This is a genomic window from Hymenobacter metallicola, from assembly GCF_004745645.1.
In the GTDB taxonomy this organism is placed as follows: domain Bacteria; phylum Bacteroidota; class Bacteroidia; order Cytophagales; family Hymenobacteraceae; genus Hymenobacter; species Hymenobacter metallicola.
Genome location: NZ_SRMB01000001.1, coordinates 2,293,911 through 2,402,605, shown reverse-complemented (window position 1 = coordinate 2,402,605; position 108,695 = coordinate 2,293,911). Strand labels below are relative to the sequence as shown.

Here is a 108,695-nt window from a genome sequence, read left to right as displayed (position 1 = left end):
CTTTTTGTTGCAGGAAACTGTATCCGTTGAAGTGTTGAAGTTGCAGGAAACTTTCAACAGTTGCATCAATTTATTGCGCAATTAGTTGCGCATTTGCTGTTGCTACTCGCAACTGCGCGGCAATGAGCGTAATTCGAGCCAGGCGCAGCTGATTGCGCAGGCGGGCAGCCTGGGCTGGGCAGGTAACAGGCATGAGTGCGTAGAAATAGAGGGTAATGCGCGGTTAGTTACTTTCTCGTTTTGGGGCGGCCTAGTTGGATGCCCAGGGCGCGTAGCTGGTCGCGGTAGTGCTGCCAGTTGTGAGCTTTGCGGTCTGGGTGGGTTACTGCCCGGCGCAGCTCGGCGCGGGTAACTAGTCGCGGGGCGTCGTTGTACGCAATGAACTCGGCCATTTGTGTTAGGGACCAGCCGGCTTTGATAAAGTGCCAACGTGTTAACGGCTCGTTTTCGCTCGTTTCGTAGGCTGTGCGGGCCGTTCGCAGGGCGGCTATGGCTTCGGCTGGGGTATGTCCTTCCGCGTAGTGTGGCCCGTATTTGGCGGCGTAGAACCAGCCTTGTACGGGGGCGAGTACAGCGGCTACGGCAGCTTTACCGATCTGGTGCGCTACCTGAACTTTGTAGCCTTCTGCAAGGAGCCGGGAGAATGGATTGCGGGGCATGGTGGCGTACATGGTGGCGGGCGCAAAATACGGTAAAATGTGTAACGCGGGGTTAGTTTAAATCCGCCTGGCTTTATTGAGGCTCAACTGTCACTATCAAGATGGGCCCTCGCAGTGACTCGCTCCAGTGGTGCCCCGTGGCATCCTTAGCGGCCGAGGTGGCGGGCAGATTCTCTTCCCTATCCATGTCGTAAGGATCTGCTGCTGCAAAAACGGCGAACGTGGGGCTATCTGCTATTAGCTTGACTTGTAGCGCATCCTCGGTGCCAAATAGAGAGGCGACGGCGAACCGGTTGCCCCGTAAGTGGCCACCAACAAAACTGAGAGGAGCAATTTGCAAGGATTTTGCTTCGTCTGGGGTTAGCTCGCGTGCTGTTTCGCCTGGGGTATAAAGAGTCGCTTTCATGTTGGGAGCTAAAACGGGGTTAGTTATTGGCTGATCTGTTTTTATATGGCCGAAATAATTACGGTAAGGTCGCTAATAGCATGAGCCACCGCCTTTTGACTGCGGCCCTGCTTTACTTCTTCGTGCCAGTCTAGGCCGTTATAGTCTGCTGAGCGGGCTCGGTGGGCTTTGCGGAAAGATTCTTCTACTGTGCGGCTGCTGGTGGTTACAATAGCCAGGCGGCGTTCCATGTTGGTGCTTACTGAAAAGTACATGTTGGTGGGTGCTGCATCCGGCAGCGCGTTTTTGTGGTAAAACGGGGTTAGTTTTTGGCTAGTACTGGCCGCAATCGTCGGCCAGTTGTTGTGCCTTGTCAAGTGTCGAGGTCGTAAAGCGTCGCCGGAACTGGTTAAGCGGGCCGGTGTGGTGGGCCGTGTACCATATATGGCGGTCTTCGTCGTATTCTTGGCTCGTGTGCGTCAGGGCGTATGCTATGCAGTGGCGGCACTCAATCCCCACTGAAACCAGAATAAGCGGGCCTGGTTGGGGTGCTGGGAAGTCTGGAAATTGGGCGCGGAACTCGTTGTAAAATTTTACAATTGCTCGCATGTGGTCAATTAGGGCAGCGGGCGCTGGGGTTTCAACGCTTATTTCCTGGCCTTCTTCAAGCGTATGTATTTCTGTCGTTGGGTACTTCTTCAGGGCTGCGGGGCACTTGCCGCCGTTTAGCCATTTGCTGTACCTCTGTGCTATATGCTGAGTAATAGCGTACACGCTCTCTGGTCCGTTGTTGCCGCCTGCGCCGCCTTGTACGTAGCCGCCGTAGCCCCCCCAAACGCTTACTTTTTCGCCCGTGTTGAGGTATATATTTACCTGGCGGGTAGTGGGCTCATCTAACGGAATAGCTTTCGGCTCGTGCTGGCGGTTGCTGTTGTCGAATCCTTGTAGTTCGATTCGTAGAATTGCGGCGGTTGCTTTCTTAGTCATTGTGTTAGTGCTCGTGTCGCTGAGCGGCTGAAGGTGAAATGAGAGGTAAAACGGGGTTGGTTAAATAGTCGGCTCGGCTTGGTGTAAGTTGCTGTTGATCCAGTCAATAGCAGCCTGAAAGCTCGTTAGGTTGGTTGCCCGCTCGTCGGATGCGTCGCCCAGGTCGGACACGTATACCGAGTAGTTTTCGTACTGGCTTTTGGGGTCTTTGGCGTGGCCGGTAGCGTACTCGCACAGGTTGTCCTGTATGGCAAATTTCTCGTCGGCTGACTGGAAATAGCCGTTATCTACTTCGGTGAAATCGTCGGCAGTGTACATGGCTTTGGGGGTTAGTTGCTGGCTCTTGGCGAGCTGGTCAGCGTAGCGGTTCGTGGGCTCGCTCGACTCGTCGCTGTAAATGTGGGCAATCACATTGCCGTAGGCGTCGGTTACGCTGGTGTAAATCGAGCCATCTACGAGATCAGCAGCGTACTCGCTGCTGCGGGCATCGCTGCGGCTGAGGTCTTGCAGGTGCTGGCGGAAGTAGATCATGCAGTCAGCCTGCGAGCCAGTAAAGAGCGTAATGGCTTCGTCGGTCACGAGGTCTTTCTGAACCACTTTAACCTGTGCTGGCTTGGTGATAGTATACACCATTGGCCCGTAGTAGCCTGAGCGACCAGCGTGCTTTTGAAGGGCTGATTTGGCGTCTTCAATAGCCTGAGCGCTGGTTAGGCGTCCGTCTTCGTAGGTGCGCACACAATGCTTGAAGACCTTCGTGCTACCATCGTATTTAGCTTCGTTGAAGTAGACAAAAATACCATGCTGGCCTTCCTGGATCTGCTCGATGGTGGCATACTGTGCACCGAACTCGGGAGCGTTGGCGTAGCTGATGGTCGTTAGTACGTGGGTCATGGTGTTGGTGCCCGTGACGCTGGGCGGCTGATAGGGTAGGGGGTAGGTGGCTTACTGCCGTTCTGATGATACAAGTATACGCAAAGTTTCACGTAACGCAATACTATCACTAAACATTCATGTAAAAAGGTTGCGTAGAGGTGAATATTCTTCAATAAATACAAAATGGAAATACGCTCAAATCGTGGTCAATCGGTTGCTTATTCGCCGGATCTGCTCGTAGTAGGAACGCATTGCTTTGCGTCCTTCGTCGGTCAGCTCTAACGCTCCCCGTAGGCCGTGGGGCCGGCGCAGTAACTGCTTGTCTAGTAGTTCGCTCGTGCCTCTACTGGTGGCTGCCTGGGCCGTTAATCCGGCCTTTTCGATGGTGCTGTTGCGTACCAGTCCGCCGGCCTTGGCAAGGATAAAATACCTGGTCAACAGACGCAAGGCAGCGGCGCTAATGCCGAGTCGTTCGGCGGTCTGGACCTCGGCCAAATCACAGACAGCAGCTACTAACAAGGCTTGGACGTTGGCGGGTTGTTCTGTTGGCATGGGTAAGAGGAGAGATTAGGAGGAAGATGTGATGCTTTTATTGGTTCAGTTCGGGTGGCTCGTCGTCCTATACCTGTGGGCTCGACGTGAAATAGGATGTATCAGGCATTGGTGAGGAGGTCTAAGGTTCAAGCAAGGAATGAGGTAATAACACGTAAGTAATTGACTGTCAAAAAGTCTACTTGACATAATGTTATTTATATGACTTATAATTAAGGTAAGTTAAGTGGCGGATTTGGGTTATGTACTGGTGGGGGCTGTGGCCCTATCCGGCCTTATCGAGGTGCATTTGGGAGGGGGTGGGGTGTCGAAAAGGGGGTACCCGGTCTACGGAATGCGGTTTTGGTTGCGGTTCGAGGGGGTGGCCAATCCTGCGCTAGACGCCTCACTGCAGCTTGCTCATGCGTGCTCAGCGGAGGTTCTATCTGGGGTTTCGGGATAAATGTAGGCGGTTCTGTCTCGAAAAGCAAGATGGGTGGTGGGTTTTACAGGCTTTTCTGCAACTCCTTATCTATCAGCGTTGTACTACCTTGGGTGGGTACATATAGAATGAATAAGAAGGTCTCGTGATATCTTTGTGTGTCAATACGTTAGAAAGCGTGTTTGTCCACGGGAGGGACAGTAGCTGTCCACGGGAGGGACATTTGGGAATGAAAAACCAGCAGAAGAAAAGATGGACGAAAAACCACAGTTGAAAGGCGGGCTCCGCCAGATCCATAAGAAGGAGACCGTGTACGTAAATGCGGAGTCCGGCGAGCTGCTGGGCTCGACCACGAGTACCGTAAAAGTACAATCCAAGAGCAAGGATGATTTCGGGTTTCTCTACCGGGCGGGCATGCTGCTGGTGGTGGCCCTGGCCGGCGTGGCGCCGCAGCTGTATATGTGGTGTCTGGTGAATGCCCAGAACGGGAAGGGCTACCTGCTGTTTGGGGCCCGGGAGCGGGAGGAACTGTGCCAGCTGCTTAAGTGCTCGGGCAAGAGCGTGCAGCGTGCCTTAGCTGAGTTGGTGAAGGCGGGGCTGTTGACCAGGGCCAGCACCGGCCGCTACGTGCTGGTGGCGGAGTATGGGTGGCGGGGCAAGGCAGCCGGCCGCAAGGAGCTGGTGACTGAATCCAGCGGGTACCGGAATTCTGTCTCGAATTTCGAGAAATAATTTTCGTTTCTGTCTTGACTTTCAAGATAGGATTCTTACCTTTGAAACATCAGCGGCCGGAATCCACTGACAGACGACCTTAACAGCCTCTGACGTTCCACGTCACACAAAGCTGAAAAAGCCCCGCCAGGAATCCGGTCCTGTGTCGGGGCTTTTTGTTTTTCCCGGCCGATACGCTTGGGTCTTTGCCTGTTCCCCTGAAAGAACTGTTGTGCCGGCTCCGACGGTGCATTAACGAGCAAGTTGGGTCACACCTTCCACTCTCGGTTTTAAATGCCAGCCCGCTCTTTGCCCACTTTCAGCGACTGGCAGCCCCGCCACTTCCTCGAACTCACCAGACGCAGGTATTGGGTAACCACATAAGGACTGTTAACGCCAGTTCACAGCCTTTACGTGGTTACCCCTGCTCATCCTGAATCTTCCATCCGCAAGTCTGAGCCACTATGAGCGACTGCACGAATTGCCATAAGGACTTCTGCGACTGCACCAGGGAGTCCTCACAAGCAGCCAGGGTGAATGCAGCTGACTGGCGTGCTTTTCGAGTAGTCCAGGAGTTGAACAAGGCCAAGGTCTGCTACAAAGAGGCCCCGACGGAAAATGTGGTTATCATCCTCAAGCTCGGCAAGCCCGACGTGTACCTTTCCCTGAAACCGGCCGGCAACCAGTACAAGTACCGGATTAAGGGCCGAAAATGGGCAAAAATGGACGGGAGAGAATTTATGGAGCGAATTGCAAAAGCCTACACCTACCAAAAATAACGCGGAAATGAACACGCCAACAACCCAAAAATTCGCTTACGCCGTCAATTACACGCCCAGCTCGGGCGAAAACTGTCTCCAGCGCGTGCTCGGGAAACTGGCCGTGGAATTCATCATGGCCCTGCAGGAGAAAGTAGACGAGTTTCGCGCGGCCGGCCACGTCTTCGAGCGCGGCCAGGATATCCTAGTGCGCATTCCTGCCTGGCCCCAGGTGGTCCAGTTCGACTTCGTGCGCGAGGATGCCTTTGGGGTGTACTTCCGTGGCGAAATCTTTACCAACTAGCAGTTATGTACGCTTTACACCACCAAGATTGCCTGCAGGTAATGGCCTCGCTACCGGATGGCTCAGTAGATGCTATTATAGCCGACCCGCCGTACTTGACAACCAATCTGCATTTTGACCAGGGCGCTTTTAACTGGTCGGCATGGTGGGTACAGGCTCGACGCGTGTTGAAGGATAACGGAGTAGTAGTGTTGTTCGCTGCTGACCTATTCACCCTGGATCTGATTCAAAGCAATCGGGAGTGGTACCGGTATCGAATGGTGTGGGCTAAAAGCAGGGCCTCTCGTTTCTTGGATGCTGCTTGGCGCCCGCTCGCTGGCCATGAAGATCTGATCGTGTTCGCCCCAAACATCAAGGCCGCCACTTACAACGCTCAAAAACAGCAGACAAGCCGCAATGTTGGCCGCGTGAAGCGCAAGCCGGATGTAGCACAACATTACCAGCAACACCGAGGCGGCGAATACAACGACACCGGAGAACGGCACCCGACCACCGTTCTGGACTTTGCCAGTGTGCCCACGGTGAACTGCGCCCACCCAACCGAGAAGCCCGTCGACCTACTGCGCTGGTTGGTGTCAACTTACACCAACGAAGGGGATACAGTACTCGATTGCTTCGCCGGAAGTGGTAGTACCGGCCACGCTTGCTTGGTTGAAGGGCGGCGCTTTATAGGTTGTGAGCTACACCTCGAGTATTACACCGCCGCCCTTACTCGCTTGCAAGCCATAGCCGCTACACCAACTCTTTTCGCTGCCTAGTTTTTCTCCTTTACAGTAGACCCAAGACCATGAAAGACAACACCGCATTGACCGGCGCCGAGCTGATAGCCGCTGAGCGCCAGGAGCAGATTCACAAGCACGGCTGGGACGTGGCCCACGATGATGATTATGGGCGCGGCGAGCTAATGCAGGCAGCTGCAACCGCCTTGTCCCTGTATGCTAGTGGCGATATGGCAAACATCTGTGTTGCTGGCCAAACTGAGGAAGTGAAAATGTGGCCGTGGCAAACCGAATTCGGCTTGGTTTTCTTCCGCAAGATTGAGCGCAAGTCGCCCCTGGAAAAACTAATTGTAGCTGGCGCCCTGATTGCCGCTGAAATTGACCGTCTGCAACGTGCCACCAACTGCACCGAGGGCTGCCGGAATGCTTCGGGCAACCCGTCCTGCCCTGGGTGCTGCATTCCAACCGATAAGTAGCGATGGAAATCCTGCATGTAATAAAAGGCCCTGCTTTTCTCAATGAAAAGTGCCTCTGGTCAACTGAGGGCCACTACGTTGGCCTGCAGACTGGTACCCATTATTCAGCTGCCGAGCACCGCCACTGCCCGCAGCTGCGAGCCATCATCCGTTCTGTGGACTCGTTCAACCAAACCGGCATGAACCACTTGTACTCAGAGGGTGAATTGCCTGAAAACCGGCAATCCTGGAAGAAAAAGTTTGTTGGGTGCCTCGTTACCGTTGAGGAGGCCCACCTAGCCTACGGCAAGAAAGTATACCGTGTATTGGAGTTGGAAGAATACTTTTCAGCCAACGAACTCGAAATTCTCAGCCCTCAATAACACCATGCGCACCACCCAAGCCCTGCTCGATGCCATCGACGGCGCCCCCAAGTTCGCCGCCATCCTGGCCGCCAACGGCTTCCCTGAAATTGCCGAGGCTATCGGCCACCTCGCTATTGCGGCCTGCTCCCGGCGCGGCCGTCGGCTGGCCAAGCCAGCTGATAGCCCAAAAAAGCTACGCGGCCCGCACAAGAAAGACCGCCAGGCCCTTGCCCAGGTTACCTTGCTGGCCCAAGCCCACCTGCCAGCGCCTGAGCCGACACTAGCCGAGCCCGAGTTGCCGCAGGTCCGCGTGAAGGCGGGTGCCTACGCCCGGCGCGTGGTCGAATTGGAAAAGGAGTTTCTGCTGGAGCCAGACGAGCACAAGCGCGAGGAAATCAAGGCCCGCCTGGACCGGATGCGCGAAAAGGCAACTGGTGAAGTAGCTGGTGAGGAACCTGCTGAGCTGCCAGCCGAAGACGCAGCGCCCGCTGCCGTGAGCATATCCTGGACGCCCATATTTGCTCCGGAACCCGCACCTGTCCGACGGCGCGGCCGGCAACCCGGCTCGAAGAACAAGCCTAAAGCAGTACCGGCGCCGCCACCCGCCGCAGAACCGGCTCAGCAGGAGCCACCGGCGACGCCCCCGCGCCGAGACTTCCGCCCCTTCGGCACCCATGACCGCCTCAACACCCCTTCCTGATATGCTCGAAATCATCACCGTACTCGTCAAATTCCTGGTAATCATTGGCTTTACCGGCGTATTGGTCTTTATTTCGCAGCGCCCGGAAGAAAACGCCACCCTGAAGATTGCCCTGGGCGGCTGCATCGTCCTTCTAGTCTTGAGCATCCTGTAGCAGCTGGCCAAATCTTACCGAAACCTCAACTTTTGCCCGGGCAAATCTTACCGAAACTCGGTGCAAGAATTACCGAAACTCCCTGAAAACTTACCGAAACTCTGGAAAACTTGCGGTATCGGTAACTTTTGCCAGTTGGAACATTAAAAAACAAATATATTTTAAAAGGCTCCGCCCTTTTGTAGAAGCACCCCTGGCTGAGCCGGAGGTGCTTCTTTCTTTATCTTGAAAATCGAGACAAAATTTGTTTTTCTATATCGTAAATCAAGACAGAATTCGTATCTTTCGTCCCAACCTCAGCCACGCTACATGACCAAAGGAATACTCATTTGTTTTGGCGGTGCCTTTCTCAGCGTGCTGTTGCTGCTGACCGCGTATCCTTGGCTGCTGCCTGCACCTACTAATCCAGTCGTGTATGCAGTATGGCAAATGGGGTTTGGCGTTCTGCTGCTGCTGGCTGATTGTTTCTGGGTACTCATCTATCATCTGCGCTATGCCGAAAGACTCGAAGAATAACCGCCGCTCCGTACCGGTAGGCACCTACTCCAACGCCACCCAGACGCGCGGCAAGGCCGGCAACGTCACCCAGCAGTTCCTGGAAGAGGTCGGCCACGACCAGCGCGGCATGCAGGAACTCTACCGGGAGGCTATTCGGGACATTGCCGACCCACTGAACCCGGGCAAAACCCTGACCTATGGGCAACTGCTGGCCGGCATGCGCACGCCGGAAGGAGTGAAGCGGGCCGAAGCCTACGGCCGCGCAATGGGCCTGAACCGCACCATGACGCCCGTTGAGCACGCCCAGGCAGAGTTTGATGCCGGCCGTGGGCGCCTGCTGGCAGCGGCGGAGAAAAACCCCGGGCAGTTGGCTTTCGCCCCCGAAGCCGTGGAAGCCTACATGGCCCCGCGCCGCGCCGCCTACGTGAACGAAACGCAGTACGCCAACGACCCGCTGGCCCGCTACTTCGCCGCCCAGGGTGCCGCCAATACCGCCAATTCCGTTGCCGTGGCCCCCGGCACCGCCACCCGCCGCCTTATCAAGCTCCCCTAAGATGCTGCTCCTCTGTCTTTTTGCAGCCCTGACGCTGCCAATGTTCCTCGGGTTCAGCTCGGCCCGCTTCCGCACCGACTGGCGCTCCTGCCGCGTGCTGGGCCTTGTCGGCTACGAACTGCGTCTACCTGCAGCGCCCAAGCATCAGCGCGACCTGACCGGCCAACCAGATTTCCTGCGCGGCTACGGCCCCCAATACCACAAACAAAACCGGCGTATTCGCACGACGCGCGGCTGGATCATTCTCTAACCCATTTCCAACCTCCAACAACCCCTGCAGTATGTTCAAAAACGTGAAATCCGCCGCTTCTGCCCTGGCCGCCGCCGTCCTGGGTGCCACCACTACTGTTCCCACGCAAGCGGAGCCCGTGAAAAAAGAGCCAGTAGTAGTGCGCACTGCCCGCGAGGGCAAGGCCAGCCGCCAGCTGCTGCGCCTGTATAGCCTGGGCCTGATTACCCTTTCTCCCGCCGACCTAGACCGTCACGAGGACGTGGTGCTGGCCGACGAGGTGCGCAAAGCCAACAACCGCGACCAGAATCGCTTCGCTCGGCACTATGCCAACCCTGCCAACCGGCCCAAGCCGCACCACAAAGTTCCGTATGGCTGCAAGGTGAATACCGGCGCATTCGGGGACGACATGCCGATGAACGACTCCCGCCGAGCTAGAGTAAAATATGTAGGAGGTGAACTGGTGTCCTTAGCCCGCCCCCGGAGCCAGGACGAGCCCCGCACTCCGAACGAAATTGCCCGGGACAACGCCCGCAGCCGGTAAATGAGCTTTTCGCTGAAAGAGGGAATAACCCTCGGCGCTATCTTCCACCTGGCCGATTCGCTCGGCTGGGTGGTTGTACCGTTCGATAAGGCACCCCAAGAGTTGCGAGCCGTAGCCGGTGACGGTGAAATCGAGCCAAACGCAATTCTCGTCTCTCGCAATGACGATGATGTAAGGTGGCTGGTAATGTGCCTTGCCGCTGGCGGTGTTGGCGAAAAGGAAGCTATGTACTTGGAGCACACGATCTATTTCTTCTACTAAATGCAACCCCTGTACGATAAACTGCTGGTTTCTGCGCCCAAGCGCAATGAAGACACGTTCCAGTTGGCCGGCCAGACCCTCTACAAGTCTACCGACTACGACGACGTAGCCACCTGCACGGCCGTTGAAGTCATGTGCGGCCCGCTGGGCTTGTCTCCGTACCGCATTCAGGGCACGGGCCGCAACTACACCTACTCCTCCCTGAAGGACCATCTGCCGTCAGCCGGCGATACAGTGTACGTGAAGTGGAGCGCCCTGGAAGATGCCAACCAGCCCGACCCGGACAACCACCCCAACCTGTATTTGGTGGATCTGGCCCAGTTGGTGGCTACGCCCGACGGCTGCGGTGGCTTCCTGGGTTTCGCTGGCTATGTGCTTTGTGAGCCCATTTTCCCCGAAGTAGAGAAAGCGCCCGAGCTGGCCCACGCCGAGGGCACGCTGCTGCCCAGCGGCTTGTTCCTGCCCGCCCTGGGCGTGAACAAAGGTCCGCAGGAAGGCGACGAAAGCACCACCCGCGAGAACCTGCCCACCCGCAACGGCGTGCTGGCCATCAAGCGCGAGGGCCTGGTGCGCTACACCGGCAAGCCGCTGAAGGGCCAGCCCGACGAAGTGAAAGCCTTCGACCACGTAGTATTCAGCCGCTCGATCACCGGCCGCCACGGCTACCCACTGCGGGTAACGTTGGAGGGCCGCGAGTACTACGCCGTCCGTCGGGACTTCATCGACGCCGTGCGGGCACCCCACCCGCCCATGCTCAACGAAACCCACCTGCGCATTTCCCGGCCCGAGCCTGAATACGCCAAGGTGTTCAGTATCAACCACACCGACGACGACCGGGTGGCCGCCGAAATTGCCGCCTCTTACCGCCAAACCGCATGAGCCGTGGCTATAACTTCGACCTTTCCGTATTGGACCGGCTGGTACTCGGTACGCCTTACCGCGCCACCGACGTACTCAGCGCCTATTGCGACAATCAGCCGCTCGTTCACAACGGACTGGATCTATGCGCTGAGCTGCGACGCCTCGGCGGAGTGCTAGCCTTACCTCAACCCATTTATTAGCCCCACAATGGAAGAAAATCGCATTCTACTTGCCGCTACCGTATTCCCGAGCCAGGAGCAAACCATCGTAGCCCTGCCTACGGACGAGAAGTTTCAAGGCGCCCACAACTACGAGATTCACCCCATGATGCGCTTCGAAAACGGCGCTGCTGTCTATGGGGAGGGCACCCATGCTATTACATTCGTAAAGCGTAACGAGGACGGAACGTGGCAGCCCGGCGTGCAGACCGAGCAACTACTGTTGCTGCTGAAAGACCGGCACAACAAGCTCAACAACGTATTCCCCTCCGAGGACCACGACGAGTTTATTGCTGGTATCGACAAGGCCCTGGCCGCCCTGGAGCGCCGGGTGCGCGAGCGGCAGGGCCGGGGTGTTATGGGCGAACTGAAGAAGTAGCCATGCACGATAACGACGATTACCTGGAGGGCCTAGTGGACGGCTTTCTGTGGTTCTTCAACCCCAAGGGCTGGGCGCAGTGGCTGCTATATGCAGCTATCTTGGTGGGGTGTCTTTTCTACTTTTCCAGCTGCACTTCGTCCCGACGGGCGACTGTGGCCGAGAAGACTGTTAAGCACGGCTACACACGCCCGCACTACTACAAAACACGGTGATGGACGAGAAAAGAATTGTCAACTACACTGTTGCTACAGAGCGCACCCCAGTCCTCCTTGCAAATACTGTTAAGGGATTGATTGCCCACGGATGGATGCCATTAGGCGGTGTATCTATAACGTCCGAGCCCGACAGGTATACGCTGGCGCAGGCACTTGTTAAATATTTAGAATAATGGCCGAGAAATCCACCCTGCGCTTCCCTATTGACAAGCTGAAGGCAGGCCAGCGCGTGCTCGACGCGCACCCGGAGCTACGGGCTTACCCGGCTTTCGTGGAGCACGGCGCGGGCGAAAACGACTGCTGGCTGCGCTTTACCATCTTCTACGCCGACAAGGGGAGCGAGTACCGCGACTTGCCCGTGGACCACAAAAAGCGCGAGTGTATGCGCCGCGCTGGCGTGCCAGCTACTGACAAGCGCCGCGCCGCCGTGGAGAAGTGGGAGGACAAAGATGTGGCGGCCATGATTAACCAATACGTGCGCCTGCAAAGCTCGCTGAGCTACGCCCTCTGGTTTCACGGCCTGGAATCCGCGTGGCAGACCATTGAGGGCCTGAGTGCCCCGATTGAGCGGGGTAGCCTGGACGAAACCAAGATCCAGACCGCCCAGAAAACCCGCAAGGATAACCTGGACGCCATGTTTGAGCAGGTGCCCAAGCTCGAAAGTCTGGGCAATACCCTGTTCCTCAACGACGAGGAATTGAAGGAAGTCCAGCAGCGTGACGTGCTGAACCAGACCGGTAGCGTGGAGAAACGGGCCGTGGGCCAATCATTTGTGCCCAAACGAAAATGAAGCCATTAACTCAACTATACACGGTTGCTGAGCACGGCATTGGTGACTGTTTGAGGACAGCATTTGCCTGTGTTCTAGATAAAGAGAAGCCGAACGATCTGCCACTATTTACTTACAATGAGGATTTGACAGAGGCTGGCCCCGGCTGGTTTTTGGATCTGATTCATTGGTTTCGCGAGCAGGGGTATGAGTTGGATACCGTCAACCTAAAAGCTATTCGGGAGGGCCGAGAAATGGCGCCGGGTACACTGGAGCTGTTGGATGGCTACTATGTTGCTTCAGGCGTTTCCCCAAGGACGTACCCAGATGGCACTATCATGCACCACGCAGTTGTTGCCCACGGCCGCAACATGGAAATTGTTCACGACCCACACCCGTCACGCGAGGGACTGAAAGATCTGCCAGAAATGGCCTACACACTCACGCCTTGTCAATAAAACCCATGCTGCCATTCCCCGGCTTGCTAGACGAACTCTGCAACTACCACCAAATTTCTCCAGCGAAAGATATAGCCCGCAAAGCTTTGCGGCTCGAAGTCAAATGTCGGCGTGCTGGCAAGACCGAATTAGCTGACCGCATCGAGAGGAAATACAGCCACTTATACCCTAAGAGTGACCTTGTAATGGCAATGGGCCTAGCCTTTCAGGCAATACGCCGCAAGTAGTCTCACCAGACCCAACCCCTGTCGTTGCGCCCTGAATTCGCAACGACACCATGAAGAAAGAGAAAGACGGCAGAATGTGGGACGTTATCGGGGAATACACCCTCGGTAGCCCTGTTGTGCCTGACCGTTCCGAGTTCCTGAACGGCCACATTACCAAGAAGAAAGACCAGAAGTTTGCCCATACCGCGCTGCCCACGCCCGAGGAATATCTGGCGTGGCCCCGCTACAAGCAGCAGCAGCTGGAAGACCAGGAGTGGGACCGTCGCGAAAACGGCGTGTGGTTCTACAACGACGGCGTGCCGACCTACATCACCGGCCGGCACTACTTCTACCTGAACTACCACCGCTACGGTAGCAAAAAGCCGGACTACCGGGAGCACAACCGCCGTTTCTACTGGTGGTGGGAGCACGTTATGACCAGCCCGAACTGCCTGGGCGGCTACCTGCAGACCCGGCGCCGCGACGGCAAAACGTCCCGCTTTGCCTCTATCGGGGTGGAGGGCGCGACCCGCATTGCCTTCTTCCGTTTCGGCATTCAGTCGAAAAACGAGGAATCCGCCGAGGAAACCGTGTACCGCAAGGAAGTGATTCCGGCCGTGGACGCGCTGAAGGAGGCCCCGTGGTTCGCCCCGCAGATGGCCGGCAGCTCGCGGCCCAAGTACGAAATCGTCTTTGATACGCCTGTCAACCAGAAGAAGGGCGCGGCCAACATGCCTGACCGGGTAAAGGGCCTGAAAAGCAAGATTTTCTGGAAGGAATCGACGGAAACCGCCCTCGACGGTGACGGCGTGACCTTCTTCCTCAACGACGAGGTAGGCAAGAAGCAGAAATTCAACTCCTATAACCGCTGGTCTGTTGTCAGCAAGCAGTTCGAGCCCGACGGCGAAATTGTGGGCAAGGGTGCCAATACCACCACTTCCGACGAGGACGACGACGACTCGGTGGGCATGTGCGCCCAATTCTGGAACAACTCGAACCAGACGCTCATTGGCCCCAACGGCTACGACCCGAAAAACCCGCTGATTCGCACCGCTTCGGGCCTGTTTCGCCTGTTCATTCCGGCCTACGAAGGGTTCAAGGTGGACGAGTACGGCCGCGACACCGCCGCTGGCAAGGAGCACTTTCTGGCCCGGCGCCGCTCCGTGGCCCATGACCCAATTCTGCTCCTGAAAGAGAAGCGGGCCAACCCGTTCACCATCGAGGAAGCCCTGTCGCCCAGCGTCAAGGTGGATTGCGTGGTCAACGCCGAGCACGTCGGCCACGTTTTGAGCCACCTGGCCCAGCTCGACCAGCCCATCTACCGGCGCTACCGCCTGGACTGGACCGACGAGAGTAAAACGAAGGTCAAGGCCATGCAGGACGAGGTGGCGGGCCGCTTCTACATTTCCTGGCTGCCCCCGGATTCCTGGCTCAACCAGGTGGAGGCCACCGGCCGTATCAAAACCAAGTACGGGGAGGTGGTGAAGTGGAAGCCGCTGAACACCCACCGCTTCGGCTCCGGCGCTGACCCCGTGGACCACCGCGACCCGGAAAAGCTCTCCGGGGCCTCGCTCACGGCCCTGACGCTGTTCTACAAGTTCGATGAGGACATGGAGGCGTTGCCCGACGACGCGCCCCACTACTGGCCCAGCCACAGCCAGATTCTGGAATACGCGGAACGGATGAGCGACCCGAACGTGTACTTCGAGGACGTAATCAAGGCTATTCACTTCTTTGGCTGCTCCATCTTCCCGGAAACCAACCGCCCGGCCCTGAAAGAGGAACTGATGGGGCGGGGCTACGAAGCCTTTATTTCCAAGCGCCCGGCCTCGACGCAGACCGAGCACACCAAGAACCAGAAAAACGCCGGGGCCGCCTCCTCGCCACTGATGATTGGCCGCTATACCGAAGAATGGGTAAAGTACGTGAGTCAGTACGTCGGCACGAGCCTGAGCAAGAACAGCCGGGGGGAAGTTGGAATAAACGACGACGGCATCCCCTACGACCCGCGCCGGATGCCCTTCCCCCGCACGCTGAATCAGATACTTCAGTTTGACCCGAATAAAACCACTAAATTTGACTTATCGGTGAGCGGCGGCTACGCCCTCTGCGACATTACCCGCTACCAGCCCTTTAAGTCTGCCCCTGCTGCTGACACGCTGCCGTCGTTGGCCGCTTTCGACCCACGCAACTACTTCAATAACTAAATGCCGTCCCTCGACCTGACCGCCAACTACGCCGTTGCTTACGCTTCCCGGAGCGAGCGAAATCCCAAGAAGAAAACCCAGGAGTGGATCAAGCAGAACGCCTGCGCTTACATCAGCGACGTGCTGCGCAACAATTCCACCATGTGGTACGGCGGCCGGGACCACTACGCCCGCCTCGATACCTACGCCGAGGGTGTGCAGGACACGTTGCAATACCGCCGCACCAAGCGGGGCAAGACCAACGACCCGGTGCAGCTCGGCCAAATCGTAGACCAGTCCCCGCTGCCCATCCTGCCTATTAAGCTCCACGCCCTGGAAGCCATGCTGGAGGAGCGCGAGTACGACCCCACCATCAGCGTATCGGGCTCCCGGGCTGCGCAGGAAATTGAGCGCCAGATCCGCAACATGGAGAAGTGGCAGGACGCCGGCCAGTTCGCCCGCCAGATGGGCATGCGGCCCAGCCAGGACGGCCTGCCCGAGCAGGTGCCCGCCGACGAGGACGAAATGCGCGAGTGGGTGGAAAGCATCGAGCTGGACGCCGCCATTGCCCTGGAGGAAAAGCTGGCCCTGTGCCTGGACCGCAGCCGCTACAAGCAGCTGGCCGCCGAGTTGCGCCAGCAGTTGCTGCGTCACGGCCTCTGCCTGCTCCACGACAAGCAGATTCCCGGCCAGGCGCCCACGGTGGTGCGCGTTTCGCCCGATATGGCCCTGATGCTGACCTCGCGCTACGCCGACTGTCGCGACTGGTGGGCGGGTGCCTACCTGGAAAACATCACCCTGGAGCAGCTACGCTCCGAGGTGGAAGCCGGCAAGGCCCTCGACCCGAAGCTGAAAGGGCTGGAGCAGCACCAGTGGAAAGCCCTGGAAACCCACGCCGCCAGCCTGCTCACCAGCAACATGGGCACCGTAGACCCGGCCATCGGCCTGAAAGAGGATACGGCTACCATTCAGGTAGTGCGCGTGTTCTTCCTCAGTGACGACGACGAGGTGCAGCAGGTGAAGCCCACGAGCAAGGGCAACCCGAAAACCTACCGCAAGCCCGCTGGCTTCAAAAACGAGTCGGATAAAGGCCGCGTGGTGCGCCGCACCATTACCAACCTCTACGAGGCTACGCTGGTAGTCGGGATGGACATTGCCTATAACTGCCGCAAGTCCTTGGAGCAGGGCCGCGACTTGGCCAACCCGCTCAAGGCCCGCCTGCCGTTTGCCGCCTACGTGGCCGGCCGGGTAGGCAACAAGGCCATCAGCGTGGTGGACCACTGCATTTCCATTGTCAACGACATGGAGCGCAGTATTCGCATGTGGCGGGCCGATATGAAGACCTACGTACCCGAGGGCTTCAACATCGACCCGGACGTGCTGAAAGACATTCCGCTGAAGGGCGCCGACGGCAAGCCCCTCTCAGCGCAGGAAGCCTACGAGTTTTTCCTGGAAACCGGTACCACGTTCGGCAAGCGCGTCAACGACAGCAACGAGCCGCTGGGCCTGGCTGTAGTGAAAAACCCGGGCGGCGTGCCAACCACGGCGGGCCAGCACTGGAACGACTTTTGGAATTCCATGCAGCTGCTCGAAGTCATTACCGGCGCCAACGCCGTGGCCTCGGCCGCCACACCCAAGGATGGCGTGGGCAAGGGCGTGCAGGAGCAGGCGCTGATGGGCACCCAGAACGTGCTGAAGTATCTGTTCCGCGCCCAGGAGTCCGTACATGAGACAATATTCCGCAACCTAGCGGGCCGTATTAAGCTCACAGAGCATCGTTCGCCCGTCACGGGCACGATGAGCTTACCCGGAGGGGCCAGCAAGCAGGTAGGCCCGTATCCGGACCTTTTTCGCTACGACTTCACAACCGGTATTGAGCCCCGCCCCACGCCCGAGGAGTGGGTGGACTTGTACGACACGGCCAAGCTCGCCCTGCAGCAGGGGGTGGCTGGCAGCCCCGACGGTATCGACTTCGAAGACTACCTGTTTGTGCGCCGCATTCCCAACCTGAAAAAGGCCAGCCGGGAGTTGGCCCGCCGTATCAAGCGCCGGCGCAAGCGCCTGCAGCAGGAAAGCCAGCAGCTGCAACAGCAGAACGGCGACGTGCAGAACCAGAGTCTGCAAGCCAAGTCGCAGGCCGATATGCAATTGGCCCAGGCCACCTTCGAGCAGAACATGCAGATCGAGCAGTTTCGCCGCGAGACGCAGTGGGGTGCCATTGAGAAGCAGACCGAGGCCACTATCTACCTGGGCGAGCTGGGCAACCAAACCAAGCTCACCGCCCTGGGCGTGCAGGAGCAGGGCAAGACGGACCGCGAAAACCTGAAAGTCGAGCACAAGCTGACCGAGCAGGTGTTGGGTGGCCAGCAGCGGGCCGATGAGCAGCTGCGCGAGGCGGCCCTGGCCCCGGAACCTACCTCGGCCGCCGCATGAGCCTAGCCGCCCTGGTAGCTGGCTTGCCCCTGGAAAAGGACAAGCTCTACACGCGCCAAACCTTCCAGCGCCACCTCTCCGCCGACCAGCTCGCGGAGGCGGTGGCCCTGGACTTGGTGTGTTACCGCAGTCAGTTTGGCGTAGAGGAGTTCTGGGTGGACGGCCAGCCGCACATGCGAGCCACGCGCTTTAGTGCGCCCCGCAAGGGTGGGGTAGGGGTACCGGCCCCGAAGGAGCAGGGCGGGGCCATTATGCCCGTCCCGAAAGCAAAAAAGCCAGCTGCGACCAAGAAGGTGCAGCTGGCTCCGGCCGGTGCTGGCTTGTTTGGCTAAACCAAACGTGGGTTTTGGGCACGGCCTTCTTGGTTGCTAAGCAGGGTCATGGCTTCAGCCTTCTGGCTACTTTTAGGCAATCATCTTCGCTTAGCAACTCGGCAGGGTCAACTTTTAGCCGAGCGAGTGCGGCTAATGCTTTATCAATCGCCAACTGCCTGATAATTTCAGAATCATCGTTCTCAGTATCCAAGTCTAGATGAGTAACCAGTGACAGGGCATATAACCGAGCTGCTAAGGTGTACTGCGGTTTCGTTGGCTTACTCACCATACACCTCCTTTCCGGCGCACCCTGCACAACCTACGGGGGCTCCCTGGGGCGGATTCAAGGCGTTAGTTTCTCGCAAGACCTTCCCGGCCTTCATGTCGTTGAAAAACCGCCGCATGACTCGCGCAAGATCAGGCCGACGCAGATGCACAATGCTGATAGCCTCGCTTATCTCGGTTAATTCAACTGAACTATACTCCGCAACTTCCTGCCCTGGGAAGATAAAGGACGCAATGATTGGCGCAGAGGCGTTTATATCAGCCTGGGTCATGAGTTTGGCAGGTTCTTTCATTTTAAGTAGGTGGCTAGCGCCTCATCGGAGAGGTTGTTGATAAATAGCCGGAATTGACCGACTCTGATTTGGGTAGCGTAGCGGGCAGCATACTCTTCTGCTAGTTGGCTGACCTGCTCATTCTTGAATTTGCCTTGCAGCACCTTGCTTACAGCTTGACGGCTAAGGCCCGTCACTCGCGCTATATCGGCCTGAGCCCCAGGCGGAAGTTTATTGTTCATGCTCTGAAGGAGTCGATGAAGGGGATATGGTAGCAGGCCGGGTCACATCGTGCGTCCAATTGCCGCCGCAATACGGGCAGGATTCAACATTGGCACTTCGGGCGATGTACTGGCAGCGGTTGCAGGCGGGTAGGGTTTGGCCTGGCAGGATGTGAGCGGCGTAGTTCATAACTCAGGGTTCTTAGGGTTCTGCTGTTAACGATGATGAGGGGGCGTCTGACGGGCATGCCACGCCTCATCAGCACAGGAGACACAGGCTCTAGACTCTCCAGCGGCTGCCATCCGATTCGTGCCGTGACAGCGCGGGCAAGTGCCATAGGCGGGGAGCAAGGCCCGTAGGCGGTCTATCTCGGCTAGCAGGTCGGGGATGTCCTGCCGAGCAGCAGCAATAAACAGGGTATCAGCCTGCAATTGTGCTACTGCCCTGTTCACGCCGCTGTTCATGGTGCAGATATGATTGCTAGGCTGGAATAAGGGGGCCGGGTTGCCATAGTTCGGGTATTGAGGGTATACCCGAAACTTGTTCTTCGGCGCAGTTGGGGCCGGCATCCAGGGGCCAAGGCTTGCCTTCTGACACCGTTCCCGTATCTGGTTCAATCGTTCCTGGTTCATGGTTCTTAGGGTTCTGCTGTTAAGGGGGAAGAAACTAGAAGGGCTTAGCGGTTTTCGGCGGTTAGCCAGCAATTGTCGGCTGGGGTCATGAACTTCTGGCAGCCGGGGCATACCCACCCTAGACGTTCGCTATTCAGCCAGCCCCGACCGGTGAGGTCAGATGGCAGCGTTAGCGTACCTTTGCCTAGATCTTCAGTACAATGGCAGACGCCGCAGGTTGCTACCCAAGGATTTGTGTTGTTGAGCAAAGAGGTAGACGCCAAGCGGGTAATACTCCCTTTTGTAATCGGGGCGCGACAGTCTGGTAACACGGTGAATGGAGCATGCTCTATCGCAACCACACTTTGGTCAAGGGAGGCTGCTGTTGCTTGGATGGTTTGGTCGCCAAGGGCGCGGAGAATTCGGTTGGACTCTGTATGCTGTCCAGCTTTATCCAGGTTCTCAGCAAGTAGTCGAGCATACGCTTCGGCGCTGGCCTTGTCGCCCGACAACGCGGCTTGTATGATTTTGCAGATTTCAGTATACATGGCTTAGGCGGCTTCTGTGGTTGTCTAAAAGGGAATATCTCGGGGTGCGGGGGTGCAATCTATTGCGGTATGCCTTGACGGTCAGCCTCTTGCTTGATAAGCAGCTTGATGCCCGCTTGGTGGCTCATGTCTAGCTTGGCGAACAGGGCAAACGCCCGCCGCTCCGCCGCACTCTCCGGCGTGTACTCCGCCTTAAATATTGTTTTGCGGTGGTACTCCCGCTTCTTGGGACGCTCCTCGGCCATGAAATTGTGCTGTTGTACGGTATGTGTGCGTCTAAGGTACGGTTTTCTATCTCGAAAATCAAGATAGACGAAATTTCGGAACCAAATCCCCCTGTGTTCCGATGGCCGACGAAGCAACCTCCCAAAATCTAGCGACAGACACCAGTACCGCCGACGTTTCGACGCCGGATGCACTGACCGCTTTTACGCAGAATTTCGCCAGCAGCTACGCCTCCACCGGCAGCGACTCGGCGGCTCCCTCGACGGCCGCCGCTGCGGCCCCGGCCGAGAAGACGAGCACGGACGCCGCCACGGAACCCACAGCGGGCGCCGGCACGGATGCCAGCACGAGCACCGATACCACGCAGGCCACCGCCTTTGACGAGACGGCCTACCTGACGAGCAAGTTTGGTGACAAGTACAAGACCGCCGACGAGTTGGCGGCTGAACTCTCCCAAGCGGAGCAGCTGCGCCAGAACCAGTTGACCGACGAGCACAAACGCTCGCTGGCCCTGCTGTCGGACCCCGAAACCCGCCGCGAGTACCTGCGGCTGGCTGATACAGACTACACGAAGATGGACGCGCTGCAGGCTATGCGCGAAAACTTCGCCCGCAAGAACCCGCAGTATGACGCCGAGGAGGCTGATGGCTGGTTCAACAAGTGGGCTACTGAAAAATTCGGCGCGGCCGTGGGTGTTGACCCCGACCACCCCGATTTCGAGGAAACGGCCGAGTACCGCGCTGACAAGCTGTTGATGGACAAGCAGGCAGAGCGGGACCGCCAGGAACTCACTTCATACCGCGACGAGCGCACCAGCGCCTTGCTTGCGGGGGTATCGGTGCCCACGGCCTCGTCGGATCAGACGGCCGCCGCGCCCACCATTACCCCCGAAATCCAGGCGCAGCTCGATTCGCACTACGCCAACGTGGATTCGTTCATTGGCGCTGGCCTTGACCTGACGGTAGAGCTACCCGACGGCAAGCAGGTGACGCTGAGCGCGGGGAGTACCCCGGAAGAAACGGAACTGGCCCGGCAGGTAATGCGCGACCCGCTGACGCACATCCAGAACTTTGTTTACCCCGACGGCAAAACCGTTTCCCTGGAGAATCTGGCCCTGCTCAGTGCCGTCTTCTCCCAAGGCAACAAACTGTTCGCCAACGCGGTGAAAATCGGCCAAGACCTCGTGCCGCCGCATGTCGAGCTGGATACGCTCACCAACGCGGGCACTACGGCCACCGCCTCCGCTGCCAGCACCACCTTCAGCCCCGAAGCCTTCGCCCGCCAGTTTGCGGCGCAGAACGGCATCGGCAACTAATCCACTTTTCGACACCTCTCTTTTTCTAGACCATGCCTAACGGTTTTGTAAACGTTACTACCCTCGACAACAACGTAGTTGCCGTACCCCGGGTAGATACCAAATTCATGGGTCTGAACGACTATTTCAGCGACAATGCGCCGCTGGTTGTGCGTCAGGCCATTTCGGAGGTTTCTCCCTACTACAACTGGCGCGACGTGCTGGCCATGCTGGAAACCAGCAAGCGGGTAAGCACCACCAAAGACCTGGAAGTCCGCTCCTTCGAGCAAGGCCCCATGTTCCGCCCCGTGAAAATCGGCGCTATCGTGGGCTCCGGCACCGCTTCGGAAGTGGTCGTTACCCTCACCGCCGACTCGTTCCTGGATACCGAATCGCTCGGCGGCACCGTGGCTCGCACGTCCCTGATGAAGGACGACCTGATTCGCTTCCGGAACGGCGCGACGGGTATTGTCCGCATCAAGGCCGGCTCGGGCGCTACCACGCAGTTCACCCTGCGCGGCGTCACCGGCTCGTCGGAAAACATCACCCAGGCCGTTCAGGACCACATTACCAGCGGCACCCCGCTGTTCGTGTACTCCAACGCCTTCGGGGAAGGTACCTACGCCCCAACCGAAGGGCTGGAGCAGAGCACCACGCAGTGGCGCAACCAGGCTCAGATCATCAAGACCCACCGTGCCGCCACCGGCGACGCCAACGCCGTGGAGATTATTGACTGGACCGGCAAGAACCGCTACTACTTCAAGCAGGAAGTAGAAATGGGCGCTGAGCACCGCATCAAGGAATTGCTCGCTATCTGGTTCGGTTCGGGTGGCTTCACGATGAACGAAGCCAATGAGCCGGTTCGCATGTGCTTGGGCGTGGATACCGCCATCGACAAGATGGGTAACGAGTACCGCTACACCGTCGGCACCTTCTCGCTGGCCGACCTGGACCTGATTGTGGCCCAGATTGACGCGGTGAACGGCGGCAACGTGTACGACTTCTATGCGGGCTCGGCTCTGTTCCGCGCCGTGCAGAAAGTCTTCAACCAGGCTATCGGTGCTACCGGCCAGACCGGTATCGACTACAGCAACTTCGGTGACGGCGACCCCAAGCAGAAGATGGTAGACCTGGGCGTAATGGCCATTGTCTACGGCGGCATCACCTTCCGTCTGATTCAGACCGACATGCTGAGCCTGCCCGAGTTGACCGGTATCAACGGCTACAACTTCCCCAACGACGGCTACCTGATTCCTTCCAAGCGGCAATCGGTAGACGTAAGCGAGAACGGCCGCAAGAACAAAATCAGCGTCAACACCCTGGAGGTGAAGTACACCACCGAGTTTGACGGCTCGATTCGCCGCTACAAGTTCGACCCGTTCCCCCGCGCCATCACCGGCCGCGACCAGACGGCTCTGGAACTGCTCACGCAGGTTGTTCCCCAGATCACGAACACCCGAAAAATGATTAAAATCAAGGCGCTGGCTGCCTAAGCCCGCCTAAACTTCCCAACGACAGGGGTTGGGTTTTGGTGAGAAAGGCCGGCTCTTATAGGGTCGGCTTTTTTTCTGTCTCGCTTTTCCAGACAAATCCAATTTTTCTATCTGGAAAAACGAGATAGAATGTGTATCTTTCTCGCCCAAACCAACCCCTTCACAACAACCCATGACTCAACTATTCCAAGTACCGCAAGCGGTCTACAACAACTTTAGCCAGGATCTACTCGACTCGCTGCCTAAGGATATTAACCCCAACCAGAAGGTTATTTTCCGCGCCATCCAGAAGGGCTCACCCATGCAGGAAATTGAATCCAGCATGTACGGCACCAGCAAGCGCAACGTGACCAAAAACTGGTCGAACCTGCCCCTGGTGGAAAACATTCTCGACCCCGGCACAAGTCAGTATGTGGGCCTGGCCTACTTCGGGGGGCCGGTAACGCCGACGGCCAAGCCCTTGCTGGTCGAGTTCAAACGGGCGTCAATGGCCCAGGTGGAGGTGGTTCCCAACCGGCAGCCCGACCTCTACCATCGGCTCATGTTCAGCAACTACAATAAGAACTGCTGCAATCCGGCCCATAGCCAGCCCGCCGACGGCTATATGTTTGAGGTGATTCGCCCCGAGAAGACGGCCGCCGACCTGTTCAAGCGTAAGAAGAACGTGGCCATTGCCAACGAGGCCATTATCCTGGCCGACGTGACCCAGCTCGTGCGTCTGGCCCCCAAAGTGGGCGTATCGGTGCCGGCCTACATCACCGAGCGTCTGGAAGCGGGCACCCTCAAGGAGGACGACGACAGCGAATTGCGCAACAACTACATGGCGCTGGCCGAGAGCGACCCAGAAACCCTTATCAAGCGGTTCGAGGCTGACGAGGAGCGCCTGTTCAAGCTCGTGGACAACGCCGTGAAGCACGAGGTGATTGCCTATGACCGCCAGCAGGCGCAGTGGGTATTGCTGCCTGAGCGCAAGTTCCTGTGCATCGTGCTGCCGGGCCAGAAAGTGGAGGATGCAATGGCGGACTTCCTGATTCTGCCCAACCACGAGCCGATTAAGAAGGCTATCGAGAAAGCGGTAGCCCAGCGCGAAAAGAATAAATAAGCAACGAGGGAATGGCTAACAAGCGGATCTATTTCGTGCATCGCTTTCTCAAGCAGATGGTCAACCAGACCCGGGGCTATAGTACTGACCCCGAGATTGACGACGCCCTGCTGGTAGCCTCCCGGGAGTTGTTTGCGCACTACAATGGGCCGGTTTCGGAGTACGCTCCCGGCCGGCCCATTCCCCGCGAGGGTTACCAGCTGAACACGACCATTAACGTGGCCCTGCACCCCTTCAAAAAGAGCCAGGACTACGCGGTTTCTCCCACTGCCCCGGCCGTGAAGCTCGCCAACGGGTTCATTCCCTTTCCCAAGGGCTATGTGCGGCCCACGGCCTTCGACGTGCCCGGGGCCGAGGAAACCGCCCGCATTGTCAACGACAACCAGCTGGCCTTCCGCCTGAAAAGCCCCGTAAACGCGCCCACGGCTGAGTACCCGATTATCGCCGTGGTAGACAAGGGCTACCAGCTCTACCCCAAGGACGTGGCCGCCGTCACCTTCGGCTACCTGGCCTTGCCGCCCGAACCCCGCTACGCGCTGAAACTCGACTCCCAAGGCGAAATCATCCGTGATGCGGAAGGCGAGCCAACGTATGACGACGCCAACAGTGTAGACCACGGCTGGCCCGAGGCCAACGAAAACGAGTTGATTGCCCGGGCGCTGAAAATCCTGGGCGTGGAAGGACGCGACGCTGCCGTGCAGCAGTTTGGGCAGTATCAAGCAGAAAAAGGCGAATAAGCAATGGCAGACGAGGCACTTACAACCGAAGACGAGGCAACGAGAGGACTGGACGCGCCCGGCGCGGGCGACACGGCTCCCGTGGTGCCGGCCCCGGCCTTGCCCTACGCCTTTCTGGGCCGGCCTGACGCGGCCCGTGACCTGATTCTGGCCGACCAGCTCCACCACTGGCTGGTGGGCGGGCCACCCACGGCCGATTCGCCCTACACCACCCGCGAACTGCGGTTGTGGGTGCAGCAGGCCCGGTTGTGGCTCGATGCCGAAATTACCCGCAAGAACAAGGAAATAGAGCAGGCTGACTTCGTAACCCGGCAGAAGCTGGAGCGCGAGAGCTTCTTTGACGACGTGCGGGCCAAGTCCGAGTTTGGCGAAACTCCGGAGCGGTGGATGCAGACCTTTATTCTGCAGGTACTGACCGACCCCGATACGGAGGAGCAGTATTCGGAGCTGCCCGAGGCGTTTGTAAACCTGCGCCGCTACCAGAACCTGCCCGGCGAGGAGGGCGTGTACGCGGTAATGGCCGTCAAGGAAGTAGACCGGCGCCACACCGAGGGCACGCTGGTAAAACTGACCCCAGGCCAGGAGCTGCTCATCGACCAGACGCTGCCCTTTGGACTATTTGGCCGCTACGGGTTCCGCCGTGAAGGCGCCCGCATCAAATACTCGCGGGACCGGGGCATGAAGCCTATTGCCGCTGCAAAGTTGCTGGCCAAGCTCATTCTCCGCGACTCCCGCCTGACCACTTTGCCCGAGGCCCCGCTGATTGCCGCCGCCCACGACTTTGAAATCCTGAAGCTGGCCCAGCAATTCGCCCTCAAGCGCAAGGCCGAGGACAAACTGAACGACAACAATTCCACCACCATTCCATAACCCCTGACCAATGGAAGCCTTTTTTGATAAAGTAAACGACGAGATAAGTAAGTGCCAGGAGAGAATTTACCCAATACCGAACGGGTGGGGGCTACTGTGCTTGCTGCCAGAAGAGGAGTACAGGGCTGTAATGCGTCAATTTAACCGGTTCATGGCGGTATATATCGACTATGCCACCGTGCAAATTCCAGGGGGATTTGACTTTGCCAATATCACATCGTTTGTGATTCGCGGCGTAAATATTCGGCTTGTTGTGGCTGATGTACCTAAAGGCTTTATCACGCACACCATATCAGTAGAGTAGTCAATGCAGCACCTCACACCCTCCCGCGACTACACGCACTACGACGATGTAGCCAAGCCGCTGACCTTCCAGGAAGGCATCGACTACTTGATTTCCGAGATACTGCCCTCAACCAGCGGTGACATATTGGTGGTCCAGCACCCCGACCAGGAAGATGATGTACTGCTCCGGCCCGATAAAGTAGCGAAGTGCTATGAGTAGCCCGCGTAAATACCCCGCAAATCAGTGCTTACCCGGCGCTAATGTTCACGAGATTAACGGCGATACGGACGCCTTTTTTGAGTCAGATCATGTGAATATTTATCAGCACGGCGAGTGCCAAATTAAACTCACAGTAGCCGAACTCGAATACATTTTGGCTGAGGCAAAAGCCACTCAATTCGTTTAGATGCAGACCCGCCAACTTTTCACGCTCGACACGGTACTGCGCAAGTTCCTCCAGAAAATGGGGGATGCGCCGGCCCACTACTACGCGCAGATGCTGCCCCACGTCTTCGACTTCTGGGTGGGCTACGTATCCGATACCGGCCGGGAAAACCGCACCGTGGAGTTGGCTATTCTGCCTGACCGCACGGCTGTTCTGCCGGACGACTACGACAACTACGTGATGGTGGGGGTGCGCAACGGGGACTACGTGCGCAACCTCACCTACAACGGTAGCCTGACCAACCTGCCGCCCAGCTACGAGCCGTTTCTACAAGGCTCGCTGGCGGAGGAAGTCGTAGCCGTACCCGAAGCCGAGGGCGTAGTGCCCCGTGTCGGCCTGCGCCACGCCTACCTGGGCTGGCCAGGCGGCGAGCTGTACGGGGAGGGCTACCCTGGCTACGGGCAGGAGTTTAAGATTGACGGCCCCGGCCGCCGCATTATCTGCTCGACGGAAGTACCGCAAGACCGCACCCTAATTCTGCAGTACCACGCCTTTTCTACCGTGGGCAACGAGGGGTGGGTGATTAACCCGCTCTGGGACAAGCCGCTAAGCCTGTATCTGACGTGGCAGTTTTACCTCTACGTCAAAAAGGACTTGGGAGCCGCCCGTGAGTTTGAGCGCCTGTATCACAAGGCCAAAGACAAGGCCGAGGACCGCAGTTCCACCTTTAGTATTACCGACGCTTACGCCGCCCAGGCCAACCACGCCCGGGGCATCTTCCGCTAACCCTCACCAATCCCTGTCATGGATTTACAAAAACACAATCAAGCAACCGACCTGCGCCAGAGAATAAGCGCATTGGAGCGCAAAATTTCCCAAGCCACCCAGGCACTGGATCAGGAGTTTATTGCTGTTGGCTACGCGAAGCCGATAGCTCGCCGCAAACTCGCCATTTTGTCGGTAGCTGAAAAGACAGGGTATGATGGTTTTCCCGCTAAAGACCTGCTCTCCAAGATGATTCCCGACATAACTGTTGAGGTATCCGAGAGGGTCTTAGCCGAAGCCATCAAAAGCCAAATTCAAGTGTGGCAGAGCGAAGTCGCTCAGCTCGAATCCCAATTTTCTGCCCTATAACCATACCATGACCCAAAAAGCCATTATTTCAGATTCTAAGCCTGGCGAAATGACCACGATAACCTTCTTTAGCGGGGCGCCATCGAAAGAAACAGTCATTACTTCTTACCAACTACACCCCGCCAATCTACACGAAGCCATGAAAGAGTTCTGCGCCAAGGGCATAAGTGGCACCGAAGTGGAGTTTTCAACGAGTACGCCTCAAGAAGCATAGTAAATGCTCATTTCCCGCCAAATCTTCGTCGGAGGGCTCGATACCGACACCGCCAAGGACAACGTGCCGGCCAACAAGTTCACCGCGGCCCGCAACGTGGTCCTGGAACGTGGCGCCATCGAGGCCGCCTGGGGCAACCGCCTGCTGGCTGAGGCCGACTGGCTGCCGACGGAAGGAACCGTGCGCTGTGTCGGCGGGGCGCAGGACGGTGCTACCGGCCGCCACTACTTCCTGCTGCACCACTCGGGCGGCCAGCACCTAATTGCTCGCCTCACGCCGGCCGATAACAACGCCTACGAGCTGGTGCTGCAATGGGAGGGGCTAGCCGTGCCCGCCACCGTGACCAAGAACGTCTGCTTCCTGGACGGGCTGCTGCTCTGGCTCGACGCCAACAAGGAGATTCGCGCCCTGCCCGTGGGCAAGCCAGCGGAGTTTGCTCCCGCCGTACTCCAGGCCGACCCGCTGGCCCTGCATGTGGTGCGCCAGCCCCACCAGGGCACGGTAGGGGTGGAGCGCCTGGCCAACACCAACGTATCCGACGTGCGCAGCACCCTGAACCGGATTGCGGGCAATGCGTGGCAGGTGGCCCTGCAGTACGAGTACACCAACGGCGAGCGTACCCCGCTGGGCTCCTATTCGCCCGTGCTGCCCCGTCGTATCACCACGGCCGCCGCCGTCGAAGCCGACCCGCGCAACTACATCCACGTCACACTGCCTACGGAGGTACCGCCCTTGGTGCAAACCGTGCGCGTGCTGGTGCGCCGCGACGACGAGCCGCAGTGGGAGGTGGCCGCCGCCCTGGAGCGCGTCAGCGGCCTGTTTCCGACCTCCTATGACTTCTACGGCGTGACCACCGGCGAAGCCATTCCCGCCCTGGACGCCGCCAAACTCTACGAGTCCATTCCTATTGAGGCCGGCGCCATGACCGTGGCCCGTAGCCATATCTTCGTTGGAGACTGCAGGGAAAGCCTGACGGTAACGCCCGTCAACTGGTCGCTGGACCTGATTACGGGCACCGGTGCGCCCACCGGTAACACGACGGGCACCGTGTATCAGGTCGATACCGACTACGTGGAGCAGGTAGGCGACCCCGACGGCGGCACCCACCAGGAGTCGCGCGTGCGAACTGCCTTTTACGCCGTGGCTTCCGGCGCTTACCCGGATGCGGGCAGCACCTACCAGCAGGTGGCCCTCAACAATGGCGTGTACTACGCCGTGGTGGCCACTACGCCCAAGACCTACCAGCAGGTATTTGTAGACTTTGCGCCCGACGAGCAGCTGGGCGAGAACCGCATTGTCACCCCGCTGCCCAACCAGCAGATTGCCCCCTTCGGCACGCAGCCCCCGCCTACCCTGGACGGCCAGGAAACCTTTCACGAAAACACGTCCTACCGCCTGGGCGTGGCCTTCTATGACCGATTGGGCCGCACCGCGGGCGCCACGTCCCTGAAGGACTTGAACATTCCCCGTCAGCAGGTGGGCCTACTGGCCGCCCGCAACGTGTCCTGGAAGCTGAACACGGCCGAACTCGACCAGACGGCCGAGATTCCGGCCTGGGCCTATACCTACGCCATCCTGCTTTCCAAGAACCGCACCATCCGTTTCTTTCAGCAGTTTATCACCGACCAGCTCCGCCAGTACCGGGGCGACAAGGCCGACGGCTCGGCCGACCTCGTGCCCGTGGACGAAAACAACACGTCCCTGATGAAGTCGCTGTGGGTTTCCATGACCACGCTGCAGACCAGTGGCCGCGGCTACGAGTTTCAGCCCGGAGACCGGGTGCGCTTTCCCGACCTCGACCCTACGGCCGACTACCCCATTCTCTACCAGCGCGGCGAGTATCTGGCCCTGTCGCCGCTGGCCCTGTACCAGTTCGTCAGCCCTTCCGGCGACGAAATCAGCAGCCCCCAGCCCCGGGTAGAAATCTACCGGCCCGTCACCTTCTCCGAAGAGTCGGTGCTGTACGAGCGTAGCCCGCGCTTCCCGATTGCCCGCTTCACGCCCGAGGGAGGCTTTCAGCAGCGCCGCTACACCACCACCAGCGGCGTGCTTACCGGCGACACCTTCCTGCTCAACGGCTACGAGGCCATGAACCCGACGGCGACCCAGGCCAATATCTGGCTCGATGCGTCCCGCGGCCGGGCTATTCCCGTCATTATCAACGGCGAGCAGATCCGCCGCTTCTCGCTGCTGCGCTATTCGGGCGTGAAGGTCCAGGGCACCCGCCTGATGGGCCTCTCCGTCTGGGACGCGACGGCGCAGGACGACTTGCCGCAGGAGCAGGGCGCCATTGTGGCCCTGGAAGTAGCCGACCAGACCCAGGCCGAGGGCACGCTGCTGCTGGCCGTGCAGGAAAACGGGGCCGAGTCCCGCTACCTCGGCCAGACCGCCCTGCAGCAGGCCGACGGGCAAACCACGCTGGCCCTGACCAAGGGCGTCATTGGCGGCGGCAACGCCCTGCGCGGCGGCTATGGCTGCCTGCCCGAGCACGCGGCTACCGTGAGCGAGTTTGCCGGCCGCGTCTTCTACTACTGCCAGCGCCGACGTGAAGTGATTCGCTACGCCCAAAACGGGGCCTCTCCGCTGGCCAAAGACAAAACCGCCCGGGCGCGGGTGCGGGAGTTGGCAGCCCAGTACGCCGGCGCCACCGTGCACGGGGCCTACGACCCAGGCACGGAAAGCTACCTGTTGTTCTTTGGCGAGGCCAACGGCAATCCGCCCGTGGCCCTGGTCTTCAGCGAACGGGCCGGCCAGTTTGCCGACCTCTGGGACTTGCCGGCCGAAGCGGGCATGGCCTATGACGACCACCTGCTGAGCTTCGAAAACGGGTTGCCCTGGCAGCACCGCCCCGAGCATGACCGCCTGCGCTTCTTTGGCAAGCCGGTAACGATGCAGGTGACGGCAGCCGTCAACGAAGGCTCGGAAGCCTCCAAAACCTGGAAGGCCCTTGCCGTGGTCAGCCCGCAGAAGTGGAGCGTGGTCGTATCCAACGACCTGGGCCAGCAAAGCCGCATCCTGGCCCCGTGGATGGTCACGGAGAAGGGTATCTGGCGGGCAGCCTTCCGTCGGGACGAAAACACCCCGAACCTGACGCCCGCCACCGCCCTGCACCTGGGCCGGGAGCTGCAAAGCCCCACTCTCGATGTGACGCTTTCCTACACCGGCACGGAAAAGGCCCAACTGGTAAGCACCGACCTGATTTTCTTGCCCTTAGCCCCCTGAGTAGTGCTGTTCCGAAAATCGGGACAGATTTCAGAAAAAGTATCTCGATTTTCGGGATAGAATTACTATCTTTCCGCCACTATGCCGCTTCCGCTCTTAGCCCTCGCGGGCATTTCCGCCGCCCCCCAGCTACTCAAGCTCGGCCAGGGCATTCTGCAAGGCCAGAAAGCCAAGAAGGTGAAGGTTGAGGACACTCAGCCGGCCGCCTCCAAGGAAAATCTGGCCCTGCTGCGTGGCTCCGCCAACGCCCAAATGCCCGGCTACGGGCTGATGGAAGGCCAACTGGCCCAGAATCAAGCCGCTGTTGCGGGCCAAGCCCTACGCGCTGGCGGCAGCTCGTCCGACATTATGGCCTCGATTGGCGCCGCCGACGCTCGCCGGCAGCAGGGCCTGGCCAACCTGAACGTGCAGAACCAGCAGTATCAGGCCCAGGGCCGCCGTGCTCTTTCGGCGGGCTTGCTGCAACAGGCTGCCTACCAGAAGGCGGACCAGGACACGGCCAGCCGTACCCGCGCCGCCCTCAAACAGGCTTCGGCTACCAATGTCTTCGGCGCCGTGGACGGTCTGGCCAATACCGGTGCCTATTTTGGCAGCACGGCCGGCCAGAACCAAGTAAACGGCGTAGGCGGCTTCAACCTGCTCGGCGGTTCTGGCGCCTACGATTCCAACCCCAATACCCGTGCGCTGATGCGCGGCTATGCATAACCCCTTCACCAACCCAACCCCCTGTTTTATGAGTGAAAAAGTAATTTTCTGTGATGTGGACGGCGTAGTAGCCGACCTTGGCCCTGAGTGGGTACGGCGCTACAATGCCGACTACAACGACAACCTGTGCTACAAAACCGGCGTGACCGGCTGGGATATGACTCCGTTTGTCAAGCCGGAGTGTGGCCAAAAAATCTACAACTACCTCCACGACAAAACCCTGTACGACGGCGTGCAGCCCATTGAGGGTTCTGTAGAAGGTGTGGCGCGGTTGCGTGAGCTGGGCTTTCGGGTGGTCTTTGCCACCTCAACCAACGTGCACATGGCTGGCCGCAAGCTCCTGTGGTTAGCTGAGCACGGCTTTCTGGACTTGAAGTACGGCACCCTTTCGCCCGACTACATGGAGGTGCACGACAAGTCGCTGCTCCACGGTGGCGCCCTGATTGATGATGGCGAGCACAACCTGAAGAACTTCTGTGGCATTCGAATTCTGTTCAGCGCCCGCCACAACGCGGCTGTCAACAACCCCTCGTTCTTCCGGGTGAATAACTGGAAGGAAGTCGTAGACCAATTCGTGCTGTAAGATGAAGCCCCTAGCCAGCGCAAACCTGCCAAAGATCATCGGACTATCCGGCCGTCGCGGCAGCGGAAAGGACACGGTAGCAAACCTGATAAAATACCTGACCCTGCAACAAGATTATCCGGGTGTTTGGGCCGACCAATCACTGGATTTCTTTTTGAGCAACGCCCATACGTGGGTTTCCCCTTACACCTGCCGCTCATTCGCCGGAAAGCTCAAGAAGTTTGCCCAGGAGCTGACCGGCCACATGGATGTGTATAGCCAGGCTGGCAAAACCACCTTCTTGTCCGAGTGGGGAATGACAGTAGGCGAACTGCTACAAAAGCTGGGTACAGATGCAATCCGCGACGGCCTACACAAGGATGCTTGGATTCTGGCCTGCTTTGCGGGCATGGAGGAAGACCAGAAATACATTATCACCGATTGCCGTTTTCCCAACGAGGCCGAAGCTATCCGCGCCCGTGGTGGCCTGCTCCTTCGCATCGAGGGCGACCCGCTCAAGCAGCAGGGCGACGGCACCCGCGATGACTCCCACCCCAGCGAAACGGCGTTGGACGACTACCCCTATTTCGATGCTATCATTGACAACTCCGGCACCCTAGACCAACTCAAGGGGCATGTCGAGCTGCTGTTGAAACACCAGCGGCAGGCGGTTCAAGTTGGAGCCGTTGGTGCTCCGCTGACGTACAACGAAGCCGTCTACACCAATAACGTACTCACCTACAAGCGCAAGTACCCGCGCGGGGCCGCTGCGCCGAACTACTAAACGGGGGGACGGACGCGCCGAACACAACCAGCAATGCCTAAGAAAAACAAGAACGTGAGCGACAAAGCAAAAGAAAACGCCGCGCCCGTGGTAGACGCCCAGGGCAACTCTGAATCTCCGGCCCATGACGTGCAGGAAGTCGTAGGCCCCGTAGAAAACGTGGCCCTGGCCGAGGCGGAAGCCGCAGCCGGTGGCGCCGAGGTGCAGGCCAACGACGAGCAGCACGCCCAGGCCGCTGAAAATGCTGAAGCTGAGCAAGAGGTGGCTACCGTGCCAGCCGGCACCCTCAACGGTGGCGAGGGCGTGATTGAAGAGGATGTGGAAGGCGTAGACCAGGACGGCGCCGACGTGCAGGTAAAAGCCGGTACCCGTGTGGTCGAGGAAGCTCCGGCCGAGGATAACGGCGACATAGCAGGGGTGGCGTTATTCGCCGCCGAGCCGGACGCTCATTTCGAGCAACAGCCGGACGATAGCGCCGCCGCTGCCCAGGAAGAGGAAGAGGCTGGCCCCGAGCAGCCTGACCCATTCGACAACGACGAAGTACGCAGCCTGATTGCCGAGCTGAATAAGCCCGAAATCATTGGCTACGGTGAATTCGTGACGGTGAAAGTGGGCGAGTCGCTCAGCGGCCAGGGCACGGTAGTAGGCCACAATTCCCAAGCTGGTGCCGTGACCTACCACGTCCAGTTTCAGGTGAAGGCCGCCGACTTTATCGGTGGTGGCAAGGAGCAGGCCGTGAGCCTGCCCATTCCCGCCGAATTCGTTAGCCGGTAGATATGGCACTCGTTCCTGTGCCACGCTGGCTTCCCGTGCGCACCTTTGTCAATTTCACCTACAATCTGGACGCGCTGCCAGCGGATTGGGCTATAAACGGTATACCCGCAAGCAGTCTGATGGTCGAAAACGCCTATTACCAAGCGCGGTTTATGTCACCCCAGGAACGCGCTGCTGGACTCGAAACTGAGTACCGCTTGGGGCCAAGCAATGGAATCGGTATCTGGCGCAATGTGCCAGATACCGATTGGGGGCAACTGAACCCGTCACGCCTATACGAGGTGACGGTACACAAGTCCCGGCTTGAGCAGCAACAAGGCGGCGGCTTTATCTACGACGGTCTGTGGCGCCACCCAGAGTGGTGGGGCATGAGTGCCAGTACCCTGCAAGCCTATTTTAACCAAAAAGCAATTCCCTACACACTGGAGGATTTGCCCGATCTAAGTGATGGCCAGCAAGGAGCACTTGAGGACGCTCAAGCGCGGGCCGGGTGGCGCGAGGGTGGCGCCTCAAAAGGGTGGGCGACTATTGGCTATGGCCACCCGCAGGCTACTGGCGGCCCCTTGTTGACCTTGCTAACTGGCGCTGAAAACAGGGCTGGCTTGCCCGCAGGCCAGGAGTGCCTTTCTGTTAATCGGCTCGATATTGCCCATGTTAGGGAGTTGGTTCGCCTTGGCCCTCCCTGGATGGGCTACCCTGAGATTACGTAACAAAAAATCCCCGCTACGCTGGTAGCGGGGATTTTTTATGGTGCTTATAGAACTTGGATATTGTCATGCCCTGGGGGAGTAGCTTTATTATATCCTTCTCATAAAGCACTGTTAGCTTGTGGCCGGTAACCATACGGAACAAGTCCATCTTGTGTGCCGCTCTGTCGGTTAGGTATCCTTTAATTTCCACATATTCATTGGTTTCTGGCAAGTAAAAATCGGGTGTGTAGCGACAGCCGTTAGCAAGCCTAAACACCTCTGATTCATACTCGAAAGGGGTATTCCTCGAAACAAGATATTTAAAATATATCCACTCGAATCCTGAGCGAAGCCGATACTCTTTGTCTTTGAAATTGACATACCATCGGATTTGATTACCCATTTTTGAGTTTCTCAGCCCAAGCCTAGAGCCAAGAAGGCTTGCGAGGTCCGCACTAAGGCAACCGCAACTACGGGTGTTTCCGTTTGTTAAGGACTGCGCTTTGACTGGCCTTAATACACCGCATTCGCACCTGCAATTCCAATAAGCGCCAAGTTTTTTAGTTGGAAAATAAGATTCCACGGTTAGCCTCCCATATATTTTACCTGTCAGATCCTGTGTGCGTTCTTCGTTCGTAACAATTGCTTTGCATTTGCGACCGCAAAACACTCTGCCATTCACCAGCGATGGTGCGCGAGTCACATTTATTCCACAACAAACGCATGTAAGTTCAATCTTGCTGGGCCTGGCCTTCGAATAGCATTGTTTGCTGCAATACTTTGCTTGATGCAACATTGATTGAGCCCGGTAGAATACTGACCCGCACTCGGCACAATTAATCTCAACCCCCTGTTTTTTATGATTGTGCTTTCCAGCGCAAGTTGAGCTGCAAAAAATCGGCTTGCCCTTTTTCTTCCAGTATCGCTCAAAATCCTTACCACAATACTGACAGGTAAGTTTATAGATTTTCATACCTACCGAATCTGTTTGCGCTCTAAAAACTCCTCAACTAGCCACAGGCCGCGAATACTGGCAATGGGCAGCAGGAAGGGGTCGGCCGTGGTGTGGCTGTCGGAGTAGAGCAAGAACACCCCTTGCTCGCGCAGGTCGTTTTGCTTCACCCGGCCCGCAACGAGGCGCTTGCCCACGGCCACTACAACCACTCGATTCTGAATCTTGTGCCAGTGATTGCGCCGTAGTTTTTCGGCTATAACCAGTGTCCCAGCGGGCATGGTGGAAGCCATTGCGTTTCCGATAACTTCGAAAACCGTGTCGAGCTTTGTAGCTGTGTTTACCATAATTATTAAGTTGAATACATGGTAAATGTACTACAAAAAATATACAAAACAACCCTGTTGTTATTTATTTTCTATATAACCTTTGTAGTTGTTATGTAGTATGTGTTCCTTAGCGTAAACAATACACCGATGCGAGCAGACAAGAAAGAGTCCAGCGGCAAGTCCGCCCTTAACATGCAGATTGAAGACGACTTGTTGGAGCAGGCCAAGGAGGCGGCCAAGAAACGTCGCCTCAGCCTATCGGCCTTGATTAGAGTTCTACTACAAGATGAGATAGAGCGTCAGGCGAAAGCCGTATAACCGGTTGATATTTCAGAAATTATTCCGATTATAGGGGCATGAAGAATCTTGTGTTCCTATTGTCGTTGATGATATTAAGTTGTCAATCCTATGCACAGGTTGCAGTGCCCAAAACCCTGGCGCCCACTGACTGGAATATAACAGAATATGCCGTAGAGGATATTATGTTGGGGCAGCATGGGTGGCAGAAAGACACGACCATGCTTGCTGGGCAGGAAGGAACTCGCAAGGTGATACTGTTTTCTGCCGAAAGGGAGGGGGTTTTGCGGGCTTTTGGATTTGAAAAAGGAAGACTAACAGCCTCATACTTGCGGTTCTACGCACCCGACGAAGCATCAAGGTGTGACGCAATGGCTTACGCCGACCAATTCACAAAGAGAGAAGGCAACTACTGGATTGACCTCAAAACACATACCCATATTCGGCGGATATTTGACGGGGCGTGGGTTGAATACGAGATGACAAATGAGAATTGGGCGGAGGGAATGTTGAAAAATTTAAAGTGAGGCCGACAAGGGAAAGATACGAAGTTATATCCCGGTTTTCAAGATAGAATTTCGTATCTTTCGCCTCTATGGCGACAATTTCAATTCCTTCACTAAATCCAGTGCCGCTGGGCGTGGCCGGGACTGGTGAGGCGGTTATCTTGCAGGGCGGTTCAGCCCCGTTAAATACAATTATGCGCTTGGACGCGCAAGCCCAGCGTCAGCGTCAGTTGGCCGAGGCGCAAAAGCTCAAGGCACGCGACCAAGAGTTGCAGGACCTCCAAAAAGTGCGGTCGGGCTTGACGGACAGGGGCTTTCTGCCATACCACAAACAACTCACTCAGGGCAGAACCCAATTCTTTGACAAATTGGGTTCTATTTATCAGACGCCGGGGCTTTCTCGGGATGAGCGATACTTGCAAGGCCAGAAGCTGGCCGATGACTACAATAACCAAGCGAGGTGGACTGAAAATCTGGGCGAGCGATTCAAGGAGGTGGTCCAGCTAACGAGTAAGGATAAGCGATATATAGGTCAAAGGATAGACGAGGGGTTATTGAATAAAATTAAGGATTCCCAAGGTAATACCTTGCCGATTGGCACCTTTAGCCCCGAATCTGTGCAGGAGGTGTTGAACGACCCCCGCAACCATGATACGACGGAGGTTGTGAATCAATGGCTGGACAAAACACTTAGTGACGACCAGTCACTAGTTTCGTCGGCCGCCCGTCCTGGCGGATATGGCAAAACCCAAAAGGCAGTGTCTAACTGGTTTCTGGTAGAAAACGGCCAAATTAAACTAGACTCAAACACCAACAAGCCAATTCCTCGCACTGAATTGCCGGAAGTGCTAATGGCCGCAGAAAAGGATCCCTTTATGCGCGGTCAGATTGACCTTAAGCAGCGGGAGCATCAAGCTGTCCTGCAGGCAATAGAAGCCAAAATGCAGAATTATGAGCAGCTCACGCCCGAAGAGCGGCAGTTGGTCGGCCAGGAAACAATTGCCCCCAAAACCCGCAAGGACTTCCTGAATGAGTTGCTGCTGCCACACGCCTATCAGCGTACCAGCAACGTTGAGACCTACCGTGCAAAACCGCAGCCGCGTGTTGGCCGGGCAGGGAGTGACAAAGGGCCGGGCACCGACGGCACAGCCGGCTTTGGCGTGGCTGGCGTGCAAACAGACAGCACCGGCCCCTCGGCGTTGCCCTCGCCCATAGTGTTCCCGGCCCCTTATATTCAGTCGTCCGATGGCACGCGCAAACCTGTGCCAATCAAGGGCATTGTTCTGCGCAACTTTAATATTCAGGTGCCGGGCAAGAACCTAGAGTTGATCGAAAATAACTCTGAACCACAAGACCTCTATCCAGGTCAAGCCAGAATGGTTTTGATGGACAAACGCGGGCGCATTTTCCGGCCAACCGACCCCCGGGTGGCAGAGTCAAAGGAGGCTACCGAACAGTGGGTAATTGACGCTCTCCGCAAGCCAGTGGCCAAAGAGGCGGGCTACCGGCTGACGTACGCAATTGAGTCCACGCCCATCAAGGAGAACAACCTTGGCTCCGAGGAAGAGGTGTTTCAGTCGCTGAAGCAGAGTTACGAGCAGCCGGCCACCGCAATGGATGCGTCCATGAAGGGATTACAGGCGGCAGTCGGCGGTAACAAGGCGCGGGCAAAGCCATCAGATGCAGAGCTGCGTGATAGAGCGCGAAAGATCTATGGCCGACAAAACGGGGTGTATTATCTTGAATACACTGGTGATACAAAGCGGAAGCTCGACAGTGCCACTCCGGTTTATCGACAGCAAGAGGCCCAGATGCGAGCCGAAATAGAGCGCCTAAATACTCGCGCCCGCCAGCAACCAACCAGCGGCGGACTCTACGGCGCCAAACCAGGCAAGGCGAATTCTACTACCAACAAACCAACCCGCACTGGTAACGGCGGGCTCTACTAATCCTCTATGATTGACGAAAACCAACAAGTTCCGGCTACCGAGGAGCCCGCTCTCAAGCGCCTGTGGAGTAACTTGCGCAAGCAGGAAAAGGAATTCACCCTTGATTATCCCACGTTCGAGCAGGACATGCAGGACGAGGATAATCTACGTCAACTGCACACTTCACTTACTGAAAGGCGCAAGGAGTTTACGATTAGTTTTGACGACTTTGCTACCGACCTCGGCCTAAAAAAAAAAGGACTTTCTGGCAACGATTCTGCGCCTACTTATTCGAATGAACCCTTTCCGGGGCTCGAAAATGAAAACCAGGAGGTTGCCCCCGGCGCCGTTGGGGTAGGAGATGTACCGGCCGAGGTGCCCACACAACCCACCAGCGCCGACGAGCAAATTAAACAGCCGCTCCCCATTACGCTGAGTGGCTACAACGGCGACACGGACATGCCCACGGGCCGCAACGCCATCCAAGCCGTGCCCGGCGACGAGGAAATCAATGCGGGCCTGCCTGCGCCCTCTATCGAGGAACTACGCGCCCGTGACCAAGCCACGGCCGAAGAAGATGGTTTTCTCGACACGCTGGGCAAGACTCTCTTTAACGCAGCCGGTACGCCCGGTGCTCGGCGTGTAGTAGGCAACCTGGTAGACCTGGCCGGTGACTTGTGGCAGGGGATGCAGTTGCCTACGGGCGACGTGACCGACCCGCTCGGCTCGCGCTACGTGACGGGCGGCAAGGCCACCGATGCGTTCGGGGAGCAGTACCGCCAACTGGCGGACGCAGCCACCAAGCCCACCTCGGCCGCTGCCAAGCAAAGCATTCTCGACAACCCCGGCAACGGACAAGCCTGGGCGGCGCTACTCGGTGGCGGCGCGGGCAGTCTGGTGCAGGTGGGCGTGACCGGTGCCCTCGGTGGCCCCGGTGCGGCCTCGGCCGTGGGTATGGGCCTAAGCGCATCCTCGACCAAGGATGCCGCCCGGCAGGCCGGTATCTCCGAGGGCGAAGCGGCGACGACAGCCGTGTTGCTGGCCCCGGTGGTCGGCATGTTGGAAGAAGTGGGCCTGGGCTTCATTACCAAGAATAAAGCCGCGACGCAGGTGCTCCAAAGCAAGCTGCTGCAAGAGGCGCTGCGCTACGGCAAAGGCAAGATCTCGCAATCAGCACTCGCCCAGGCCGTGGGCAAAGTTATGCCCGCCGTCGTGACTAAGTTTGCCGGACGGGCCGCTACCGGGGCCGTGGGCGAAGGCGCTACCGAGTTTCTGCAAGGCGAAGCCGAGGGCGGCGCTCAGCTCCTAGCCGACGCCCTGCGTCCGGAAGGGGAGAAGGGCTACGGCATTTCCGCAATGGATGCGCTGGTCAAAAACCCACTGGAACAGGCCGTTGCCGGGGCGTTGCTCGGCGGCGCGGCTGGTAGCTTCGCGGGTGGCCCACAGAACGCGCCCGTGCAGGATGCGCAGGCCACCGCTCCGCAGTTCGAGGTGCCGCAGGACGTGACGCCCGAAGAACAAGCCGCTGCCCAGCAAGCCTACCCAGCCCCCGTGCAGATTGTACGCCCGGATGGGCAGGTATTGGCCCCCAACGCCCAGGTAGTAGCCCTCTCGCCCGATGGCAAGATGGCTCGTGTAGTAGGCGAAGATAATTCCGGCCAACCCGTGGATACCGCCGTGCCGGTGGAGTATATTGCAGAACAACCAACTAGCCAAATAGATGCTCAATCAACAGCAAGCGGAGAGACTGTTCTTCCAGCAGTGCAAAGTACAGGAGGCCCTAACTCAGCTACACCCGAAGCTGCTAGTGCCGACTTGGAGGGGCTATACGATAGCCAGCAGGCAGCGGCTGGCACTGGCGATGTGCCCGAAAGCAATGCTGACGCAGGCGCTGTCACCCAGGCCGAAGTTCCTGCTGGCCCCTCACCGGTTGCCCCTGTAGCCGATGAGCAGACCATCCCAACCGAAGAACCCGCCACCCCGCAAGAAGCCTCGGCCCAGCCTGTAGCCGCCGCCCTCACGCCCGAGCAGGAGCGCGTCAACGGTGTGCTGGACGACCTAGCGGGCTACAAGGAGCTTTCTACCCGTGAGAAGAAGGGGGCGAAAGGCCAAGCTGCCCGCGCTGAACTTGCTAAGCTGGCGAAAGCCGCTGGCCTCGACTTTGAGGTGGGCAATGACTTGTCGGTGAAAATCACCCGTGGTGGCAAGCGCGTGACCCGTACCAACACGGTTACCGGCACCAGCCCCGTTGAGGGCCATGTACCGGCCCGTGACCGTGCGCCCGCCGTGCGCGACGCGGCCCTGACGCTGGCAGGCCGTGGGGGAGGGGACTTCGTGGCCCTGGGCATTGAGGTCAACGGCAAACGCCTGAACCCCCGCGACGCTGCCGCCGCCGCCAAGGACATTCAGGAAGGCCGCAACACCCTGCGGGCCGACGCGCTACTGAATAAGATTCAGGAGATAGTCGAAACCGGCTATGCCGAGGTCAGCACCGGCACCGGCCTAGCGACCAAGAAGGAGCGGGTATCGGCCGAGGACTTTTTGGGCAACCCGGACACGGCTTCCATTCGCAGCCGCGAGGAAGTGCCGCTCAGCGACGCCGACATTGACGCCTTGATTGCCGAGGACGCCAACGTGCAGCAGGCCATTAATGATTTCGTTTCCAACGACGGAATCGTAGATTACCAGCGTATGGCCGACACCTACACAGATGCGGCTGGCTATTCTTTCGTATTCGGCGTAGATGAAACTACCGCCACCAAACTAAAAGCCCTTGTCGATGAGCGAGCAAACAGACCAATTCAGCAAAGCAGTAATTCTGACCAAAGAGCAGAAGCAGGAAGCGTTTCAGGAGAAAACACCGGAACAGAAACGGGCAGCGTTCCGCGCCCTGCAAGCCCTGGCACGGGAAGCGCAGGGCCAGCCCAAAAAGTAACGCCCAGCCTGCGCGAGCAGAACGTAGCGGCCAAAGCCGAGCTTTCCGACGCGCTGGCCGAGTTCAAGGCTGCCCGCAAGAAAGGCTCCCGCGTGGCCCAATCCTCGCTGCTGGGTATTCCGTCCTTCTCGGCCGAGGAATCCGCTGCCATTCAGAAGATGGTCCGCGCCCTTATCAAGCTGGGCGTGGTCAATACCAAGCTGACCATTGCCAAGCTCCGGGCCGCTGGCCTGACCGAGGACGACGCCACCGACGAGCAGCTGCGCCCGCTGGTGCGGCAAGTGCTGAAGCAGGAGGGTGTGTTTCGCCCCAAGCAGGCCCCGGCCGCTTCTGCGCCGACGAGCCGCACCCAGGCCAAGCCCGGTGAGCGGGCTACCGTTGTCAACCAGCTGGGAAACCCGTCCCTTTCCGAGGTGCGCAAAGCCCGCCTGGAATCGGAAGTGCTCAACTACACGCCCAAGCCCCTGAGTGAATCGGAGGCCCAGGCGGACGCGGCCATTCTGGGCAAAACCATTGCCCAAGCCTACGATATTGCCCTGGACGTGGACCAGCAGCTGCCCGACGATGTGCGCCTGCTCGTGCGCGACAAGGTGGCCGACGAACTGGACCGCCTGGGCATCGAGGCTGACCTAGCCGGCAACGACGAGTTGGCCGCCCAATACATGCAGCAGGCGCTGACTATCGACACGGAGAAGGCCCTGGCCAACACTGAGTATGGCCGCGCTATCAGCGCCAACCGCGCCATTGCCCGCTACTCTCCACGCCAGGCCGTGTACCAGGCCCGCAAGGAAGTAGCCCGCCAGCAGAAGGAGGTCAAGGAAAAGACCCGCACCAAGGGCCGCGCCGTGGCCAAACAAGCCCGCCAGGTGCAGGGCGAGGTGCTGGAGGCTACGCTGAAAAGCAAAGCCGTAGAGGCGGCCAAGGCCAAGGTGGCGCCAGCCGCCGCGCAGCCCGAGCCCGCTTCCTACGGCTCGAAGAACAAGCTGGTCACCCGCGAGAAATACGAGGAGCTGAAGAAGGCATTCAAGAAAATGGCCTTCTCCACACCTATTCCGCCTCAGCTGATTGTCGGTGCCGTTTTTCACTTGGAAGCCGGCACCCGCAAGTTTGCTGACGTGGCCGCCAAACTCGTGCGCGACTTCGGCGCCAAGGCCAAGCCCTACCTGCGCGACGCCTACGAGCAAGCCACGCAGCAGTATCTGGCCGACGGCGGCGATGCCACGGGCTTGAACTCTGCCCAGGACATTGACGACCAGATAGCGCAGGAGCAGGCCCGTCTGCTGGCCGCCCGTATCCTGGCGGAAGTCACCCCCACCGCCCCGGGCCAGTTCGACCCGGTGAAACAACTTCTGTCCACCTTGATGGGCAAAGTCCGCGAATCGTTGCCACCCGCCCCCGGCAAGAAGAAAATCAGCAACCGGGATGCGCTGGTAGCTGCCTTGCGTAACAAGGCTGAATACGCCGATGTGTGGGAGCGCAGCAAGCAGGAAGTAGAAGCCCAGATCCAGAAGCTGGCCCTGACGGACGACCAGAAATCGGACTTACTGGAACTGCTGCGCGGCTATGCAGACCAGATAATCGGTCAGCCTAACAGCAACAAGCAGGCGGCAGCCGTAGTGGGGGAGGGCCTTCGGGAAATGAGCCTGAAGCTCGATGCCATCGTGCGCCTACACGTCAGCGAGCAGGAAGATACAGGCCGCACGCTGGTGCAAAAGCTCGTGGCCGACGCGGGCCTGGACCCGGCCACCGCCCGCGAGTACGCCGCCACCCTGGAGAGGGAGTTTCAGCGCCAGCTCACCGCCAAGCGCGAAAGCATCCTCAACCGCATGTACTCGCTACGGGTGCGGGTGGGCCTGGGCAAAAAGGGCAAGACCGCCCTGGACAAAACCCTGGAACTGCTCAATCTTTCGCCCCTGTCCGACAGTCGCGTCATTGGCCTGATTGCGGAAGCCACTGACCTACCCGACTTGACGGTGCAGGACGTGGCCCGCCTGCGCACGCTGGGCGCGGCCGTAGAGAAGGCGCCCGTCGGCCGGGACAAGGAGAAGGCCGTGCGCGAGCTGAACCTGTTTCTGCAGGGCATTAAGGGCGTGAGCTTCCTGGACCTCTCACAGGCCATGTGGTACGCCAACGTGCTCAGCTCCTACGCTACGCACCTGGTCAACTTCACGGCCAACACCCACCAGACCTTCATGGAGGCCCTGTTGTCCACCGGTAACGTACTCCGCCAGGGCGGCAAGGTCACGGCCCCGGTGCGCGGGCTGGCAGCCGGCTTGAAGGCCGGCGCCCGGCTGGCTACCGAAGTACTGCAGACCGGCTACGAACCTTCGGGCCAGCTGGGCAAGTACGACGTGCCGAACACGCTGGAAGTGGCGGCCCTGGGCGGCAACCGCTTGGCCGGGGTGCTCAAGTTTGTGCCCCGCCTGCTGAAAGCCTCGGACGTGTTCTACCAGTCGGGCCTGCGCGAAATGCGGGCCTGGGAGCTGGCGGCCGTAGAAGCCACCAAGGAAGGCCGCCAAGACCCTTCCCGCGCCACCTGGGAGGCCGTGCACGAAAAGCTGGGCAACTCAGCCCAGCGCCACGCCGACGCGGTGGCTACGGCCACGGCCGAAGGCCGCACGGGGCGAGACGCGGTATTGCGCGTGTGGGAACTAATGGAGCAGAGCCGCCCCATGCCGATGCAGGAAGATACCCGCCAGTACGCCACGCGGGCCGTGTTCAACGGCGAAATGGAAGGCACGCTGGGCGTGGTCTTTACCGGCGTAAGCAACGTAGTAGAGCGGGTTGGTCCGCTGGGCAAGTGGGTGGTGCCTTTCTCCCGCGTCATTACCAACGTGGCCAATGCCTACCTCGACTACACCCTGCACGGCTTCGTGCGGGCAGCCAAGGGTGGTATCGGCTTCGAGCGTCAGGGTTCCCAATACCGGCCCTACACGGCCGAGGAGCGGGCCAAAGTACTGGCCAAGGCCACGATGGGCACCGCCTTATTGGCGGGCCTCTACGCCGCCACGCACCGCGAGGACGACGACGATAACCTGGAAATCAGCGGCCCCGGCCCGCGCGACTCGGCCCAGCGCAACCAGCTGCTGCAAAACGGCTGGCGGCCCTACGCGGTCAAGCTCGGCAGCAAGTGGGTCAGCTACAAGGAAAGCCCGCTGTTCTTCGTGCTCGGCGTGGTCGGTGCCATGAAAGACCGCGAGCTGTACGAGAAGGCCAACCCCGAAACCGACGACTCCTACGTGAGCGGGGCCAGCCTGCTGGTTTTCCGCACAATGGGCATGGTGGTGGAAACGACGGCCACCAAGAACATTTCCGAAGCCCTGGACGCGCTGACCAGCTCGGGCGGCTACGGCGGAGAAACCAGCGGCCTGAAAAAGATGCAGACCTACCTGGAGCGCACCCTGGGCTACTCGGTCACGGGCTACGTTCCCGCCTCGGGCCTGCTACGCCAGTTCAGCCGCGACCTGCAGGACTTCACCGACACGGACAAAGTAGAAGCCAAGCGGGCCTGGGAAGTGGTGCAGCAAGACCTGCCCGTGTTCCGCTCGGGCATGCGCCCGGCCCTCGACGCGCTGGGCGAGCCCATGAAAGTGCAATCAGACCGCTTGACGAGCGGCCGGCCCACGCACCGCGACGCGGCCACGCAACGCATCTGGGACGTGTTGACGGAAAAAGGGGTGGGCATTCCCGTGCCCAACCAGCGCACAACGGTGGCCTTCACCTTCCAGCAGGCCGAAGGGCAGCTACCCGCTTCTGCCGGGGTGGCCGGCCAGTGGAAGGAGGGGCCCATGAGTGATGAAACGTTCTACAGGTTCCTGGAACTGCGCGGCAAAGTGCTGAAGCAGATTCTGTTACAGGATATTGAGAACTTCCGCTCGCTGAACCACGACCAAGCCGCCAAACGGATGGCCGCTATCAGCAAGGCCGCCACCAAGCGGGCCAAGTACGCCGTGGTCGGCGCCAAGATGAAAGACCCGGACCGGATTGTATTCCGGGAAATGCTGTAGCCGCTCCGGCTATCTTGAAAGTCAAGACGAAACGTGCAAATTCTATCTCGGATTCCGGGATAGAATTTGTATATTTGACCCACTAAGCTCTCTACTTCCCTGTACTTTTTTGTCTCCCTTGTCATGCTAAAGACGGCACTCCATTTCACCAAGACGCTTGCCTACAATATGGGCAAGCTTCATGTCTATGCCCTTCGGTATCTGGATATGGCCATTCTGGAGTGCAATGAAATAGCAGAAGGCCACTATGGCCCTATTGCTAAGAGGTTCGCATCTGAGCGGAAAAAAGAAATCGAAGCCGAGCGAAGCCGGCGCAAACTGTTGCCCCTCGGCCAACAATACTAAATGCTGCAAACGACTCGCACCTATACCACCAGCACCCGCCAGCTGACCGTTACAGACCGTGACGGCATTGCTGCTGCGGGTGAACTGCGTCAACTCATCCTGCTTACGCGGGGCGTGCGGCAGTTTGTGGGTATTCCCGGGGCCTTGTCTGCCTCGGTGGTCTTTCCCGGCGACGGTGTGTACCAACTCGTGCTGGCCAAAGTAGCGGCCGACCTGACCACCGTACTGGACGAGTCCGAGCCTTTCCTGCATATCGAAACGGCCCAGCACCAGCGGGCCTTTGCTGATTTATACCTACGCCACTCGTTACGCCCCTATGAGCGGGGTACCGACACGGCCTACCGGGTGGCGTGGGTCCGGCTTTACAAAACCCGCAACGCCGCCGCTGAGCAGAACTTGCACCTCGTGCGGGCCACGCTGGCGACGCCCGCGCCGGCTACCGCGTTTGCTACCCAGCCCGCCACCAGCCCCCTTTCGCTGCTGGCCCCCGGCCTGCCGGCGCCCGCGCCCGGGGTGTACTACCTCGTAGACAGCCCCACGGCCGGCACCATGACCGTCATTGTGGACATGGCCAACGCCGACACGTCCGCTGTCACCTGCCTTGTGTTTGCCCCCAAAGCCACCAAGGGCCTTGTGGCCAGCGTGACCACCACGCCGCAGCGCCTGACCTTCACGGCTCCCGTCAGCAAAGACGGTATCTACCGCCTGGAAATCAGCCTCAGCGGCTCGCCCCTGGCCACGCTCTACGTGCCGGTGCAGCGCGAGCAGTTCCGCGTCTTTGCCGCCGAAATCCGCAACCTGGCCCTGACGATGGGGGACCGGGCCGCCCGCATTGACGAGGGCTGGCTTTCCCGCGCGGCCCGCCTGATTGGCGTGGAGGCCGCCGCTCGCACCGGCAACCCTGCCCTGGCCACCGCCCTGGCGGCCTCGGCTGCGGCCTTGCCCGGGGCGCCTACTCCCACGGCTTTATATCCCTTCCTGTATGGCAAGTAACCCACTACCGGGCTGGGCGCAGCTGGAAGGTGCGGCCCAGGTTCGCCTCGCGGAACTCGGCGCCCACCTGCTCTACCTCGAAAAGGAGTGCCTGCCCACGTTTGCCGTGGAAGCCTCGATGCTCCACCTCAAGCTGGGCCTGGAGCAGATTGCCCTGGAGGCTGACCCAGGCGTGCGCGAGGCCCTGGCTGGCTCCCTGCAGGAACTATACGGCCTGCTCGCCGTCGGCACCGACCCGTTCCTGCGAGCACAGTTCCCCGTCATTCCGACAACCGGCGCCACGGTGCGCCACCGCGTGCTCGTGGTCAACGGCAAGTTGCTGGTGGTCAATAGCAAACTGCTGGTTCTCAGCTCCACTCTTTCTTCTGACCTCCTAGAACAACCGTATGCTGCTTGATCCAACCGCCTTAGAAGGCCAAACCCCGCTTGAGGTTGGCTTTCTGCCCGAGGGGGTACTTCCCGGTGATGATTGGGTAGGGCTATTCACGGCCCCGCCCACGCACCCCACCTATCCAGGCAAAACCTTTGAGGTGACCCAGGCCGACCAGCGCAAGGTGCTGGCCCCGCGCGCCCGCTTCGAAATCACGGCGCCCTCCAATGCGTTTCCCGCCACGGCCGGCGTAGAAAACCAGCTCTGGTTGCACAAGCGCGGGGGCAACAAGCTCGATTGGTACCAGTACCAGGCGGGCGTGTGGGTGCTGGTCTACACCACCGACGAAACCGACAACAAGCTGCCCGTCGTTACGCTCGACGTAAGCGTGGGCGCTATTACCCTGGGCCAGAAAGTCACCCTGAACGCCACGGCCTCAGACCCCGACGGCTCTATTATCGTGGTGGAGTTCTACCAGGGCCAACTGCAAATTGGCCGCGCCACGTCTCCGCCGTATGCCATTGAGTACAAGCCGACGGCTGTTGGCGGCTTTACCTTCACGGCCAAAGCCACCGATAGCCAGGGTGCGGCCTCGGTTTCGGCTCCCAAGAACATTAGTGTGGTGGCTGCTAACCAGGTGCCGACGCTGGTTACGCTGAACGTGCCGGTAACTACGCTGGCCCTGGGCGGCACGCTGCCGCTGACCGCCGTAGTAACCGCTGGCACCTACGGCGTGGACGAGGTAACGTTCTTCGACGGCGCTACGCCGCTGAATGACCCGGTACTAACCGCGCCCTATGCCTTTGACTGGAAGCCAACCACCCCGGGCAACCACGCCCTGACGGCCAAGGTGCTCGACTTGGACGGCAACACCACCATTTCGTCCGTGGTCAACATTTTTGTTACCGCCGCGCCCGCCACGAGTACCATCACCACCTCGTTGTCTGCCTCCTCGGTGGTGGCTGGCCAGTCGGTGGTGCTCAAGGTAGCCGCTACGGCCCCGTCGGGCGTGGACTCGGTAGAATTCCTGATTGACGGCAACTCTCTCGGCCTGAAGACGGTCAAGGAGGCCAGCGGCCTCTACGAGTTGGTGTACACGCCCGCGACGGCCGGCACCAAAGTCTTCACGGCCCGGGCCCTCGACAACAACGGCGAAACCATTACTGCTGGAGGCAAGAACATTACCGTGACGGCCGCCAACCTGGCTCCCGTGGTTACCGCCTTCTCAGCCACCACCGCCACCAGCATTGCCGCTGGCGGCACGGTAACGGTGCAGGCCACGGCCACGGACAGCGACGGCACGGTAGCCAGTATCCGCATTTACGACGGCGCCGCGCTGGTCGGCACCATTACGGGCGCGTCGGGTTCTACGACCACCTCGGCGCTGGCAGCGGGCAACCACACGCTGACGGCCAAAGCCTACGACGGCACGGCTGAGGGCGCCGCCTTCGGCACTACGATTCTGGTAACGGCCACGGCCCCGCTGCCCACTTATTCCCACTTCCTGGCCGCTGACAACAACGGCGGTACCGGCCTCGATGGCATGGTACTGGCCACCGAAGGCCCCCGCAAGCTCGAATTCAACCAGAAGTCCACCACCGCTGACCCGCAGGTGCTCACCATCACCGACGGCGGGGTGACCTCCTACGTCAACTGGTCGGGTGACTACAAGGGCGACAGCGGGGCGTGGTACGACGGCGCCGGGGTGCGCCACGAGTTTGCTTTCCCGAATCCGGCTGCTGATTTCACGCTTTCCTACTAACGATGCCTTCAACCATCATTAACACCAAGATTGTGCTCGTCCGCTGGACGGGCACAACTTTAACCTTGCCTTCCGGCTCCGGTGCTATTACCGCTGCCCCGTGGGTGGTCAACGTGGATAAAATCGTGTTGATTGGCCCCCGCAACGCCACCACGGGCATCAACGCCAAGACGGTGTACACCGGTAAGTATGGCGGCAAAACCCCAGGCGGGGTGTTGGGGCAGCTCGTGAACGGTGAAACCTACGAGGTCTACACCGGGGGCAACCCCGTGGTATCCTGGGAACTGCCCACGTCCATCAAGATCAAGGAGATAGTGGAGGGAGCAGGTACCACGCCCGCCCCTACCATTACCTCGTTCTCGCCTACAACCGGCTCGATCGGCTCGACCTTCACCATTACGGGCACCAACCTGAGCAACGCGCTGGCCGTGGCAATCAACGGGGCCGTCGGCCAGATTACTAACAACACGGCAACCTCCCTTACGGCAACCGTTTCGGCTATTGCTACCACGGGCACGGTGAAGGTATATACGCCGGGCGGGCCCGCCACGAGTAGCGCTGTCTTCACCGTGCAGGGTGTGCAGCTTGACCCGCCAAGCGGCTTTTCGGCCAACGAAAACGGCGCGGGCACCATTGCCGCCGCCTGGGATTCGGTACTCAACAACAACGGCTACGAGCTGCAAGCCTCCACCAGCACCAGTTTTCCCGAAACGGCTGCGACCAAGACCGTGCAGGTGCTGCCCGACTTTGGCGGCGGCTCGATTACCGGCCTGACCGGCGGCCTGACTTACTACGTGCGCGTCCGCGCCAAGGGGCAGTTGCCGAACTACACGAACTCGGAATGGTCGGTGATTCGCACCGTGAACTTGGCCGGGGTTCCGCAACTGGTAGCGCCCACCGGCTTTACGGCCGAGCCACAGTCCTCGTCCAGCATTGGCACGAGTTGGAATAACACCTCGACAGGCAATACCGGCTACGAGGTTGAGTACGCCCTAAGCGCCAACTTCAGCCCCTCCACGAAAGTATCGACGGCAGCCAACGCCACGCAGCTTTCCATTACAGGTCTGACAGCCTCGACCCTCTACTTCCTGCGCATCCGCGCCCTGGGCGCCTCGCCGTCCGACTACACCGCCCCGGCACAGGTAACCACCGGCAACAACCTAGTGGCCCCGAACGACCTGACTGTTAGCGCCGCCCGGCTGGCAAGCTGGACCCCAATCCAGGGGGTGAACTACGAATATGAGTTCATCGAAGCTCCCGCACAGGAGCCGGCCTTGCCCACCGACCTGACGGTGAACGAGGCCACCGGGGAAGTTTCCTGGACGCCGCAGCCCGGCACCACTCTTGAAATCAACGACTCGCCCGAAGCATAATGGCCTTTACTCCCGCTCCCTCTATTCCTTTCACGGTACCCGGCACCACGGCGGGCACGTTGCGAGTACGCCCCGTGGGGGGCACTGCCGTTGCCACGGCCGCCGTGCCCGCCACGGGCGGCGGCGGCAACCCCAGCATCGACCCGGACGCACAAACCTACCTAACCAATGCGGGTTTCGCCGATACGGGCGGCCATGCGTGGGATGCCTTTTTTAAAGGGCTCAAATCAGCGGGTATCTACCCGAAGCTGAAGGCGGCCTATCCCATTGGCGGCAGCACGGCCTTGTCGCACAGCCTGAACATGGTCAATCCGCTCAACACGGATGCGGCGTACCGCCTCACGTTCCCCAACGGGGCCGTGCATGGCAACAGTGTGATGAGCTTTGACCAAAGCGGTAACGGGCAGTACGCGGAGACCCACCTGAACGTATCCGAGCTGGACCCCGACAACTTCGCCCTGGCCTTCAACACGCCCTCAGCTATTTCAGAAAGTGCCTCGGAAATAGCGGCCGTGCTTAGTAATGGTCAACTGGTGGAATTGCAAGCATTTTTTAATGGAAGCGCCTTCTTTGAGGCGGGACCAGCTACGCAAGGCCAAGCCGTGGCTTCGTCGGCAGGATTGACAGTCGGCAACCGGCCTGAGACTCGCCATGATATATACAAGAACGGGTCGTTGCTAGGAGGCGGTCAAGTAAGTGCTCTGCCGGGAATCACCTTTACTGGCTCTGACTTCAAGTTGGGCAGCCGCAACAATAATCAGTTTTCTGATAAGGTGTTCACAGGCGCTTATTTCTTTAGCCAAGCCCTGTCTGCTGCTGAGATTCAAAACTTTACCACCCTGGTTCAAAACCTGGATACGGCCCTGGGTCGCTAATTCTCCCTATTATGCCTTTAACGTTTGAACCAGCGCCCTTTCCCGGGTCGGATGGGAAAAGCCGCTACACCTCGCCCAACACGGACAAGCGCCGCATTACCCTGCGGGCTGTTGACGGGACCAACACCATTAGCATTGTCGTGCCCCAGCGGCCGGCCGGAGGAGGCGGTACCACGGCCACGCTGAGCAGTATCGACCCGGAGCCGGAGATGGACCCCGGCCAGTTAGAAATGCGCCCCTTTACGTACCAGTACTATAGCCAGGCGCAGGAAGACAACATTCCCGTTCACGATTCCACAGCGGCCGTACAGGCGTTTCTCGATCAGAACGGCCCCAAAACGCTGACGTGGAACAAGGCAGCCAGCGTGCGGACCCTGTTGCTCAACAGCGACACGACCATTCTTGCCACGGCCGACGACCTGACGGTGGGGGCCATGCTGCGTAGCGGCACCAACAAGGATATTTTCCGCAACAAAAACCTGACCTGGAACCCGGCCGCCATTATCGACCAGAACATCCGCATCAGCGGCGGCAGTTGGAACGCCAAGGGCTTTGACCAGACCTGGACGGCTACCGAGGGCTTGCCTGGGGTGCTCAATTTCCGGGGCGTGGACGGGCTGATTCTGGAAAACATGCAGCTCGTGCGGGCCAAGGTGCAAAGCGTACACCTGCAAAACATCAAGAATGGCCGGGTCAGTAACTGCCACGTCAAGAACCAGGAAGGCCAAATCTACACCGATGGCTTCCACCTGAACGGGGCCATTGACGGAATGGTCATTGAGGACTGCTCGGTAGAAGGCACCCACGATGACAAGATTGCCATTAACGGCAGTTCCGACCCCTACAGTTTCTCACTGAACAACCTGCTCAATACGCCGAACGCGCCGAACGTGTACGACGCCATGAAGACTTACAGCGGGCAGAAGAACATCACCGTGCGCCGGATTGAGGCCATCGGGGGCCGCTGGTTTGTGCGCATCCTGCCCGCCGCCTCGCTCATCGAGAATGTCTTTATCTCGGACCTGTTCGGCTACACGCACGACTACTGGCTGACCTTCGACAACTTCTATATCTCGGCCGGGACCAGCCCACAGGCCCAGCCCGGGCAGACGTACGCTAAGAACATCAACTTCACGGATATTCATGTGGACTGTCTGCCCGATGAGTCCGACCCGGATCTGAACAAGAAGGGCACCGCCTTCGTGGCCTGCAACACGGATGTCGTGAACTTCCTGCGCGTGACGCGCACCGACTACACGGCTAACTGGTGCTCGTGGCGGGTGATGGGCTACAGCCACACTACCATTACCTACAACGACGGGGTGGAGCAGGACACGGCGGCGGGCTCTACGTTCACGGCCCCAATCGTGCAGCTTGATACGCTGGTGTCGCACCCGCGCCTGACGGCCGCCACCATTGAGATCAAGAACCTGACGCACACCCGCGTGGCGGCTACGGCCTCGGGCTCCTGCCTGATAAAGATGGACCAAGCCACCATCGGTACGCTGGACCTGGCGGGCACCACGGCCCAGAACCTGGAATACCTGCTCAAGATGAACGACGGGGCCATTACCACCCTCGACCTGACCGGCACCAGCCTGAGCGGCGGCATTAAGCCCGTGTACCTGGAGGCCAACAGCTCGATTACCACCATCCGCTTTGTCGGCTACGGCGGAACGCTGGCAAGCCTGGTGGCCGGCCCCGGCGCGGCCAATGTTGGCTCACTGGCAACGGCCTAATCCGCTGCCCTCAATGACTCCCACGACTCAGCAGGAGTGCTCCTGCTACCAGAATACGAGATATGACACAATGGGAGTCCTCCCGATTAGAGCAGCTGCAGGAGCGGATCAGGGTATTGGAGCAGCAGGTCAAGAGCCTGGAAGGGCTGCCCGAGCAGGTTCGCAAACTTACGCGCCAACTCACCCAGGCCCGCTTTGACCTCGCCAAATCCATGCGTAAGCTCGAAGCCGCCACCGCCGAAAACCAGAGCCTTCGCGCCACCCTCGACATTCTCGACAACGGCGTGAAGGAACTGCTGCTGGCTACCGTCGGCAACGTCAAGTTCGGGCAGAAAGGCATTGTACAGAACCTGGAAATCTTAACGCAGGAGGTGGCCAGCATCAAGGAAAAGCAGCGCACCACCGACGCCACCGTGAACAGCCTCGACGGCACTCGGCGCTGGCTGCGAGCCAAGGCTGCTATGTGGCTCGGCGGCGCCGGGACGGCTATCGGCTCGGCCATCTGGTGGGGTATTACCCACCTGGAGCAGATTAACAAGTGGATCAACCCTCAGAAATAATGAAACTCCCGACCCCAACCGAAGCCAAAGAAAAGACGGTTTCCTGGCTTGCCCGGAATCTCTACATCATCCTGGCCGTCAGCGGCGTGGTGCTGGTTATCAGCGCGGGCGTGCTTTGCTTCTCCGTCAACCGACTCGAAGACACTGTGGCCGAAAATCCGCCGCTGACCAAGAAGCAGGTGAGGGCCCACGAAAAGGCCATTGCCGCCAAAAAGGACAGCGCCGTGAAGCTCCAGGCCGCCGCCGTGCGCCGCGACAGCGCGGCCACGCGCAAGCTGGCCAAGGTCACGGCCAAGGAAAAACACATCGACAGCCTTTTACTCGTCAACTATGAAATCATTCGCACTCGGCCTGCTGCTTCTGCTCAGCAGCTCCACCGCATTCTCTCAAACTACGGGCGCACGAAAGCCGACACCGCTCAATAACATCTGCCTGACCCCGCGCCAAGCCCAGGTTGTCAACGACTCGCTTTACCGCTTTCAGGAAGTCAAGCGGGCGCTGGCCAGTGTGCGGCAGACTAGCCGGGAGAAGACGCTGCTGTTGGCCGAGCAGAAGAAGGCCACGGCTGAGGCACTGCTGGCCGCCGACCAGTTCCGCCAAGCCGGTAACCTGCAAGCCGCCCTGACGGCCAGCGCCCGAGCCGAATCCAACCAGTGGAAGCTGAAGGCTAAACGCCGCTTCTGGGTCAACGTAGCCCTGAGCAGTGTTGTGGTCAGCGGAACCGCCCTCCTTATCACCCGCTAAATGAAACAGCGCATCCAACGCCCGCGCACGGGCTTTCTCGAAGACGCCCTGGGCAATAGCTCCTCGGCCATCCTGGTGGCTTGGCTCTGCCTGGGAATGCTCTTTGCCATCATCATTCGGGGTATGTTCATTGGCTCCATCGAGCAGGCCAAAATGTACCAGTACCCGCCCCGGGAAATCACCATTTGCTTAGCTACCATTATCGTAGGAGCCTTCGCCCTGGACAACCGCCTAGCCTTCGCCGTGGCCAAGGGCGACGCGGGCGGGTACGAGCAGGTACCTGAATCACAGAGCAACACCACGCTTACCGGCGACAAGCCGAACGTTACTGTATCCGGCCCCGACGGCGGCCCCATTGCACAAACCTAATGGCAACGACAGCACAGCTTACCAAGCGCTACGGCGCAGCCTACCCCCGTTCAGCCGCGTTTGAAACGCGGTGGATGGAAATGTACACCCTTCCTATCTGGCTGAAGCCACATTTCGCCACCGTCTACGAGGGCAAGCCGGTAACGCGCATCTGGATGAACAAGGATGCCATCGAGCCTTTTGAGGCGGTGATGCACGAGTTGGTTTGCACGGGTCTGATTCACGAAATTAAAACGTATGATGGCTGTTATAACCCGCGTCTGATGCGGGGCCTAAATACGCCCAGCGTGCACAGCTGGGGGCTGGCCTTTGACTTCAATGCTAAATTGAACCCCCTGGGCAAGGCGCCTTACGGTCCAGGTATGTTTACCCGCGAATTCGTGGCCGTTTGGAAAAAACACGGCTTTACGGCCGGCGCCGATTTTGGCAAGGGGCGTAGTGACGCCATGCACTTCGAGTTTACCCGAAAAGCGGTATAAGTGCAATTTTATTTTCATTCTATCTTCAAAAACGAGATAGAAATACCAAAGAATCTATTAGCTTTGAGAGGGTTATAGTCACGAGGACTGTAATCCTCTTTTTTTCAACGCAACGCCCTGTATGGCTGGAACCCCACAACCCGGTTCGGCGGCAGCTATTGCCCGTCAATTTTACAAAACCCATTCCCACCTCACCACCTCGGATGCGCTCGTAAAGGCAATGGTCGAAGATCCGGCCTATGTCGTTGAGCCTACCCAGTGGGACGCGGTGCGCCGAGCCTTCCAGCGCATCCTGCAGGGCGCCGTCACCCTGGACGGCCACGTTATTCCTCCTCACGAACGGGAAGCTCGCAATGAGGACGAGGAGCCATCTGTTAGCATCGACGCCGAGGACGAGGAGCCCTGGCGCGTGGTCGATGAACACTACGAATGGGAAGTGAAGGGAGCCCACGGCCGCCCGGCCCGTCATTTCCGGTTGTCGGTGGAGCAGGTGGACGAGCTGTTTTTCAATTACAGCAAGCACGGCCTGAACCTGAGTCAGACGCAGGTTATCAACAAGTTCCGCCTCTCGACTTGGCAGTGGAACAGCATGAAGGCCCGCCTGATGCTCAACAAGCTCAGCAACGTGTTTTCTCCCCACACCTGGGACACCACCGCCCCCGAGCTGCGCGAGAAGATGGTGGCGGCCAAGATTGCGGTGCGCTACAAGGACACGGGCCTGATTATCGAGCAGCAGCACCACGCCGCTACGCACAAGAAGTACGAGAAGGTCATTCAGGAGGCCGAGCAAACCAAGTTCCTGAACGACTCGGTGCTGGTGGAGCTGGCAGACCGTTTCCCCGAGGCCAAGGTGCGCTATCTGCTCCGGGCCCCTGTTGGCCCGTCGGCCCCGAACGTGCTGGCCTTCACCCTGGCGGACACCCACGCCGGTGCCAAAATCAAGAACATGATTCGCTCGTTCGACTATGACCGCGAGCAAATGTATGACTACGCCGACCAGCTGATTGCCGAAGTAAACGCCGTCGGCGCCGGCCAAGTCTGGCTGCTGGGTCTGGGGGACTATATCGAAACGCTCACGGGCCTGAACCACCCCAACAGCTGGAAGGGGGCGGATCTGTTCGGAGCAGACGCCATTGCCCACGCCTACGAGTTCTTCGTGTACTTCATTGACCGCATCGTGAACCTGCGGGGCATCCTGTCCGTTGGCGGCAACCATGACCGCATTACCTCCAGCGCCAAGGAGGACACGGCCGCCCAAGTCGCGCAGGCCGTATTTTACTTCCTCAAGCTCAATTATGGCAAGTTGCTGGACATTGAGTTTAACCCAGCCCTGGTTACCCGGGAAATCGACGGCATCAATTATATTCTCAAGCACGGCTACACCGGCGACGTGAGCAACGAGAAGAAGGCCACCGACCTGATAGCTGATTTCCAGACGCGGGGCGTGTTTACCCTGCTGCTGACGGCCGACAAGCACACCCGGGGCGTATTCCTCGACGGCAACCGCAAACGCTGGGTGCGCAGCCCGGCCTTCTTCACGGGCAACCAGTACTCGGAAGACCTTGGATTTACCGGACTCGCTGGCTCCCTGCTGATTAGGGCCGTGAAGGGCTTCCCGCACATTGTGGACGTGCCCCTGATTCCGCTCGACAAGAACAACACCTTCAATCGAAGCGCCGCGTAACAGTCTATCTCGATATTCGAGAAAAAATTGTTATTTCAATCTTGACTTTAAAGATAGAAACGGTATATTTGGGCCTCTTCTTTCCCCGACCAAGCATCGACTGTCACTAACCATTCCAGCCATGAAACGCATCTAGCCAGCGCCCGTGTACGCTACGGGCCCATTTCGCATCACACCGAGGGGCGCATGAAGCGCGTTTTGAATAACCGATAGGGTCGAATCCCTTGGCGTTGTAAAGTAGCAAAACGTGACACCTTGCGGCCTGGATAGCCGGGAGAAACCGGCACACTTAGCGAAGTAGCTCAGGGGTAGAGTACTCGGCTCATAACCGAGGGGTCCGCAGTTCGAATCTGTGTTTCGCTACACCGCCGTAGGCGCTTAACGTCGTGGTCCTTCGCGTAGGGTAAAGATTTGACTGTAGCTTAAAGGTAAAGCAATTGGCTCTTGATAAGCCAACATTTGTCGTATCGAAATCGACCAGTCAAACCAAACACCTTCGTCGCAGTATAGGCAAGCGGCTCGTTCTTTGGTGGGTGGCTCCCACGCGAAATAAGCCAACCCGGGGTGTGGTCTAGTTGGCTATGATGCCTGCTTTGGGAGCAGGAGGCCGCAGGTTCGAGTCCTGCCACCCCGACTGTGTTAGTAGCTTAATTGGTTAGAGCGCCGCACTGTGAATGCGGAGGACAGGGTTCGACTCCCGCTAACACCCTTTACTTGCACCCGGAGCCAGTGGAGGCTCCTTGGACTCCAAATCCGAGGGCGCGTTGTTCGAACCAACGAGGGTGTGCCATTTTTCACGCATTTATTCTCACGACATGGCAATCAAAGCACCCAAAGCACTCCCTACCGGTATCGTTCTGGCCGTCTTCTTCCTTGCCACGCTGGCCGACTACTACCTGATTACGCCGCTGACCTTCGGCTGGCTATCCTACGGCTCGGGCTTCGTGGCACTGCCCACTTTCCTGTTTGCTGTGTATGGCGCTTTTACCAATGAGCGCCGGGCTGAGCATCGTAATCAGGGCGAGCTGTAATGCGGCACACCATCAAGCAAGGCAAGCACCAGGACAACCGCCTGTTCTCTTCGTGGCCGCATCTGGGCCGCAAGAGCATTTCGCGGTATGTCACCTTCGGGGAGTCCTGCCGCTACACGCTACCGCAGTATAACAGCCTGGACGTAAACAAGCTGTTCGGGCTGAGCTTCGGCTTCTTCGCCGTGCATGAAAATTCCGCTCGCTTTGGGTGGCGCTGGAACGAGCAAGACCAGTGCATCGACCTGCTGGCGTATTGCTACGTCAACGGCCGACGCAACTGGAACGAGCAGATGGAGTTTCCGCTGGTGGCCCAGGTAAAGCTCGGGCAGAAGGTTCGGTTAACAATTGAGAAGTGCTTTCAGTGGTCTTCTGGATCTAGTTTGCCCAAGTATGCCTTTCTCGCTGAAGACGATGGATTAATAGGTTGTATACGCGTGGTAGACACAATTAGCGTTCCACGCTATGGCCTGACGCACTCCCTGTATTTCGGCGGCAGCCAGCCAGCCCCGCATGATATTCATATCGAAATCGAAAAGTAGCCGTGGACTTCCTTTGCAAATTCTTCTCGTGGCTCTATACGCCGAAACAGCCCGGGCCCTCGTTTCAGGATGCGCTAAACTACATCCGTCGGGAGCAGCAGCGTCAGCAACAGTGGTTTGATAAGGCCGTGGCCGAAAAACGCATCCAGGACGCGGCCAACTTCGAGCTGCACCTACTGACGTGGAACAAGGCGCGGCGGGACTTGGAAGCAATGCAGTAGAATACAGCCGCCAATCGAGCGGCTGACAGAATAGAGAGGTTGGCAATTGCCCCTGGATATGTAAAATCCTCCTTGTTGTGCGGCTTCGGCCAAGCATGTGCTCTGCAAGGGCCGGGAGGCCAGGAATGAAAGTTGGCTTGCAGAACGTGGCTTGCGGGTATCCAATCCCGCCCTCTCTACAATACAAGGGCTGAAAATCAGGTTGCAAACTGAATGCGAAAGCAGTGCCCTCGTGAAATTACCTGCTGTTGGAATGTGTGGAGCAGGTTCCCGCTGTGAAGCGGAACGCAAAGTGTCCTTGGCTGAGCCAAGTGGAAGAAATGCAGCTTTGCTAAAAAAGCCCCGCCGTAGCAGTACGGCGGGGCTTTTTGTATTAGGGCAGGGTAATGGTCTTATTGACTACCGCGCTCTGGCTCGGCTGGTCCCAGGCGGGTGGGCTGGCGTTGTCCCAGGTAACGCTGGAAAGAACGGTAGTGCCGCGTACCAGCTCGGCCAGGATGGTGCCGGTGCCTTTGGTCGGCTGCGTGCTGGTGTAGACGCCAAACTGGACTTGCTGGCCCTTGACAAACACGGACTTCTCGTTGGCTATCTGCTTGGCCGGCGAGGAGGCTCCAGCTGGCAGGGTAAGCGTCACCGCATCCTTCAGCGTGCCTACTTGCTGCACAAATGCCTTCTGGCCAGGCTGCACGTTGTCAGCCGTCACGCGCAGGTAGACTGTATTATCAGTCGCTGGCGGGGGTGGAGGGGTGGCTGGCCCAGGGTTCGACTCTTTACTGCAGCCGGCCAGGGCTGCGGTCAACAAGAGGGTGTAGAAGAGGGATTTCATCGGGCGTACAGGTATAGCTTGCCCGGAAGATACGTTGGTTTGCGCAATAAAAAAGCCCGCTGGTTAGGCGGGCTTTTCTCTTTAGCGGCTCTTGGCAATCAACACCCCTGTGAAGAGGGCCAGCGCATGCCTGTTAATATTCGGGGTGTGCAGGCCGTGGTCGATGGTCAGGGGTGGGTCGAATACTACGGTTTGCTGAGGGTCTTCATATGCCGTCGCCCTGTGGCCAGCCTCGTTTTCCCATACGGAACAGGAATAACTATTGTAGTCGGTGGGCTCGCCCCAAGAATCGAACATTGTGAAGCCCGTCGGCCGAAACCCCAACTCCCGGAGTCGCTGCCCTCTGTTTATTTTGTTATTGGGTGCGTCCATGTGTTTTCAATATCCATTGTTTGAAATGGCGGGCGCTGGCCTGGGCACGGCGCCGCGTTTTTGTGCTTACGGGGTAGGCTAATCGAGGTGTTCCGGTGCGGCGTCGCATAAGTCTGGCCGCCCAGGGCGCGTAAGCCTGCGAGGGCTGGGTGTCGTTGGTGCCGAGGAATAATAGGGTGATTTCCATTTCTTATGCAGGTGTAGAAAGTGATTCCTCAAAAACGGCTGCCAGGCTGATTTCCTCGACGGGCGGCACGGGGGCGAACCGGTCTTGGTTGAAATTTGCCTCTGGAAAGCCCGGCGCTACGTGCTCATTGCGAATCTCCTCCAGCAACAGCCCGACGGCGTGCGGGAAAATGCAGTTCTGGCGCACAGTGTAGATCGGGCCGCGCTTGGGCGCCTCGATGTTCGGGTTCTGGACCAGCAGCAGGGTAAAGTCGTCGTTGGTGCAGACTATTTGCTGACCGACGTGGAATAGGGGCGTCTTCATTGTTCTTCGTTTTCAAGCAGTAAGAGCTTACAGGGGCAAATGCAACTTGGCTGCGGCCTCGCTGGATGGGTTGACTTAGATGGGGTCGTAGCTACCATCGACGTACTGATAAGCCCACTCCTTCCAATCATCAAAGAGGTATTCTCGCTTCTGATTGTCACTGAGTTGGTCCCAGTGAGCAGGCACTTCTACCGTTACCGTTTCCTCTCTTACCCCACCTTGGCCGATATGGACAGTAAAACGGGCTTGGATTTCTATAAAATCTTGACAATCTGAATCCTGGATCATGGTCTTGGGTCTTTGTGAGGGGGGGGGCTAAAGAGTGCTGAAGGCAATATATTGGGGCAGTTCCGGCAACCCCTGGGGGACGTGCAGGTGGGTGATAGTGCGCAGGACGCCGGGAAACATCAGACTGGCTCTGCACAGGTTGCCGCGTGCGTCCAGAAAGATTTCCCGGCTTTTGTCCTGCGGCCTCGCTTGTGGGTACATGCTCAGTATTGAATGATGATGGTGTGGAATTTTCGGCAGTGCTTGCAGCGGTAGGCCAACGCCTCGTACTGCTGAATGAAGCGGTTTGCGTGCTCGGCGTCCTTCTTGGTTTTATACTGCGGCTTGCGGTGGCAGGCCAGCACGCTGGCACGGGGCCGGTCGGTGCTCATGCGGTCTTTCGGATGTACTGGTCGGGGGTCAGATTCACTGCGAAGTGCTTGGAGCGTAGGTAGGCAATAGCCCTTAGTCCATCATGTAGGCTGCACTCGCTTAGCCCGTAATCATCATTGTAGAGGGTGAATAGCTCTGACCCGTTATGATGAAAGACAACGATGTATTTGTGCCCGTTAAAGGATTCAGCCCTTGCTCTAGCCCAATCGTATTTATCTGGCCCTATGATTTTTGCTACTTCTACCGCTGGTACTGTCCCATCTTCTAAGGGAATGCAGAGGTCTTCAAAGGAGCGGAGGACCGGGGTTACATATTCTAGGTCGTGAAAAGAGGTGTAGCCGTTCGCTCCCTCCTTTTCAACTTCAACGCCAACAGCCCCAACCTGAAGCCCGCGCACCCATGCGCGAAATGAGTTGCCACTGAAGCGGTTCATTACTTCCACTTCTAGGGTGCCCAGCGGGTAGGCTTGTAGTATTTCTAGGGTAGTGCTCATGGTTTTTCTGGATAGACCAAGATGCGGCCGGTATCGGCCCACACCTTGGAGGCGTGGAGGGTGTGAACGTGGCTGTCGTCAATATGAAAAGCATCCATCCACAACTTGCTCATGTTGTCCACATCCGGTTTCTGCTGATGCGGCTTACCGCGTAGCTGGTCTTTCTTTTTGTTGGACCAGCTGGCTGGCATGGATACTTCGAAGCAAATGTGCAGGGTCGGCCCCAGCTCGTAGCCCTGCTGCAGGGCCTGGGCGCGAATGACGTCCTTGGTGGCCCGGTAGCGGGCAATCACCTCCCGGGGCGGGTTGGCCCATTTGTCTTTGCGCGTTTGCCGTGGGGCGCCCATTGGCTCGACTATAAATACTAACGGAGCTATAGCGGATTCCGTCTGTATGCGGTCAATGAATTCCTGCACGGCCGGGTGCGGCACCACTTTCGCCGTGGGCGCCGGCCGCTCCGCAGCAGCAACCCGCAGGTGCGGATTGCGCTGGGTGAGCTTGTCGAGTTGTTCTTGGCTGAGGCCGATGCGTGCCATTACCTACTTCAGGTCTTTAATGTCGATAACGACGGCGCGACAGTACAAGTCTTCCTCTTCCTTTACATCGAATTTGGCGTGGGGTAGGGTGGTGATTACGTCCCACTGGCAGTCTTTGGCGGGTGTGATACGAACTAGGTTATGGCGGTCTAACATAGCACCAAGCGCCTTATACAGGTGAAAGTCGTCCTCAATTTCCCGGATGGTTTCACTGTTGTTCTCGATAACGGAAAAGCCTGTATTATGCTTGTAAAACACGGCCTCCACACCATCCCAAGCATTAAGCTCATCATCTACTGCTCCGCGAACCTCCATTAGGTCGTCAGAGGCGCCGAAAACGACAATCAGGCCCGCTTCTTCAGCAATCTTGGCCCACTCCTTATTCACTTCGTCGCGGTACTGGCAGCCGTCTAGGCTGGCGGCTAATTGTTCTTTAGTCATGGCTGGGTTTGTTAAGCCCCGCCAGTAGAACCGGCGAGGCTATTAAACAATTGATAATCAATCACTTGCTAAAACGGCAGGTCATTATCCTCGTCGTTGGCGGCGGGTGCTGCGGCTGGCTGAGCCCGCAGGTTCGGGTTCTTGTTGGCGCTCTGGGCGGGCTGCTGGCCCTGGCCGGGCGTCTGAATCTTCCACGCATCGAGCGAGTTAAAGACGCTGACCTGGCCGTTCTTGGTAAACTCCCGGCCGCGTAGGTTGAAACTCACCTCTATTTCCTGGCCCACGGCGTAGGGGGAAAGCAGGTCGATGCGGTCATTGGTCACCTGAAACTTGATGGTCTGCGGGTAGTTGCCGTCGGGTACCGAAATAGCGAATTCCTGCAGGCGGAATTTCTCAGAAACCTGACGTTCTTCGAAAATGTGGCTGATGGTGCCGGTGGTGGTGAACGAAGTACTCATGGGGTAAAAGGGGAAAAAGTGAATGGAAAAAGTGAAATGTTAGATTATGGCTTTGCCTCGTAGAGAAGGCCGTTTTCAAGTCGAAGCGTTTTAATAACTCCGGTTCGGATGTAGCGAGAAATAGAGCCGGTGGCGGAGGGCTCGTTGCTGTAGTGATGCGAGATTCGCTTGATAGCATCCCGGAGCCGAATGCCCGGGGAGTGACGCACGGCTATTTCCAGGTTGCGCAGTGTACTTTTAAAGGTGGTCCACTGACCGCCCCGGTTGCTGCCGGCCTGCACTTCGCTTTTTTGCTCCTCGTGGAGCTTTACAGGTAGTGGTCGGCGGTTCAGGCGGCCCCGGGAGCGAGTGCGCATCATTTGCGTTTCGTGTGACTTGGGGTGAAGAGAAATCACACCGAAGCCAAATACCTGCCCGCATTCTTCAGCGAAGCGCCAGGACCGCGTTACTGGCCCGCCTTTTGGCGCGGCTACAGCCACTGAGCTGTAGTGGAAGTAGGCAGCGTTGGCGCGGGCTTGGTCCATGACGGCCAAGTTCATGGATGTTTTCACCTCAACAGCCCAGCGTATTCCGTCCCGAACGGCTACAATATCGGCGCGTCCCACGGGTGTTTCTACCTCCTGGTAGATGGCCCAGCCGTCCTCGGTCAGGCGTGCCGTGACAATGGCGCAAAACGCTTGTTCTTTATTATCTGCCATAATGAGGTGATTGAGAGTTTCGAATAGCTTTTTGAAGCAGGGTGCGGTACTTCTCGGCGTCCTGTAGCGCGGCCTCGATGGCGGCCACGGCTTGGGCGTGCGGAATGACAAGGCCCAGGGGCGAGGCCGTCGGCGTGGGCAGGTACTCGTGGGGCTGCTTCATGGTCAAAAGGGAATTTCGTCGGTGGCTTTGTTGGGGTCCAGGGGCGGGAAGCTGCGGGGCGCGTCGTCCTCGAAGGTGCTGGCGGGAAACTTGTTCTCCGGCTCGGGCGGCACTTGGTGGAAGCTGTTCCAGTCGGGCTCCGGCGTGTAGAAGCGGCCGTACTGGATGTCGCACATAATCGTTGGGTTGGCCGTTGGCCCGCCTCGGTGCTTGGCAATGTGAATCTCAGCGGTGCCGGCTGTGGGGTTGCCCATTTCGTCCTCCGTGATTTTGTAGGCTTCTGCCCGCCACGGAAAGATTACCATGTCCGCGTCCTGCTCCAGGGCACCCGACTCGCGCAAGTCGCTGAGCAGGGCTTTCTTGTCTGGCCGGTTTTCCACGATGCGGCTCAGCTGGGCAAAAGCAATCACAGGAATATTCAGCTCCTTGGCCAACTGCTTGCATCCCCGGGAAATGGCCGCCAGCTCCTGCTCGCGGTTACCTGCCTTGCCGCCCTCGCCCTTCATTAATTGCACGTAGTCAATCATTATCCACTCAATGCCCTGCTCGGCCTTCATGCGCGAAGCCTTGGCCCGCAGCTGCGAAATGGTTAGGCTGCTGTTATCATCGAACAGTAGTCCGTCGGTGCGGAGCTTCTTCGATTTGGCACGCAGATCGTCTAGTGTCACGCCGTCGGGTAGTTGGCCCTTGGTCAGCTCGCTGGCCGTGCACAAGGTTTCCAGGGCAATCAGCTTGATGGCTAGTTCCTGCTCGCTCATTTCCAGCGAGAAGAAGGCGCCGGGCTTGCGGAAGTCTACTACCGCGTTGCGAGCCATTTGCAGGCCCAGGCTGGTTTTGCCCATACCTGGCCGTGCGGCAATGATGATAAATTTACCGCCCTGCCAGCCTCCGGTTACTTTGTCGATTTCCTCAATGCCGGAGGGTACGCCCACGAGGCCCTTACGGGTCATGGCATCCTGGATGGCCTGAAATGCCGGGTCGTATAGCTCGTTCAGTGACTGCGCTTTGCGCGTGGTCATGGCATCGACACAGGCGCTGAGGCCCTGCTGAGCTTTGGCCACAATTTCCAGCGGCTTCTGGGTGCTGTCCTGCACGTCGCGGATCATCTGCTGGGCGGCGGCCAGTACTTGGCGGAGCGTGTAGTATTCGAGCAGCTTCAGACAGTGGGTTTCCGTGTCGTGGTTGCTGTTGACCCGGGCCAGCGTGGCAATGGCGTTTGGGCCGCCAGCAGCGGAAAGCCGGCCCATCGTGCGCAGCTGCTCGGTAACGGAAAGGTAGTCCACGGCCAGGCCGGCGCCGTGCAGCTCCACGGCCGCTTCGTAGGCAAAGCGGTGGATGGGCTGGTAAAAGACCTCGGGCGCTTTGAGTAGAGTGAGGGCTACACGCAGGCCGTCGGGTTGGGTAAGAATGGTGTTGAGCACAACCCGTTCCACATCCGTAGCGTGCGGCGGCACAATGGCTGGCAAGGCCGCGCTGGTATCGGCTAGGGTGGTAGGTTCGTCTAGTTCGGAAAGGTCAAGCATGAGCAGGCATGGGGTAGCGCGTCGGATAGGTGGCCTGGTACGTGGCCGGGGCATTGCGCAGGTGGACTACGCGCAGGATAGACATATAGCCGGCCAGCAACACGCTGGGCCACTTTTCGTCTGGGAGTTCAGGGGCGTATTCGGTCAGGGCATCGACGGCGCGGAAGAATTGGGTTTCGAAGTAGTCGGCCTTTTCGACCTCGGGAATGAGGGTGGCCTTCATTTTCTCGGTGACTTGCTGCTGGTGCTCGACGGCAGCCCGCATGTCGGCAAAGAGGGCGTTGAACTGCTTGGCGGCCTCCACAATGGTCTTGACCTCGCGCTTTTCAATCTCTATGGACTTGGCCGTGGCCTCGGTCTGGGGCTGGGCTTCCAGGGCCTTGATGCGGTTGCGGCGGCGCTGGGCCTGCTGCAGGAAGGGCTGGAATGCTTCGTGCAGGCGGGCTTCAAACTCGGCAATCACGGCTTAGTCGCAACTGGCCGACTGGCCCCAAACGACTTCAGTATCTGTTTTAGAGTCTATCCCCCCTGGGCCATACCCCCGCGAGTCTTGGCCCCAAAAATATCCAGCCACATCATTTAGAATAGAGGCATCCCCCACATACTGAAACGTCCAAGTATTCCAGCCATAGCCAATCTTTTTGCGGCCTGTAACGGGGGCTTGAACTACTAACGTTTGGCCCGTAGAGCGACTGATAGTGGTAACACCACCTTTGCGAACGGCATATACTTCAACCTCTTGGTTGTATAGCTTTCTCCAATAATGCTGCTCCAACTCATCCCCCGCGCCGGTTGCAGTACTGGCCGTTTGACTATCCATTATGCGGGCTGCTTCTCGCAGTACATCAATTATTTTGGCTCCCCTATCAAGATAAGCCTCTACATGGGTGTACTTGTAAAATGAGCCGGTGCCGGGCAGGCGCGTGTTGTCTGAGGGTTTGCCGGTGATTTTGAGTGTGCTCATAACAGGGGTTGTGAAGGGTTAGCGGGTAGGTTGTTGGGCGTTGCGGGCTCGCAATGCCTCTACTTGCTTTTGGCGCTGCTCGGGCGTAAGACCAGATGAGCTGGTCTGCTGGCTCGCCATCGGCCGGCCGGTTTTGAACTCGCCTTTCTCCAGGTCGCGGCGCATGCCTCCGCGAATGGTGGCCAGCCAGTCGGCCTTGGTTTCGTTGTTGCTGTCCGACCAATCCAGGAAACTCTCGTGGTAGTGGGCCAGGTCGGCGGCGGCGTATTTGGCGTAGCGGTCCGGATTCTTGGCGGCGGCTTCCGTCCAGGCGGCCGTGAACAGGGCCAAGGTGTTGACGGCTGAATTCCGGAGCAGCATCTTGGCCGTGGTGCTGATTTTCTTCTTTGCGGCCGGGGCGGGCGTTGGCGCCACCGGCACGGGCAAGGTTTGCAGTTCGGCCACTCGTTGCTGCAACTCGGCTATCAGTTTCTTCTGCTCCTTCCAGGCGGCCACGGCCTTGTCGCGTTGCGAGGTGGTCGTTTCCAGCTCGGTAGTCAGCCGCTGATTTTCGGCGGTAAGCTCCTGTATCTGGCGGGCCAGCACCGGAGTTTCGGTAACTTTTGGAGTTTCGGTAACTTTTACCGGAGTTTCGGTAAGATTTGGGTGAGTTTCGGTAACTTTTGAGAGAGTTTCGGTAACTTTTCCCAAATCGGCCCGGGGAGTTTCGGTAACTTTTTCCGAGTATCGGTAACTTTTGCGGGCAGTTTCGGTAACTTTTTCGCTGTCCCGACGGCCAATAGCCTCGACCAGTAAGGCAGAAGGCAGGATGCTGCGGGGCGAGCTTTGCACCACAATCAGGTCCATTTCCACCAGGCGCTTGAGGTGGCGGGAAACCATTGGCTCGGTCATGCCCAGGGCCTGCACCAGCGTCTTGTTGGTTACCGTCAGGCCGGCGAAGTGCTGGCCGCAAACCTCGGCCAGCGCCTGCTTGGGAGCTGGGTGCATGCCGGCCACCGAGAGAATGAAGCCCCGAACGGTTTGCTGCTCCGGCTCGGTGCGGGATACCGTAAGAACTGCGCTAGGGTGCTGGAGGACGGCGGCTGTCATGGTGGGCTAGAACAGTGATTGTTGGTTTGGATTTGGGCGGGCTATGGGGCGGCCCAGATTCGTGAAGCGGGTGCGGTCAAACCGGGCGTCCAGCTGCGCATTTAGCTCCTTGCTCCACATTTTTGGCAGGTGCGAGGTCTGCGTGGGGCCCTTTCCCCGCATAAGGCGCCGAACTTCTTGTTCGGGCGTTCCGGCTGGTATCTCGGCCAGTAGATCCATGATCTTAGGGCGGAACAGCAGCCGCCAGCGTGACTCTTTCATGGCTCAGGCCGTTACAGACTCCTTTTTAAACTCTGCTAATAGCACTGGCCACAGTTCTTCCCAGAAGTGTCTGAAATGTGGATTGTCCTCGTAGCTTAATTCTGGTATACCTGACGTATCATACAGAAAGCTTTCAAGGTGAGTGGTGGCCTGTATAGCCGCGACTATGGAGTTGTTTGATTCGTGTTCTAATTCCGTTATCTCATCATAGATCTGGCGGGCCTCGTCTTGTGTTAGGGCTTCCTCCCGACGGGCTTCAATAAGGTCTTGCTTATATTGCTTGACGGTGGCCTTTACATTTATCCACCGCTCGGCGCCAAACTTGGAGGCAGCATAGTCATGGCTTATGCCTTCCAAAAACGCCTTGAAATCCGAGCCGGCTGCTCCCCAATAGTGTTGCCAGTCGCCATAATCGGAGGCTATTTGAATACGACCACCACGGCTGTTGGCGTCAATTGTAATATCAGCCCAGGCGAACCCGCCGTTGACGCTGCGAATCTTGTAGCACTCTACTGTGCTTTTCGCTACTGTGAAAGATGCTTCGTTGCTCATGGCTTAAGCGGCAAGTTGAAGAGTAAGGGTTTTACCAAAACAGAATTCGTTGATAACGGCGGTCATTTCGTGCTCGTCGTAGTAGTCGGAGCGGAAGGAAAGCAGCGCGTAGTGGGAGAAGATGGCGGTGCACAAGGTCTGGCCGTGGGCCAGCAGGGTGAGGGTTTGTGTGGGGCCGCCCTTGGTGAAAAGCAAGCGGTCCGCCTCGGGGAAGTGCGCCCGCATCAGTAGTTGAGCCTGATGCAGCCTCATGGTTGCTTGGCAAGCCAGTTTGCTATTTTCACCGTGTGGCGCAGCTGCCTTACAATGTTGGTGTGGCAATGGTAGCACAGCAATAGTTGGCTGTCAATGGTTGCTAACCGCCAATACTTGTCAGTGTTGGTATTGTAAATGGTGTGATAATCCCGGAAATCGTCATCGGACACTAAGTCAATGTGCTTGTTGCATATTTCACATTTACTGTTTGCTCTGCGCAAGATCTCTGTTTCATCGCGCTTCTGCTTGTCAATGCTTTCCCTCACTTCCGCCATGTGGTTGGCTAGTCGATTGGCCTTAGCTCGTTCACATCGAGCTTTTACTACCTCGGGGTTTTGCTTAATGCCTCGACAGCTTCCGGCTTTGTGGGCTATGTTCATCAAATCTGACTCCTTGTGGTGCTTTACGTAAGAGTCAATCCAGTATTGCTCCCGCACAATCAAGTTGTCAACTTCGCAAATCTCAAGAATGGAAGTGGTAATAACGCCTTCGCCGTACTTATTATAGAAGTTCTGAAGCTTAGCCGAGTGGTGCTTATCGCGCTTTAAGCAATGAAAGTGAAACGACATGCGGTTTCTCACATGGCAGGATGAGCCGATATAAACCCTGTCATCCAGCGTATTGCCAATAAGATAGACGGCTGCAACTTTGCCCTTGATTTCGGGCCACATCTTGCGAATTTCCATTACACAGGCTGGTAAAAAATGGTGATGCAAATTCTAGCTCAGCTCTACAAACTGACGATTACCAATGGTTCGGCTGGCTACTTGGCCGGACTTGATCCAGTTGTATACCGTTTTAGGGGTAACATACTTCATCCTGGCATACTCAGCTGGTGTTACCAGCCGATTCACATTTACGGTAGTTGATTGTGCCATTTGTGAAATTTTCGAGCAAAGAAAACCGGACGAGTGCCCGGTGTTTCGATGTGCTAAAGGTAGAGAAACTTCTGATTCTATCTTTATAATCAAGACAGAAAATTTACTTTTTATCTCGAAAATCAAGATTGGAGGTTTTTTCGCTTAAAAATGGCGGTCAGGTGCGTGTTAAAAGGTAACTCAATGCCTGTGTCAGTCTTTATCCGCTCCTGAATGAAGGGCACCTGGTGATGGGACCAGTGCATGGGCTCGTAGCCCAACGGAGCCAACACGGGGCGTAAATCTGGCAAGGCGAAATAGTTCTCCTGCAGCTCACGTTGCCAGTTTTCAACATACGGGTATTTGAGCAGAAACTGAACGTGGTTGGCCACTGCCGAAAGCGAGGGCCATTGCGTAGTTAAGTGCTCTTTATAGAGTTGTGTAAGCCCTGCCTCTGTCAGTGAGCGAGTGGGGCCGAGGCAAGCGCCCTTTTGCCCTTCCTGCCAAAACATATCCCGAATGATGATATACTCCACGCCGGTAGCCGCCACGCGCTGCCACAAGTCGTTCATCTGCCCGGGCTGGTGGGTGTAGGTTTCGTGTAGCACCGAGGAAAACAGAATGGCGCTCGGGTATGGCGCGGCTCCGCTCTGCGCCAGCATGTCTAGGGCCGGCTGCTCCTCGCGGAACTTCCAAATCCAAAAGTCCTCTGGAATGCGGTCAAGCATCTGCTGGTCAATGTCGAACAGGGCCATGCTGCCAAACGAAAACCGGCCCGCAAATTCCTCTCCCGCCAGCGCCTCGGCCATCTTGCCATCGGCGCAGCCATAATCCAGGATAGTGCCCAGGCGGGGCAGGTGCTCGACAAAGAATAACTTGTGAGACATGCTGCCGGCCATTGCGGCGCAATACGAGTCGTGACTAAAGATCGGGGCCATTGACAGGGGGCTTGGGGAGTAAGTGAAATCCTTGTTTCCAGTAGGGGGAAAGCTCGTCGGCCAGGCGGGTGACTGTTTGGTGGGTGGCCTCGGCCGCCAGCACCTGGTCTTTGGGTAGCCAGCGGTAGCGCGTGCCCTCGTCGCAGTGATGGCAGGCCGTCGGCAGCGGCTCGCCCCGTAGGTAGCCTTCCCCGGCGCAGTTGTCGCAGGAGAAGGCTACCAGGATAAATACGTGGTCTGGGCTACGCGGCGGCTGATTCGCCATTCTCACGGTCTTCGATGGCCTTTTTGAGCTTGGCAATGGCAGACGCCGCTTTGTCCTCATCCAGGCGGTTGACGTTCAGCAGCATCTTCGTCTTTTCCTGCCGGGTAATTACCGGATGGTTGAGCAGGCGAATGATTTCCTCTTTCTGCGCGGCGGTTGCATACGCTACTGCTGGCTGTGCTGGGGCCTCAGCGTCTGAAATTTCGGTGCCAGGGTGCTCGGGCTCCGTCGGCACGGCTTTCATGGCCTTGGCTTCCGGTTTGGCCTCACCACTTTTTTCCGCAGCAACGGGTGGAGCGGCGGTTTCCGTAGCCAGCGCGTTGGCCTCGGCTGCCTTGATTCGATTGTTGGCGGCCAGGGCTGCCGCCTTGTACTTTGGGTCCGTCATGTAATCCTTGACGCCTACCTGCTTCAGCTCCTTTTCAGTAGTGGCTCCTTCCAGCAGAAGAATAGCAGCATCAATGGCCTTTTGGGCGGCCAGGGCCTGCTCGCGTTCCAGCTCGGCGTTGCCTACGCTGTCGGCGTCGCGGCCGGTGGCAATACCGAAGGTGCGCAACAGCAAGTACTTATAGCTGTAGGTCATGGCCTTGCCCACGCCCTTGTCCTGGCTGTCTACGCCGGTGCCCGACGAGGCCAGAATTTCAAACTCAGTTGGATTGTCCACGTTGACAATCTTATACTGTGTGTTTACGGTAGTCAGGCTGACCACCTTGCCCGGGCCGCGCACATGGTCTACCAAGTGGTGCTCCTGGCCGATGGGCAGGATAACCAGCCCGTGGCGGATCATGGCCTCGCGCACGTTCTTGGTTACGGTTTCCTCGCTCAGGGCTTTGTAGGAGCCGGCGCCGCCCGTGGATACCTCTTTGTCCTTTTGCAGGTACTCCACATCCTCCATAACCGCCCGGATGCGCTGGTAGAGGTTTTTGGTATTGGGTTCTGTCTTCTGCTGGTTGGCCATTTACTTTTGAGTCAACAGGTTGAAAAGTGCCGCGCCCAGCAGATTCCGGGCGCGGCGGTGAGGAATTACGACTTATAGAGTACGGCTACACCCAGCGAGGTGAAATACTCGGCTTCCTTCTTCAGCAGTTCCTGGCGCAGCGAGGCGTCCAGGTCATACAAGTCCTGCGAGTCGAGGAACAGCAGCACGTTGTTGCTGCTCGCGTCCACGCCCACATCCACTCGAATGATCTGCTTCTCGCCACCTTTGAACACGGGAGCCTGCAGCTTGAAAGAAATCGGGTCGAAGCCATCAACCACCGTCTCCAGGCTTTTCTTGGCATTGCCACTGGTGGCCAGATTGTCCTCGGTAAACTTGGTCACGCGGGCCGAGAAGTTGTTGAGCCGCGCCATCAGCGTAACGTGCTCCTCGCGATTCGGAAACAGGTGGCCCAGGCGCTTGACCACCTTGGCCAGGTCCTTGGAGTCGTATTTCTTGGTCGCGCTGTTGACACCCAGGTCCACCAAGGAGGTTTCGGGCTCCAGCTTGCCGGTAATGGTATCGGTGGCGTGCTCTTTTTCGTCCAGCACCAATGTAATGGAGCCAGCGTCCGTGTCGATGGTTGCCGTGGCCCGCTTGGGGTCGTAGTTGCCTTCCTTGGGCTTGAGGAAGCTGCTGGGCGCGTCAATGCGGCCGGTATAGGTTAGGGCTTTGGGCTCGCGCTCGGGGGCGCCCTGAACGTGCACGATGGTGTGGGTACCGGGGGTTTCGAACGTGAAGTGCTCTGTGGGGGTAGTAGACATACGAAAGGTGTTATTGATCTATGGAAAATAGGGACAGGGGAGGGGGCGGGTAGGCTTAGCCTTCCGTGCCGGAAGCGCCGCCGCGTGAGGCAAACATATTCTGCTGGCGCTCCTCGGGCAGCAGGCCACGGCTATTAATCAGTTCGCCGGCGCCGTTGTAAATACCCATCCGGCGTGCGTCGTAATCGGGAATGTAGTAGAGCTTACCGGTTTCGTTGGTGACACCCGTGCGGGCTTCCTGGCGCAGGGTGCTTAGCTTTTTGTTCAGGCTGCTGGCCCGGGCCTTGAAGTCATCCATCACTTCTTTCTTCTCCACGGCCAGCTCGTCCTGCTTGTCGAGCAACTTAACAGCCTCGTGGCGACGGTCTTCGATTTCCGCGTCACTCAGGCGCCGGTCATACTTTTCGCCGTCAACGACTTTGAAGGCTTCGGATTCGAGCATGTCGCGGCGCGTCTGCTCATCAGCATTTGGATACAGTAGCGTTTCCATTGGGTAAGGGGTTGGAGTGAAAAAAATTAAGAGAAAATCTTGTAGCCCAGCCAGATGCAGGGGAAAATGATGCAGAGTAGAAAGAGGCCGATAACGCGGGTGAAAATGGAGTGATGTTTCATCGGGGCTGGTCGTAAGCAGAGTCGTAGTCATTAAACAAGTGCATGCGCATGGCCGCCGTAAGCCGGCTGGCAGTGGCCCGAATAACCCGGATGGGTTTTACCAGAGGGGCCGGATGGGGAAGTGGAGCATCGACCAGAGTATATACAAGACGGCGCAGAGCACGGCGCCGACGGCGAAACGCTGTACCAGTTCGCGGGTGGCGGGCCGCAAGGCGGGCCGGGAATTGCCGTTTTTCATTTGCTGGTTGCATAGTATTGTGTGAGAAGGGAGTGAATGGCGGCTTCGCGCTGCAGGCGAATAGCGGCTTGTTCCTCGGGCGTGGCCTGGGCCAGCTGCGCATCGAACGGCCGGCAGACGGCGCGGAGTCGAATAATGGCCGCTTCGTTGAGGTGGTGTTGGGCGGCCAGTTGGCGCACCAGCTCGGTGCTTTCAGGGTCCGTCCCTGGTTCGGCGGGTTCGGGCTGCTGGTGGCTGAAAAGCGAGAGGGCAAGCAGGAGTAACAGCATAGTGTGTTTGAATTCTGTGTGGGGCCCGGCGCTATGTCCAGTAGCAGCCGAGCTTTTTGCTTGGGGGTGTTAGCGGGGCAGGATAAGCCAGTCTTCAGCCAGCACATCAGTTTGTGATGCAAGCCACGGAACCACTTTGTTGTCAGCAGTTTTCATCAAAAGGAAGTCGCTGATTGGATAGAAGTCGGCGCCCGTATCGGTGATACCTATGTGCTCGATGCGAGTGCCCTCGTCGCCAATGTGTGCGCAATAGCCTAGCTCGGAAATATCATTTGGCACGACTTCCCCATCGTTAGTATCCACGGTGATGAAAGTCGAGTGACTAAACATTATCAGCCACATACCCTTGCCATTCCAGCCCGAGCGAGTGATTTTGAAACCGTCTTTTGCGGCTTCAATGGCCGCTCCGAATGTTGTAGTGTTCATGGTCTGAGATTTTGTGGTGTTGTTCATGACGTAGGAGGTAGAAGAGGTTAGGGAGGGGAAGAGGTGTTAATTGGCCGAAAAGGTTTTGTTGTCTCGGTGGGCCTGATACAGGGCGTCCTCCAAGTTTTCCAGCGCATCCTCGGGGGTGTAGGCGCCGGCCGCCTGCTGGTGCATGGCATCCGTCAGCAGCCGGAAAAAGCAGCTGTAGGGGCCGCCTTCACTGCGCGGGTCGTGCTTGGTGTAGATGTGGTTTACTCCGTAGCGGGCGCCCAGGGCGGCGGCCTCGGTGGCAAAATCGGTAAGCAGCTGCTTCTGTGAGGTGCGTTTCATTGGAGTTGCTGAGTAGGCGGTGGAGCAATAAGGTTGGCCTGGGCGTAGGCCAGGCAATCAGCCCGGTTGTATTTCACTTCACGGCTGCCCTTGGTCGGCGGCAGCACCCGGATGGGTAACGTGTCTCGGTTGCGCTGCTCGTAGAACCAGGCGCGGCTACGGCCGCATAGCTTCATGGCCTCTTTCTGGCTGACCCATTCGGCCTGTCCTTCTTTGAGCGTCTGCACCTCCAGGGCCAGGGTTTTCACGGCCGCCAGCAGCTCCTTAAATAAGGAGTCGTGGTGTTCCACCTGCGTAAAGGCCAGGGAGTCAGCCTGGGCCAGCAACGAAGCCAGCGGGGTGGGGGCGGGGTAACGGGCAGTCATGGTCATGGTTGCGCGGTTTTCAATTTTGTTGCACGTTCTTCAAGGAAAGTTGCAACCTTGTTGATTTGCCGTTCCTGGGAACGTTCCCGCTCCTTTACCACCTCCATTGCCGCCGTGACGACTCGTGCAACTGTAGGCGTGCCGATTATTTTCCCGGTGAGGACAGCGTGCACCGTGGATTTTTTCACGCCTGCTTTCTCCTCAATCTTCCTTCTTTCGCCTTTCAGCAGGGATTTGCGCAGCTTTTCAAGATCTAAACTCATCGGCTGGTTCTATTTTGAAGCGGTTTTAACAACCTTTGTGGAAGCGCGGTGGAACTTTTTTGGAAGCCGCGTACAACGATTTCTGGAATAGTTGCGTACCTTAGTTGCATCCTCATTGGAAGTAGAACAAAGTTGCAAGATGTGCGCAACAATTCCTAGTCAGTTGCAAGGAAATTGTCTAAAAAGTTGCATATTCTTCAATCTCTCCAATGCCAACCACGCCAAGTACCATAAATATGTTAATCCAGCGGATTTTAGAAGAGAGGAAGTTGCGCAACAATAAGTTCGCTGCAATGCTAGGAGTAGACAAGTCTACCGTAACGCGCTGGGTGGAAGGCAAGAGTTTTCCCAAGCGTGATATGCGCGAAAAGATTGCGCAAGTGTTCGATTATCCATTAGAACAATTGTTATTGCCCGACGAACTGGCTATGTTGCACGGTGGAGACGTGCCGTTGGTCGAAAACAATGTTAAAATTGTACCAGACGAATACCCTCGCGCGTTTGCTCTCGACCTACCTTACATACCTATTGTGGCCCGCGCGGGCTTTGCAGAAATGGCTTCATCCAATGTTATTAAGTCGCTCGCCAGCCTGGATACATTCAAGCTGACCCTAGCCAATGATCCGGGAAACAAATATGCTAATTCCGCTATCTTCGAAGTGAACGGAGACAGTATGGAAAAGACCCTGCCCCACGGCTCTAAAGTGGTGGCAGACCTCATTGCCGAAGCGAAATGGCACTCCATTTACGAGCGGGTAGTGATTATTTGTTTTGGAGAATACCTAGTTATTAAACGCATCCACGGCAACGATTTGTCCACCCAGGGCTTCCTGATGCTGCACTCGGATTCGGAAACGCCCATGTCTCCGTACCCCGTGCCCCGCAACCAGATACGCTCCATGTGGCTGGTCCAGGAGTTCGCGGAACGGGCTCCGATTCGCTAAGCTGTTTTTTTACTTTACAGGGAAGTTGCGTGCAACTTTTACTGCTGCAACCGCTCCGGAAACGGGGCTGGCTCCCTGCTTACACCCCATTCCTTTCCCTGATTTCCTATGGCCGCTACCTGCAAAGCCATTCTGCGGCCCGCCTTGCAACCGGGTGGGCCGCGCCCGGTCAACTTAGTGTTTACCGTCAACCGCCAGGCCAAATACCTGAGCCTGGGCTTTGCCGTCCCTGAAAAGGACTGGAACGAAGACGGCAGCCTGCAGAAGCCGAACTGGATTCGTAGCAAGAACACGGGCGCCGAGTCCTTCAACAAAACCATTCAGCGCCGCCTCAAGCTGGCCATGGCCTGGATTAACTACGACCCCACCCTGACTTCGGCGGCGTGGCGTGATGCGGTGAAGGCCGGCCACGAGCCCGGCAAGGCCCCGGCCGCGCCCACGCCCGCCCAGGAAGACTTTCTGGCCTACTTTGCCAAGGAAGTAGCTCGCCGCAAGGTGCACGGCAACCCCCGCTCCGCTGAGAAGCTGGAAAGCATTCTCAACAAGCTCAAGGTGTACCGGGGCTGGATAGATCCAAGCATGAAGCCCGGCCGCCTGAAAAAGATTGCCGACGGTGCGGACCGCTCCCAACTGCTCACGGGCTGGGTTCCCCTGACCGAGGGCCAGCCCGCCCGCCCGTTGCCCTTCTCGGAGTTGACGGCCTCCTTTATCCGCGACTACCGCGTGTGGCTGGAAAAAGTAGTAGGCAACAAGGGCCAGACCCCGGCCAAAGAACTCTCCTTTATCAAAACCATCGTGGCCCTGGCCATTGATGATAACAAACTCGAATACCACCAGAACCCTTTCAAGCGCATGAGCCTGGGTACCGGGGAGGCCAAGGAAAAGGAAAAGCTATCCGACGAGGAGGTGCTGGCCCTGGAAACCGTGGAGCTGCCCGCCGAGAAGTGGTACCAGGTTTCGCGCGACGCCTGGCTGCTGCAGTATTATCTATTCGGCGCCCGGGTGGCCGACGTGCTGCTGCTGCGCTGGCGCACGGTGCAGCAGGACATTAAATTTCAGGAGCAGAAAACCGGCAAGTGGAAGACCGTGGCCCGCCACGAGCGCCTGGACCGGGTGCTGCACCGCTATGCGGGCCACGTTACGGAAAACGACTTCGTGCTGCCCCTGCTCGATGCCCGGGAGTGGTACACCAAATACCCCGAAGGCTGGAGCGTCACCCAGCTCGAAGAAAGCCACGAGTTCCGGGCGCACTACGTGGCCCTGCTCAAGCGCATTGAATCCTTGACCACCTTATTAAACCAATACATTAAGAAAGTAGCCACCGAGCACGCTGGCATTCAGAAGCACATCACCAACCACGTAGCCCGCCATTCCTTCACGGCAATGGCCCGCCGAAAGGGCGTCGGCTCTTTCGACCTGCGCGACATGCTCAACCACGAAAGCGTTGAACAAACCGAACGATACGCCGGCTCGCTGGAAAAAGACCAGCTGGCCCACCGCGCCCATGAATTATATGGTCCTGAGTCTCAGAACCAGTAGAACAGTTGTATAACATAAGTAGAACAAACCGTGTACAACCAAGCTAAAAAGGTGTTTATATTTGCAATGTCAATCGGCCAGAACGTGGCCGGGAAGACAATGAGTGTTCTGGGGCGTCTGAAACTTGAGTTCCCCCCTCTCTGCATTGTTAGTTACCATTTAACAGCCCCCAAGGCTGTTGAATGCTTTTAGAGGAGTGGCAGAGTGGTCGATTGCGGCGGTCTTGAAAACCGTTGACTGTTAAAGGTCCGGGGGTTCGAATCCCTCCTCCTCTGCATCTGAGTGCTTGCAGCCCCGTTTCAGCTTTGGAACGGGGCTTCTTTTTTGCCCTTACGCTAGTGAAAACGCGGTTTTTGGGCAGTAAAGGCGGTTTGAGTTTTGTATACAGCCCTGTATACAGCAATTACTTTTGGATACAACCCCCGTTGCGCTGTATCTATCCGATAACCTTCTTAGTAAAATTGCCAACCAGATTAGTCAAAATGGTTGGCCATGAAACAGCGCATGCTCATTCGATTCTTATTCCGCGCCAACACCACAGACAAGGCGCGGCCCGGTACGATTACTGTCCGTGTCACTGTCGATGGCGAGCAGACGACGCCGTTTGCAACCGAGGTGAAGGTGCTCTATAAAGATTGGAACCCAGGGCAGCAACGGGTGAAGGGTAGGGGAGAAGCCGCCGATTACGCCAATGCAAAGCTCAAACGAGTACGGGACGCCTTCGAGGAATTGGAAGATCATTTCATTCGTGAGAAAACCCCCTACACCGCCGCCGCGCTGGTGAAGCTCTACAAGGCAGGAGGCTATTCGAAGCTGAACCTGCTGGAGCTATTCGATAGCTTCCTACAAGAAAAGGCCTCGTTGGTCGATGTAGAAATCTCGACTTCGACCCTGGCCGTGTACCGCACCCGTCGTCGCTCGTTGGAGGCCTTTCTAAAAGCCCGGGAGGAGTTGGACATGCGGCCCGAAACGTTCGACCACAATACGGCCGATGCCTACTTCCACTGGCTGCGTCTCTCCAAAAGTGCTGGGAAGCCCTACGCGCAAAAGACGCTGGAATGTGTGAAGCAGGTCCTGCTTTGGGGCATACGGCGCAAGCACCTGACCACGAATCCCATGGCCGGCTACACCATGCGCAAGGCCGCCCCGAAAGAACTCATCTTCCTGGACCTGGATGAGCTGGGCAGAGTCAGCTACTATCCTTTTTCCCTACAGGCGGTGCAGCGTGCGGCCGATTGCTTCGTGTTTCAATGCTGGACAGGGCTAGCGTATGCTGACCTAGCGAATCTGCGCATACCACGGGACGTGAGCCGGGGCCATGACGGGCGCCGCTGGCTGAAGATCGTTCGTCAGAAGAGCACGATGGATAAACCCTACGAGTGTATCGTGCCACTGCTTCCCGAGGCCGAGCGCATCCTGGCCCGCTATGAGCAGCAGCTGCCGGTCATCTCCAACCAGAACTATAACCGCTACTTGAAAGAGGTGGCCGCGTTGTGCGGCTTGAGTGTGGAACGTCTGACCACGCATATCGGCCGCAAGACGGCCGGCGTGTTGCTGCTCAATGCCGGCGTGCGCATGGAAGTCGTCAGCAAAATCCTGGGCCACTCCAGCATCAAGATGACCGAGCGCATCTACGCCAAGATTCTGGACAAGACGATTGCCGAGGATATCAATCGGGTGTTCGGCGCGCCGCGTAAGCATCCGCTGGACATTGGGCCCGAGCGCCTACCGATGCGGGCCACCGGCACCGATGGCCCAGCTGACTGGGGCATCTACGGCTGAACGGTAATTGCCTGTAGCAAGGCTTTGATTTTGGTGAGAAGCTTGGCTTGGGTAACGCCTGGCACTTCGATAACGCCGGAATAGCTCACTTTGTGGGTAGTACTATCCAGGAAAGTTCTGCAGCCCTTTGTACTCGTACTTTTGAGCAACCGTAGAAGTACTAAGAGCAAGCAAAAAAAAGAAGAACGTATATGCACCGCCTCATTATCTTACTTCTTTTAGGTAATCGAGATTAGTAGGGTTGTCCTCGACAAGCATACCAGTCTCAGTGCTACCGATAACACGACCATAAGAAAGTCTGTCTACACCAGCCTTGAACATTTTCTTTCCTATTTCTTCTATAACTTCAATATTAACTTCTATGTCTTTGACAATCAGTTTAAATAGGTTAAAGCCCGCTGAAGTAAGAGGCAGGCCCTTGAAAGTAAATTTCTTTTCTTCATCAAATTCGTAGATGAAAGCAATATTACCAAGAGCGAGACCTGAACGACAGGGCCCTGTAACGGAAGCAAGTACCGTATCATGGGCAGATAGCAAACCTGCGTCGCTTAAAGTCACTTTATCTAAATGCGATATACCCTGTCTTGATAGAAACTCGCCATCGTAATCACTTAGCCCTGTTAGTAGAACCCCGGTTCCTTTACTATTACAAACAAAAGGTGCTACCTTTTTTAGCAGTGCGGCTTCGTTACTTGTAAGATTCCTTACTACCTCTAGAGTTCTTAGAGAGAAGGAACCTGGCTTTTTAATTTCACCCGCAAGTATCTTTCCAAATAGAGCGTGCATCTCTTCTGAGCTCACTTCCTGAGATATATTGAAGAGCCTTGCTGTCCAATCTGGGTTAACAGGCTCCTCAGAAACATCTTCTTCATTAGCTAGAGCTTGAGCTGCAAAGTCCTGAACAGCCTCCCTATTCAGTTGATGCAGGACGTTTTCATACATCACTCTATTTTCTACTCGCTGCTTAAGGTTCTTTACCTCAGCAGGGATACCTATGAGCTTAGCAGAGGCCTCTTTTCCGTCGAAATTCATTTCCTGTAGTTGGGCCTGTCCCCCATTAATAAACTCCATATAAGCCTTCGCCCTCTCAGTAGTTGTCTGAGTTTCGGCTGCGCCAACAGTTCGGATGCGGTGAGCTTCGTTTTCAGCTCTTTTTTTATCTAGAACAAGCACGTTGGCTAAGCATTGGACTGCATCGCTTACACGAGCACCTGCATTGTTAATGGTTTCTACCAGTTTAGTTAGCGGTCCTGATAGCCCAGCTAAATCTTTAACATTAATTAGAGACTTGTTTTCTTCGTCGGACATATAGGATAAGTTGAGAGGAAGGTCAGAATTACAACGTTACAGAAATGTCCCGAGATGTAAGTCAGGGTATATTGGTTGAAACGATCTCGGGTTAGAAACAAGCAAAAAGGAGAAAATGGATAAATACGACATCTACCCATTTAGCATACTTCATAGCCAGTTTATTAGCAACAATCTATGTAACTACGAAACTTAATAAAAAGGAGTGTAGCTCACTCACGCTTGTCAACGTTTGCACTTTGCTTAAATCTTGCGCTGACATCGGTCTTAGATTATACATATCAATAGCAGCCTTAGTTGCTCCTCCAACGAATACCATATTTCTTGGACTATTCTTATCATTATTCAAAAAATTAGTAGTGCGGCCACCTACCAAAGCTATGTATTCTATGTGTCGGTAATAATTTGTAGTCTCTTGAATTACCTGCTTTGCAATATTCAATGGAACATTAGTTCCAATCCACAATCCTCTATTGTTGATAATAGGGTTAATAGATGGATGATCTTCCTTGTTAACCGGGTTATATATATCGAAATTGTAGCCAAATGTTGACATATGTCTTACAAATCCTCCAACTTCATATAAAGTAGAGAGAACACTATAATCCAGTATTACATTATCTTTTTGAACACTATTCTCACCTAGCGATGTAGAAAGATTACCTTCTTGAGAAACATTTATCTGCCCTGAAGCACTAACATTAATAGAACTTGAACTATCATAAACCACTTCTACTGGAACAGATTTCGATGCTTCCTTATCAAAAATATAGGCTATATGTCTTTCATCTGCAAAGTCAGAAGGAGCATATAAAACTTTATTTTTATTGTATAAAATATAAAAAAATAAGCCAATAAGTAAAGTCGGAAAGAACATTAAAAACCATACGAATATCTTTTGGTTTTCCTTCTCTAACAATGGTGCTACGATAGTACCACTTACTTCTGCGATACCAGCGAAAATCGCAATAATTGTAAGAGGGTTTCTGATTAAACCTACTTTTTCTGTCATTGACGTAAGAACTGTCATAGTGGAACTACAACGTTACAAAAAAGCCCTGACCAAATGGCTAGGACTTTTTCATGTTTCCAAGTCATTCAGCTTGATAAATACAGCATAGTCTAATAGGCACTCCCTACTCGTGAAAGTGCGTGTGCTCAACATCTTGTTCTCGTCTGGGTCATAAAACACCTCGGCGAAGAAGGTGCCCATGTGGTACAGGTTCACGGCATCCTCTTCCTCCCAGCGCGTGGCCAGGAAGGTGCCCTCGGCCCAGATGACAGCTAGTTGCTCCGGGAATGGAAGTGCGCGGAAGCCGTAGTGGGAAATAGGCATCAGGCCAGAAACGTTAAGAGCAGGTACTTGCCTACTCCGAAAACAAGTAATGCCAGGAAGGCCCACTTCAAGATTTTCCTCGGCCACCGTAACCAGGGGTGATAAGCCAGAAAGTCCAGCAGGTTTTCTAACGTAGAGAAGCGTCTATTCACGAGGGTAAGAAACGAAAAAGCCCCGACCTACGACGGGGCTTTTTTATATGTTGCTAGAGGCCTCTTCTATGGCACCTCAGGCGCAATTCCTGTTCCGATCGGTGCCGAGTATCCACCAATCGTCTTTAACGCAAAGTCATTAATGAAGAAGGAGTAATATCCATCGGGCAAAAACGGAGGCTGATTCGCCTCGTTCAAGGTCACTTCCGTTGTGCCGGTATTCTGAAAATAGCTGTAATAAACGGGGCCTCCATAAGGAGGCGTCGCTCGCAGGTAGTACTCATTCGCATCAGTCAGTTGATATAACGTACCGGTAGACTGATTTTTCGCAAATGCTCGAAGGTAATCTGTACCAGCCGAGAACCGAGAGGGGTCCCAGTTCAAGGTCTGGGAATAAGGACTCGAAGATGGCTGAGTACTAGGGTAAAGGCCGGTCCCCAAACGCGTGGCAACAGGGGTGGGTAGAACATTCACAGTGGCCGACAGTGAACGTACATAATTACTAGGATCATGGTTGTATGGAACCGTGAGCGTTTTATCATCCGATTGTGTCCGGATAATTAGGGTATAGGTACCCGGGGCTAGTTGCGTCGGGATGGTATAGTGAAATTGGAAGAAGCGCGCTGAATTAGCCGAGGTATCATCACCGATATAGGTATATGCGTCATGCGCAACAAGAACCAGGTTAGATCCTTGCCAAAACTCTAGGCGGATATCTTCTGCTAGCTCAGGGTAAAGCAGTGTTACACTATAGAAAGGTGTGCCCGAGTCATACCGGAACCACGCTTGATATCCCGCTACGACATCACCATAGGCGGCCAACGCGTTACCTGATTGAGCAACAGGGGTTGGTGCTGAGCTTGGCACCACGTCTAGGTCTTTCGAGCAAGATGAAAGGAGGAGCGCACCTCCTAGCAGAAGGGCAGAAAAATGGCGACCAAGCCGCGAGTAGATAATCTGAGACATATAAATTGGCTGAAATGAATGAGGAGTAAACTTAGTTGAATATTTCTGCAGCCAGTGTGAATTATTCGTTATGAACGCTCTAAGTGAATAGTGACGGAATGAATTTCATTACCACCTTCGGCGCCAAGAAACCCAGTCCAAGTCCGAGTAGCAGCCACTTCCACCAAGTAGTCGGTGCAGTTGGCGCAGTGAGGGTGCTGCCTTCGCCTGTCGCAGCTGCGCCACCTCGCTGGCCGGCCTTACTGTTGTCGGTAGCCTGATTGCCCCGCCCCACCTGTATCGGACCGTCAGCTTTCTTGACATCGGTAGCCGAGGCGCCGGTACCGGTGGCCATGGTGCCGGGCTTCGTAGCTGAGCTGGCTGTGTTGCTGGCGCCCACCTGGTAGATGATGGTGCCCTTGTTCTTGAACTTCCCCGAGCCTTTCACGGCCGCCACGACTTTGGCCGCGGTCCGCTTGACAAACCCAGGCCTGTCAGGCGGAGCGTGTGAAGAGCCCTGCTTGGGCAGCGAGTCGGGCAGTTCGCTGGTCGGTGGTAGAATGTCGGGCGTGAGCAGGCTCAGCACGTCGGGTTGCTCAGCGTGGCGGGTAGTAGTGCAGCTGGCCAGCGCCAGCGCGAGGAATAAAAAGTAGCGCATACTGTTACAGTTTCATAAGTAAGACAAGCCCCACCCCAAGCCACACCACGGCCCCGCCGGCCATGACCCAGCGCTGGGTGCCGTCGAAGTCCCAGCGGGCGGACGTGGTAGCAGATTTGTAATTGAATTCGAACACGGCCCAGGCCTTGCGCAGGGTTTGCTCCCGGATCCAGACCCGGCCGAAGTTGTAGGCCTCGTTGTGGAAGAGCGAAAAGCTCAGCCCGGCCGCAGCCACTTCCCAGAGTAGCCAGATGAGCCACACGGGCCAGCCTTCTACCGAGCCAACTCCGATCAGCACGGCATCGATACCGGCACCCAGGGAAGCCAGCACGGCCAGGATGCGCCGCGCGACGAGCGGCTGGTGCTCATTCCACTTGAAGGACTCGGCACCCTTTAGCCCGTAGAGCAGCGCATCACAAAGCCCATCCACCAGCGCGAACAGATTGTAGAGCAGCCAGAACATCAGAGCAGCTTTTCGCCGGCGGCCTTGTGGGTCACGAGGTAGAGCACCACCAGGGTGAGCACCACGACAAGGGCAGCCACGGCCCGGGGCCAGCCTTCGGGCAGGCGCAGCTGCCAGGCCAGCACCAGCTCGAGCACGAGAATCAGGAAAACGACGATAGTAGGCAGACGCTTCAGCATGGCAGGAAGAGGTTAAAAGGTGAGTTGGTAAAGTGGTGAAATGCTAGGCAGTGACTTTGGGCACGATGCCACCGGGCACACCCAGCGCTTTGGCGGCTACCAGGAAGCGGCGCTCTCGATCAGCCAGGCCATTGGTACCGCCGTTGATGCGCTTGGTGATGGTCAGAAAGAAGTTGCCGTCGGCCAACTCGTTCAGGCCTCGGCCTTTCCAGTACCAGCCGGCCGAGAGGGCGGCGTATTGGGGACTCTCCAGCAGCACGGGGTTGGCCACGAAGTCCACGCCGAAAGCCCGGCTTAGGGCGTAGTAGTTGGCCCGACCAGTAATCTGAATCAAGCCGCGCCCCCGGAAGCGCACCCCGTCGCCGGGCAGGATGTTGCCCAGGTCCTTGCGCCCCTCGTAGGCAGCTCCGGAAGCGTATTCCCGGACGGCATCCAGGCCCACGGACTCGTGCCCGATCTGGGCCAGGAAGTGGGCGATGCGCAGCGGCGTGCTGATGTTGTAGCGGGCCAGCGTGTCGTTCAGGGGTTTGAGGAACTTGTCGGCTTCGGCCGCGCTGCAGCCGGTCACGGCCGCCAGCAGGAGTTGTTTGGTGAGTAGCATGCTCGATAGGGTTAAGGAGTAGTTGGGCCAGCTGGTGGAGTACCGCCGGCGGCTACCAATTCGGAAGCAGGTTCAGGGGCCGGCTCTTTCTTCTGCACCGCATCGACGATGTAGGGGCCGAACTTGCTGGCCAGCAGGCCCAGAATGAGTTTGGGCAGACCGCCCTCGACGACTTTCAGGGCCACCATCTTGACCACCAGCTTGCGCAGCTTATGGGTGAAGAGCCAGGCAAACACCACGTCAGCCGCGTAGCTGTAGTACTCGTAGCTGTTGATGGCATTCTTGACGGCCATGAGCACCAGCAGCGTGGCCAGCATCTTGCCGGCCGTGCGCTGCAGCTCATCCCAGTGGAAGCGCCCGCCCCGTAGTTTCACGTCGGCCAGGTAGCCGTAGCGGGCATTGAGTAGGTCCAGGGCCAGCAGCAGGAACATGGCCGAGGGCGGGCTCCAGATCCACTTGGCGCAGAAGGCCACCACGGCTGCCAACAATGTGCCGCTGAGCTGGATTTTGAGCAAGGGTAGGGGATAGGCCTTCAGCCCGAAAGCAGAAGCCACCATGTCCCGTGCGCCCTGGAAGCCCAGAAGCTTAAAGAATTCAGTGTGGGTATGACGCACGGGATTCACGGATAAGGGAATTAGCGGGGTCGACGGATTGCCTGTACCACCACCGTCGGCATGCGGCTCGGGACCGGCTGAGCTCCGCAGTGCGAGGCATCCGGATAGAAGCCGACAAAGCTGGCCGCGTGGACGATGAGCCAAGCGCGCAGCTCCACCTCGTAGCTCAGGGCCCGGCCGTCGAAAATTGCGGCCTGGCTAGCCAGTGTGCGTGGGTCCACTGGATCCGAGTACTGGCTGTTCTTTTGCCGCAGGCCCACTGCCGTAAGCGTCGTTTGGGAGAAGGGCCAGAAGTACGCCAGCGCGGCATGCACGAGCACCGGCAGCGCCTTGCTGTGCAGCTCCAGGTAGTCCTCTGTCAACTCCGTGGCCTTGTGACGCCGGGCCAACTCCGCCAGTAACGGCCCCGTAAGCACAGTCTTCAACCGCCGCTGCGCCTCGTACATGTGGGGTGCCATTCGATCCAGCCGCATATTCTCGGGCAGTTCCTGGTAAGGCTTGAAATCTTCCAGGCTAAACAGTAGATGTTCCATCCGTCGAGGCGGGTTGCGACACGCCGGCTAGCTTCGCGGCTTGCTCCAGTGTCAGGTTTTGAATAGAGAAATCCTGCAGCTGCTGGAAGGGGAACGTGCCGTCCGCTTTCTGAAAATTCCGGAACACGGCTTCGAAGCCCCGCTCGATGCTGCGCTGAGCCGAGTTGACCACTAGGGCCTGCACGTAGGCCACGGCATCCTGAAACTCCTGCCAGCTTCCCAGCTTACCTGCTATTTCCCGACCCAGCAGTACACCCGGCATTTGCATGGCTTCTCGGATGTTGCCTTTGATTGCCTCTTCATCGGTCACGTAGCGCTTGCTGGCATCCGGCGCCGTAAGCGTATCGACAGCGGGCTTGTTTTCTACCCGGTCGGCATACTGCACCAGCACCCGGCCGCCGTCGGGGCCTACGAAGGCACCGTACTTCACCACGTTCGCGTCCAGCACTTCCTGCGGCGGGCTGGCAGTGCCGAACTCGGTAATCATTACCTGCGCCGAATAGCGGCCATCCAAGTCAGCGGCTCGGCTGCGCTTGAGCATTGGCTCCGAATACACGTCATCCAGCACCGCATCAATGAGCGGGCGCGGGTGCAGATAGGCTCCGGTTCGTTTCTGGAACCAGTAGTAGATTTCTCCCGGGTAGCCCTTCAGGCCCACGAGTTCGCCCTTCTCGTTTTTCCACTCCGAAATCCGCTTCAGTCGCTCCTCGGGCTTTTCACGCGGGTTGAACACGGGCACTTTCTGCAAGCCCGAGCGGCTAGCGTAGGTAGCCCCGCGGCGCGCCATGGCGGCCGGGTTGCGCACCAAACCACACCAGCGGGTCACGCCATCGGCGTCCGGATAATAGGGCCGTACCTGCTCTTTGGGCTGGTGCAGCACTTCGCAGGGAAAACCGTTGGCGTTGATGTTTACGCGCACGGCCCAGCCTTCCAGGTAGGCAGAGTTGTTGGCTACAGGCTGTAGCAGACTATCGAGCGTGCCGCCGGCCCGGTCAATGACGGACTTGTAAAAGGTCTGATCGATAAAGCCGTTGCCTTCGATAAACTGCGCTTTGCGCTCCGCACACACGGATGCGGTACCACTGGCGGCCATGGCCGAGAGCAGGCGCTGCGGATACAGGTTGTCATCGCCCCATTTCGGGTAGTCGGTGGGCGTGCTCAGCGTGATGATGTCCGGCCGCAGCGGCACCTGGGCCTTGATTACCTGGCGCTGGGCCTGCGCTAACGGAGTAAGGGGCTTGGATTCAGAAGCAGCTGGAGCAGTGGACACGGCAAGCGAAAGAAGAAAGGGTAGCAAAAAGGCCCGCCCCGCAAGTGCGGTGCGGGCCTTTTTCAGTAATTGGAGACAGCAGCTTACTTGGCGCGGTAGGCCAGCAGGGCTTTGATCAGTTCGCCTTTGTTGGCGAAGGCCTTGGGGTCCTGGCCGTCGACAACCTCGGTCGAAAACAGGTTGTCCAACTCGTCGCGCTTCAGCGTATCGAGCTTGGCGTACTCGGCCTTGTAGTCGTCGCTGTTCTCGTCCGCCAGCGGGTTGGCGCCCGTCTTGATGGTGATGGTCGTACCGGTGTCGCCCGTCGGCTGCTGGCTCTGAGCCAGGGCTTGCAAGACGGCATCCTGCTCCTGGACAAAGGCCTGGCCTTCTTCCTCGGTAATACTGAAGTGCACGGCGGCAGCCGGGTCGCCTTTCAGAATCATCGCCACCCGGGCGTCGGTCAGGTTCTCATTGGAGAAAACCACCGGGGAGTTGTGCGGGCGGTAGGTTTGCTTGGGGTCGGTAAACGAGTACGTGCGATCTACTTTGTTCATGGCCGTAGGGGCTGGAAAAGAAGGGTTGGGGGAATCGGTTAAAGTGCGCACAGCGCGCAGGATGGCTTGGAAGGCTTCGGCCAGGCACTTGTAGCAGCCTACCCGAACGGGCTCGGCCATGGGGTATAAGCCGGCATGCACGGCCGCTAGCTCAGTCGAGTCGGTGCGGCTTAGGCCCGCCAGTTTTATCTGACGAGCCCGTTCCGCCCACTGCTCACTCACCCCCTGCATTAGGCGTACAGGGCCTCGAAGGCTGCTTTAGTGGCCGCCGGGTCATAGACGCTGTCGGTGAGCACCATGAAGTAATCTTCCAGGCCTTTTTCCTTCTCCGACGAGAGGGTGCCCTGAATGCCGCCGCCCAGGTCAGCATCCTCGCTGTCCTTCTTCAGGGCACTGGGCCGCAGGCCAGCATTGAGGCCGAGCATCTTGTAGTAGCCGTTGTTGTCGGGCGTGATGGAAACGACGCCTTCCGGATCGGCGGCCAGATCTTCCATCGTTTCGGCCGTTTCCGGGTCGGCGCCAAAGGCCACCAGGTCCAGTTCGTGCTTGTAGCCGGGGCCGTACTTGCCCGGTACCAGCTCGGCGCGGGCAGCATTGCTGCTGCCCAGGCCTTCGAAGAGGAAGCCTTTTTTGGCGGCAACCAGCGTCAGCGTGACCGCCTTTTTGATGGTGGCATGGCGCGCAACGCCGGCAATGTCGGCCTTGCGCACCAGCACGGTTTTGGGTTTCATGCCCGCTACACCCGTTTCGCACGGGGCAGAAGAGCCTTTTTTGAGTTGACGGCAAACGGCCATGTCGTGAGTCTCCTATGAGTTTCGTGAGCAGTGGCCCCGGCTTAGTAGGGCCGGGGCTGTTTCGTCTAGGATAGGCTTAGTAAGCGGCCAGCATCAGGTCCGATGACATCACCTTCACGTCCATTTTGAACATGGCGCGCAGGTGGGTTTCCCGGTCCTTGCGGTCATAGAAGGCATCGACCTCGGTAGCCGCGTCGTAGCTGTCGAAGCCGGCGCGCAGGTTGCGGCGCGTGGTCAGAAGAGCGCGGTGCGGCAAGTCGATTTTGCCGTTCAGCTTGAAGTCAGCCTTCAGGATTTTGTCGAGGTCCTTGATCTTGATGATCGGAATGTCGCGGAAGGTGGGCGCCACCAGGCGACCTTCCTGGAGCTCCCAGCTCACCTGCACCTTGTCGTTCGACTCACGGTAGTCCTGCCAGTTCTTGGCAATGGAGCTGGTGACCAGCAGAATCTTGTCATCGGCATCCTCCAGGTCGCCTTCGGCGGCATTGTCGAGGGCCTTGAAGATTTTGTAGGACTCGCCGGCGGGCAACTCCTGATCGGCCGACTGGTTGGCCGTGATTTCGTAGGCGCGGTTGTCGGCACCGGCGGCAATGACCTGCTTGAAGGCCCCATCGACGGCGTTGTAGTTCTTTACATCATCGGCACCTTTGGTCAGCTGGGCCGCCGTGATGGTTTTGTCGCCCATCAGGGCGAAGCGGTAGATGTCGCGACGGATGGCCGAGATGAACTGCTCCTGCACGAACTCATTCCAGTAATCCACCGTCTGCTCGGTACCGGCATCACCGGGCACCAGGTTGCCGGTTTTGATGCGGATCAGGGCATTTTGCAGGTCGTCCCGCTTGTAGCCCACGTCCAGACCCCAGGCCATGAAGGTGCGGTCCAGGTCGGTAGCGCACTCCTTGATCCAGGCCAGCATGGGCATGGGGTCCCAGGTGAGCTTGTCGAAGGGGATGCGGGGCGTCGAGGGCTGCGCACCGCAACCGGGGTCGAGGTGGGTCACCTTCTCGAAGCGGCCCACGAAGGGCACATCCATCTTGGCTTTGATGCCGTCCTCAATGACCATGATGGCATTGAGCTCCGGATCTTCCTGAATGAACTTGAGAATGAAGGCCCGGAACTCTTCCGGACCGTAGAAGGGCGCGTTACCCGTCACCCAGGCGTAATCGAGAATCTTGTCAGCCATCGCTGTAGTTGAAAATGAACGTGTAGAAAAGAGAATGCCTGGGCGCAGGCAAAGGCGGATGCTGGATTAGAGGCGACGGGTTTGCTTCTGCTTTTCGGCGCGGCGGTCCGCAGCCGATTGGCCTGTGGCAATGGTGGTATTCTTGCCTTGCTGCGAGGCTGTGATAACTGAATCAGGCTCGACGATGCCTGTGCTGCCTGTTGCAGCAGCAATCGTGTTCAGCCGATTGTTGGTGGCTGCCGTGGTAGCGGCTACTGTTTGCTTGATTCCTTTCACCTCATTGGCCAGATTCGTGATGGCTGCCAGCACCTGGCCCATCGTCTCATCCTGTTCAGCGCTGGCTGTTGCTTCTACCGTGGGAACTATAGCGGAAATGAGTTCAGCCGTGACGGTGATGGTATGGCCATCGGTCAGCACGTAGTCTCCGTCGGCTACTGGGTCAGAAGGCGAATCGGGGGCCGTTACCTTGTCGCCCACTTCGTAGGTGGTCCGGTCGCCTGTTTCGATGGTGAGTTGCCCTTTATCCGACTCCACGGCCAGCGCCGTCGTCGCGCTAGAAGTATCGGTGGCGGTAGGAGCCAGAGCGGTAACGGGTTTGTTTGCCCCGGCAACAGCCAGGGTCATAGCCGCGAGGGCTGCAGTGAATTTGGACATGAGCGTTTGCGCCCAGCTGGGCGTATCATCGGTGGAAGAAGCGGGAGAAGCTGCCAGGATAGGCAGCGTGGCCAAGGCCGTCACGGGTTTGAGCACGAGCGTGGCAAAGCCCAAGGCCAGCATATCCGAGGGCGAAACATTCTTTTCCTCGGCCATGCGGGCAGCAATCACCTCGGCAGCTTGCCCAGTGCGCTCCACGCTGATATCAATCATTTTCTGCTGAGCAGCCAGCATATCGTCGGCCCACTGTTGGGCCTGGGCAGGAGTAGCCCCCTCACAACCACCACGGGGCAGGTGAATCAGGCATTCGGTATGCTCGTGGATCAAGCGCGTCGAGCCAGCCAGAAAAACAATCGTGGCAATACTGGAGCACTGCCCGATGGCTTCGGTGGTAACCGTGATGTCGGGGCCCAGGGTGCGTAGCTTGTCGTAGATGCCGAGGCCCTTATCAAGCCGGCCGCCGGGCGAGTTAATCAGCACGCGCACCGAGTCGTAGGGCCTCTGCCATTCAAGCTGGGAGAGAACATCTTCCAGCGTTGTATACGGCCAGGCGTCCCCAGCCTCGCTGGAGTCACCGACAATTGGGCCACTAATAAGAACCTTCGCTTCAGACATGCTACGAAGGTCTGTGTACTATTCCGCGAACGTTGAACTACTGTATCATCATTCTGATACAGTTAGTTATCTTGGCGACGTATTTTCATTTTCGCACTGCTTATGCGCCATTTTGCTCTCTTGCTTCTTCTTGCACTTCCTTCTTTGGCTACTGCTCAAAAGGAGCTACCGAAGCATAAAGAGCCTAAGCAATCTAAGTTTGACCCTGATGTGTGGAATGTGACCTATAATGATGGGTTGCCAATTATGTATGCTCAGGCCAAGGAGATAGACCAACAGATAAGCAAGGATGCAGCCTTGAAAATGTGGGATGCGGAACGTATTGCTCAGGAGCGAGCTAAAATACCTGGCGGTGGTTACGTGCTGGTGATGCTCACTCGCAACAAACTAGAAAAGGCTGACCCGCATAATCTTACAATTATCATTCAAGATCCTGATGGGAAAGAGATAAAGCGTGTGGAGCCAGAGTCAGCCACTCCTTCAGCGCGGGCATCAGGACAGTATGTGATTTATTCTACTACTGTACCGGTGCCACTTGATGCACCACTACTCCCAGGTTCGAAAGTATTTGTAGCGGACTCTTTCGAGCACCTTCGCTTTGAATACATTGTTAAGCCTCAGTAGTCTTTTCCATACCAGCAATTGCCCTGTACACTGAGGGAACGGATATTTCCATTTCAGCAGCGACCTGACGCACGGCACCGGCGTTGTCCTCATAATAGCGCATAGACGCCCTTAAGGTCTGCCAGCGAAGGTAAACATCACGATATGCATAGGTGCGCACATTGATGCACCCGCTTCGATAGAGTGCAACCAACTGCCCTTTTTCATCCAGTTGGTTTAAAATATCAATGACTTTCATCGGTCAGCTCTTCTTTCATTGGTGGCCACCTTGTTCTGCTTTTCGCGCAACTCGGTGATATTAAGATTTGGTGCAGGCAAGGCTTTGTTTGCAGCATAGAAGCCAGGCACTACTTTATCGGCAATGGCTTGGGCCAGCTGCTCATAGTCGATTTGGCCCCCTCCGAAGCGGCCCGACATTTGAGCCATATAGCTGGCATCGTAACGAACTACGCCGCCATCTGCCAGCCGAGCCAAGGTAGAGCGGGGCATTGGGTCTCGATAACCAAATGATTTTCCGCCACCGGCTACGTTGAGGAAAGACAGTAGAGGGCCGAATTTGCGGACTGCCTCAGCCGTCATGACTGCCTCGCCATCCGAAAGCATGGCTGGGACAAGATCGTCCTTTGGGCCTCCAGGACCACGGACCATACCTCCATCAGCAAAGGCTAATACTTTGGCGGTAGCGAATGCAGCTTTTGCTACCGCAATACCAGAAAGTATAGCAGCCTGCGAAATACCAGCAATGCCAGCAGTTGGAATGTTTAAGGGGTTTGCCGAAGCATTTTTCGCAATGGCTGAAAGCTCCACAGCCAGATTGATGCTGATTTCGGCTAATGCTGCTGCTTTCTTCAGCGCCAAAGCCGCTTGCCCAGCCGCAGTTTCTTGACCAAAAGCCTGAATAACAAGATCTGCTGCCTCCCCAGCGGTAGCGGCAACGGCCAAACGCACCTGATTTTCTTGCTGGGCAATGGCTTCCTTGCGTGCTAATTCCTTTTCAAGCGTCTGTATGCTTTGAGTGGATTGTGTTTCCTGCTCGGCTACTGTTTCTCGACTGTAATCCTGCTGCACCACGATGCGAGCCGCGGTACCAGCCCGCTCGATAGCCTCCAGTGCGGCTTCATGCTGGGCCTTGGTTATTTGACCAGCCGCGTACTGCTGGTTGGTAAGGGTGCGCTGTTGAGTTAAGTTGTTTTCCAGATTAGTTAACGACTGCTGATACTCCAGATCGGCTTGCTGCTTGGCTGCTTCCGCTCGGAAACGAGCCTCCTGCGCAGCCTGCTGCTCGGCACTTTGGCGCCGGTCAATGCCGGCCAGGTTAGCAGCCAGTTCGGCCTGTATGGCCTGGGCCTTCAGCAGAAACTCTTCTTGGCTGCCTTCCCGGGCCCGGGCCAGCTGGGTGGCAATAGCAATCTGCTGCGACTCGGCAGCCTGCTCGCGTAGCTTCTGCAGGTGGTCCCGGTTCAACTGCTCGATATCGGCCCGGTACTTCTCCTCGATTGCCTTTTTCCGACTGGCCGTCAGGTCCGCTTCCGACAACTCCAAGGCCCGCTGCTTGCCCAGCTTGGCTTTCTGGAGCTGCAATTCCTGCTCACTGCCGACGACAACCTTTTGCAGGCGGGCATCAATCTGGGCTATTTCCAGATTCAGGAAGTCCTGCCGCAGTTTGCGCAGCTTCTCTTCGACTTCTTTTTGCAGGGAGAAACGCGTGGTAATAAACTCGTTTTGCTTCCCCGCCGCGTCCTCCTGAATATCGGCCAGCTCGTTTTCCGCTTCCTTCAACTCCTGGTACCGTTCCCGGCTGACCTTATCCCGGCCGCCCTCCTGGGCAATCTGGGCCGCCAGCAGCTGCACCCGACGGCGGGCCAGATCGACCAGCGTGGCTTCACGCTGCATGTCCAACTTGAAGGCCTCCTCATTGGCTTGCTTGCGCACGGCCAGGGAGTTGAATTCATTATCCCGGATGTTCTTGAGCCGCTCTACCTGGTTGAGGAGCTTCTTATTGGTATCGATGTTGTCATCCGTGTCGCGCTGCAGCTGGCGCTCGACGGCGGCCAGCCGTTCACCTGCGGCGGCGGCCGCATCCAGCTCAGCCCCGAAGGCCCGGATTTTAGCCGAGGCATTGGCTACCCCCGTACCGGCCTGCACAAAGCCGTCGGCAATCTTGGTCACATTACCCGTTTTGATGCCGTCGATGATGACGCCGATGGATTTGAGCCGGTTGAGCAGGTTCGTCTCGATGAAATCGACCAGATCAATTAGGCCCTGCTTGGGGTTGGTCACGGCCTTGAACAGTATCTCCCCAAACCCGGTAACGGCCAGATTTACGACGGCGAAAATGCCCTTGAGTGCGCCCATTTTCTTAGCCAGGAAGTCGGCCCCAGACTGGGTTTTGCTCAGGAAGTTGAACAGCACGGCCAGCCCGGCGATTACCAGAAAGATGGGAATAGCTAGCATGGCCACGCGCAGGGTAGAGGAGGCCGCCGCTCCTTGACCCATAGCCAGCGTTGCCAGCTCCTGGGCCTTCGTGTAGGTTTGTTGGGCCGCTTCGAGCTTGCTCATGGCACCGCCGAAGAGGTCACTGTCTTTGGCTGCGCTAACCAGCTCACCACCCACCCCCTTCAGCGCATCGGCATAGTTGCCCACGTTACGGCGGGTGTCACCCACCTTGCCCTCTAGTACTTTCAACTCATCGGAGAGGGCCCGGGTACGTGCCTGCAGGGCTTTACCTGCTTCCGAGTTTTCTCGTTCTACTTCGCTGAGACTATTCCAGCTAGCCGTCGTCAAGGCTAACTCCGCACGCAATTGGTTGATCGAGCCCTCTGCTTCACTAGTGACCGTGTTGAGGCTATCCAACTGCTTGGTAGCAGCAGCCTGTTCCTTGGTTTGGGCGCGAAGCAACTCGCTCAAGCGCTGGGCCTCGATGCCATACTCCTTTTCCGAGACGCTGCCATTCTTGAAGTCTGCTGTGAGCAGCTTCTGCATTTCCCGCGTCTTGGCAATTTCGGTGGTGAGGCCGCGCTGCTGGGTGCGCACCTTCTGCATCTCCGCCTTTAGCTGTTCGCTTGAAAGCCGGACTTCGAAAAGAACGGTTTCGGTGTTGTTTTGAGCCATACCCCGAACCTACCGCACAAAAAAAACCACTGCAATTGCAGTGGCCCCATTTCGTCGCGAAGATTGATTAAAACGTCGCGTGATATAGTTTATGAGTAAATTAGACTTTAACCTTAGGATAAGTGCTTGTAATATCCAGCAAGTTAATGGTTGGATTTGGTTTATGTGCCATTAGTGTGGAAGAGGCAAGTTCGCTAGTTTGGCATAATGGCTGACAATACGAAAAAATCCTTATAAGCGCTAAAGACCTATTGGGAGTGGGAGCAGTAACAACTAAGCTCAGCTAATACATACTAGAGCTATGCGGCAGTGATATAAGGCATAAGATCAATGCAAAACACATGTTCTAGAGCTGTTGCAAAGCTCACATACTCTTTATGTGAAGAAAGTATTAATAGCATACTGTCCTTGCCAACAGTGTCAAATATTAGTTTTATTCTATTAATTTGTTTTTTTCGTTCCTCAACCAATTCAAACTTATTAAATCCCAAATATTTAATAAGATTATCTGCTTCGCAATCATCCAACCTGACAACCTCAAATGTATTGGTTGCAATGTTGTATGTTATTCTATTAGTAATATCAGGTGATGATGGTAGTAAAATTGGCAAGTATGGACCTATTTTCTTTGGCTTATGTGAATTCATCCATGGCAGCGTTGCATACCAATTCATATATCCATCCTCTTGTGTTTTCTTCAAACGAGGGTCGAAATGCTCAATATGCGCTTCATCAATCTTACATATATATTTCTCCGAGTAGGCACAAAAACAGTATTGCTCGCGTAATAAAGACGACTTTATCTTAATTCTATCACTAGACGTTTCATATGATAAATTTTCAATGACTATATCTGAATTAACCAGTTTATTCAGGTACTTCATTTTTAGATTGAATTTTGGTTGAAATTATACAACGTACCAATGGTCATATATTCTTGCAGTAACTCCATTTGTCTTATTTGATCACTTTCATTTTTAATTAATAGGCTTAGTTCAATGTATCGCTCCCATTTACTCAAGCCCTCTCTTCCTAATAAACTTCTAATGCCAAAATCTTTTACAAGAATATCATTAGGGTCATCTCCTACTGGAGTTACACCTCGCTTGCTGATAATTTTACCATATTCATCAAAATCTAGAACGAGCCTTTCGTTAGCATCAAACTGTGCAGCCACAATAGGGCTATGTGTCGATACAAATAGCTGTGTATTATGGGTTATTCTAGTATACAAATCAATCAAATCATATAAAAGGTCTGGAAACAAGCTATTCTCTGGCTCATCAAGCAATAGATAGCCTTGTTGTATTTCTCTGCCAAAATATAAAGAGAACACATGTCCTAGCTTAAAAATAAAATTTCGTATACCTGTACTAAGTCTACTGTAGCTTATATTATCGCCGGTAGATCGAATTTTTATATATGCTTTCAAATTATCATTGAGTTGCACAGGGTTGTTTGCGCTCTGGATATCGAAAATCAAACCACCCTTTTCAAGAATGTTATTCCATAATTTCGAAAGTTCTTCTAAAATCTTTGGGTTTGTTTTTTCAAAATCTAGATTTACTTCTCTTACAGTTCTGTCTAGATTTGCTTCCATATTCCTGAATACTGTCAGGTCACTTTCGCGCTTCTTTATTAAATATATTATTGTTTTCCAAAAATTCGTCACTGTTTCTGAAGATACTACATGCTTGTATGGAGTTGTATGAAAAAGGCTTAATGCTTCATTTACACTAGTCTCAGGAACATCGTCCAAAGTTTTGTAAGTATTTTGATGTGTCTCAGCAGGTACAGTAATTAGTAATTTGTTTAAAACTTTGGGAGTTAAAAAATTAGCATGTTCAGACATGGGTAATTCGAATCGTACAAAATAGCTTTCTGATACTTGAAAAGCTAAATCATCAGATGACATTAAGTCAAGGATCTTGTTTTCATAATCGCTTATTGTTTCTATTTCTTGCGAAAATATCCTGCGACTTTTGCGGTTATGTCGCAAGTTACTGCCATAGTGTATGTAAAATATCTTTTCATTGCTCTGTATTTTAGCCACGCAAGAACCGGCTGGCCGAGTAGCATTAGAGGCAACAGTGTTATCGTGTATTACTTCCTCTATAATTTGAAGTAATGTTGACTTTCCTGTTCCATTTTTGCCAATAAAGCATAACTTATTCAATGGTTTACCCTTCATAGGCCCTTCTGAATATGTTAGGTCAAGAACAAACCTTTTAAATTGCTGGAAATCTCCTATATATAATTTCAATAAGTAAACCATGTCAAGACAAGTATTGGTCAAAAGTTTTTTTTGAATTGGGTGTCCTCGTGTATCACGATAAGCTTAAGCCATTATTATTGGCTAAAGTGCTTATATGTACTATACATTCAAGGTTGATTTAGCCCAAGTTTCTCAATTACATATTCGCTTATTCCCCTATTTGCTGCTGTCGCTAAGTGGGCCAGCTTGGCATACTCCTCATCAGTAAGAGATAGTGTGCGGTTCCGCTTGTGTCGAGCTGGGTCTTTAGGTGGGCGGCCCTGCCGCTTGGGTTGCTGTTCCATAATATCGAAGGTACAATAAATCATTTATTCCCATTGTAAAAAACATTGCACAAATGTTTTTTACAATGGCAAAAATTAGCTGTATTTGATCCATCAACAAGACAAAAGAGGCCAACCCCGGCAAGGGATGACCTCCTGCGAAAAACAGCCCCGGCAAAGGCCATTATTTATTTACACACCCCAAAGGTGCGCAAACTGCAACCAACGCAACCGCCCACGCGGCACCCCGACTTTCCAATCCTGAAGTAGCCAACCTATCTTTACCTTCAGAACGTCAACCGCAGCAACTCCACCGGCGTAGAGGCGTCGGCCTCTTCCCAATTGTCGATTTTATTGCAGTAGAAGTAGCTGCCTTCCGTTTCCAACCACACGGGCTGGAGCTGGCTGAAATCCATGACCTGCTGCGCGCTCAGGCGCACGGAGGGCTTGAGTATCAGGGGGCGGGCATACACAGCCCGCAGGTGCTGGTAGTAGGAGGGGAGCAGGTCAGCCGCGAAGTCCAGGCCGGCAAACGTGGTGATACGGGGCCGGATAACGGCCGAGGCCTGACCATCCTCCAAGGTCACGGTACGCGTCTGGTTGGTCTGCACGACCAGACGCGGCGTCGGCGTCTGCTTGTCATATACCGGGGTTACCACCGCTGTCCCCCGCCGCCGAAAGAAGGGCCGCCGCTTCTCGTCGTAGACAATTTCCACCGACACTTCCCCTTCACGCACCTTGTAGGTAGGCAGCAAGAGCAGCCCGCTTTCTGAAACGACCGTTGCTGCCCACGGCAGGGTCAGCACATCCTGGGTCCGCTCGAGCGTGGTGTCATTGCAGGCCAAGAAACCATTGCCCAGCTCGCTGGAGCCGTCCAGATTGGTCTCATCCTTCTTCCAGCGAAACCAGTTTTGCTGGGCCACGCCGGGCAGATGGAAGAGCCGCGGCGCGGGCTCGTCGGCATCGATGCGCGGCTGCCAGTCCGGAGCCCGGCTCAGGCCCGCTACGAGAGCCGGGCCCGTGGGTGTGAAGTGTACCGTGCGGGTGTAAGGGTCGGTTTGCTGGGTAAGCCCGAAAAGGCCGATGATGGCTTTGACAAAATCCTGCTGGGAGAGGTCGGGCAGCAGGTCCTGCAGCCGAACGCGGCCCCCGGGCGGAAAGTCCGGCAGCACTTCCACCGTGAAGTGGTCCAGCGTCAGCACGTTGCCGTTGACGGCATACACTACCCCATTGAAGGCTTCGAAACCCCACTTGGCCAGCACGCCCTCGCCCGGGCTGAGCTTGATGCGCACGTGCAGCTCCTCGCCGGCCTGCAGCAGGAAGCGGTTCAGGTTCACTGACGGCGAAACCGTCGTGTGGCCGGCCCCTTTCTTACTCTCAGTCAGCGTACCGCCGGCCAGCTCTTTCGAGCCCATGTAGAAGAAGAGTTGGGCCCGGCCGCTACCGTAGGGCGAATCCAGAATGACGTTGGTCAGAGCGCTGGCATTGACGTAGCAGGGCTCCAGCGCCTTCCAGGTGCGCGTGACGGGGTTATAGATGCCCTTGGCCGTTGGGGCGGCATAGCCGTATTTCGCATCCACCGAGTCGTAGGGCACGGTAAAGATGATTTCCTCCCGTCCTTCGTAGGCGTTGCCGTACTGGGCGTTGCCCGGGCCAATCCCGGCTCGGAGCTTGCGGGCCTTCCGGAACGCTTCCCCATAGCCGGCCATCACGGTGGTGGGCAGCAGTAGCCGGTCAAAGAGCTCGGGCAGTGGCCCGGCCCACCGGTAGCCCGACTCAGCAAAGAGCTGCTCCCAGACGGCGCGCACGTACACGCTGGGGAATACGTCATCGGTGAACAGGTGCACCTTGTCGCCCTCGGCGGGACCGCCTTTGCCCCGGTCGTAGAGGTCGTACACGTAGCCCTGCTTCCAGGAAGTATGGCCTGCACCGGTGACGGCCTGGGCATGCAGCCAGTCGTGCTCCGTCGATTCGGGGAAGGTCAACTCCTGCAGCTTCTTGCCCTCGATAGCCGCATAGAACGGCTCATTGCCGCCCACGACCTGCGCTTCGAAGCCCTTGCCTGTCTCGTGCTGCTCGACAATGGCCACGGCATTGGGCAGTACTTCCAGGCTGTTGGACTCCAGCGTACAGGGAAGCAGCTGGTAGGGCAGCTCCGTCAATGCGGGCCCGTGCTGCGCCTGTTCCAGGGCCGCACGCACCTCGGGCGTGTCGGCTAGGTTCAACGTCGACGAGTAGTCGCTTTGCACCGAGTTTACCTTCAGCAGGTTGTTGGCCTGCACCGTCACGCCGACGCGCTGCTCAGCAGTCAGCGGCAAGCGGCGGCCATCGGCTAAAACCAGAGCAGCTGCCATTACACGCGGGTCAAAGGATTACGCGGACGCAGCACGACTTCCACATCGAAAGTGGTGCGGTTGTCCGACGACGTGCGGCCGGCCGGGGCGGCCGTCACCAACACAGCGGTGAGCTGGCCGGACGCTTCCTGCATATATACCTGGGGGGAATCCAGCAACGTGGTCAGCGTGGCATGCTGGGCTGGGGTTAGATTGCCGGCCCGGAGCAACAGCTTGTCGACGCCGCCCCGGCGCAGCAGTAGGGTCGGCCCCTGCTCAGGCCGAAATACGGTACCGGCTTCTGGTACTGTGGTGGGGTCCATGTCGCCATCGAAAAGCCACGGTTCCCAGTTGCCCAGCGGGCTGAGCCAGCGCAGGTAGACGCCGTGCGCAGGGCAAGACGGGCGTAGCTGCAAGGTGTAGGGTTGCGTCATACCACGAAACTCCCACCATCTTGATACCCGACAAAATGCGCAGGGCCCGAAACGTCGCGGAGCTGGCCCAATCCGTCGCGCAACTTGCTGAGCACCCAAAAAAGCCGCCAGGGTGGACTGGCGGCTTAATTTGAGAGGGGCACATTTGGCGCTATGCGGGAGCTGAAAAGTCTACAATCGTCACGGCCGCCAGGGAAATATCCTCGATGCGGCACCCCTGCCACAGCCAAGCAATGGTGGGTGTCATCACAATGCTCGGGCCGGTTTCCATCCGATATTTTTCCACCGACAACACCACGTCCTGGGCGCGGGTGGCACCCTCTAGGAGCAGGATGGTGCGGGTCTGCTCATAGACAATGCGCAGGTACTTGCCCACTAAGGCCCGCGGGTCAAAGGCCGGGCTGTTGTTGACCGTGAACATATTGGCGCCTACATCGACCTGGCCCGCTGAACTGCTCACCTTCACATAAGTACCGAAGTGGATATCCTCCAAATCGTTGCTGTAGTTGGGCGTACCGGAGCGCGCTCCATACAGGAACTGGTTTACTCCCTGGTTGGCGTACTGGCCATCCGTTTCGGGGCCAATGAGCTGAGCAATGTCCACCAGCTTGAAGCGCTGATAGGCAATAATCGGGTGCTGGGTGTTATCCCGCCAGCCGTAGCGGTGCTTGGCAAAGCGAGGCTGGGTGCTCCCGTTGCCACCTACAAAGCCGGTAGCGGTAATCGTGTTGGTGTTCGTGACCGTGATACCCTGCGTGGCCGTAATTTCCTGCTTACGGACGTGCAGGTACGGATAATCCGGGTCGGCATCAGACACAACCACCTCGCACTGCAGATCCGCGTTGGCCAGGGTCTGGGCCTTGGTGTTAGCGTCAGCCAGGTTCACCGTGCTGAAGGCCTGACGTACCACGTCGGGGCCCGTGGTACCCGCCCCACACGAGGCCGTTTTCCGCTCAGATACCCATGTTTTGGTGATGGTTTCTCCCATCCACAGGGCCACCATCTGCTGCGCGCGCAGCACGTGGCTGGGGAAGTCGTAGTGGTGCTTTTCCGGCTCGTCCTGCAGATTCATGCCCTCGGCATCCCATACCAGCACGTTGTGGCGGGTATAGGTCGCAGCAAACTGGGCGATGTTCACGCGGGCCTGGGCCACGTTGTGGAAATCCGTCTGCGTTTTGGGCAACACTACAATCAGGTCGCAGCCATCGGGCAGCCCCACGTCGTCGGTGAAGTTGTCCGTCCACTCCGTTGCCGTTGGAATCCAGTTATCCAGGTCAGCCCAGGTTTCCCCCTGCCAGATACCTAGCTTGATGTTTTCTGGAAGCAGTTGACCACCCGCCGCTACGAAAGCCTCCTTGGTTTCAATCGACGCTGACACGGCACTGTTGTAGTAGTAGGTATCAGGCGCCGTTTTCGCGAAATCGGTAATCGGGCTGCCGTTTTTCCAACGGTTGTTGTAGAACAGCTTGCCCGTGCTCCGCTTCTCGAACTCAATAGCCAGTAGTTCAGCACCTCCAATCAGCGCTAGCTCCGCCTCCGAAGCGGTATAGCAACGGCCATTGCTGCGGCTGATGGGCTCAATTGCCTGTGTCGTTTCATTGAAGAGGAAAGCGCGAGTGCGCGGCGTTTGCATGGCTGTGTACTCGGTCTCGAACTGCCCGGCCGGGCGCGTGTCCATCCGTCCCAGCGTGCTGCCATTGCTCTGGCTGATGGTCAGGGCCAGAATGGTTTTGTTATAGGTCGAGGGCACCGCCTGGGTCGTGGCGTTAACTTTTACCGAGTAGGGAGAATCCGCGTTTGCACCGGTGCCCAGGGCCTTTACCCGGTAGTGGCGGGGCGAAGAGGCTGGCAGGCCGCCGTGGGTGTAGTTGGTGCTGGTATTGCGGTAGATTTCGGTATAACTGCCATTGGCAGTCAGGGCCGCCTCCAGTGCATAGCCGGTGGCGTTGGGCACAGGGGACCAAGCTATCGAAATAGCCGAGCTGCTAATAGCTGTAGCCTGTACGTTTTGCGGGGCCGGTAGCGCCGTGGCTACGGCGGCCTGAATCGTGATGCTCACGGCGGCCGTGTTGGTCAGGCCAGCCCCGTCGAGGGCCTTGGCCGTGATGATGAATGCGCCGGGCGTATTGGGCACGGTGATGCTGGCCGTGTACTGGTTGCCGTTTTTGACACCAGGCGCCAGCAAAGCCCCCGCCGCGTTATAGAATTCTACGCTGCTTACGGACACATCATCGGTGGCCGTGGCCGACAGAGGCAGTGAGGTACCGGCCGTAACGGTGGCCCCTGCAGCCGGCGAGCTGATACTCACCACCGGCGCGGTGTTGGCCGGCGTAGCGGCCTGAATGGTAATGTTGACCGTAGCCGTATTAGTCAGACCGGCCCCATCTGTTGCCTTGGCTGTAATACCAAAGGTGCCCGGCGTATTCGGTACCGTGATAGTGGCCGTGTACTGGTTGCCGTTTTTCGTGCCGGGGGCCAGCACCACGCCGCCGGCGTTGAGAAAGTCCACACTGCTCACCGACACGTCATCGGTGGCCACGGCCACCAGGTTCAGCAGCGTGCCCGCCGTGGCCGTGGCGCCGGCGACAGGTGTAGAAATAGCAACCACCGGATTCTGGTTGGTGGGTGCTGTCCCGAGGCCGCCACCGATGGCCGCCCCAATCAGGCGCCATTTTCCCCTTACTTTCTTGTAATGGGTGGCTGTTTTATCCGTGGTGTTGACGTAAATCCACAGGTTGCCCTCGCTGCCCAGCTCATTTTCGGGGGCGTAGGTTTCCAGGAAGGTGACAACGCCATCCTTCCCATCTTTCCCATCGAAGTAGTCCCGGTTTTTAACGGGGGTATACCCAGGCTGGCCCTTCAGGTTCAAGCGTAGGACGTAGGCTCCGTTCACTTTCTGATACTCGTCTCCGGTCAGCGTGTTGCGGTACAGGTCGTTATTGACGCCCAGCGTATTGAGCGGCACCCCAGAACCATAGCGCAGGGCCGCGGCCTGCGACACCTGCAGCGTGCACAGGTCGGCCACCAGGACAGCCTGACGGGTGAGCAGGGCGCCCAGCACCGGGCCGCCGACATTGGCCCCGGGCTGGAGGGTGTTGCCTAGGTCGAGGCTGAGCTGCACTAGTTCGGCCTGAATCTGGGCGGCCGTTTTTATTTCCAGAGTTTGGTCCATTAGCGGAAATCGTTATCAGAGAGATCAGAAATATTGAAGTCGTGCGCGGTGGCGGGTGGATCCACGGGGCCGGCTTCCACACAGCTGCCTGCGTAGGCGCGGTCGGTATCCGTGAGCCGGAAGGTGACGGTAGCGGCACAAGGCAGCACGTTTGCGGGCAAGGGAATGCGGGTGACGCCGGCGGGTAGCTGGCGGGCCACGACCAGCGTTTTGATTTCCAATTCGGCCCCGGCGGCATCCCGGTACACGAACTCGGCAAACAGGTCCGCTTCGCGCGCATCCGGCAGCCACACGGTCACCTCCTGTGGTAGGCCCACCCATTGCACTGCTTGCCCCGAGGGGAAGGCCATCACCAAGTAGGCCGGATCCTGCGCAGAGGCCACATACAGGTTGGGGTTGTTCTCATCGAAAGGCCCAATGGGAAGCGCACACAGCGCAGCCCGCTGCAGGCCTGGCGGTGCTACCCAGTCGGCAACCCCAAGCGCATCTACCTCCCGGTAGCGGTAGCGGAAATCCAGAAAGGCGGCCCGGTCGGGCGTGACAATGCCCTGGGGGTAGGCTAGCTCGGGCCGTAGCTGGGCATGCAGTAGCGTTGAGACATCCACTACTTCCGTCAGTTGCCGGGCTGTCTTGCGCAGGCGTGCAAAGGGCTGCTCATCTCCCTCGCGGGTCAGCTCTACCTCTACATGCAGGCCAAAGCGGGCCTCGTTATTCGTGTCGGTCAGGCTCGTAACGGGCGTGGCCAGCAAGGCCGGGCGGGGCAGTAAGCCCCCCACAGCGTGCCAGCGGGTTGCCGGCAGCGGATCTGGATCTTCCACCGGCGGTACAAAAGCCGTGATGGTGTAGTCCACGGAGGCCTGGCATCCGTTGGCATCCGTCACGTTGAGCCGATACGCGCCGGACTTGAGGTTGTAGAGCTGAAACGGCCCGGGGGTAAAGGCCCCGGTCAGAAACTCGGTTGTGTTATCCGCAAGCTGCGTTATCGAGACCGTGAAGCTGATCGCCTCAGTGGAAATGATAACCCGCAGCCCACCCAGGTCGCCGGTTTGAGTAGGCTGGTAGACCTGCAGGCCCGACACGGAGAGCGAGCAGTCGACGTAACCGCATTCGACGCTGTTGGCCTCGGCGGTGAAGGTGGCAAACGGCTTGTCCAGTGAGGCCCGAAACAGCACCTTGGTGTTGTTCGCCTCGCAGACGAAGGTAATCTCTTCTCCATCCTCGAAGCCTAGCTCCTCGGCTGTTACTACTGGCTTATTGACCGCACCACCTCCGTTGTAGTAGTGCATAATTTTGCGCGGGCTGCCGGCTTCATAGTACACGTCGTACAGGCCTCCGTCAGCGGCTTCGAAGTCGAAGAGCTTCTCCCCCGGGCGCGGGTCAACGGGTTCACCACCGCCGCCCCCGGTATCGACGTTGATGATAAAGCTGATTTCCCGCCGGGAATTGGCCGCGTCCTTAAAGTACACCATGCGGCTGCCGTTGGGGTAGCTCAGTGTGTAGGGGCTGGTAATCGGGTCGCCGTAGTTGATATCATTGGGCGAATACCGAACCGGCGGGTTATCGGTGGTAAAGGAGAAAGTAACGGCAGCCCCGTTGACCATCTTGCTTACCTCCAGGGTGTCAGCGCTGGGTGCTGCGCAGGCAGTGGCCGTCGCATCAACGATCAGGTAGGCATGCGGGGCCGCGTTCTGCGCATAGATGGCAATGCCGGTGGTTTCCTCGCAGAACTGTTCCAGCACCACAGCTCCCGGAGCAACGTTGTAGCCACCATCCGGCGGCCCGGAAGGGGTGAGGCGGGGCCGGTCAGGGTCAATCTTGGCATCTACGAACGTGATGCGCCGCGGCGGGCCCGCATCATAGTAGACCGAGCGTTCCGTGTTGTAGGCTTCCCAGCGCAGGCCAAAGAGATAGAGCATGGTTCTTAGTAGGCAGTAGAAGAGGTGAAGCCGGAAAGCACCTCCGAGCGAATAGAGCGGCGCACTTCCCCGCCCAGGGCCAGCCGTAGCCGGTCCTTGCTGGCGGCCAGCACGTCGCGCAGTGTGCCCGTAGGCTTGCCGAAGCGTGGATCCTCCCCGCGAGACAGGCGGGTACCGCGGCGCAGAATGGTAGTGGCCACGGCCCAGGGGTTGGCGTCCGAGCCGCGGGCCTGCAGCCAGGCGGTGATGTCGGCCACCATGGCCCGGCCGGGCTTGGCCTTGGGGTCGGCCGCCGGCCCGCTGCCCTCCTCCAGCGCCCCGATGTGGGAGGGACCGTAGAGCCGGGCCAGCTCGGGCGCGGACTCATGGCGTAGGGCGGCAATCGTGCGCCCCGTCGCCCGCTGACCCTTGGACGTAATGGCCTGGCCCAGCTCCTGCTGGGTGCGGTTGATTTCGGTATGGAGCAGCTGGGCCAGATTCATCCCTTAGCAGCGGCTGGCCCGCTCGGCGGGCGTGAGGTCGAGCTGCATCACCACGCCATCCAGGTTGGCGTCGAAGGCGTTGTAGCTGCTGACGATGTTGCGGGCCACCACCTTCGACAGGGCTGGGTGCTTCTCCAGAGCGGCCAGCAGGGCAAAGGCATCCGTGAGCAGCTCGTCCATGCGCGGCAGGCGCGTATGTGCATCATCGGTGAGCTTCGAGTAGGCAAACACACTGACGGTAGCCTGAAACGTGACCGTGGTGCGCTGTCCGAACTTGTTGACAGCAGGCGTGACCAGCATCTTATCCTCCACCAGCACCACGCGCTCCGTGGGCGTGAGCTGGTCGACAACGATGTTCTGCTCCTCCTGCTCGCCATGGGCGAAATGGCAGCCGGGAATGGCCTGCTCGGCGCAGGCACGCAGGGTTGGGATGGGGTACTGCATTTTATCGTTTCTGTTGCCGCTCCTGCTGCAAGTGCACTTGGTGGCGGTAGTAGGCTTTGTGGTTTTCCAGCTCGATCATGGTGTTGACCTCGGCCCAGCTCAGCTGGTAGAAGTAGTTCCAGCGGGTCTTGTCGCCGCCGGCCAGCGCATCCACGACGGCCAGCGTATCCCACTCCTGGCTGAACTGCCCGATGTTGGCCGCTCGCTCGGCCTGGCTGAGGGGGATGCGTTTGAGCTGGGCGGCGTGGGCGCGTCGGATGCGGTCGAACTCGGCAAAAAAAAATCCGTGAGCGGCAGCGCCTCCCGCAAGGGTACCTGGCCGCAGAGAATCTCTACCTCAGCCACCTTGTCCGTATCGTAGCCCGTACCATGGTAGGCGGGCTGCAGGATGGTAGCCAGCACCCGCAAGCGCAGGGCGGGTACGTCCTGGCCCAGTTCCTGAATGGCTGCTCCGATATCGGCGGCCTGACCAAAGCTCAGATCTTCCAACGTGTCGAGTACAGGCACCTCCACTTCGCCCAGCAGCAACTCAGTTGGCCGCACCCAGGCTTCACGGGTGGGCATCGGCTCGGAGAGGAACAAAACAGACGCCAGGGCCCGGCTCAGCTGCTTAGGTGCAGTGGTGAGCAGATCCGCAGGGGAGGAGCCCGCCAGCACCGAGAGGCAATCCTGGATGGTGGCACCCTCACCGAGGGCAGCCAGGCCGGCGGCTTGGCTTAGGGTAACAGCGCCCCACTCAGTGGGCAAGGTGTGTAGTGCGAGCATAGGCTTAACGGCGGCGGGTTGTGCCGAAGGATTGGAAGTGCGTGATGGGCGCCGCCCGGGGCTTGCCCAGGACATTCAGGACCACGTAGCGCAGCGGGTCAATGCAGTGGTTGAAAGCGTCGACGGGCTCATTGGTGGCTTTGCCCGTGGTGCGGTCTACTCGCCATTTGTAGTTGCTGAGCTCCTTGCGCAGGTGGGTGCTGCGGCGGGTGACGTTGAGGTGGTAGCGCTTCAGGATATCAAGGCCGTTGCTCACCGAATCGGCGCCCTTCACGGCCCCTTCAATTTTCGAGAAGCCCAGGCGCCGTAGCTCCTCGATGCTCTTGGGCTCGGCCGAGTCGGCAATGGTCACTTTCAGCGTGGCCGCTGGGTCTTCGGCCAGCAGGCGCCGGTGGATATCCGGATTGGTCAGGCCTTCCTCGTAGAGCACTTCATCTACCCACAGCTCGCCACCGGACAGGTACACGTCGATGGCCGTGGTCGGGTCATTGGTGAAGCCAAAGTCAATGCCGCGGCCCAAGAAGCGGGCCCCGGCCGGGATGTCCTCGTAATTGCACAGGCTCCAGTTGCGCAGCACCAGGCCCTCGATCTTGCCTGTCTTGCCCCGGGCGTACACGCGCCACAGTTCCAGATCCTTCTCCTTGAGGCCCTCAATCTTGGCCCGTTGCTTCTCCAGCAGGAACGGGTTCTGCCGGTGGTCACTGATCAGCAGCTCGACGCCCGACCGCCCGATGATTTCCTCATGCACCCAGAACTCGGCGTTGGGGTTGTAGTCAATAAAGGCCTGCTCCTTCGTGCGCAGCTCCAACTCGTCAAAAATGGGCTTGATGACGCCTTGGGCTTCGTTGACGAAGAGGAAGTCCCGCTTACCACTCTTGGCATCCTGGGCGTCCGTGTAGCTCTTGAACTCCATCACGCACCCGTTATGGAATTCGAAGATGCGCTCCGACTTATTGTAGGACTTGATCAGGCTCTGCAGCTCAGGGGTGTTGTTGTAGATGTCCAGGGCATCCCGCAGCGCGCCGGCCTTGAGGTTAGGAATGTCCTGCCCGACGACGGTGCACACTTTGCGGCGCCGCTCGGAGAGCTTCTGAAACAGGACCTGCAGAATGGCGTACGTCTTGCCCGACGACGTGCCGCCCTGATTCACCAGCGTTTCGGCGCTGCTGTTGTAGTTCTCCACGAAAAGCTGGCCGGACTTAAACATCATCAATGTCCTTTTCCGAGCGCGCAATGGGCGGGCCGGTGTTGATGATTTCCGTCTTGGTGTTGATGACCGCTACCGCACGGCTCTGCTCATTGTCCTTCTCGTAGGCTCCTTTGATGCGGGCCAGCTTGTCCAGTGCACCATCCACATCACGCATTTCCAGGCCGGTGCCGTTGGTAGTTTCCTTGATGGATTTCGCCAGGTCCAGCACGCCCAGCTTTTGAGCCTTCACTAAGTCCAGCTCCAGCCGCTCCTCAAACTTCTGTGGCCCGTCAACCAAACGAGTCGCCTCGGGATTGCGCTCCAAGGCCATTTCCCACTCCAGAATACGCAGCTGCATCCGACGGACTTTGCCTTCGGATTTGTCCATGTATTGTGACAACTCTTCTCCCTGGTACCCTAGCACCTGCGCAGCCCGGGGCGCATACGCCCGTTCGTAGGCAATGGCCTCCTGCTCCTGCTCGATGGCCAGCGACAGATGCTGCGGGACTTTGTTTTCGACCTCCACCAGCTTCAGCGTGTAAAAGTCGTCGAGGCTGGCCCGACTCACCCGATCCCAACGGTGGGCAATTTCCTCGGTGCTGGGCCCTACATCCTTCAGCTTCTCACCGAAGGCTTTGCGGATGTTAGCATTTGTTAGCAAGCGGTGGGCCTCCACCCGAACGCCGGTGCCCGTGTAACCCGCCTTCAGCGCAGCTGCCGTGGCCGAAATATTGGGGTCCGCACAGATAGCATTGACGAAAGCTTTCTGCTTCGGCGTCAATTTCTGGAAGGCGGTTTTCTCGGCGGAGGTGGACATACCACGAAACTCCAACCATCCCGAGTGGGTACAAAACGTCCATAGACCGAAACGTCGC

130 protein-coding genes and 5 tRNA genes are annotated in these 108,695 nt (G+C 57.5%); 67 read left to right on the top strand and 68 right to left on the bottom strand.

From position 1 onward, the window contains the following. Positions 1-70 precede the first annotated feature (70 nt). Together E5K02_RS26045 and E5K02_RS25530 are read right to left on the bottom strand one after the other, a co-directional pair. Positions 71-193, bottom strand: a complete 123-nt coding sequence (locus E5K02_RS26045) for a hypothetical protein (protein WP_262709841.1) — start codon at positions 191-193, stop codon at positions 71-73. Positions 194-227: 34 nt separating this feature from the next. Beyond that, complete coding sequence (locus tag E5K02_RS25530) at positions 228-392, bottom strand: hypothetical protein (RefSeq protein WP_167856353.1); 165 nt, start codon at positions 390-392, stop codon at positions 228-230. A gap of 114 nt (positions 393-506) precedes the next feature. On the opposite strand from E5K02_RS25530, the gene E5K02_RS10365 reads away from it, so the two are divergent. Continuing rightward, the gene (locus tag E5K02_RS10365) at positions 507-695 is read left to right on the top strand and encodes a hypothetical protein (protein ID WP_135394651.1); all 189 of its coding nucleotides are present in this window, start codon (positions 507-509) and stop codon (positions 693-695) included. Between the two features lie 37 nt (positions 696-732). Here E5K02_RS10365 and E5K02_RS10360 read toward each other — a convergent pair whose 3' ends face one another. The 5 genes from E5K02_RS10360 to E5K02_RS10340 all read right to left on the bottom strand — a co-directional run bounded on the left by E5K02_RS10360 (position 733) and on the right by E5K02_RS10340 (position 3,456). Beyond that, positions 733-1,065 carry a hypothetical protein gene (locus E5K02_RS10360; RefSeq protein WP_135394650.1) on the bottom strand — a complete coding sequence of 111 codons (333 nt, stop codon included), beginning with the start codon at positions 1,063-1,065 and terminating at the stop codon, positions 733-735. A gap of 41 nt (positions 1,066-1,106) precedes the next feature. After that, a complete protein-coding gene (locus tag E5K02_RS10355; RefSeq protein ID WP_135394649.1) occupies positions 1,107-1,319 on the bottom strand; it encodes a hypothetical protein in 213 nt (70 codons plus the stop codon). A 58-nt stretch (positions 1,320-1,377) separates the two neighbouring features. Beyond that, positions 1,378-2,031, bottom strand: coding sequence for a hypothetical protein (locus tag E5K02_RS10350; protein ID WP_135394648.1), 654 nt, complete (start codon positions 2,029-2,031; stop codon positions 1,378-1,380). A gap of 60 nt (positions 2,032-2,091) precedes the next feature. Beyond that, entirely contained in the window at positions 2,092-2,922 is an 831-nt protein-coding gene (locus E5K02_RS10345) for a hypothetical protein (RefSeq protein WP_135394647.1), read from the bottom strand. Between the two features lie 177 nt (positions 2,923-3,099). Continuing rightward, positions 3,100-3,456, bottom strand: coding sequence for a hypothetical protein (locus E5K02_RS10340; protein ID WP_135394646.1), 357 nt, complete (start codon positions 3,454-3,456; stop codon positions 3,100-3,102). Between the two features lie 673 nt (positions 3,457-4,129). Here E5K02_RS10340 and E5K02_RS10335 point away from each other — a divergent pair. From E5K02_RS10335 to E5K02_RS10240, 21 genes are all read left to right on the top strand, one after another. Continuing rightward, positions 4,130-4,609, top strand: a complete 480-nt coding sequence (locus tag E5K02_RS10335; RefSeq protein ID WP_135394645.1) for a helix-turn-helix domain-containing protein — start codon at positions 4,130-4,132, stop codon at positions 4,607-4,609. A gap of 443 nt (positions 4,610-5,052) precedes the next feature. Continuing rightward, positions 5,053-5,367 (top strand): hypothetical protein, encoded by a 315-nt coding sequence (locus E5K02_RS10330; protein ID WP_135394644.1) that lies wholly within the window; start codon positions 5,053-5,055, stop codon positions 5,365-5,367. Between the two features lie 7 nt (positions 5,368-5,374). Next, positions 5,375-5,650 carry a hypothetical protein gene (locus tag E5K02_RS10325; RefSeq protein WP_135394643.1) on the top strand — a complete coding sequence of 92 codons (276 nt, stop codon included), beginning with the start codon at positions 5,375-5,377 and terminating at the stop codon, positions 5,648-5,650. Between the two features lie 5 nt (positions 5,651-5,655). Continuing rightward, positions 5,656-6,408, top strand: coding sequence for a DNA-methyltransferase (locus E5K02_RS10320; RefSeq protein ID WP_135394642.1), 753 nt, complete (start codon positions 5,656-5,658; stop codon positions 6,406-6,408). 29 nt (positions 6,409-6,437) lie between these two features. Next, positions 6,438-6,845 carry a hypothetical protein gene (locus tag E5K02_RS10315; protein WP_135394641.1) on the top strand — a complete coding sequence of 136 codons (408 nt, stop codon included), beginning with the start codon at positions 6,438-6,440 and terminating at the stop codon, positions 6,843-6,845. 2 nt (positions 6,846-6,847) lie between these two features. Then, on the top strand, positions 6,848-7,207 hold the full coding sequence (locus E5K02_RS10310) for a hypothetical protein (protein ID WP_135394640.1): 360 nt from the start codon (positions 6,848-6,850) through the stop codon (positions 7,205-7,207). Positions 7,208-7,211: 4 nt separating this feature from the next. Then, complete coding sequence (locus E5K02_RS10305) at positions 7,212-7,889, top strand: hypothetical protein (RefSeq protein WP_135394639.1); 678 nt, start codon at positions 7,212-7,214, stop codon at positions 7,887-7,889. Between the two features lies 1 nt (position 7,890). After that, positions 7,891-8,043 (top strand): hypothetical protein, encoded by a 153-nt coding sequence (locus E5K02_RS25525; RefSeq protein WP_167856352.1) that lies wholly within the window; start codon positions 7,891-7,893, stop codon positions 8,041-8,043. A gap of 225 nt (positions 8,044-8,268) precedes the next feature. Continuing rightward, positions 8,269-8,559 carry a hypothetical protein gene (locus E5K02_RS10300; RefSeq protein ID WP_167856351.1) on the top strand — a complete coding sequence of 97 codons (291 nt, stop codon included), beginning with the start codon at positions 8,269-8,271 and terminating at the stop codon, positions 8,557-8,559. Next, entirely contained in the window at positions 8,537-9,094 is a 558-nt protein-coding gene (locus E5K02_RS10295) for a hypothetical protein (RefSeq protein WP_135394637.1), read from the top strand. Before E5K02_RS10300 ends, E5K02_RS10295 begins: the two co-directional genes overlap by 23 nt. A gap of 1 nt (position 9,095) precedes the next feature. Next, positions 9,096-9,344, top strand: coding sequence for a hypothetical protein (locus E5K02_RS10290; protein WP_135394636.1), 249 nt, complete (start codon positions 9,096-9,098; stop codon positions 9,342-9,344). A gap of 31 nt (positions 9,345-9,375) precedes the next feature. Beyond that, positions 9,376-9,867 (top strand): hypothetical protein, encoded by a 492-nt coding sequence (locus E5K02_RS10285; protein ID WP_135394635.1) that lies wholly within the window; start codon positions 9,376-9,378, stop codon positions 9,865-9,867. Beyond that, the gene (locus tag E5K02_RS10280) at positions 9,868-10,128 is read left to right on the top strand and encodes a hypothetical protein (RefSeq protein ID WP_135394634.1); all 261 of its coding nucleotides are present in this window, start codon (positions 9,868-9,870) and stop codon (positions 10,126-10,128) included. Further along, entirely contained in the window at positions 10,129-11,007 is an 879-nt protein-coding gene (locus E5K02_RS10275; RefSeq protein WP_135394633.1) for a hypothetical protein, read from the top strand. It abuts the gene before it with no gap. Between the two features lie 189 nt (positions 11,008-11,196). Further along, positions 11,197-11,586, top strand: coding sequence for a hypothetical protein (locus E5K02_RS10270; protein ID WP_135394632.1), 390 nt, complete (start codon positions 11,197-11,199; stop codon positions 11,584-11,586). A 214-nt stretch (positions 11,587-11,800) separates the two neighbouring features. Continuing rightward, positions 11,801-11,977, top strand: a complete 177-nt coding sequence (locus tag E5K02_RS26240) for a DUF1737 domain-containing protein (protein ID WP_394346418.1) — start codon at positions 11,801-11,803, stop codon at positions 11,975-11,977. Then, the gene (locus E5K02_RS10260) at positions 11,977-12,594 is read left to right on the top strand and encodes a hypothetical protein (RefSeq protein ID WP_135394630.1); all 618 of its coding nucleotides are present in this window, start codon (positions 11,977-11,979) and stop codon (positions 12,592-12,594) included. The genes E5K02_RS26240 and E5K02_RS10260 overlap by 1 nt, the downstream gene beginning before the upstream one ends. Then, positions 12,591-13,031 carry a hypothetical protein gene (locus tag E5K02_RS10255; RefSeq protein WP_135394629.1) on the top strand — a complete coding sequence of 147 codons (441 nt, stop codon included), beginning with the start codon at positions 12,591-12,593 and terminating at the stop codon, positions 13,029-13,031. The genes E5K02_RS10260 and E5K02_RS10255 overlap by 4 nt, the downstream gene beginning before the upstream one ends. A 277-nt stretch (positions 13,032-13,308) precedes the next feature. Next, complete coding sequence (locus tag E5K02_RS10250) at positions 13,309-15,444, top strand: hypothetical protein (protein WP_167856350.1); 2,136 nt, start codon at positions 13,309-13,311, stop codon at positions 15,442-15,444. After that, complete coding sequence (locus E5K02_RS10245; protein ID WP_135394627.1) at positions 15,445-17,856, top strand: hypothetical protein; 2,412 nt, start codon at positions 15,445-15,447, stop codon at positions 17,854-17,856. It abuts the gene before it with no gap. Further along, positions 17,853-18,188, top strand: coding sequence for a hypothetical protein (locus E5K02_RS10240; protein WP_135394626.1), 336 nt, complete (start codon positions 17,853-17,855; stop codon positions 18,186-18,188). Before E5K02_RS10245 ends, E5K02_RS10240 begins: the two co-directional genes overlap by 4 nt. A gap of 556 nt (positions 18,189-18,744) precedes the next feature. On the opposite strand, the gene E5K02_RS10230 is transcribed toward E5K02_RS10240, so the two are convergent. Beyond that, entirely contained in the window at positions 18,745-18,969 is a 225-nt protein-coding gene (locus E5K02_RS10230; protein ID WP_135394624.1) for a helix-turn-helix domain-containing protein, read from the bottom strand. Between the two features lie 1,198 nt (positions 18,970-20,167). Then, a complete protein-coding gene (locus E5K02_RS10225) occupies positions 20,168-20,353 on the bottom strand; it encodes a hypothetical protein (RefSeq protein ID WP_135394623.1) in 186 nt (61 codons plus the stop codon). A gap of 101 nt (positions 20,354-20,454) precedes the next feature. On the opposite strand from E5K02_RS10225, the gene E5K02_RS10220 reads away from it, so the two are divergent. The 16 genes from E5K02_RS10220 (at position 20,455) to E5K02_RS10145 (ending at position 34,605) form a co-directional block, all read left to right on the top strand. Next, on the top strand, positions 20,455-21,648 hold the full coding sequence (locus E5K02_RS10220; RefSeq protein ID WP_135394622.1) for a hypothetical protein: 1,194 nt from the start codon (positions 20,455-20,457) through the stop codon (positions 21,646-21,648). Between the two features lie 32 nt (positions 21,649-21,680). After that, positions 21,681-23,120 (top strand): hypothetical protein, encoded by a 1,440-nt coding sequence (locus tag E5K02_RS10215; protein WP_135394621.1) that lies wholly within the window; start codon positions 21,681-21,683, stop codon positions 23,118-23,120. Between the two features lie 172 nt (positions 23,121-23,292). Next, positions 23,293-24,222, top strand: coding sequence for a hypothetical protein (locus tag E5K02_RS10210; RefSeq protein ID WP_135394620.1), 930 nt, complete (start codon positions 23,293-23,295; stop codon positions 24,220-24,222). 35 nt (positions 24,223-24,257) lie between these two features. Next, positions 24,258-24,959: a hypothetical protein gene (locus E5K02_RS10205; protein ID WP_135394619.1), complete on the top strand. Its 702-nt coding sequence runs from the start codon at positions 24,258-24,260 to the stop codon at positions 24,957-24,959. A gap of 3 nt (positions 24,960-24,962) precedes the next feature. Next, positions 24,963-25,829 carry a hypothetical protein gene (locus E5K02_RS10200; protein WP_135394618.1) on the top strand — a complete coding sequence of 289 codons (867 nt, stop codon included), beginning with the start codon at positions 24,963-24,965 and terminating at the stop codon, positions 25,827-25,829. A gap of 10 nt (positions 25,830-25,839) precedes the next feature. After that, positions 25,840-26,133 carry a hypothetical protein gene (locus E5K02_RS10195; protein WP_135394617.1) on the top strand — a complete coding sequence of 98 codons (294 nt, stop codon included), beginning with the start codon at positions 25,840-25,842 and terminating at the stop codon, positions 26,131-26,133. Between the two features lie 3 nt (positions 26,134-26,136). Next, positions 26,137-26,334, top strand: coding sequence for a hypothetical protein (locus E5K02_RS10190; RefSeq protein WP_135394615.1), 198 nt, complete (start codon positions 26,137-26,139; stop codon positions 26,332-26,334). Between the two features lie 187 nt (positions 26,335-26,521). Further along, positions 26,522-27,286: a hypothetical protein gene (locus E5K02_RS10185; RefSeq protein WP_135394613.1), complete on the top strand. Its 765-nt coding sequence runs from the start codon at positions 26,522-26,524 to the stop codon at positions 27,284-27,286. Between the two features lie 18 nt (positions 27,287-27,304). Next, on the top strand, positions 27,305-27,634 hold the full coding sequence (locus E5K02_RS10180) for a hypothetical protein (protein ID WP_135394611.1): 330 nt from the start codon (positions 27,305-27,307) through the stop codon (positions 27,632-27,634). 7 nt (positions 27,635-27,641) lie between these two features. Continuing rightward, positions 27,642-27,848 carry a hypothetical protein gene (locus tag E5K02_RS10175; RefSeq protein WP_135394609.1) on the top strand — a complete coding sequence of 69 codons (207 nt, stop codon included), beginning with the start codon at positions 27,642-27,644 and terminating at the stop codon, positions 27,846-27,848. 3 nt (positions 27,849-27,851) lie between these two features. After that, positions 27,852-31,070 (top strand): hypothetical protein, encoded by a 3,219-nt coding sequence (locus E5K02_RS10170; protein WP_135394607.1) that lies wholly within the window; start codon positions 27,852-27,854, stop codon positions 31,068-31,070. 81 nt (positions 31,071-31,151) lie between these two features. Further along, a complete protein-coding gene (locus E5K02_RS10165; RefSeq protein WP_135394605.1) occupies positions 31,152-31,775 on the top strand; it encodes a hypothetical protein in 624 nt (207 codons plus the stop codon). Positions 31,776-31,803: 28 nt separating this feature from the next. Next, positions 31,804-32,358 carry a 5' nucleotidase, NT5C type gene (locus E5K02_RS10160; RefSeq protein WP_167856349.1) on the top strand — a complete coding sequence of 185 codons (555 nt, stop codon included), beginning with the start codon at positions 31,804-31,806 and terminating at the stop codon, positions 32,356-32,358. A 1-nt stretch (position 32,359) separates the two neighbouring features. Continuing rightward, positions 32,360-33,121 carry a deoxynucleotide monophosphate kinase family protein gene (locus tag E5K02_RS10155; RefSeq protein ID WP_135394601.1) on the top strand — a complete coding sequence of 254 codons (762 nt, stop codon included), beginning with the start codon at positions 32,360-32,362 and terminating at the stop codon, positions 33,119-33,121. Between the two features lie 33 nt (positions 33,122-33,154). Continuing rightward, entirely contained in the window at positions 33,155-33,895 is a 741-nt protein-coding gene (locus E5K02_RS10150) for a hypothetical protein (protein ID WP_135394599.1), read from the top strand. Positions 33,896-33,897: 2 nt separating this feature from the next. After that, entirely contained in the window at positions 33,898-34,605 is a 708-nt protein-coding gene (locus E5K02_RS10145; RefSeq protein ID WP_135394597.1) for a hypothetical protein, read from the top strand. Between the two features lie 954 nt (positions 34,606-35,559). Here the strand turns inward: E5K02_RS10145 and E5K02_RS10140 are convergent. Next, complete coding sequence (locus E5K02_RS10140; protein ID WP_135394595.1) at positions 35,560-35,829, bottom strand: hypothetical protein; 270 nt, start codon at positions 35,827-35,829, stop codon at positions 35,560-35,562. A 183-nt stretch (positions 35,830-36,012) separates the two neighbouring features. Here E5K02_RS10140 and E5K02_RS26235 point away from each other — a divergent pair, with 183 nt between their 5' ends. From E5K02_RS26235 to E5K02_RS10030, 24 genes are all read left to right on the top strand, one after another. Beyond that, positions 36,013-36,183 (top strand): DUF6364 family protein, encoded by a 171-nt coding sequence (locus E5K02_RS26235; RefSeq protein WP_394346416.1) that lies wholly within the window; start codon positions 36,013-36,015, stop codon positions 36,181-36,183. A 38-nt stretch (positions 36,184-36,221) separates the two neighbouring features. Next, complete coding sequence (locus E5K02_RS10135; RefSeq protein ID WP_135394593.1) at positions 36,222-36,689, top strand: hypothetical protein; 468 nt, start codon at positions 36,222-36,224, stop codon at positions 36,687-36,689. 68 nt (positions 36,690-36,757) lie between these two features. Then, complete coding sequence (locus tag E5K02_RS10130; RefSeq protein ID WP_135394591.1) at positions 36,758-38,617, top strand: hypothetical protein; 1,860 nt, start codon at positions 36,758-36,760, stop codon at positions 38,615-38,617. Between the two features lie 6 nt (positions 38,618-38,623). Then, the gene (locus E5K02_RS10125; RefSeq protein WP_135394589.1) at positions 38,624-45,538 is read left to right on the top strand and encodes a hypothetical protein; all 6,915 of its coding nucleotides are present in this window, start codon (positions 38,624-38,626) and stop codon (positions 45,536-45,538) included. 123 nt (positions 45,539-45,661) lie between these two features. Next, positions 45,662-45,883, top strand: a complete 222-nt coding sequence (locus E5K02_RS10120) for a hypothetical protein (protein ID WP_135394587.1) — start codon at positions 45,662-45,664, stop codon at positions 45,881-45,883. Beyond that, the gene (locus tag E5K02_RS10115; RefSeq protein ID WP_135394585.1) at positions 45,884-46,876 is read left to right on the top strand and encodes a hypothetical protein; all 993 of its coding nucleotides are present in this window, start codon (positions 45,884-45,886) and stop codon (positions 46,874-46,876) included. Then, positions 46,866-47,273: a hypothetical protein gene (locus E5K02_RS10110; protein WP_135394583.1), complete on the top strand. Its 408-nt coding sequence runs from the start codon at positions 46,866-46,868 to the stop codon at positions 47,271-47,273. The genes E5K02_RS10115 and E5K02_RS10110 overlap by 11 nt, the downstream gene beginning before the upstream one ends. Continuing rightward, a complete protein-coding gene (locus E5K02_RS10105; protein ID WP_135394581.1) occupies positions 47,263-49,008 on the top strand; it encodes an Ig-like domain-containing protein in 1,746 nt (581 codons plus the stop codon). The genes E5K02_RS10110 and E5K02_RS10105 overlap by 11 nt, the downstream gene beginning before the upstream one ends. 2 nt (positions 49,009-49,010) lie before the next feature. Beyond that, positions 49,011-50,381 (top strand): fibronectin type III domain-containing protein, encoded by a 1,371-nt coding sequence (locus E5K02_RS10100; RefSeq protein ID WP_135394579.1) that lies wholly within the window; start codon positions 49,011-49,013, stop codon positions 50,379-50,381. Further along, on the top strand, positions 50,381-51,256 hold the full coding sequence (locus tag E5K02_RS10095; RefSeq protein ID WP_135394577.1) for a hypothetical protein: 876 nt from the start codon (positions 50,381-50,383) through the stop codon (positions 51,254-51,256). Before E5K02_RS10100 ends, E5K02_RS10095 begins: the two co-directional genes overlap by 1 nt. Positions 51,257-51,267: 11 nt before the next feature. Continuing rightward, a complete protein-coding gene (locus E5K02_RS10090; RefSeq protein ID WP_135394575.1) occupies positions 51,268-52,995 on the top strand; it encodes a glycosyl hydrolase family 28 protein in 1,728 nt (575 codons plus the stop codon). Between the two features lie 62 nt (positions 52,996-53,057). Then, complete coding sequence (locus tag E5K02_RS10085) at positions 53,058-53,555, top strand: AAA family ATPase (protein ID WP_135394573.1); 498 nt, start codon at positions 53,058-53,060, stop codon at positions 53,553-53,555. Next, entirely contained in the window at positions 53,555-53,980 is a 426-nt protein-coding gene (locus E5K02_RS10080) for a hypothetical protein (protein WP_135394571.1), read from the top strand. The genes E5K02_RS10085 and E5K02_RS10080 overlap by 1 nt, the downstream gene beginning before the upstream one ends. Continuing rightward, entirely contained in the window at positions 53,886-54,299 is a 414-nt protein-coding gene (locus tag E5K02_RS10075) for a hypothetical protein (RefSeq protein WP_135394569.1), read from the top strand. Before E5K02_RS10080 ends, E5K02_RS10075 begins: the two co-directional genes overlap by 95 nt. Continuing rightward, positions 54,300-54,668 carry a hypothetical protein gene (locus E5K02_RS10070; protein ID WP_135394567.1) on the top strand — a complete coding sequence of 123 codons (369 nt, stop codon included), beginning with the start codon at positions 54,300-54,302 and terminating at the stop codon, positions 54,666-54,668. Further along, on the top strand, positions 54,668-55,147 hold the full coding sequence (locus E5K02_RS10065) for a M15 family metallopeptidase (protein ID WP_135394565.1): 480 nt from the start codon (positions 54,668-54,670) through the stop codon (positions 55,145-55,147). Before E5K02_RS10070 ends, E5K02_RS10065 begins: the two co-directional genes overlap by 1 nt. Before the next feature lie 121 nt (positions 55,148-55,268). Then, entirely contained in the window at positions 55,269-56,831 is a 1,563-nt protein-coding gene (locus E5K02_RS10060) for a hypothetical protein (RefSeq protein WP_135394563.1), read from the top strand. Positions 56,832-57,122: 291 nt separating this feature from the next. After that, positions 57,123-57,194: transfer RNA gene (locus tag E5K02_RS10055), tRNA-Met, on the top strand. A 197-nt stretch (positions 57,195-57,391) separates the two neighbouring features. Beyond that, positions 57,392-57,465: transfer RNA gene (locus tag E5K02_RS10050), tRNA-Pro, on the top strand. Positions 57,466-57,467: 2 nt separating this feature from the next. Continuing rightward, a tRNA-His gene (locus E5K02_RS10045) sits at positions 57,468-57,539 on the top strand. 8 nt (positions 57,540-57,547) lie between these two features. Further along, positions 57,548-57,621: transfer RNA gene (locus tag E5K02_RS25520), tRNA-Trp, on the top strand. A gap of 25 nt (positions 57,622-57,646) precedes the next feature. Continuing rightward, positions 57,647-57,862: a hypothetical protein gene (locus E5K02_RS10040; protein ID WP_135394561.1), complete on the top strand. Its 216-nt coding sequence runs from the start codon at positions 57,647-57,649 to the stop codon at positions 57,860-57,862. After that, on the top strand, positions 57,862-58,401 hold the full coding sequence (locus E5K02_RS10035) for a hypothetical protein (protein WP_135394559.1): 540 nt from the start codon (positions 57,862-57,864) through the stop codon (positions 58,399-58,401). The genes E5K02_RS10040 and E5K02_RS10035 overlap by 1 nt, the downstream gene beginning before the upstream one ends. Positions 58,402-58,403: 2 nt before the next feature. Beyond that, positions 58,404-58,622 carry a hypothetical protein gene (locus tag E5K02_RS10030; protein ID WP_135394557.1) on the top strand — a complete coding sequence of 73 codons (219 nt, stop codon included), beginning with the start codon at positions 58,404-58,406 and terminating at the stop codon, positions 58,620-58,622. A gap of 373 nt (positions 58,623-58,995) precedes the next feature. Here the strand turns inward: E5K02_RS10030 and E5K02_RS10025 are convergent, their stop codons facing one another. The 29 genes from E5K02_RS10025 to E5K02_RS09905 all read right to left on the bottom strand — a co-directional run bounded on the left by E5K02_RS10025 (position 58,996) and on the right by E5K02_RS09905 (position 74,706). Then, entirely contained in the window at positions 58,996-59,448 is a 453-nt protein-coding gene (locus tag E5K02_RS10025; RefSeq protein ID WP_135394555.1) for a hypothetical protein, read from the bottom strand. Positions 59,449-59,529: 81 nt separating this feature from the next. Beyond that, complete coding sequence (locus tag E5K02_RS10020) at positions 59,530-59,745, bottom strand: hypothetical protein (protein ID WP_135394553.1); 216 nt, start codon at positions 59,743-59,745, stop codon at positions 59,530-59,532. 265 nt (positions 59,746-60,010) lie between these two features. Continuing rightward, positions 60,011-60,310, bottom strand: a complete 300-nt coding sequence (locus E5K02_RS10015; RefSeq protein WP_135394551.1) for a hypothetical protein — start codon at positions 60,308-60,310, stop codon at positions 60,011-60,013. Positions 60,311-60,385: 75 nt separating this feature from the next. Continuing rightward, entirely contained in the window at positions 60,386-60,598 is a 213-nt protein-coding gene (locus tag E5K02_RS26315) for a DUF7167 family protein (RefSeq protein ID WP_449405000.1), read from the bottom strand. Between the two features lie 203 nt (positions 60,599-60,801). After that, complete coding sequence (locus tag E5K02_RS25515; protein WP_167856348.1) at positions 60,802-60,969, bottom strand: hypothetical protein; 168 nt, start codon at positions 60,967-60,969, stop codon at positions 60,802-60,804. Then, positions 60,966-61,463 (bottom strand): hypothetical protein, encoded by a 498-nt coding sequence (locus tag E5K02_RS10010; RefSeq protein ID WP_135394549.1) that lies wholly within the window; start codon positions 61,461-61,463, stop codon positions 60,966-60,968. The genes E5K02_RS25515 and E5K02_RS10010 overlap by 4 nt, the downstream gene beginning before the upstream one ends. Then, on the bottom strand, positions 61,460-61,999 hold the full coding sequence (locus tag E5K02_RS10005; protein ID WP_135394547.1) for a RusA family crossover junction endodeoxyribonuclease: 540 nt from the start codon (positions 61,997-61,999) through the stop codon (positions 61,460-61,462). Before E5K02_RS10005 ends, E5K02_RS10010 begins: the two co-directional genes overlap by 4 nt. 3 nt (positions 62,000-62,002) lie before the next feature. Then, positions 62,003-62,440 carry a hypothetical protein gene (locus E5K02_RS10000; protein ID WP_135394545.1) on the bottom strand — a complete coding sequence of 146 codons (438 nt, stop codon included), beginning with the start codon at positions 62,438-62,440 and terminating at the stop codon, positions 62,003-62,005. A 68-nt stretch (positions 62,441-62,508) separates the two neighbouring features. Continuing rightward, positions 62,509-62,898, bottom strand: coding sequence for a DUF3127 domain-containing protein (locus E5K02_RS09995; RefSeq protein WP_135394543.1), 390 nt, complete (start codon positions 62,896-62,898; stop codon positions 62,509-62,511). 44 nt (positions 62,899-62,942) lie between these two features. Continuing rightward, positions 62,943-63,596, bottom strand: a complete 654-nt coding sequence (locus E5K02_RS09990) for a hypothetical protein (RefSeq protein ID WP_135394541.1) — start codon at positions 63,594-63,596, stop codon at positions 62,943-62,945. Continuing rightward, the gene (locus tag E5K02_RS25510; RefSeq protein WP_167856347.1) at positions 63,586-63,759 is read right to left on the bottom strand and encodes a hypothetical protein; all 174 of its coding nucleotides are present in this window, start codon (positions 63,757-63,759) and stop codon (positions 63,586-63,588) included. The genes E5K02_RS09990 and E5K02_RS25510 overlap by 11 nt, the downstream gene beginning before the upstream one ends. A gap of 2 nt (positions 63,760-63,761) precedes the next feature. Then, positions 63,762-65,282 (bottom strand): replicative DNA helicase, encoded by a 1,521-nt coding sequence (locus E5K02_RS09985; protein WP_167856346.1) that lies wholly within the window; start codon positions 65,280-65,282, stop codon positions 63,762-63,764. Continuing rightward, the gene (locus tag E5K02_RS09980; protein ID WP_135394537.1) at positions 65,275-65,745 is read right to left on the bottom strand and encodes a hypothetical protein; all 471 of its coding nucleotides are present in this window, start codon (positions 65,743-65,745) and stop codon (positions 65,275-65,277) included. The genes E5K02_RS09985 and E5K02_RS09980 overlap by 8 nt, the downstream gene beginning before the upstream one ends. 3 nt (positions 65,746-65,748) lie before the next feature. Next, positions 65,749-66,246: a hypothetical protein gene (locus E5K02_RS09975; protein WP_135394535.1), complete on the bottom strand. Its 498-nt coding sequence runs from the start codon at positions 66,244-66,246 to the stop codon at positions 65,749-65,751. Between the two features lie 18 nt (positions 66,247-66,264). Continuing rightward, positions 66,265-67,335 carry an ArsR family transcriptional regulator gene (locus E5K02_RS09970; protein WP_135394533.1) on the bottom strand — a complete coding sequence of 357 codons (1,071 nt, stop codon included), beginning with the start codon at positions 67,333-67,335 and terminating at the stop codon, positions 66,265-66,267. Between the two features lie 264 nt (positions 67,336-67,599). Beyond that, on the bottom strand, positions 67,600-68,148 hold the full coding sequence (locus E5K02_RS09965; protein ID WP_135394531.1) for a hypothetical protein: 549 nt from the start codon (positions 68,146-68,148) through the stop codon (positions 67,600-67,602). Positions 68,149-68,151: 3 nt separating this feature from the next. Then, complete coding sequence (locus E5K02_RS09960) at positions 68,152-68,400, bottom strand: hypothetical protein (protein ID WP_135394529.1); 249 nt, start codon at positions 68,398-68,400, stop codon at positions 68,152-68,154. Beyond that, positions 68,397-69,089 (bottom strand): GIY-YIG nuclease family protein, encoded by a 693-nt coding sequence (locus E5K02_RS09955; RefSeq protein WP_135394527.1) that lies wholly within the window; start codon positions 69,087-69,089, stop codon positions 68,397-68,399. The genes E5K02_RS09960 and E5K02_RS09955 overlap by 4 nt, the downstream gene beginning before the upstream one ends. A 314-nt stretch (positions 69,090-69,403) precedes the next feature. Further along, positions 69,404-70,147 carry a class I SAM-dependent methyltransferase gene (locus tag E5K02_RS09950; RefSeq protein ID WP_135394525.1) on the bottom strand — a complete coding sequence of 248 codons (744 nt, stop codon included), beginning with the start codon at positions 70,145-70,147 and terminating at the stop codon, positions 69,404-69,406. Between the two features lie 34 nt (positions 70,148-70,181). Next, the gene (locus tag E5K02_RS09945) at positions 70,182-70,463 is read right to left on the bottom strand and encodes a hypothetical protein (protein ID WP_135394523.1); all 282 of its coding nucleotides are present in this window, start codon (positions 70,461-70,463) and stop codon (positions 70,182-70,184) included. Next, on the bottom strand, positions 70,441-71,421 hold the full coding sequence (locus tag E5K02_RS09940) for an ERF family protein (RefSeq protein WP_135394521.1): 981 nt from the start codon (positions 71,419-71,421) through the stop codon (positions 70,441-70,443). The genes E5K02_RS09945 and E5K02_RS09940 overlap by 23 nt, the downstream gene beginning before the upstream one ends. Before the next feature lie 65 nt (positions 71,422-71,486). Beyond that, positions 71,487-72,203 carry a hypothetical protein gene (locus E5K02_RS09935; RefSeq protein WP_135394519.1) on the bottom strand — a complete coding sequence of 239 codons (717 nt, stop codon included), beginning with the start codon at positions 72,201-72,203 and terminating at the stop codon, positions 71,487-71,489. 55 nt (positions 72,204-72,258) lie between these two features. Then, positions 72,259-72,693 carry a hypothetical protein gene (locus E5K02_RS09930; RefSeq protein WP_135394517.1) on the bottom strand — a complete coding sequence of 145 codons (435 nt, stop codon included), beginning with the start codon at positions 72,691-72,693 and terminating at the stop codon, positions 72,259-72,261. 219 nt (positions 72,694-72,912) lie between these two features. Then, entirely contained in the window at positions 72,913-73,053 is a 141-nt protein-coding gene (locus tag E5K02_RS25505; protein ID WP_167856345.1) for a hypothetical protein, read from the bottom strand. Further along, on the bottom strand, positions 73,050-73,322 hold the full coding sequence (locus E5K02_RS09925) for a hypothetical protein (protein ID WP_135394515.1): 273 nt from the start codon (positions 73,320-73,322) through the stop codon (positions 73,050-73,052). The genes E5K02_RS25505 and E5K02_RS09925 overlap by 4 nt, the downstream gene beginning before the upstream one ends. Before the next feature lie 69 nt (positions 73,323-73,391). Beyond that, positions 73,392-73,775: a DUF2829 domain-containing protein gene (locus tag E5K02_RS09920; protein WP_135394513.1), complete on the bottom strand. Its 384-nt coding sequence runs from the start codon at positions 73,773-73,775 to the stop codon at positions 73,392-73,394. Positions 73,776-73,814: 39 nt separating this feature from the next. Then, positions 73,815-74,078 (bottom strand): hypothetical protein, encoded by a 264-nt coding sequence (locus tag E5K02_RS09915; protein WP_135394511.1) that lies wholly within the window; start codon positions 74,076-74,078, stop codon positions 73,815-73,817. Continuing rightward, entirely contained in the window at positions 74,075-74,443 is a 369-nt protein-coding gene (locus E5K02_RS09910) for a helix-turn-helix transcriptional regulator (protein ID WP_135394509.1), read from the bottom strand. The genes E5K02_RS09915 and E5K02_RS09910 overlap by 4 nt, the downstream gene beginning before the upstream one ends. Before the next feature lie 2 nt (positions 74,444-74,445). Next, entirely contained in the window at positions 74,446-74,706 is a 261-nt protein-coding gene (locus E5K02_RS09905; RefSeq protein WP_135394507.1) for a hypothetical protein, read from the bottom strand. A 209-nt stretch (positions 74,707-74,915) separates the two neighbouring features. Here E5K02_RS09905 and E5K02_RS09900 point away from each other — a divergent pair, with 209 nt between their 5' ends. The 4 genes from E5K02_RS09900 to E5K02_RS09885 all read left to right on the top strand — a co-directional run bounded on the left by E5K02_RS09900 (position 74,916) and on the right by E5K02_RS09885 (position 78,971). Beyond that, on the top strand, positions 74,916-75,650 hold the full coding sequence (locus E5K02_RS09900; protein WP_135394505.1) for an XRE family transcriptional regulator: 735 nt from the start codon (positions 74,916-74,918) through the stop codon (positions 75,648-75,650). A gap of 108 nt (positions 75,651-75,758) precedes the next feature. Further along, entirely contained in the window at positions 75,759-77,189 is a 1,431-nt protein-coding gene (locus E5K02_RS09895; protein ID WP_135394503.1) for a tyrosine-type recombinase/integrase, read from the top strand. Positions 77,190-77,379: 190 nt separating this feature from the next. After that, positions 77,380-77,464, top strand: a tRNA-Ser gene (locus tag E5K02_RS09890). Positions 77,465-77,693: 229 nt separating this feature from the next. Continuing rightward, positions 77,694-78,971 (top strand): site-specific integrase, encoded by a 1,278-nt coding sequence (locus tag E5K02_RS09885; RefSeq protein ID WP_167856344.1) that lies wholly within the window; start codon positions 77,694-77,696, stop codon positions 78,969-78,971. Positions 78,972-79,175: 204 nt separating this feature from the next. Here the strand turns inward: E5K02_RS09885 and E5K02_RS09880 are convergent, their stop codons facing one another. The 15 genes from E5K02_RS09880 to E5K02_RS09810 form a co-directional block, all read right to left on the bottom strand. Next, a complete protein-coding gene (locus tag E5K02_RS09880; protein ID WP_135394499.1) occupies positions 79,176-80,279 on the bottom strand; it encodes a DUF2806 domain-containing protein in 1,104 nt (367 codons plus the stop codon). A gap of 175 nt (positions 80,280-80,454) precedes the next feature. Further along, positions 80,455-81,309, bottom strand: a complete 855-nt coding sequence (locus tag E5K02_RS09875; RefSeq protein WP_135394497.1) for a hypothetical protein — start codon at positions 81,307-81,309, stop codon at positions 80,455-80,457. A 51-nt stretch (positions 81,310-81,360) separates the two neighbouring features. After that, the gene (locus E5K02_RS09870; protein WP_135394495.1) at positions 81,361-81,615 is read right to left on the bottom strand and encodes a hypothetical protein; all 255 of its coding nucleotides are present in this window, start codon (positions 81,613-81,615) and stop codon (positions 81,361-81,363) included. A 218-nt stretch (positions 81,616-81,833) separates the two neighbouring features. Continuing rightward, complete coding sequence (locus tag E5K02_RS09865; protein WP_135394493.1) at positions 81,834-82,733, bottom strand: hypothetical protein; 900 nt, start codon at positions 82,731-82,733, stop codon at positions 81,834-81,836. Between the two features lie 79 nt (positions 82,734-82,812). Further along, positions 82,813-83,370: a hypothetical protein gene (locus E5K02_RS09860; RefSeq protein ID WP_135394491.1), complete on the bottom strand. Its 558-nt coding sequence runs from the start codon at positions 83,368-83,370 to the stop codon at positions 82,813-82,815. A gap of 4 nt (positions 83,371-83,374) precedes the next feature. Then, positions 83,375-83,833: a hypothetical protein gene (locus E5K02_RS09855; protein WP_135394489.1), complete on the bottom strand. Its 459-nt coding sequence runs from the start codon at positions 83,831-83,833 to the stop codon at positions 83,375-83,377. Further along, positions 83,833-84,012, bottom strand: coding sequence for a hypothetical protein (locus E5K02_RS09850; protein ID WP_135394487.1), 180 nt, complete (start codon positions 84,010-84,012; stop codon positions 83,833-83,835). Before E5K02_RS09850 ends, E5K02_RS09855 begins: the two co-directional genes overlap by 1 nt. Before the next feature lie 43 nt (positions 84,013-84,055). Further along, positions 84,056-84,613 carry a glycoside hydrolase family 19 protein gene (locus E5K02_RS09845; protein WP_135394486.1) on the bottom strand — a complete coding sequence of 186 codons (558 nt, stop codon included), beginning with the start codon at positions 84,611-84,613 and terminating at the stop codon, positions 84,056-84,058. An 11-nt stretch (positions 84,614-84,624) separates the two neighbouring features. Next, complete coding sequence (locus E5K02_RS09840; RefSeq protein ID WP_135394484.1) at positions 84,625-85,227, bottom strand: hypothetical protein; 603 nt, start codon at positions 85,225-85,227, stop codon at positions 84,625-84,627. Positions 85,228-85,247: 20 nt separating this feature from the next. After that, positions 85,248-85,760, bottom strand: coding sequence for a DUF6712 family protein (locus E5K02_RS09835; RefSeq protein ID WP_135394482.1), 513 nt, complete (start codon positions 85,758-85,760; stop codon positions 85,248-85,250). Next, positions 85,741-87,030 (bottom strand): hypothetical protein, encoded by a 1,290-nt coding sequence (locus E5K02_RS09830; RefSeq protein ID WP_135394481.1) that lies wholly within the window; start codon positions 87,028-87,030, stop codon positions 85,741-85,743. Before E5K02_RS09830 ends, E5K02_RS09835 begins: the two co-directional genes overlap by 20 nt. 83 nt (positions 87,031-87,113) lie before the next feature. Continuing rightward, positions 87,114-87,686, bottom strand: coding sequence for a hypothetical protein (locus E5K02_RS09825; protein ID WP_167856343.1), 573 nt, complete (start codon positions 87,684-87,686; stop codon positions 87,114-87,116). Between the two features lie 110 nt (positions 87,687-87,796). After that, positions 87,797-88,297 (bottom strand): hypothetical protein, encoded by a 501-nt coding sequence (locus tag E5K02_RS09820; RefSeq protein WP_135394477.1) that lies wholly within the window; start codon positions 88,295-88,297, stop codon positions 87,797-87,799. A 139-nt stretch (positions 88,298-88,436) separates the two neighbouring features. Then, positions 88,437-89,543 carry a hypothetical protein gene (locus E5K02_RS09815; protein WP_135394475.1) on the bottom strand — a complete coding sequence of 369 codons (1,107 nt, stop codon included), beginning with the start codon at positions 89,541-89,543 and terminating at the stop codon, positions 88,437-88,439. 66 nt (positions 89,544-89,609) lie between these two features. Next, positions 89,610-90,812 (bottom strand): ATP-dependent Clp protease proteolytic subunit, encoded by a 1,203-nt coding sequence (locus E5K02_RS09810; RefSeq protein ID WP_135394473.1) that lies wholly within the window; start codon positions 90,810-90,812, stop codon positions 89,610-89,612. A 102-nt stretch (positions 90,813-90,914) separates the two neighbouring features. Between E5K02_RS09810 and E5K02_RS09805 the strand changes: the two genes are divergently transcribed. Beyond that, complete coding sequence (locus E5K02_RS09805; protein WP_135394471.1) at positions 90,915-91,436, top strand: hypothetical protein; 522 nt, start codon at positions 90,915-90,917, stop codon at positions 91,434-91,436. Here E5K02_RS09805 and E5K02_RS09800 read toward each other — a convergent pair. The 14 genes from E5K02_RS09800 to E5K02_RS09740 form a co-directional block, all read right to left on the bottom strand. Further along, positions 91,423-91,674: a hypothetical protein gene (locus E5K02_RS09800; RefSeq protein WP_135394469.1), complete on the bottom strand. Its 252-nt coding sequence runs from the start codon at positions 91,672-91,674 to the stop codon at positions 91,423-91,425. The two genes, E5K02_RS09805 and E5K02_RS09800, sit on opposite strands and share 14 nt — an antisense overlap. Beyond that, positions 91,671-94,547: a coiled-coil domain-containing protein gene (locus tag E5K02_RS09795; RefSeq protein WP_167856342.1), complete on the bottom strand. Its 2,877-nt coding sequence runs from the start codon at positions 94,545-94,547 to the stop codon at positions 91,671-91,673. The genes E5K02_RS09800 and E5K02_RS09795 overlap by 4 nt, the downstream gene beginning before the upstream one ends. A gap of 299 nt (positions 94,548-94,846) precedes the next feature. Then, positions 94,847-95,431 carry an HNH endonuclease family protein gene (locus tag E5K02_RS09790; protein ID WP_135394465.1) on the bottom strand — a complete coding sequence of 195 codons (585 nt, stop codon included), beginning with the start codon at positions 95,429-95,431 and terminating at the stop codon, positions 94,847-94,849. A 2-nt stretch (positions 95,432-95,433) separates the two neighbouring features. Further along, complete coding sequence (locus tag E5K02_RS09785) at positions 95,434-96,822, bottom strand: AAA family ATPase (RefSeq protein WP_135394463.1); 1,389 nt, start codon at positions 96,820-96,822, stop codon at positions 95,434-95,436. 550 nt (positions 96,823-97,372) lie between these two features. Beyond that, complete coding sequence (locus E5K02_RS09780; RefSeq protein ID WP_135394461.1) at positions 97,373-99,439, bottom strand: hypothetical protein; 2,067 nt, start codon at positions 99,437-99,439, stop codon at positions 97,373-97,375. After that, a complete protein-coding gene (locus tag E5K02_RS09775; RefSeq protein ID WP_135394459.1) occupies positions 99,439-99,852 on the bottom strand; it encodes a hypothetical protein in 414 nt (137 codons plus the stop codon). Before E5K02_RS09775 ends, E5K02_RS09780 begins: the two co-directional genes overlap by 1 nt. Positions 99,853-100,003: 151 nt before the next feature. Then, on the bottom strand, positions 100,004-103,024 hold the full coding sequence (locus E5K02_RS09770) for an Ig-like domain-containing protein (RefSeq protein WP_135394457.1): 3,021 nt from the start codon (positions 103,022-103,024) through the stop codon (positions 100,004-100,006). Continuing rightward, positions 103,024-104,940 carry a hypothetical protein gene (locus E5K02_RS09765; RefSeq protein WP_135394455.1) on the bottom strand — a complete coding sequence of 639 codons (1,917 nt, stop codon included), beginning with the start codon at positions 104,938-104,940 and terminating at the stop codon, positions 103,024-103,026. The genes E5K02_RS09770 and E5K02_RS09765 overlap by 1 nt, the downstream gene beginning before the upstream one ends. A gap of 5 nt (positions 104,941-104,945) precedes the next feature. Then, positions 104,946-105,422 (bottom strand): hypothetical protein, encoded by a 477-nt coding sequence (locus tag E5K02_RS09760; RefSeq protein WP_135394453.1) that lies wholly within the window; start codon positions 105,420-105,422, stop codon positions 104,946-104,948. Positions 105,423-105,425: 3 nt separating this feature from the next. Continuing rightward, positions 105,426-105,866 carry a hypothetical protein gene (locus E5K02_RS09755; RefSeq protein ID WP_135394451.1) on the bottom strand — a complete coding sequence of 147 codons (441 nt, stop codon included), beginning with the start codon at positions 105,864-105,866 and terminating at the stop codon, positions 105,426-105,428. A 1-nt stretch (position 105,867) separates the two neighbouring features. After that, positions 105,868-106,020: a hypothetical protein gene (locus E5K02_RS25500; RefSeq protein ID WP_167856341.1), complete on the bottom strand. Its 153-nt coding sequence runs from the start codon at positions 106,018-106,020 to the stop codon at positions 105,868-105,870. After that, positions 105,966-106,631, bottom strand: a complete 666-nt coding sequence (locus tag E5K02_RS09750; protein WP_135394449.1) for a hypothetical protein — start codon at positions 106,629-106,631, stop codon at positions 105,966-105,968. The genes E5K02_RS25500 and E5K02_RS09750 overlap by 55 nt, the downstream gene beginning before the upstream one ends. Positions 106,632-106,635: 4 nt before the next feature. Next, positions 106,636-107,841 (bottom strand): PBSX family phage terminase large subunit, encoded by a 1,206-nt coding sequence (locus tag E5K02_RS09745; protein ID WP_135394447.1) that lies wholly within the window; start codon positions 107,839-107,841, stop codon positions 106,636-106,638. Then, positions 107,831-108,637: a terminase small subunit gene (locus E5K02_RS09740; RefSeq protein WP_135394445.1), complete on the bottom strand. Its 807-nt coding sequence runs from the start codon at positions 108,635-108,637 to the stop codon at positions 107,831-107,833. The genes E5K02_RS09745 and E5K02_RS09740 overlap by 11 nt, the downstream gene beginning before the upstream one ends. Between the last annotated feature and the right edge of the window lie 58 nt (positions 108,638-108,695).

Bases quoted from the DNA above. Each gene is read 5' to 3' on its own strand.
- E5K02_RS09975 (WP_135394535.1), bottom strand. From the start codon at position 66,246: ATGAGCACACTCAAAATCACCGGCAAACCCTCAGACAACACGCGCCTG.
- E5K02_RS09785 (WP_135394463.1), bottom strand. From the start codon at position 96,822: ATGGTTTACTTATTGAAATTATATATAGGAGATTTCCAGCAATTTAAA.
- E5K02_RS10320 (WP_135394642.1), top strand. From the start codon at position 5,656: ATGTACGCTTTACACCACCAAGATTGCCTGCAGGTAATGGCCTCGCTA.
- E5K02_RS10290 (WP_135394636.1), top strand. From the start codon at position 9,096: ATGCTGCTCCTCTGTCTTTTTGCAGCCCTGACGCTGCCAATGTTCCTC.
- E5K02_RS09760 (WP_135394453.1), bottom strand. From the start codon at position 105,422: ATGAATCTGGCCCAGCTGCTCCATACCGAAATCAACCGCACCCAGCAG.
- E5K02_RS10125 (WP_135394589.1), top strand. From the start codon at position 38,624: ATGATTGACGAAAACCAACAAGTTCCGGCTACCGAGGAGCCCGCTCTC.
- E5K02_RS25525 (WP_167856352.1), top strand. From the start codon at position 7,891: ATGCTCGAAATCATCACCGTACTCGTCAAATTCCTGGTAATCATTGGC.
- E5K02_RS26315 (WP_449405000.1), bottom strand. From the start codon at position 60,598: ATGATCCAGGATTCAGATTGTCAAGATTTTATAGAAATCCAAGCCCGT.
- E5K02_RS10285 (WP_135394635.1), top strand. From the start codon at position 9,376: ATGTTCAAAAACGTGAAATCCGCCGCTTCTGCCCTGGCCGCCGCCGTC.
- E5K02_RS10170 (WP_135394607.1), top strand. From the start codon at position 27,852: ATGCTCATTTCCCGCCAAATCTTCGTCGGAGGGCTCGATACCGACACC.
- E5K02_RS09875 (WP_135394497.1), bottom strand. From the start codon at position 81,309: ATGACAGTTCTTACGTCAATGACAGAAAAAGTAGGTTTAATCAGAAAC.
- E5K02_RS09810 (WP_135394473.1), bottom strand. From the start codon at position 90,812: ATGTCTGAAGCGAAGGTTCTTATTAGTGGCCCAATTGTCGGTGACTCC.
- E5K02_RS10255 (WP_135394629.1), top strand. From the start codon at position 12,591: ATGAAGCCATTAACTCAACTATACACGGTTGCTGAGCACGGCATTGGT.
- E5K02_RS10360 (WP_135394650.1), bottom strand. From the start codon at position 1,065: ATGAAAGCGACTCTTTATACCCCAGGCGAAACAGCACGCGAGCTAACC.
- E5K02_RS10200 (WP_135394618.1), top strand. From the start codon at position 24,963: ATGGCAGACGAGGCACTTACAACCGAAGACGAGGCAACGAGAGGACTG.
- E5K02_RS10250 (WP_167856350.1), top strand. From the start codon at position 13,309: ATGAAGAAAGAGAAAGACGGCAGAATGTGGGACGTTATCGGGGAATAC.
- E5K02_RS10095 (WP_135394577.1), top strand. From the start codon at position 50,381: ATGGCCTTTACTCCCGCTCCCTCTATTCCTTTCACGGTACCCGGCACC.
- E5K02_RS09820 (WP_135394477.1), bottom strand. From the start codon at position 88,297: ATGAAACCCAAAACCGTGCTGGTGCGCAAGGCCGACATTGCCGGCGTT.
- E5K02_RS10165 (WP_135394605.1), top strand. From the start codon at position 31,152: ATGCCGCTTCCGCTCTTAGCCCTCGCGGGCATTTCCGCCGCCCCCCAG.
- E5K02_RS10105 (WP_135394581.1), top strand. From the start codon at position 47,263: ATGCTGCTTGATCCAACCGCCTTAGAAGGCCAAACCCCGCTTGAGGTT.
- E5K02_RS10330 (WP_135394644.1), top strand. From the start codon at position 5,053: ATGAGCGACTGCACGAATTGCCATAAGGACTTCTGCGACTGCACCAGG.
- E5K02_RS10340 (WP_135394646.1), bottom strand. From the start codon at position 3,456: ATGCCAACAGAACAACCCGCCAACGTCCAAGCCTTGTTAGTAGCTGCT.
- E5K02_RS10225 (WP_135394623.1), bottom strand. From the start codon at position 20,353: ATGGCCGAGGAGCGTCCCAAGAAGCGGGAGTACCACCGCAAAACAATA.
- E5K02_RS10280 (WP_135394634.1), top strand. From the start codon at position 9,868: ATGAGCTTTTCGCTGAAAGAGGGAATAACCCTCGGCGCTATCTTCCAC.
- E5K02_RS10270 (WP_135394632.1), top strand. From the start codon at position 11,197: ATGGAAGAAAATCGCATTCTACTTGCCGCTACCGTATTCCCGAGCCAG.
- E5K02_RS09950 (WP_135394525.1), bottom strand. From the start codon at position 70,147: ATGTCTCACAAGTTATTCTTTGTCGAGCACCTGCCCCGCCTGGGCACT.
- E5K02_RS10090 (WP_135394575.1), top strand. From the start codon at position 51,268: ATGCCTTTAACGTTTGAACCAGCGCCCTTTCCCGGGTCGGATGGGAAA.
- E5K02_RS10210 (WP_135394620.1), top strand. From the start codon at position 23,293: ATGACTCAACTATTCCAAGTACCGCAAGCGGTCTACAACAACTTTAGC.
- E5K02_RS10185 (WP_135394613.1), top strand. From the start codon at position 26,522: ATGCAGACCCGCCAACTTTTCACGCTCGACACGGTACTGCGCAAGTTC.
- E5K02_RS10010 (WP_135394549.1), bottom strand. From the start codon at position 61,463: ATGAGCACTACCCTAGAAATACTACAAGCCTACCCGCTGGGCACCCTA.
- E5K02_RS09765 (WP_135394455.1), bottom strand. From the start codon at position 104,940: ATGCTCTATCTCTTTGGCCTGCGCTGGGAAGCCTACAACACGGAACGC.
- E5K02_RS09915 (WP_135394511.1), bottom strand. From the start codon at position 74,078: ATGAAACGCACCTCACAGAAGCAGCTGCTTACCGATTTTGCCACCGAG.
- E5K02_RS09930 (WP_135394517.1), bottom strand. From the start codon at position 72,693: ATGGAAACGCTACTGTATCCAAATGCTGATGAGCAGACGCGCCGCGAC.
- E5K02_RS09880 (WP_135394499.1), bottom strand. From the start codon at position 80,279: ATGTCCGACGAAGAAAACAAGTCTCTAATTAATGTTAAAGATTTAGCT.
- E5K02_RS10345 (WP_135394647.1), bottom strand. From the start codon at position 2,922: ATGACCCACGTACTAACGACCATCAGCTACGCCAACGCTCCCGAGTTC.
- E5K02_RS10075 (WP_135394569.1), top strand. From the start codon at position 53,886: ATGAAATCATTCGCACTCGGCCTGCTGCTTCTGCTCAGCAGCTCCACC.
- E5K02_RS25510 (WP_167856347.1), bottom strand. From the start codon at position 63,759: ATGAAGCAGCCCCACGAGTACCTGCCCACGCCGACGGCCTCGCCCCTG.
- E5K02_RS09965 (WP_135394531.1), bottom strand. From the start codon at position 68,148: ATGAGCAACGAAGCATCTTTCACAGTAGCGAAAAGCACAGTAGAGTGC.
- E5K02_RS10020 (WP_135394553.1), bottom strand. From the start codon at position 59,745: ATGTTCGATTCTTGGGGCGAGCCCACCGACTACAATAGTTATTCCTGT.
- E5K02_RS25515 (WP_167856348.1), bottom strand. From the start codon at position 60,969: ATGAGCACCGACCGGCCCCGTGCCAGCGTGCTGGCCTGCCACCGCAAG.
- E5K02_RS10040 (WP_135394561.1), top strand. From the start codon at position 57,647: ATGGCAATCAAAGCACCCAAAGCACTCCCTACCGGTATCGTTCTGGCC.
- E5K02_RS09905 (WP_135394507.1), bottom strand. From the start codon at position 74,706: ATGAGTTTAGATCTTGAAAAGCTGCGCAAATCCCTGCTGAAAGGCGAA.
- E5K02_RS10150 (WP_135394599.1), top strand. From the start codon at position 33,155: ATGCCTAAGAAAAACAAGAACGTGAGCGACAAAGCAAAAGAAAACGCC.
- E5K02_RS10335 (WP_135394645.1), top strand. From the start codon at position 4,130: ATGGACGAAAAACCACAGTTGAAAGGCGGGCTCCGCCAGATCCATAAG.
- E5K02_RS09790 (WP_135394465.1), bottom strand. From the start codon at position 95,431: ATGAAGTACCTGAATAAACTGGTTAATTCAGATATAGTCATTGAAAAT.
- E5K02_RS10295 (WP_135394637.1), top strand. From the start codon at position 8,537: ATGCCGAAAGACTCGAAGAATAACCGCCGCTCCGTACCGGTAGGCACC.
- E5K02_RS10305 (WP_135394639.1), top strand. From the start codon at position 7,212: ATGCGCACCACCCAAGCCCTGCTCGATGCCATCGACGGCGCCCCCAAG.
- E5K02_RS26045 (WP_262709841.1), bottom strand. From the start codon at position 193: ATGCCTGTTACCTGCCCAGCCCAGGCTGCCCGCCTGCGCAATCAGCTG.
- E5K02_RS09780 (WP_135394461.1), bottom strand. From the start codon at position 99,439: ATGGCAGCTGCTCTGGTTTTAGCCGATGGCCGCCGCTTGCCGCTGACT.
- E5K02_RS09745 (WP_135394447.1), bottom strand. From the start codon at position 107,841: ATGATGTTTAAGTCCGGCCAGCTTTTCGTGGAGAACTACAACAGCAGC.
- E5K02_RS09775 (WP_135394459.1), bottom strand. From the start codon at position 99,852: ATGACGCAACCCTACACCTTGCAGCTACGCCCGTCTTGCCCTGCGCAC.
- E5K02_RS25530 (WP_167856353.1), bottom strand. From the start codon at position 392: ATGGCCGAGTTCATTGCGTACAACGACGCCCCGCGACTAGTTACCCGC.
- E5K02_RS09860 (WP_135394491.1), bottom strand. From the start codon at position 83,370: ATGCGCTACTTTTTATTCCTCGCGCTGGCGCTGGCCAGCTGCACTACT.
- E5K02_RS10035 (WP_135394559.1), top strand. From the start codon at position 57,862: ATGCGGCACACCATCAAGCAAGGCAAGCACCAGGACAACCGCCTGTTC.
- E5K02_RS10310 (WP_135394640.1), top strand. From the start codon at position 6,848: ATGGAAATCCTGCATGTAATAAAAGGCCCTGCTTTTCTCAATGAAAAG.
- E5K02_RS10175 (WP_135394609.1), top strand. From the start codon at position 27,642: ATGACCCAAAAAGCCATTATTTCAGATTCTAAGCCTGGCGAAATGACC.
- E5K02_RS26235 (WP_394346416.1), top strand. From the start codon at position 36,013: ATGCGAGCAGACAAGAAAGAGTCCAGCGGCAAGTCCGCCCTTAACATG.
- E5K02_RS10180 (WP_135394611.1), top strand. From the start codon at position 27,305: ATGGATTTACAAAAACACAATCAAGCAACCGACCTGCGCCAGAGAATA.
- E5K02_RS10145 (WP_135394597.1), top strand. From the start codon at position 33,898: ATGGCACTCGTTCCTGTGCCACGCTGGCTTCCCGTGCGCACCTTTGTC.
- E5K02_RS10025 (WP_135394555.1), bottom strand. From the start codon at position 59,448: ATGAAATCCCTCTTCTACACCCTCTTGTTGACCGCAGCCCTGGCCGGC.
- E5K02_RS10315 (WP_135394641.1), top strand. From the start codon at position 6,438: ATGAAAGACAACACCGCATTGACCGGCGCCGAGCTGATAGCCGCTGAG.
- E5K02_RS09845 (WP_135394486.1), bottom strand. From the start codon at position 84,613: ATGCTACTCACCAAACAACTCCTGCTGGCGGCCGTGACCGGCTGCAGC.
- E5K02_RS10365 (WP_135394651.1), top strand. From the start codon at position 507: ATGTCCTTCCGCGTAGTGTGGCCCGTATTTGGCGGCGTAGAACCAGCC.
- E5K02_RS10130 (WP_135394591.1), top strand. From the start codon at position 36,758: ATGGCGACAATTTCAATTCCTTCACTAAATCCAGTGCCGCTGGGCGTG.
- E5K02_RS10110 (WP_135394583.1), top strand. From the start codon at position 46,866: ATGGCAAGTAACCCACTACCGGGCTGGGCGCAGCTGGAAGGTGCGGCC.
- E5K02_RS10240 (WP_135394626.1), top strand. From the start codon at position 17,853: ATGAGCCTAGCCGCCCTGGTAGCTGGCTTGCCCCTGGAAAAGGACAAG.
- E5K02_RS10120 (WP_135394587.1), top strand. From the start codon at position 45,662: ATGCTAAAGACGGCACTCCATTTCACCAAGACGCTTGCCTACAATATG.
- E5K02_RS09750 (WP_135394449.1), bottom strand. From the start codon at position 106,631: ATGCTCGCACTACACACCTTGCCCACTGAGTGGGGCGCTGTTACCCTA.
- E5K02_RS09910 (WP_135394509.1), bottom strand. From the start codon at position 74,443: ATGACTGCCCGTTACCCCGCCCCCACCCCGCTGGCTTCGTTGCTGGCC.
- E5K02_RS09940 (WP_135394521.1), bottom strand. From the start codon at position 71,421: ATGGCCAACCAGCAGAAGACAGAACCCAATACCAAAAACCTCTACCAG.
- E5K02_RS10155 (WP_135394601.1), top strand. From the start codon at position 32,360: ATGAAGCCCCTAGCCAGCGCAAACCTGCCAAAGATCATCGGACTATCC.
- E5K02_RS09920 (WP_135394513.1), bottom strand. From the start codon at position 73,775: ATGAACAACACCACAAAATCTCAGACCATGAACACTACAACATTCGGA.
- E5K02_RS10230 (WP_135394624.1), bottom strand. From the start codon at position 18,969: ATGAACAATAAACTTCCGCCTGGGGCTCAGGCCGATATAGCGCGAGTG.
- E5K02_RS09865 (WP_135394493.1), bottom strand. From the start codon at position 82,733: ATGTCTCAGATTATCTACTCGCGGCTTGGTCGCCATTTTTCTGCCCTT.
- E5K02_RS09925 (WP_135394515.1), bottom strand. From the start codon at position 73,322: ATGCTGTTACTCCTGCTTGCCCTCTCGCTTTTCAGCCACCAGCAGCCC.
- E5K02_RS09970 (WP_135394533.1), bottom strand. From the start codon at position 67,335: ATGACAGCCGCCGTCCTCCAGCACCCTAGCGCAGTTCTTACGGTATCC.
- E5K02_RS10135 (WP_135394593.1), top strand. From the start codon at position 36,222: ATGAAGAATCTTGTGTTCCTATTGTCGTTGATGATATTAAGTTGTCAA.
- E5K02_RS09870 (WP_135394495.1), bottom strand. From the start codon at position 81,615: ATGCCTATTTCCCACTACGGCTTCCGCGCACTTCCATTCCCGGAGCAA.
- E5K02_RS09990 (WP_135394541.1), bottom strand. From the start codon at position 63,596: ATGGCAGATAATAAAGAACAAGCGTTTTGCGCCATTGTCACGGCACGC.
- E5K02_RS10325 (WP_135394643.1), top strand. From the start codon at position 5,375: ATGAACACGCCAACAACCCAAAAATTCGCTTACGCCGTCAATTACACG.
- E5K02_RS10085 (WP_135394573.1), top strand. From the start codon at position 53,058: ATGACACAATGGGAGTCCTCCCGATTAGAGCAGCTGCAGGAGCGGATC.
- E5K02_RS10115 (WP_135394585.1), top strand. From the start codon at position 45,884: ATGCTGCAAACGACTCGCACCTATACCACCAGCACCCGCCAGCTGACC.
- E5K02_RS10195 (WP_135394617.1), top strand. From the start codon at position 25,840: ATGGAAGCCTTTTTTGATAAAGTAAACGACGAGATAAGTAAGTGCCAG.
- E5K02_RS09770 (WP_135394457.1), bottom strand. From the start codon at position 103,024: ATGGACCAAACTCTGGAAATAAAAACGGCCGCCCAGATTCAGGCCGAA.
- E5K02_RS10350 (WP_135394648.1), bottom strand. From the start codon at position 2,031: ATGACTAAGAAAGCAACCGCCGCAATTCTACGAATCGAACTACAAGGA.
- E5K02_RS09815 (WP_135394475.1), bottom strand. From the start codon at position 89,543: ATGGCTGACAAGATTCTCGATTACGCCTGGGTGACGGGTAACGCGCCC.
- E5K02_RS25505 (WP_167856345.1), bottom strand. From the start codon at position 73,053: ATGAAAAACGGCAATTCCCGGCCCGCCTTGCGGCCCGCCACCCGCGAA.
- E5K02_RS09755 (WP_135394451.1), bottom strand. From the start codon at position 105,866: ATGCAGTACCCCATCCCAACCCTGCGTGCCTGCGCCGAGCAGGCCATT.
- E5K02_RS09800 (WP_135394469.1), bottom strand. From the start codon at position 91,674: ATGAAAGTCATTGATATTTTAAACCAACTGGATGAAAAAGGGCAGTTG.
- E5K02_RS09960 (WP_135394529.1), bottom strand. From the start codon at position 68,400: ATGAGGCTGCATCAGGCTCAACTACTGATGCGGGCGCACTTCCCCGAG.
- E5K02_RS26240 (WP_394346418.1), top strand. From the start codon at position 11,801: ATGGACGAGAAAAGAATTGTCAACTACACTGTTGCTACAGAGCGCACC.
- E5K02_RS10080 (WP_135394571.1), top strand. From the start codon at position 53,555: ATGAAACTCCCGACCCCAACCGAAGCCAAAGAAAAGACGGTTTCCTGG.
- E5K02_RS10190 (WP_135394615.1), top strand. From the start codon at position 26,137: ATGCAGCACCTCACACCCTCCCGCGACTACACGCACTACGACGATGTA.
- E5K02_RS09855 (WP_135394489.1), bottom strand. From the start codon at position 83,833: ATGTTCTGGCTGCTCTACAATCTGTTCGCGCTGGTGGATGGGCTTTGT.
- E5K02_RS10260 (WP_135394630.1), top strand. From the start codon at position 11,977: ATGGCCGAGAAATCCACCCTGCGCTTCCCTATTGACAAGCTGAAGGCA.
- E5K02_RS10355 (WP_135394649.1), bottom strand. From the start codon at position 1,319: ATGTACTTTTCAGTAAGCACCAACATGGAACGCCGCCTGGCTATTGTA.
- E5K02_RS09935 (WP_135394519.1), bottom strand. From the start codon at position 72,203: ATGTCTACTACCCCCACAGAGCACTTCACGTTCGAAACCCCCGGTACC.
- E5K02_RS10070 (WP_135394567.1), top strand. From the start codon at position 54,300: ATGAAACAGCGCATCCAACGCCCGCGCACGGGCTTTCTCGAAGACGCC.
- E5K02_RS10060 (WP_135394563.1), top strand. From the start codon at position 55,269: ATGGCTGGAACCCCACAACCCGGTTCGGCGGCAGCTATTGCCCGTCAA.
- E5K02_RS09995 (WP_135394543.1), bottom strand. From the start codon at position 62,898: ATGAGTACTTCGTTCACCACCACCGGCACCATCAGCCACATTTTCGAA.
- E5K02_RS10100 (WP_135394579.1), top strand. From the start codon at position 49,011: ATGCCTTCAACCATCATTAACACCAAGATTGTGCTCGTCCGCTGGACG.
- E5K02_RS10000 (WP_135394545.1), bottom strand. From the start codon at position 62,440: ATGACTAAAGAACAATTAGCCGCCAGCCTAGACGGCTGCCAGTACCGC.
- E5K02_RS09885 (WP_167856344.1), top strand. From the start codon at position 77,694: ATGCTCATTCGATTCTTATTCCGCGCCAACACCACAGACAAGGCGCGG.
- E5K02_RS10215 (WP_135394621.1), top strand. From the start codon at position 21,681: ATGCCTAACGGTTTTGTAAACGTTACTACCCTCGACAACAACGTAGTT.
- E5K02_RS10015 (WP_135394551.1), bottom strand. From the start codon at position 60,310: ATGAAGACGCCCCTATTCCACGTCGGTCAGCAAATAGTCTGCACCAAC.
- E5K02_RS09835 (WP_135394482.1), bottom strand. From the start codon at position 85,760: ATGGAACATCTACTGTTTAGCCTGGAAGATTTCAAGCCTTACCAGGAA.
- E5K02_RS10065 (WP_135394565.1), top strand. From the start codon at position 54,668: ATGGCAACGACAGCACAGCTTACCAAGCGCTACGGCGCAGCCTACCCC.
- E5K02_RS10275 (WP_135394633.1), top strand. From the start codon at position 10,129: ATGCAACCCCTGTACGATAAACTGCTGGTTTCTGCGCCCAAGCGCAAT.
- E5K02_RS09850 (WP_135394487.1), bottom strand. From the start codon at position 84,012: ATGCTGAAGCGTCTGCCTACTATCGTCGTTTTCCTGATTCTCGTGCTC.
- E5K02_RS09895 (WP_135394503.1), top strand. From the start codon at position 75,759: ATGGCCGCTACCTGCAAAGCCATTCTGCGGCCCGCCTTGCAACCGGGT.
- E5K02_RS09955 (WP_135394527.1), bottom strand. From the start codon at position 69,089: ATGGAAATTCGCAAGATGTGGCCCGAAATCAAGGGCAAAGTTGCAGCC.
- E5K02_RS09985 (WP_167856346.1), bottom strand. From the start codon at position 65,282: ATGCTTGACCTTTCCGAACTAGACGAACCTACCACCCTAGCCGATACC.
- E5K02_RS10245 (WP_135394627.1), top strand. From the start codon at position 15,445: ATGCCGTCCCTCGACCTGACCGCCAACTACGCCGTTGCTTACGCTTCC.
- E5K02_RS09945 (WP_135394523.1), bottom strand. From the start codon at position 70,463: ATGGCGAATCAGCCGCCGCGTAGCCCAGACCACGTATTTATCCTGGTA.
- E5K02_RS09805 (WP_135394471.1), top strand. From the start codon at position 90,915: ATGCGCCATTTTGCTCTCTTGCTTCTTCTTGCACTTCCTTCTTTGGCT.
- E5K02_RS10160 (WP_167856349.1), top strand. From the start codon at position 31,804: ATGAGTGAAAAAGTAATTTTCTGTGATGTGGACGGCGTAGTAGCCGAC.
- E5K02_RS09740 (WP_135394445.1), bottom strand. From the start codon at position 108,637: ATGTCCACCTCCGCCGAGAAAACCGCCTTCCAGAAATTGACGCCGAAG.
- E5K02_RS10220 (WP_135394622.1), top strand. From the start codon at position 20,455: ATGGCCGACGAAGCAACCTCCCAAAATCTAGCGACAGACACCAGTACC.
- E5K02_RS09825 (WP_167856343.1), bottom strand. From the start codon at position 87,686: ATGGCCGAGCCCGTTCGGGTAGGCTGCTACAAGTGCCTGGCCGAAGCC.
- E5K02_RS09900 (WP_135394505.1), top strand. From the start codon at position 74,916: ATGCCAACCACGCCAAGTACCATAAATATGTTAATCCAGCGGATTTTA.
- E5K02_RS10005 (WP_135394547.1), bottom strand. From the start codon at position 61,999: ATGGCACGCATCGGCCTCAGCCAAGAACAACTCGACAAGCTCACCCAG.
- E5K02_RS09795 (WP_167856342.1), bottom strand. From the start codon at position 94,547: ATGGCTCAAAACAACACCGAAACCGTTCTTTTCGAAGTCCGGCTTTCA.
- E5K02_RS10140 (WP_135394595.1), bottom strand. From the start codon at position 35,829: ATGGCTTCCACCATGCCCGCTGGGACACTGGTTATAGCCGAAAAACTA.